The organism is Streptomyces sp. NPDC047853 (genome assembly GCF_043204535.1).
Classification (GTDB): Bacteria; Actinomycetota; Actinomycetes; order Streptomycetales; family Streptomycetaceae; genus Streptomyces.
The window spans coordinates 1-101,377 of the sequence record NZ_JBIDCI010000022.1; the positions used below are offsets into that span (position 1 = coordinate 1).

A 101,377-nucleotide genomic window follows, 5' to 3' on the forward strand; every position below is an offset into this window, starting at 1 on the left:
CACCCGCTTCGGCGGACTGAGGGCACCGGCCGCTTTTGTGTCTCAGGGGCGGATGCCGTGGGCTGCCGCTTCGCGCAGTACCCCCAGCGCGCCCCGCAACGCCCATGTAGCGTGCTCGCGGACGGCTTGCGGGCACGGGTACTCCGCGGCCTCCCGCAGGTCGCGTACGGCGCCCTGGAGCGCGTGCAGGGCGGCGCGCGGATCGTCGAGCAGGACGAGGACACCCGCGCTGTCGACCGTCCAGACGCGGCCGGTGTCCGGCTCGATGTCGGTGACGTCCAGGAGCTGGCCGCAGGCGCAGGCGAACGTCCCGTCCGGCTGGGCGGTGTAGGGGTGGGCGTGGGCGCAGGTGATCGGGTCCATGAAGGAGCGGCCCGCCTTTCGGTCCTGGTTCTGGCGTGGTGGTGACCAGGAGGCCGCGCGGTGGGCGGGGGCTCGACAGCGCCGCGCAGCGGGCTGTCGACCGGGGCCGGTGGGTGCGCCCGCAGGGCGCCGGCCCCGGCGGTCCGACCGGCGCGCAGCGCAGGACCGCAGCGCGAGGGAGCGCAGCGAACCCGCGCGTCGCGTCCGGGAGAGCCCGCAGGGCGCTCCCGGACGGCCCCCGACCCGCCGTGTGGCACCCTGGGCCGCCACCACGCCAGAAGGTGCGTCTACCGACCGAGCAGCGTCTTTACCGACATGCGAAAGCCCCGGCCGCTGAGGGAGCAGGGCCGGGGCTTCGGGGTCGTAGCCGCGTCGGTCAGCGAGGGCTGGGGTTCAGCAGCGCGGCGGCTGCGGCGATGAAGGCCCCGGTGGCTTCCTTGGCTGCCTGTCGGCGGGCGTCCAGCTCGGGGCGGTCGGCGGCATGGCGTAGCGCGTACGTGGCGTCTGCGGCCTGCTGGGCGGCACCGGCCAGCTCGGGGAGCAGGATCTGGAGGCGGATGTGGGGCGCGGTGATGGCGGCCCGGGTGTCGTTGCTCTTGGTCTTGGCTCCCAGTTGGTGCTCGCTGTCGGCTTCGTTCAGTGCCAGCCGTTCGCGGTGGAACATGGCCGCCCGGTGTGCGTCCAGGGCGGCTGCGAACTCGGTGACGGCGGCGAGCTGGTCCTGGCGGTGGCTGTCGGCGCGTTGTTCTGCGCGGTCCGTGCGCGCCGTGCGGTGTTGTAGGAGTCCTGCCGTCAGGGCGCCGGCGAGGGTGCCGAGGATGGCAATAATCGAAGGCAGTCCCGCGCAAGCACATCGAGCGGACCGTGTGCGAGGACCAGGAGGAGCGGGAGCTCCGGCTTGGTGCATGGGTCGGGAACCAGCGCAGCAGGGCCGCGACGCTGTCCCCGGAGCGGGTGGAACTGCTGTCCGCGATCGGGATGCGGTGGACGTAGGCGACAGGCCTGAAGCGGGTTGAGCGGGGCGTCGGCCGTCAGGCTGGCGCCCCGCTGTCGCTCTGTCCCCGGTTCTGGTGACGGGCCCGGGTCCCGGTCCACCGCCCGGGTGAATTCGTCCCTCGCGTACGTGTGCGCGGCTTGTGCGGTGTGCCATCAACCGGCCCTGAAAACCCGGCACTTGACAGGTATCGGGACTTTTCTTCATCTTCTTCGCATACCGCTCGGATCGGACCGGGTGGACGGACAGGAGTGATCGCGATGCGTGAGTCGTACGACGAGCACGGGGCGGCGAGCCGGCTGAAGGTGACGGTGGCGGCCTGGCGGTGGGCAGTGGCTTCGGGGCTGGTCCCGGCTGCTGATGCGGGGGCCGGGCAGTGGTCCCGGGCGGTGGTCCAGGCGGTGGACGCCGAAGCGGTACGGGCTGCACTGCGGGGACCGGCCGCTGCGTTCTGGACTGCGGAGCGGCTGAACGCGGCGCTGGGCGAGCCGCTCCCGTTCGGCCGGCCGCGGGTGACGGCTGCGGCGGTGGGCCACCTCGTACGGGCCGGGTATCTGACCTACCTCGGCGGTGACGTCGACTGTCCCGACGTCCACCCCGACCAGGTCGCGGCCCTGGCCCGGCGCCGGGATCTGCCCGCGCTCCTCGACCGGCACGTGCCCCTCGGTCCTGACCAGGCGGCCGTGCGCCTCGGCGTCCGCCGCGTGGATTTCGACCGGGTGGTCGACCTCGGATGGATCACGCCGACCGGATCGGTAGAGATCGACTACAAGCGCCAAGGCGGCGTGACCCGCGTGCCGTTGTACTCGGCCGAGGACGTGGCGCTGCTGCCGGTGATTCGTCCGGAGGTGGACTGGCACGAGGTGCGCACGGTGGCGCCGGGCCGCCGCTCCCCGCTCAGCGCGCTCGCCCCGGCTGCCGGAGGGCGGGACACGGTGCTGCTGGCGGGGATCGGGCGGATCGCCGGGGTGGGCCGGGCGACGGTGGCGAACTGGCGCCGCCTCCACCCCGACTTCCCCGCCCCGGCCGGTGGCACCGCCACCCACCCGGAGTTCGACCGGTCCGCGGCTGTCGTCTGGCTCCTGGGCCACGGCAAGCTCGTCGTGCCGTCCGGTGTGCCGTCCGCCACGCTCGTGCTGCGCCCGGACGGCGCGGGCAAGGAGCTGCGGTGCCGGCTCGATGACCCGTGGCTGGAGCTGGCCACCGACGCCGCCGACGACGACCGGATCTCGGGCTGGATGAGCGACGAGGACGCCGACGTCCTGGCGGCCCTTGCCGCGCAGGGGGAGGGCGCAGCCGTGCGTCGGCTGGCCGCCCCAGGCACCCTGCCGCTGACGGTCTTCGGCGGTGCCCGGGTCATCGACCGATCGCGGCGCGGAGCGGGTGGGCTACGGGTGACCATGTCCTGGCCCGGGGCCCTGCGCGGCCACCTCGCACCGGGCCAGGCGGGCGGCCAGATCCGCCACGGCGTGCCGTACACCGCCCCCGGCCCGGAATGCTCGTGCGCGCGCCAGACCTGCGGCGGCCTCGTCCTCACGCCCTACTGCCCCGAGCACGGACCCGCGGTCGAGCCGGTGATGGAGTGGCACCCCGGCGGAGGCATCCGGTGCACCGCGCTACTGGGGCGCTGAAGCGTCCGGCCGGCGGGAGCGGGAAGGGCGGAGTCGGCGGCGCCCGCCCCGGCACGGACTTGAGCTGAGCTTCAGCCTGCTGGGCCCGGCTCGAAGCGCGGGGTGTCGCTGGGAGACACGTCCGGGCGAGGCCGGTGCCAACGGGCGGCGTGCCGCCAGCGGCCCGCGGCGTCCCGGGCGACGTCGACACCGACCTCGACCACCAGCTCCGGCTGAACGAGCGTGACGTCCAAGGGCTCGCGTGAGCCCCACACGGCGGAGAACGTCCACCCCGCCCACGGATGCGCGGGCCCGGCCGGGGCGAGGAGAGCGGCGACGGCGCGGCCGGCGCTCTGCGGCAGGGTGGCGGTGCGGCCGGTGAAGCGCAGCCGGCCCTCGGCGTCGTAGCGGCCCAGGAGCAGGGTGCGGGGCGCTGCGGCCGGGCCGGTGAACGCGCCCACGATCGCGTCCTCGGTGGCTCTCACCTTGTACTTGCCCCACCCTCTGGCCCCGGCGAGGTAGGGCTGGGTCAGCCTCTTGAAGCACAGGCCCTCCAGCCCGGCCGACGTCCAGGTGAGCCACTCACGGGCGGTGACAGGGTCGGTGGTCGACGGGCACAGGGTGAACGGCGCCGCCAGACCCGCGTCGGCGAACAGCGACTCCAGAGCGGCACGGCGCCGGGCGTACGGCCAGGAGGTGAGGTCGGTGCCGTCCAGGTGCGTGGCGTCGAAGACGACCAGGTGCGCGGGCCAGGTCTGCGCGGCCGTGAGGGCGCCGGCGCCTCGGCGGCGGGCCAGGCGCTGCTGGAGCCGCTCGAACGCCAGCCGTTCGCCCTCCCACACCACCAGCTCCCCATCCAGGCCGGTGTCGTCGGGCAGCTGCGCGAGGGCAGCGGCCCGGATCTCCCGGAACGCGCCGGTCATGTCCGTACCCTGCCTCGAGCGCAGCAGCACCCGCCCGTCGGCCCAGCGGGCAAGCTGGGCACGGTAGCCGTCCCATTTGGGCTCCGCAGCGGCGCCGGGCGGCAGGTCGGCCTCGGGCACGGGGGCCGTGAGCATCGGCTCGGGCAGCGTCCACGTCATGAGGAGATGCCTTCCACGCCCGGGGCGCCGGGTGTGTGTCTGGCTGCTCCGTCAGCGCAGCGCTTCCTCGCGGCGCCGGCGCATGCGGACGGCGGTGTCGAGGTAGCGGGCGCAGAGATCCGCCCCCACCGGGCACCGAGTGGGGCCGCACTCGGTGCAGTGCACGAGATGCTCTAGGTAGGCGGCGTAGTGGGCGCCGTTCGGATGGGCGCTGAAATCGATATCCACGTCTACGCTCTCCCCGCGCCGGTCGTTCTTCACCAAGAACGCTACGCCGGTGCGTACGGTCCGGATGTGCAATTGCACGCCGTGTGGCTCGAATGCGGCGGCCGGGTCAGGCGGCGCGGAAGTCGTGCGCCGCACCGCCGCGCCACTCCACCCACCGCCCGTCATCCACCACGGCGTCCGGATCGTCGATGCCGGCGCCTTCAAGGAACACCGCCAGGTCGTGATCGCTGTAGGCGGTGCCCAGGATCTCGTCCCGGCCGTGGCGGTGCACGGTGACCCGGCGGCCCCCCGACAGGGAGGGCCGGTGCACGACGATGGGCGCGCCACTCACGTCTCCAGCGTGCTCCCGCCGGCTCGAAAGCGCGAGCAGGGGGTGGGGCAGGTCAGCGGCCTGCGTCGTTGATGCCGGATGCCAGCTGGCTCACGACGTCCAGCACGCCCTGCCCGAACGCGGTCGGTGCGACGAGGATGCCGAAGACCAGGACGATCAGCACGGTCAGCTTCTCGTCGTTGCGGCTGCGCGCGTGGGTCCGCCGGCGCAGCCGCACGACGATGATGACCGCCAGCAGCACGGCCACGTTGATGGTCAGCACGCACAACCCCCACCAGCTCAGGAACGCCCCTGGTCAAGGTTGTAGCCAGCACGTCCAGCCCAGACGTCTGCGTCGTCCAAGGATGGCCGCATCTGTCCGCGAGATCGGCCGGATCTGCCGTCTTGTCCCGCCCGGCTCGCGCCTGGTCCCGGCTCTCGGTCAGCCCGGCGCGGGGCCGTCGGCGCGCAGCTTCCGGCCCCACCGCTCGGCGGCCTTGGCGTCGCAGTACTCGCACAGTGGTGAGCGGGCCCCGGTGCCGTACTTGTGGGTGGGCCGGCGGCATGCGGCGCACGGGCCGATCTGGTCGCCGGGGCAGGTGCGTGCGGAGGTGTCCGGCTCGGTGACCGGCGGAACGGGGGCAGTCATCAGGGTTCCTCGTCTGGGCGGCCGGCGGCAGCCGCCTCGAACGAAGAATAGAACGCCAGGTGCTCCGCGGCGGGCAGGCCCGCCTCCCGGGCCGCGTCCCGCAGATCCGCGGTGATGCCCTCCAGCGTCTGCGGGAGACGGTGGCGCCGGCGGACCGCCATGCCGTGATCCCAGCACAGGTCCACCCAGCGCGGCCCCGCGCCCGCAAACGCCACGGCGCGGACGGTGGCCGCCGGGGCACCACAGACGGTGCAGGGCCGGGGCGGCACCTCCTGGACGCGGGCGAGGGCCTGCGGGCGGGCAGGCGGAGCCGGGGCCTGGTCGAGGTGCTCGGGGGCGATGCCGTGCCGGGTGAGCAGGTCAGCGGGCTCCATGGCCTCTTCTCCGTTCGCCCACCCCTGGGATTGCTGCGTGACCGGCACAGCATAAAATAGAACGTGTGAACGATTCAGGTCCGACGCGTCTGACGCTGCTTCGCTTCCTGGAGCGGGTGCAGCTGCGCGACCTGGAGCGCACCCGCCGGTGGATCGCCGATGAAGAACGGCGCGAGGCCGAGCGACGACGCGGTATCGAGGAGAAGCCGGCCCCGCCCGACTGGCTCCTGGAGCAGGGCCTGAATGCGGGCAGCCCGCCCGTCTACGTCCACATCGGCGACTGCTGGAACGCAGCCAAGCGCAGCAAGGGCATCGAGCAGGAGCAAGCCCGGCGCGCCCTCGCGGACGGCGTCAAAGCGTGCCCGCACTGCCGGCCGGACAGCGCGCTGCGCATGCTCGACTAGGCGAGACGGTGCTTGAACAGGAACGAGTAGAACGTCGGGATGCCGTGATGGTCCGTCGCAGCCGCATGATTCACGGCCTCCCACCCTTGTGCGCCCCAGTCCGCCAGGATCTCGTTGACGTGCTCGTCCTCCGGAGCGGGGAACGACACGAACCGGTACTCCCACTGGTCGCTCATGCACCTACGCTGCCCCGCATCGGCGGCCCGCACTCGCTGCGGAGCATCCAGCGAGTGCGGCCTCAGTGATCGAAGTGACCGACCAGGACGGTGCCAGGTCGGCTAGATCCGCTTCAGGCACGTGGCAGGCACCTGGCCCCCGCGGACGATGCGCCAGACGTGCCCACCCTTTCCGCACTTGCGGTAGGCCGGACCGCTCTGCGTGCGGGCGATCGCTGCAACGCACGACGTCACTACGTCGCCCCGGTGCAGGTAGCGCACCACCGGAGAGTTCGGCGATGCGACAGGCGCACCGCCTTCAGGCATCCGCACCGCCACCTTCCGCCCGGTGACCTCGTACCGAGCGGAGCAGTCCTTGGCGGCAGTCGCTGAGGTAGGGGCGGGGTTGGCATGAACGGCCGGAGCAAGCAGGGCGGTCGCGGCGAGCGTTGCTGTCGCAGCAACGGCAATCATCAGTCGTGTCACACCCCAATCAACCTCGGTCGGGCCGGAAGGGGATACGGCTTCCGGTCGATGATCACTCCCTCGGGGTGCGGCTAGCTCAGCAGTCGGCAGGGATAGGGACTCAAAAGCGGAGTGACCTAGTAATGTTCGGCCGCATGAGCATCCCCAGCCCCCGAGGGGAGCGAGAGAAGCTAATCACCGCTCTCACTCCCCAGTTGCGCAGGCATCTGAAGATCCGTGCTTTCGAGCACGGCATGGACATCCAGGACGCCGCCGAGCACGCCATCAAGGCCTGGTACACGGCGGACAGCCTCCCCGAGGTGGACACTGCCGGTGCCCGCACTTGGGGAACGTTCCTGCCAGTTGGCGAGCCGGACACGTTCAAGAACACGTGCAACGAGCGCGGAGTCACCTATGTCCAGGGACTGGCCCAAGCACTGACGCTCTGGCTGGAGGCGCACCCCTCCCCCAGCACGCCGCTCACCGAGCAGCCGGTCATCCGGGTCATAGTGGCCAATCAGAAGGGCGGCGTGGGAAAGACGTTCATCTCCAGCGGCGTGGCTCAGGCCCTCGCTGAGGCCGGCCACCGGGTGTTGATCGTCGACTATGACCCACAAGGTCATCTCACTGCGGAGCTCGGCTTCGAGGACCTCATGTATGAGGACGACGTCGAGACGCTGCTGATGCACATGGACGGAACCGCCAAGGGCGACATCCATGACCTACTGGTCGCCCTGGACCATGAACGCTTCGGGGAACGTCTGCACTTGCTGCCCGCGAGTGACGATGCATTCCTCCGGGACGTGGCACTGTCGAAAGTCTCGTTCAGCGAGGCAGCCCTGGAGCGCGCGCTGGAGCCGCTGGAGAACGATTACGACGTCATCATCATCGACGGCCCGCCCAGCCTCGGTCTGAACATGGACACCGCGCTGTACTACGTGCGGCGCCGCGACGGCGAGTTGTCCGACCGTTCCGGCGTCATCACGCCGGTGTGGGCCAACAAGGCGTCCCACCGTGCTTTCCGCCTGCTGCGATCGCAGATGGAAGACCTGTGCCGTAAGGGCCGCATCACTGTCGACTACCTCGGGCTGGTCATCAACGCCTACGACAGCCGACGCGGCCGGTTGGTCAAGGAGAACCGTGACCAGTGGGAGCGCAGCAGTTCGCCGGCGGTTCTGGCGGTCATCGGTGATCTGAAGGAAGGGCGCGAGGCAGCGGATGGGGAGATCCCGCTGCTGGAGTACGCGCCCGATAGTGAGCACGCGCAGGCGATGCGCGACCTGGCGAAGGAACTCGCGGTATGAGGAAGACCAAGCCGAAGGGCCAGCCGGAGCGTGTGACGCGCGGCTTCACCGTTGACGAGGACGGGCAGGACAGCGCGACTGGGGCGCCCCGGCGCGTGCGGACGCGTCAGCAGATCATGAACGGCGAGGGCAAGCGTCCGCCAGCCTCGGTGCCGCTTGCGGAGCTGGCCCACAATCCGTTCAACCCCCGCGACGAGTACACCGACATCGAGGAGACGGCGGAGTCACTTCGTGTCCGGGGTCAGGTTCAGCCGGTCACCGTCGCGCGACGTTCGGCCTTCCTCCTTGCTCATCCTGACCAGGAGGGACAGATCGGGGCAGCGGAGTACGTAGTCATCGACGGCAACCGGAGGCTGAAGGCCGCCGGTGCAGCGGGGTTGGCAGAGCTGCGGATCGACGTAAACGATGACTTGGCTGCCACTGCCGCCGACATTCTGGAGTCGGCCTTGATCGCCAACGTGCACAGGGTGGACGTGCCGCCACTGGACCAGGCTCGTGCCCTCCAGGAGCTGGTGGGCGTGCACGGTTCCCAGGGCAAGGTGGCCAGGCGTCTGGGGAAGACTCCGGCATGGGTGTCGCAGCGTCTGGCACTGCTGGAGCTGACGCCGGACCTCCAGAAGGAGGTGGAGACTGGCAAACTCAAAGTTGAGCCCGCTCGACGTATCGGACGCCTCCCCAAGGAGCAGCAGGCGCCCGCAGCTCAGAAAGCCATGACTGCGTCGACGACACCGCGTCAGCGTCCGTCGCGTCGGCAGCTGGAAGACCGCCAACGCACGGAGCCGACCGTTAACGGCGTTAACGGTCCTGACGCTTCTGGTTCCGGCTCTGCGGTACCCCAGCAGACCGTTAACGCCGTTAATACCCTGGCAGCGGAGCCGTCCGTTCCTTCAGCTCTCGTCGTGCCCCCCGACGCTTCCCCGGAGTGCATCGTTGCCGCGTTGAAGGAACAGCTGTCTCCGCAGGACTTGACCATGGTGGCGGAACTTCTCGTGGAGAGCCTGACCCCAGCGGCTGGCTGAAGCGGCAGCCCGGCGACGGCTTGCCGACTGGGCCATAGCGATCTGCTGGTGCCGACGCGAGGTCGAGCCGAAACGCAAAAGGGCCCCTGCCACCCCGGAAGCCGGGGGGGCAGGGGCCTGTGTGTGTACGAGGCACGGGGCCTCGGGCCTGGAGTCCAGCTGGCCGTCCAGCCGGATAGGTCAGAGCACGGCGCCGATGGCGGCCAATGCGAGAAGAGCGAGAGCAGCCAGGGTGCAGTCGATGGCGCGGCGCAGCCTGGCGAACTTAGTGACGGCGATGGCAGATAGGACGCGGATGCGGGCGGCGCGGGTGTCGCTGTCCATGGAGGCCCGGACGGTGTCGTCGTCGGTCAGGCGTGCCCAGTGCGGGAAGCTCGCGCGGTCGTCGCCTCGCAGGTTGGGCCTCACGACCAGGAGCAGCAGTACCGCGGCGGTGCCCAGGGCGAGGACGGCGAGTGCTCCGACGGCGTTGGCCGCGGTGGGTAGGTCACGGCTGGCGATGGAGGCGACGCCGGCCAATGCCGCGCCGTTGAAGGCCAGCAGCAGGGAGGCCTTGGCGTCCGTGCGGCTGATCTCGCCCGTGACGGCCGCGCACGCGGCGTCGAGGTTCTTGTCGACGATGGACTCGGGGACAGTGGTCATGCGGTCGCTCCTTGAACGGCGGCGGCCAGGAGCGCGACGGCGTCGGTCTGGTACGGGTCGGCGTACAGCCGGTGGTCGCTCACGACCAGAGGCCCGAACCGTGGGGAGATGCGGTAGCCGGGCACGAGGGTGGTCTCCCGTCCGTCCAGGGCGGCGGTGAGCCGGTCGTGGTCCCGCTGCGCGTGCCGGGTCTGGGTGTACGGGCCGAGGCGCAGCAGGGTGTAGCCGTCGAGGCTGTCGTGGCGCTTGCGGGCCTCGATGTGGAGGGCGTAGTGCGCGGGGGCCATGCCGACGTCGTCGGGCAGGTCGAGGCCGGCGGCGGCGTGGGTGAGGGGTGCGTAGGCCGGGTTCCACATGCCGAGGATCTTCCGTGTCTCGCAGCGCAGCCATCCCCGCGTCCACTGGCGGGCGCCGTATAGCGGGTACGGGCCGCCCGGGTCCTGGAGGGCGACGGCGATCTGATCGGGCCCGTGGTCGTCGCCGGACCGGGGGTGGGCGCGCTCGATGAACGGGCCGACCCTGACGGCGACGTCGCGACCGCTGCCCGGGGTCCAGGGCTCCGGGGAGCGCAGGGCGGCGAGCATCGCGCGGAACGCGTCGACGGCGGCCTGGTCCTCGGGCGACAGGCGCCCGGGGGCGTGGCCACAGCGGCGGAACATGCTACGGATCATCGGACGGTCAGGCCTTCCTGCTCGTGGTGCGCAAACGGTGGAGCGCCGTGCCCGACCGGGCACGGCGCTCCTGAAGGTGCGGTGTAGACGGCGCCGTGGTGGGTGCTCACGGCTGGAAATCGGGCAGCTGCTGGAACACCCGCCGGATCAGGTCCGGTGACGGCTTCCAGGGCACGACCTGGCCGCGCGCGGGGACGGGCAGAGGCAGCTCCTGGACGTCGCCGAGCACGAGATGCCAGACCCCGGGGTGTGCCCATTCCGAACACGGGGCGGACCGGCCGGCGTCCTGGTGGCAGTCGGTGATCCGGGCGACGCCGAGCACGGCGCCGGTCACCAGCTCGCGGCCGCGGATCGCACGGCTGACGAGCGGAACGCGCAGCGCGGACTGGTCGATGGCCCTGCTCGCGTGCAACAGCACCCATCCCGGCTTCCAGGGCCGCGGGCGGTTCTCCACCGGCTTGGCGCCGGTGAGGATGGCGGCCGCGTAGGGCTGCTTGACGCTGAGGCCGCGGATCCAGTCGCCCTGGGGCAACGCAGCCATGCTCATGAGGGGTTGTCCTTTCGTGGGATGGGTGAGTCGGTTTTCCGTGGGTGCGGGGCGTCCAGAGGCGCCACCGGGGCCGGGGCGCGGGGTCGGTTAGGCGTCGGACACGAACCGGCCCTGGCGTGCTTCGAGGGGGTGCTCGGTGAGCCAGGCCTCTGCGCAGACCTTGTGTACGTACTCGCCGGCGTGCGAGATCAGGTGTGCGAGGACGCCGCACAGGGTGCAGGGTGCACCGTCGCCGGGGACGTAGTGCCGGCCGTCGCGCCACGTGAGGAGAGCCCCCGGCGGTGGCACGCTCCCGCAGTCCTTCTCCTGGAAGGGCCGGTGGGCGACCGGGTGTGCCCGCCCCCGTGTCATGCGAGAGGCAGGTGCGTGCCGGGGCGGCCCGCGCGGCGGCCGTTGACGGTGCGGGCGTAGGCGTCCGCGGTGGTGGCCAGGCAGGGGAACCGCGCGCCTTCCTTGACGCGGTACATGGCGGTGTCGGCGCCGCGCAGCAGGCGGTCAGCGGCTTCGCCGGGCAGGTCGGTGGCGCGGGCGATGCCCATGGACACGGTCAGGTGCAGCGTCTGCCCGTCGTGGTGCACCGGCTGCTGCACCAGGTCGCGCAGCGCGGTGATGTCCGCCAGGGCCGTCTGCTGTGCCAGCACGGCGGTCACGGCGAACTCGTCACCGCCGAGGCGGGCGGCCAGAGCCTGGCGCGAGTCCGTCCAGTGGGCCAGGCGCTGGCCCATGGTGCGGATGACGGCGTCACCTGCGGCGTGGCCGTAGGTGTCGTTGACGGCCTTGAAGCCGTTGCCGTCCAGCAGCAGGACGTGGACGGCGTCACGGTCGCCGTGGGCCAGGAGGCGCTCGGTGTGGGCGAGCAGCTCGGGGCGGCCGGGCAGGCCCGACAGCGGGTCGCGGCGAGCGTCGTGCAGCCGCCGGCGGACGCGGACGTCGTCGGCGAGCGCGGCCAGGGCGATCGGCACCGCGGCCGCGATGACGAGGGTGCGGGGCCTCTGCCGTAAGTGCCTGTTTCTGAACCGCCTTGCTGAGTAGCTTTGGGTCCTACGCTGGCGTCGTGTCCGAGGGCGCCGGGCGGGCGGGAGAGCGGGTATGCGCGGGCTGCGGTGAACGGCTGAGGCCTGAAGCGCGGCCCGATGCCGCGTACTGCTCGGCGGCCTGTCGTGCCAGTCAGTGGCGCAAGAACTGCCGTCTGCGTAAGCGGGTGGCGGCCGAGTTGAGCGATGCTGGCCGGGTGGTCTGCCCCGAGTGCGGGACCAGCTGGGTGGCGGGAGTGGACCGGCGGTCGAACGCCGTCTACTGCTCGCGGAAGTGCGTGACGAGGGCCTGGAGGGCTCGGAAGGAAACGTTCTGCGAACGGTCACGGTGACCGCATCGCGAACGCATCCGAATCGCACCGCCGGTCAGATTCCGGTCAGTTCCGGTCATTCGTTGTGATCTTATGATTTTCGGTCTGACTCTCGGTCAGGAAGCGGGCCGCGTCTCGTTACGGCCGAGGGGCCGTGCCCCGGCTCGCGGTGGGTGGTGAATCCCATGCCCGAAGAGATCCAGAGCGCCGACATGGTCGGCAGCGTCAGCTTCAGCCGCTACGAACAGATCGTGGCCGAGCTGCGCAAGGTGGTGGAGAACCAGACCCGGGGCCAGTTCACGATCGGCGACTACGCGCTGGAGATCGAGCCGATGCGCGAGGCCGGCGGCCAGGAACGGGGCGAGGAACTGTTCACGGTCAAGGAGTCGATGTTCCGCCTGGCCGAGGACATCGGACTGTCGTATTCGTCGGTGAACCAGGCCAGGTGGACGGCCTCGCGCTGGCCCAAGGAACGCCGCCAGACCGCAGTGTCCTTCACGGTTCACAAGATCCTCGCTGGAATCGCCGACGAACAGGAGCGGTTCGCCGCGGTCCTCACTCCGCCGCCGGGCAAGACCCGCTGGTCGGCTGACGAAGCCAGGCGCCGGGTCGGCCGCCAGGTCGAGCGCCCCATCACGCCGCAGGAGAAGGTCAGCGCGATTCACACCCTCGCGAGGGACGAAGACGTCGCCGCCACCGTCACCAGCGACTTCCTGCGCCGCCCGGCGGTGGTCTCGCAGGTCAGGCAGGAGGACAAGGTCCGGGCCGTCGAGGAACTGACCCGCGACGACCACGTCGCCGCCGAGGTGACCACCGGCCTGCTGCGCAGGCCCGACGTCGCCTTCCGCGCGATGTCGGACGACACCGCCCGCCACCAGGTCAACCACGCCCAGGTCGAACGTGGCCGACAGGCCCGCGAGCACTTCGAGGAGACCAGCCCCGTCGCACCCGCGATCCGCAACATCGACCGGTCGGTTGAGTTCCTGGACCTGGTCACCGCCTGCCACTCCTTCGTCGCGGCGGCCGGCCGCGTCGTCCCGAGCCTGCGGGATCGCCAGCTCGGCGACGACGAACGCACGATCGTGCACGAGAACGTCGCCCGAGTTCGGGCGACCCTGGACTGGATCGAGACGGCCGTCGACACCGGCAAGGTCGACGTCGACGGCGAGCTGGCCCGCCTACTGCAAGGCGAGTAGGCGATGCCCCGCGCATCCGAGCGCAGATCACCCTCCGCCCAGCGGCACGCCGACACCGTCCGGTTCGTACTCTTCGAGGCACGGCCAGCCGGTCTCACCTTCAACCAGCTGGTCAGATCCAGCGAGCTGTCGCCCAGCCAGGCCCGCGCGGGCCTGGCCTGCCTGCGGGACATCATCGCCGAACGCGGCTGGCCGCCTCTGATCTGGACCAGGACGGACGGCTACAAATTCTGCTCGGACCCCGCCGAGCTCCAGGCATACGAGGTCGCGATCATCCGGGAGAAACTCACCGAAATCCGCCGGTTCATCACCGGCGTCGTCGCCCCGCACGCGGCCCTCCAGCCGAAGGGCCGGTGGATCAGGCACTTGAACACTCAGCTCAGCTCGGTCGAGTCCACGCTCGATGTGATCGCCGACTACATCGACGCCTGACCGACGGGGCCACCCGGACGGCGGGGTGGCCCCGCCCCCGTGTCCTTTGAGGGAGGGATCCGTTGGCACGGCGCCGCTGCTATCCCTCGGACACCTTCGACGACGAGTGGGCATTGATCGAACCGCTGCTACCGCCGCCGGCCTGCGACTCCCGGACCGGCGGCCGTCCAGAGAAACACCCACGCCGCGAGATCGTCGACGCGATCCGCTACGTCGTCGACACCGGCTGCAAGTGGCGGGCCCTGCCTGCGGATTTCCCACCCTGGCGGACCTGCTACGGCTTCATGGCCCGCTGGGCCGCCGCCGGCATCGTCGGCCAGATCCGCGACCAGCTCCGCAAGCGCATCCGCCGCGAGATGGGCCGGGCCCCGGGCGCTGTCGCCACCGTCATCGACTCTCAGTCCGTCAAGGCCGCGGAAACCGTCAGCAAGGACTCACGCGGCTACGACGGCGCGAAGAAGATCAACGGCCGCAAGCGCCATCTGGTCGTGGACACCAAGGGCCTGCCGCTGTTCGTCCTGGTCACCCCGGCCGACATGACCGACCGCGACGCGGCCAAGGAAGTCCTATTCCGGCTGCGGCTGATGCACCCGGAGATCACCATCGTCTGGGCCGACTCCGGCTATGCCGGACAGCTCGTGACCTGGACGAAGAAACACCTGAACCTGACGCTCAAGACCGTCAGCCGACCACCGAACACCCCCGGGTTCGTCATCCTGCCCCGCCGCTGGGTCGTCGAACGCTCGCTCGCCTGGATCATGCACGCCCGCCGACACGCACGCGACTACGAACGACTCATCCAGCACTCCGAATCGCTGATCACCTGGGCTGCGATCACCCTCATGACCAGGCGCATCACCCGCAGGCAGTCCCGCCGTACGGGTCAGCCAGCGCCCCGCGACAAAGACAGGGACTGACGTTCACCCGGACCATCACCACTCGGGTTCCACCGCGTCCCTGCCCCTCAACTCTCCCACGGGGAGCAGAACCCAAGCCCGAGGCGTTCAGGGTGACGTGGTGACGGGTGAGCTGGACAGGCAGTCGTGCACCAGAGACAGGAGCTCCTGGTCCGTGAGACCGAACTCGCGTGCCTGGGTGATGAGGCCGTGCACGGCCTCGGTGAGCCGGGCCTGGTCCGCGATGCCGGGCACCGCGGTGATCACCGCGCCCCGGCCACGGCGCAGCTCGATCAGGCCCTCGTCACGCAGTCGCTGGTATCCGCGCAGAACCGTGTGCACGTTGACGCCCAGCGACTCGGCGACCTCGCGGGCAGGCGGCAGTCGCTCACCCGGGGCTGCCGTGCCGTTGGCGATTGCTCCCCGTACACAGGCGGCGATCTGTTCGCCCAGCGGCACGGGAGAGCTCGGAAGCACCCGAAACAGCATTCCTACTCACGCTCCCGCCACGTGGCGATTTACCAGGCCGTTGAGCAGCGCAGCTGCGGTCGTCGAGTCGTCGACGGTGACCACGTATTCGCGCCCCCCTGCCGTGCGGACCGATAGCGCTTCCCCCGAACGCAGCACCACGCCCCGCCGGTTCGGACGTATCCGATAGCCCCAGCCGCCGAAGTCCCCCATGGCGTTGACCTGGATGCTGCTTGCCCTGACGATGCTGCCGAGCGGCAGGACCAGCCGAGGCCTGGGCAGGACCGTCGAGGCAACCGTAAGTCCGCGCCGGTCGACGGTAACCCGGACACCGGCGAACGGTGCGCAGGTAAGACCGAGGACGAGCGGCAGCAGTCCCGCCTGCCAGGGACCGAACGCCACGGCGAACAGCCCGCAGAGTGTGACGACGCCGGCCGGGAACAGCAGTGCGCGGGAGATTATGGTGCGGCTCCAGGCCGCAGCCTCGCCCTCGGTCAGCAGTAGGGCAGGGGACAGCCGCGTGGGCGCGGTGCGCGGCCCGCCGCTCGTCAACAACCAGGCCAGCGCCCCGGTGGCCAGGCCCGCGAGCAGTAGAACGGCCATATGCCACATCGGCAGTTGTACTTCAGCCGGATCCTGGACGTCCGTGTTGACAAGGACGGTGAGGACTAAGGGATAACCGAGCGTGACTGCTGTGCCGGCGCCGACCGCGGCGGTCAACCGCGCCCCAGGACTCTCCTTGGAGACCAGGGTCAGCACTGTGAACAGCAGCCCAAGACCAACGAGCAGGCCACTGCCGAACCACAGCGCGGCGGTCCGGCCCGTGAAGCCGTCAGCCCCACCATCCCCCGAGAAGTGGGTGGCGATCCGCCCGGGCAGCCGGTCGTAGCTCGCCAGAAAGATACCGACGTAGGCGGCGGTAGCGACGCCGAACGGAACGGCCGTCAGGGCACACCTGCGAATGACGGTCATGACTCCCCCTCGTGCCATTGTTCTCATTGAAATAGAACAATGGCAGCCTACTTCAGGACCGCCCACCTTCAAGACCCTCGTTCCTGAAGCTGCGTCAAGTGACAGGCAGCTAGGCAGGGCTTGTTCGCGCCCCAGAGACAGTCTGGAGCTGACACCGCCAGCTCATCAGACGGCCCAAAGCACCCCCTCAACACCCGGAGGGTTCAGAAACAGGCACTTACCCGGTCGGGTGACGCTGCCCGGACGCGAGAACTTTGGCGGGCGCCGGCGCGTCGTGCCGGGTATGAAGCCGATCAACGAGGCGCATGTAGCGGAGCCGGGACTCGCGGTCGTGGAGGTCGTCGCCGCCGATGACGAGACTGCTTTCGCGGTCCAGGAGTTGCTCGCCACACGGTGGGCGATCGCCCCGGCGGACCGCACGACCCACGAGCCGGGCGAGCCGGGTGTCCGGCTGCGCTGTTTCCTGGACCTGCGGCAGCACTCCGGACACGAGGCCGACGACCGGGTGCTTAGCAGTTACTGATCAACTGCGCGCTGCCGGTGCCGAGCTGGATGATCCCGGAGCAGGGCGTCCTGGGACGGTAGACAGCTTCTGGGATGCGGGCTGCAGAACGTGTCAGCAGCTCGACTACTTGATCGTGTGCGGTGTCGGAGTGGGTGTCCCAGATGAGCTGGTCCGGGCGGGTGGGGTTGCCGGGGACCCAGGCCGGGCTCAGGTCGAAGCGGTACCACAGTGGCATGGAGCGCATCAGGAGGGCGCTGCGCAGCGGTGTGCTGGCGGTGTACCTCCAGCTCGCGTGGTGTGCGGCTTCTTCGTCGGTGAGGCCGTTGTGCCGCCACAGCGGAGATCGCCCGTCCCTGTGATGCCAGCTGTTTTCCTGCCGGAAGACCATGCGTGCGGTGTTCATGTCGTGCCAGCGCTGCGGGTCTACGAGGTCGAGGCGCGCCGTTGTGGGGAGGTGGGTGAGGCGCACTCGCCGGCAGGTGACGTCGATCAGTCGGAGGCCGGGGATGCCACAGACACCGTGGTCTTCGTGGAGGTACGGCAGGATGCGGCTGGCGATGCGGGAGGCCGTGTTGGTGTGGATCTCCAGATGTTCGGGTTGGTGGCAGATGGCGTTCAGGTAGCCGCTGATGCTGGCCATCGCGCTCTTGCGCGGCTGTTCCAGGGAATGCGGGTGCTCGCGGGTACTCATCAGGCACTCGAAGAGCAGCGCCTGGAAGGCGAGCTGTCCGCGGTCGGTGGGGTCCAGGGCGGGGCGTTTGCCCCTGGCCTGAAGGCGTCCCAGGTACAGGAGGCGGGCGAGTTCCTGGTAGGTCCGCTTGTCGGTCGTGTGCGGCATGAGGTTCCTGCTCCGGCTGCGCCCGGGCGGCAGCCGCGGAGGAAGGACCAGCCCTGCACGGACACCGAGATGCGTGTTGCGGGACCGGGCATCCCACCCTTGAGACTCCTGCGAGTCCGCCCGGGCGGACCGCTCGCCTCCAGGCCGTCCCTGGCCTGTCAGGGTGACATTAGCGGCCTGCGCGCAGTCGGACACGTGACACGCCGGACACGACCAGCTTCACGCCGTCCGGCACGGCGAGTGGTTCGTCGCTGCGCGGTGGAAGGGATCCGGTGTGACGTGGATTCTGCCGGAGCCGATGCTGAGCACCCCCGTGTCCAGCCCTGGTCTGCGGCCGGGCTGGGCGGGCGAGCCGAAGTGGGACGGGTTCCGGGCTGCCGTTTCGGTCGACGCGGGCCGGGTGGTGCTGCGCTCCCGGCGTGGCACGGAGATGGGACCGGCGTTTCCGGAGGTCGTGTCCGGGGCGGTGCAGCTGCCGGATGCGACCGCGATGGACGGCGAGCTGGTCGTATGGGATTCCGCGGGTCGTCTCGCCTTCGAGCGGTTGCAGAACCGGCTTGCCCGGCGTGGTGCCGGTGCGGCCCAGGCAGCTGAGGAGTGGCCTGCCCACTTTGTGGCGTTCGATCTGCTCAGGTTGTCCGGGACCGTGACGATCGGATGGCCCTACTGGCGGCGGCGAGCGGCGCTGGAGTCGGTGTTCGCCGCCCGCCGGCTCTTCGCCCCGTGGGCACAGTGCCCGTCGACCACCGACCCGGACACCGTGCGCGAGTGGCTGACCTGGGCGTCGGTCGGGATGGAGGGCGTGGTCTTCAAACGGCTCACCGATGCCTACAAGCCCTCGGTGAGGGGCTGGCAGAAGTACAAGGTCCGCGAGACGAGTGAGGCGATCGTCGGCGCGGTCACCGGGTCCCTGACCGACCCGCGGACGCTGCTTCTCGGCAGGTACGACGCCGAAGGCCGCCTCCAGGCCGTCGGCCGCACCACCACCCTCGCCCGAGCGGCAAGCACGGCAGTCGCCAGCCTGCTCGAGGCGGCACTGCGCGGGCATCCGTGGACGGGCTGGTCGTTCTCCGCCGGGTGGGGCAGCCGGGAACAACTGGATGTCACGTTGGTGGACCCCGGGCTGGTGGTGGAAGTCGGCGTCGATGTCGCCCGTGACGCCTCCGGCCGGTGGCGCCATCCCGCGCGCTGGCACCGCGCCCGCCCCGACCTCTCCCCCACCGACGTTCCCCTCCTGACGACGCCGCCGCACGATGGCGGCACGCGCGGAGGCCCCGGCCGACGCGCAACCGGCTGAGCGCGCCCCGATCCCCGGCCGCAGCCGTACCGCCCATCCCGCCCGTCCCTTCCTCCTTCACTCCAGCCAGGGGAGATGGGCAGAGCGGCCGCAACGGGGATGTCAGCGACCCGACTACGGCGAGATCGGGTGGTGGCCTGCGCAAACGCGGAGGCGGTCCGTTGGGTCGCGCAACAGTAGGCGCAACCCTTGGTGCAACCTCCAGCGCAACGGCCAGGCGCAACCTGTGTCGCAACCTTGTGCTCCTGGTCGACCGAGGCGCGCCGGGTCACGCGGCCCGGACGGCTCCGTGAGCGCGGACTAGCGATGAGCGCGCGGGCAGCGTCGCCGTAGACGGCCATCTCCGCGAGGCCGGCGAACGCCCTGGCGTAGCCGGCGAGCTCGCGCGGCTGTGTCACCTTGATCTCCGCCGTCAGCGTCTCCACCACGGCCATCGTGTCGTCGTGGACGTAAAAGGCTTCCAGCGGCCGCACGGTGCGGTGCGCGGTGAACGGGATGATTCCCAGCGAGACGGAGGCGAGCGGCATCACGGCCAGGAGGTGGCGCAGCTGCCCGCGCATCGCCTCGGGGTCGGCGGTTTGGTAGCGCAGGACGGACTCTTCCATGAGGACGACGTAGCGGTGGCCGCCTTCGTAGAGGAACCGGGAGCGGGCGACGCGGGCGGCGACGGCTTCGGCGACGTCGAGGACTGCCGCCTGTGCCCTGGCTGCTACCGGCCCGTCTATGAGAGCTCTTCCTCGCACACCCTGATCGGGGCCGGTCCGCTCCCGCTGATGGGGCTGTGCAGGCTGTGTGCCGAGGGATCCACGCTTCGCTCGCTGCGCCAGGCCGACGTGCCTATCGACACCCGCCAGCGCGCTGTCCTGGAGACGGTGGCCGCCGCCCTGGCGTAGGGGTACGGCTCGCACGGCTTGCGTGTATGCGGTTCGGGCGGTGTCGCATCGCGGCACCGCCCACGCACGGATCAGGCAGGGTTGTCGACGGTCACGAAGCCCGCGTCCTTGTAGTACTGGTCGAAGTCCTCGCCCGGTTCGGCGTTGTGGACCAGTCGGGCGAAGGCACGCTCGAAGCGGGTCACCTCGAAGCGGGCCACGATGGTCTTGCCTTCCCGCTTGTCGTAGATGGGCTTGGGAACCGGGAGGATGACACGGCCTCCGTCGACCGAGACGAGCAGGTGGCGGTCGACGAGGGCGCCGTTCCAGAAGACGTCGCCCACCTGATAGTCCACCGGCCTGTCGTCGGGGAAGGTGTTCCAGTCCGGCGTCATTCCCTTGTTCACGGTGATGCCCCAGGCGATGGTGAGCGCGACGTTCTCGCGGTTCACGAGGGTGTTCCCGTGGGACTCGAGGTCCAGGGACCACTTACTCAGCTCGTCGCCCCCCAGCGTGCCCCAACGCTCCCACCTGTCGTGGAAGGAGGGCCCGGAGCCGCCGCCCCAGCACCCGATGTGATGCCAGTCCTCGTTGGTGGACTGCTCGATGGTGTTCCGTATGTCTGCGAGACGCACGTAGATCCTCCCCTAGATGGTCAGCCGTACGGGATGTGCCGCCCGGCCGTTCTCTCCCTGGCTGTCATGATGCGTCAGGCGGTGACTGTGCACGTTGTTTGGCCCGGTCGACCTGACGTAGCAGCAGGTCGGCGAACTGGATGATCTCAGCGGCTTCGATCGGGTCGTCGAACTTCACGGTCCGATGGCTGGGCGGGTTCTTGTACGCGCCCATGGCACCGGCGAAGAGAGCCGAGGCGGCTTCCTGCTCGCCGCCTTCGGCTTCGGCGTCAGCCAGCGGCCCGCCCGCCTTGCCGTTCTTGTGGGGCTGGAACGCCGCGCGCATGAGGTGCACTCCGACCAAGGAGTTGTCGAGTCCGGAGGCTTCACGGACGGCGACTTCGACTGCCTTCATGGCTGCGAAGCTGGCGAGCTCGTACTCGCCCAGGTGAAAGTTGGTACGCACCGGCCCTTCCAGGGCCGGGTGCAACGGGCCTGAGAGCCGTTCGCCGGCCTCGAACCGCGCCAGGCCGGTGGGGTTCTTCGCCAGCTCCATTCCTTCGCGCGAGACCCGGCGGAAGGCTTCGTTCTGGGTCCGGTCCCGGGCGAGCAGTGCCCGGGACTCGAGCCACGACCAGGCATCAGTCAGGACATCGAGGAGCGCGTCGACGTCCGGCTCGCCCTCGTATGCGCGGGCCGCCGTCGAGCCCACGATGCTGTTCAGCTGCAGAGCACGCCCGTTTCCGCTCGCCAGATGCCGGAGCAGAAGCAGGGCGACATCCCGTATCGGTAGCTCCCGTACCTGCTGGGCTGGAACCGGAGCGTGGTAGGTAAAGGTCACGTCGTCACAGTACGAGCACACACCGACAAAGGAGATCGCTTTACCAGGTGCCCTGAATCGGAAGCGGCGTCGGCGGAGGCACGGCGGCTGCTTACGGTAGGAACCGTGACGCCCCTTTCCGACGCCGCACCCGAGCCGGCACCCGTGCCGGTGCGGGTCGTGCTGCCCGCCGACCCGGTGCTCGGGCACCCGGAGCAGGAGGTCGTGGCACGGCTGTGGAGGCGGCGGCAGACCGAGGCAGGCTGGCTGTACCTCGTAGGGCTGCCGTCGTACCGGGACCTCGAAAACAGGATGAATTGCACCTGATGCAACACCCCGCAGGCCGCTAGAAGTCTTGATACCGCTGGCCGAGCGCGGTAAGGCGAACTTCGACGAGAGTTCACTCTTGGCGGTGACCTGGGAGGGAAGAGGCCGCCGCAACAATGTTGCATTGGATACAACGACTTCGTGACTACCGAAGCACCGGGGTCAGCACGGCTTGTGCTGCCCCGCAATGTGGTGCACCTCGACCCGGCAGGAGCGGTGTTCGAGGCGATGAAGGACGGTTGGGCTCGCCAGCAGGCGGCACGCTTCCTGAAGGCCAAGACGATCGATCCGCGGCTGCGTCTGGTGCAGCGTCTGGAGGAGTTCACCGAGCTGTACCCGTGGCAGTGGACTCCGGCGGAAGGCGAGGCATTCATCGCGCATCTTCGCAGCGGTACGCAGCCGATCCAGATGTCCACAGCCCGCACGTACGAGGTGACGATCTCTCTCTTCCTGGACTACTTGCTCGACCGGCGTTACGGATGGATCGCGACCTGCCTGGAGAGGTTCGGTGAGGCCCCGCAGGAGGTCTTCCACGAAGGCAACTCGGTTCTGCATACGGTGGAGTACGAGGCGGATCCCCGCCGGCGCCCGCTGGACTACGACGAGGTCCAGGCGCTGTTCGATGCGGCCGACGCCCGCCCGGCCAGGGTGCGCGGGCAGGGGCGGAAGGGTGCCTTGACCGCGCTGCGGGACGCGGCAGTGCTGAAGACGATCTACGCCTACGGCACCCGGCGTACCGAGTCGTCCAGGGTCGACCTGGTGGATCTGCGGCGCAACAGGAAGGCCCCGCAGTTCGGCGCCTACGGCAGCATGATGGTGCGCTTCGGGAAGTCCTCGAAGGGGGCGCCGCCCAAACGGCGCACGGTGCTGACCGTTCCCGAGATGGACTGGGCGGTTGATGTCCTCGATGAGTGGATCACGGAGATCCGGCCGCACTTCTCACCGGGTCGGCACCCGGCGCTGTGGGTGACCGAACGGGTGGGGCGGCTGTCGCCCCGCTCGATCAACGAAGCCTTCGTCGAGGCCCGGCAGGACGCGGGTCTGGATGAGGACCTCGACCTGCACTGCCTTCGCCACAGCTACATCACCCACCTGACCGAGTTCGGCTACCCGGCCCGGTTCGTTCAGGAACAGGTCGGTCATTCCCACGCGGCCACCACCGCCATCTACATGGGCGTCTCGAACGAGTACCGCAATCAGCTGCTGAAGGCTTCGATGAAGGACCGCCTGGGTGACGACTGGAGCGTGACGGAGTGATCAGGAAGATGGGCTACCAGTGGAAGCTGCGCCAACTCATGGCCGACCAGGGGATGTTCCAGACCTCGGATCTGGTGCCGCTGCTCGCCGAGCGCGGCGTCACGCTCTCGCGTGAGCAGGTGTACCGGCTGGTCACGCAGCAGCCGCAGCGTCTGAGCATGGACACCTTGGTCGCCTTGTGCGACATCCTGGGCTGCACTCCGAACGACTTGATCAAGCCTGAGGTCATCAACGCTCAGGTCCGCAAAAGTGCCGACGGCACGCCGGGTCCGGCTCCGACGGCTCCGCGTCGCACTGTCGTCCGCCGTCCCGGTCCGTGATGAGCTATCGAACCCCGCGGCAGCAGGTAGCTCAGGCAGAGCTGGAGGGCAGGCGTGCCTGGGTGGTGGCCCACCTGTGTCGAACCGTCGGACCGGGGCTGACGGCCGAGGCCGCGCAGGCTGCTGTCGAACAGGCGAAGGGGTGGGGGCCGATGCCGGTCCGGGAACTTGCCCGGTATCTGGAGCAGACGCCCGACGGGCTGACCGTCCCGGTGGTCGCCGGCCCGGTGAGTGTGGTTCGGCTGCGGAAGCTGCTGCACGCCGCCGGGCACGCGGACGCGGTCACGAGGGTGACGTGCGTCCGCTGCGGACGCACGGACCCGCTGCCTACCGAGCTTTCATCTGAAGGGCGTTGTTGCGGTTGGTGCCGGGCCCGGGACAACTTCCGCCCGTGCGGACGCTGCGGGCGGATCGACCAGATTGTCATCCGCCGCCAGGACGGGCCGATCTGCCGGCGCTGCTACCGCAGCGATCCCCTGGTCGTCACCGAGTGCGCGAAGTGCCACCGAATGCGGCCTCCGGGATACCGCCGCGCAGACGGGACCGCGCTGTGCTCCAACTGTGGCCCGAGAATCAAGCGGACGTGCGTCGGCTGCGGCCGGATGCGCAAAGTCAACGCCCGAACCCCCGCAGGGCCGGTCTGCGGCACCTGCTACGAGGGACCGAAACGCCCGTGCGGCGTGTGCGGCGAGGTCGAGCAGATCCTGGTGCGCGGCGGCACTGGCGGGCAGCCGGACATCTGTGTCCGGTGCTACCGCGGGCCCCAGGGCGAATGCACCGTCTGTGGACGGTGGCGCCACGGCGGACAGGTCAGTCAGCGGCAGGGAGCCTACCACTGTCGTTCCTGCTGGCCGCGCCCCATCCGTACCTGCGCTCTGTGCGGCCATGATCGGCGTACGAAGACGGTGTGGCCGCTCGGGCCAGTCTGCTCGGGCTGCTACCAGACTCGGCGTGCGACGCCGGCGCCCTGCTCCTCATGCGGGGATCAGCGCATCATGATCGGCCGCGCAGATGACGGCAGCAGCCTTTGTGCCACTTGTTGCGGGCGGAACGACCCCGGGGCCCGCTGCGACAGGTGCGATCTGCCCGGTGATCTCTCCGAGAACGGCCGATGTCCTCGCTGTGTCCTGGACGAACGGGTCCGTGACCTGCTTGGCAGGAAGGACGGCGACGTACCGGACCATCTGCAGGCCATGGCCGACGCGCTGAACAGCACGGAGAACCCCTATCCCGTGCTGGGCTGGCTGCGTCGCAGCCCCTCCGCCAAGGTGCTCGCCCAGCTCGCCGCCCGCTCCGAGCCGATCACCCACGGACTGCTCGACACGCTCCCGCAGGGCACCACCACCCGGCACGTCCGCTCCCTGCTCGTCGTCGCAGGAGTGCTGCCCGAGCGCAATGAACACCTCGCCCGTCTCGAACGCTGGGTAACCAGTGAACTCTCCCGGCTGCCTGGCCACCAGGCAACCATCGTGCGACCCTTCGCCGAGTGGCACGTCGTCCGCGACGCCCGCCGCCGCACCGCCCGAGGCCGCTACACGCACGGCGCCGCCTCGGGCGACATCAAGGATGTGCAAGCCGCCATCAAATTCCTGACCTGGCTCGACGAACGCACACAGCAACTGGCCACCCTGGGCCAGGCGGACTTCGACCTCTGGCTCGCCAGCCACCCCACTCAGCACGTCGTGATCGGCTCCTTCATCCGCTGGGCCACAACCCGGCGCTTAACCGGCCCACTCGAACTGCCCAGGCGAGGACGCTCGTTCGCCGTCAACTTCCAGACAGCCGACGAATACGACCAGCAGCTACGCCGCTGCCTCAACGACAGCACGCTGCCCCGCGAAGTCCGCATCATCGGTGCCCTGGTCCGGCTCTACGCCCTGCCCGTCGCCAAAATCATCGACATCACCACGGACCGGTTCCACCAAGACGACACCGGCTCCTACCTGACCATCGACCGCCACCCCGTGCTGCTCCCGCCCAGACTGGGCCAGCTCATCAAGGACCAGATCGATCAGCCACGCACCACCACCCGCATGTGCCGGGCACTGGACGAAGCCTCCCCCTACCTGCTGCCAGGCAAGTTCCCCCATCAGCCCCGCAACCCCCACGGGGTAGACAACCTGCTCAGGCGGCACGGCCTGCCGGTCCTCAGCGCCAGGAACACCGCCATGATCGAGGCCGTCACCACGCTCCCGCCCATCGTCGTCGCCGACCTGTTCGGCCTCAGCCCCGCCACAGCGGAGACGTGGGCCAGATACGCCAACGACAGTTGGACCCACTACCTCGCAGCCCGAGCATGACGGGTCCGGATACTCCGTCGCAGCCCTCCCACATAGGTCAGCTCGCGGCGCCAGGACCGGGCGGGATGTGAACGGTCATGATTAGACGGCAGGTTTCGGTGCCCGCGCCGCGGTAGGTGTGGGGGGCGTCGCCGTCGAAGGTGGCGGTCTGCCCGGCCTCGACGGGATGCTCGGCGCCGTCCACGATGAGCACCATTTGTCCGACGGTGACGCTGACGGTCTCCACGACGCCGGCCTGGTGCGGGTGGCTGGGGTACTCCTCGCCCGGTTCCAGTTTCCACCGCCAGACCTCCACCGGGGCCGGCCCCGACGTGGTCAGCATGAGCCGCGCCTCGCCGCCCTTCTCCCCGGCCCACAGGGGCATGACGGCGTCGGCAGACACGACCCGGACGCGCCCTTCGGCCGGCCCCTCCATCAGCGCGGACACCGAGATGCCCAGGGTGTCGGCAAGGCGGACCAAGGTGGCGAAGTTCGGATTGCCCTGCGCCTTCTCCAGTCCGACCAAGGCACCCTTGCTGACCTTTGCCCGGCGCCCGAGCTCATCCAGGGACAGTCCAGCTCTGCTGCGGGCCGCGCGGACGTTGTGCGCGAGCGTCCGCAGTGCCGCCTCAGTCTCGGTCATCGCCCTTACCCCTCCAAGCAGGTAGGTCACTGCACTGGACCGCGTAGTCGTTCGGTTGACGACTCGCGGTCGGTGCGTTGTACGGTGTAGTCGTTCCATTGATAGTAAGGGATGTACCGCTCGTGATCGCTCTGCTGCTGGCCCTCGGCAGTTCCCTGGCTTACGGATGCGCCGACTTCCTCGGCGGCCTGGGTGCCCGCAAGGCCCACGTCCTGCGTACCGTGATGATCGCCGCGCCGGCCTCGCTCACCGTCGAGCTGCTGCTGTGGCCCTTCCTCGGTGCCTCCTTCGCCCCCGCCACCCTCGCCTGGGGTGCCGCCTCCGGCATCGCGTCGGCCGCCGCGTTCGCCCTGCTCTACAAGACCCTGGCGATCGGCCCGATGAACGTGCTGTCCCCGATCACGGCACTGGTGTCGGCGATGCTGCCGGTCGGTGTCGGGCTGGTGCAGGGCGAGCACCTGGGCCTGGCCGGGCTGATCGGCCTGCCGCTGGCGCTGGCGGCCGTCGTGCTGGTCAGCGCCGGGCACGGCGCGAAGTCGGCCCGCCCGTCGCGCACCGCGCTGCTGCTGGCCTTCGGCGCGGGGGCCGCCATCGCGTTGCAGCTGGTCTTCCTGCACCAGGCGCCGTCCGACAGCGGTGTCGGTCCGCTGATCATCGGCCGCGCCGTGTCCTCCGCGGTCACGCTGGCCGCCGCCGGTGTGATGTTCCGGCGGCTGGGTTCGGAGAAGCCGGCCTACGCGATGTCGGCGACGGCTGGTGTGCTGGATTCGGTGGCCAACCTACTGTTCCTGCTCGCCGCCCGTAGCGGTGACCTGGCCGTTGTCGCGGTGATCACCGCCCTCTACCCGGCCGGCACCGTCCTGCTGGCCCGCAGCGTCTTGGCCGAACGGATCCACCGCGGTCAGCTGATCGGCCTGGGCACCGCCGCCGTCGCCGTCAGCCTCCTCGCCCTCACCTGACCCCGCACCCCCGAAGGGACCCCGGCATGTTCATCCAGCCCTGGGACGCCGCCCTGGACGACGCCGAGTGGCAGACCTGGATCGCCGACGGCCACGACTTCGGCCTCCTGAGCGTCAACGGACTGCTCGGACACGCACCGATCGTCGTGCCCACCCACTTCACCGTCGACGGCAGCGCCCTGCTGATCCACCTCGCCCGCCCCAACCCCGTCTGGAAGACGATCGACGTCGACCCCAACGTCACCTTCACCGTCACCGGCGACTACGCCTTCATCCCCGGGCCCTGGCGGGCCAAGCCCGACACCCCGCCCACCGACGGCGTCCCCACCAGCTACTACGCGGCCGTCCAGTTCACCTGCCAGGCCACGACCATCGACGACCCGGCGGCCAAGGCCGAACTGCTGCGCCGGCAGATGGCCCACTTCCAGCCCGACGGCGACCACGCCGCCATCGAGATCGACCAGCCGCCTTACGGGCGGATGCTGCCCGGCATCCGCGGCCTGCGCCTGGACGTCACCGAGGTCCGCGCGAAGTTCAAGTACGACGATCACAAACCCGTCGAGCAGCGCACCGACACCGCCCGCCGGCTCAGCGAACGCGGCCAGGGTCTCGACAAGCCCACCGCCGACCAGCAGCGGCGCCGCCTGGACCGCATCGGCACCTGGAAAGCCTGACCATTAGCCCTCGCGCCCGCATCATCCTCGAGAACGGACCCCCTATGACCAACTTCCGCATCAGCCCCGCCGTCGCGGACGCCTTCCCCGACACCCTCATCGCCGTGGTCACCGCCACCGGTCAGCGCGGCCACGAACCCTGGCCGGCCACCACCACTGCCCTGGAGAACCTGGAACAACAGCTCGCCGACGGCGCCTGGCAGCCCGCCGACGAGAACGACCCGCGCATCGAGGCGTGGCACACCGCCTACCGCTCCTTCGGCACCAACCCCCGCCGCATCCGCCCCAGCGTCGACGCCCTGGGCCGCCGCATGGCGAAGAAGGGCAGCCTGCCGCGGATCAACCCGGCCGTCGACTCCTACAACTGCGTCTCCGTCCGACACGGCCTGCCCTCCGGCGCCTTCGACCTCGACCACATCACCGGCGACGTCGAGATCCGCTACGCCGACGGCAGCGAGACCTTCACCCCGCTCGGCGAACCTGACACCGTCGAACACCCCAAGCCCGGCGAGATCATCTACACCGACACCACCGACGTACTCACCCGGCACTGGAACCACCGCGACGCCCACCGCACCCGCGTCACCGAAGCCTCCACCCACGTCGCTTTCGTCCTGGAGACCGTCGCCGCCATCCGCGACGAGCACCTGCTCAAGGCCGCGGCCGACGAACTGCGGACTCTGCTCGGGCCGCACTGCGAGCAGAGCACCGTGCACTACCTCAGCCCGGCACACCCCCACACCACCGCCTGACTCCTTCGGCCGGCCTGGCCGGCCGAGGGCAGGTGACGGGCTACGGCCCATCACCGCCGAAGGTCACCCTGCATCCCATGGAGGTTCGTCTTGTTCACCGGTCTGAGCGCCTTCCCGCTCACTCCCATCCCCGGTCACGGCGGCGTCGACGAGAAGGCGTTCGCCCGGTTGGTCGGGCGGCTCGCCGAGGCGGGCGTCGACTCTATCGGGGCGCTGGGCTCCACCGGCTCCTACGCCTACCTGACCCTTCAGGAACGCGCCCGCATCGCCCGCATCGCAGTCGAGCACGCCGACGGGGTGCCGGTCATCGTCGGCATCGGAGCCCTGCGCACCCGCCAGGTGCTCCAGGCCGCCGAGGACGCCCAGAACGCCGGCGCCACCGGAGTTCTGCTGGCACCGGTGTCCTACCAGCCGCTGACCGACGACGACGTCTTCGGCCTGTTCGAAGAGGTCACCGCAAACCTGTCGGTCCCCCTGGTGATCTACGACAACCCCGGCACCACCCACTTCACCTTCACCGACCAGCTGTACACACGCCTGGCCTGGCTTCCGCAGGTTGCGTCCATCAAGATCCCCGCGCTCCCCGACGACCCCGAGCAGGCCCGGGCCCGTGTCGAGCACCTGCGCCAGCTCCTGCCCGACACCGTGACGGTCGGCATCAGCGGAGACGCGGCCGCCGCCCGGGGACTGAACGCCGGATGCGACGCCTGGTACTCGGTCATCGGCGGTACCTTCCCCGAACCGGCACTCGCCCTCACCCGCGCAGCCCAGGCCGGCCAGCCCGAGCAGGCACTCCAAGAATCCCAGCGCCTCCAGCCCCTTTGGGACCTGTTCGCCCAGCACGGAGGATCCCTGCGCGTCGTCGCCGCAGCCGCCGCACACCTCGGCCTGACCGCCCACCGCAACCTCCCCCTGCCCCTGCGCGGCCTGGACGCCAAGGAACGCGCCCACCTCGCCACCGTGATCGAGCAGCTGCAGCTCAACCCCTGACAGCCCGCCGCCCCCTCGACCCCTGAGAGGGCGGCGCCATCCCCCTGCCCGCCATCACCACAGGAGAGCGCGCGGCCATGCGCCCAAGCACTGACCACCCCGTCGACGAGCCAGGCTGGGGCCCCCTGGCCCGCTACGTCATCGCGGCGACACTGGCCCGCACCTCCGACGGCGGCGCTGTCGTGGCCATCGTGCTGATGGTCAACACCAGCGGCGGCTCGGGCTGGCTGGCCGGCGCTCTGGGTGCCTGCATCACCGCACCCCACCTTCTGGGCCCCTTCGTCGCCCGCAGTCTGGACACCGCCCGCGACAGCCGCACCGTCATCGCCGCAGCCTCCCTCGCACACGGCACCACCCTGGCCGCCGCCGTCCTGCTCTACCCCCACACCCACCCCGCCGTCACCGCCGCCCTTTTGATCGTCTCCGGGCTCTTCGGGCCCCTGCTCACCGGAGGCATCAGCAGCCGCCTGCCCGCCATCGCCGGCCACAGCCAGCAACGCCAACGCCGCGCACAGGGCTGGGACGTGGCCACCTACGGCATCAGCGGCACCGTCGGTCCCACCCTCGTCGCCGCCGTCTCCGCCTGGGCCTCGCCCGCCACCGCCGCCCTCGCCCTGGCCGCAGGGTGCTACATCGCCGCCGCCGTCATCCGCTTCCTGCCCCACGCCGCGGCCCCCGGCAAGACCCAGGACGTTCCCCGCCCCCTCCGCACCCTCACGGGCATCCTCGCCTCCGGCCCCCTGCGCCGCACGCTGTACCTGACCGTGACCGTCGCCTTCAGCGTCGCCGCCCTGCCTGTCACCGCGGTCTCCAGCACCCACACTCTCGGCGTCAGCGCCGCCGCGGCCGGCATCCTGACCGCCGCCTACGGCCTGGGCAACCTCGCCGGATCCGCAGGCGTCATGATCCGCCCCTCCCGCACCGAAGCAGACCGGCTCACCACCCACCTGGCCGCCGCTGTCGCCGTCACCCTCCTGCTGATCACTATCAGCCCCTCCTTCCTGCTCGCCGTCACCACCTACGCCGCCGCTGGCATCGCCAACGCCTACTTCTTCGCCGCCACCCTCGCCGCCCGCAACGAGTACGCCCCCGACAACGCCCGCGGACAGGTCTTCGTCTGGGTCGGCGCCCTCAAGATCACCGCCGGATCAGCCGGAACAGCAGCCGCCGGAGCCCTCATCGCCACGAGCGCCGCACTCCCACTTCTCCTGGCCATCGCGCTCACCATCGCCAGCACCCTGCTCTCCCTCGCAGAACGCCGCCACAACCGCCGCCAATGCACGGCTTCCAGCGACCCTGCTTCCCCTCAGACCGAGCCCGAGAGCGGACTACCGCACCAGACCGACTCTGGAACCCGTACACACGACTGCTCGAACCACGGGTAGACGCACGGCCGGACGCCGGTCACGCAAAGGATTGCCGAGACGGCACTCAGGCCGGAATACTGCATGATTCGAATATCGCCCCTTCACCAGTAAAACGGGCGTACCTAGTCAAATGTCGCACGGTGGCGAGCGGAGCAGGGACTGCGCGGCCCCTGGCCAGTTCGGATACTCGCAGATGACAAAAGCCTGATGCGCACGTCTGGCTTCCGGACGGGTCAGCACGACCGGAAAAGCCTGGTACGAGCCCTCATGACACCTGGCCACCGACTGACCGATCAGCTACCCAGAAATTCCGTTGCCGCTCTCTTCCCGCAGATAGGTCAGGTTATGGCGGGTGCTCAAGGTGTGGGGATGATCGGAGCCCAGCACACGCGTCATGTCCTGCAGCAATTCGGCGAACGCGGCTGCGGCACCGGCCCCATCCCCCGCCTCCCCTTGGTAGTAGGCCAACTGGTGGCGGGCGCTCAGGGTGTCGGGGTGGTCGGGGCCCAGGACTCGCGTCCTGTCCCGCAGCAGATCGGCGTACGCGGCCGCGGCACCGGCCGCATCCCCCGCCTCCCCCCGCCAGAAAGCCAAGCTGGCGCTAGCGATGAGGGTTTGGCGGTGGTCGGGGCCCAGGACTCGCGTCCTGTCCCGCAGCAGATCGGCGTACGCGGCCGCGGCGCCAGCCGCATCGCCTGCCTTCCCCTGGTAATAGGCCAACAGGTGTCGGCTGGTCAGGGTGTCGGGGTGGTCGGGGCCCAGCACCCGTGTTCTTTCCTCCAGCAGGTCGGCGTGTGCGGCTGCGGCACCGGCCGCATCACCCGCCCTCCCCTGGTAGTAGGCCAGTTGGTAGCGGGCGGTGAGAGTGTGGGGGTGGTCGGGGCCCAGCACCCGTGTCGAGTCCTTCAGCAGATCGGCGTACGCGGCCGCGGCACCGGCCGCATCACCCGTCTGTCCCCGCCAGTGGGCCAGGTTGTTGCGGGTGATCAGGGTGTCGGGGTGGTCGGGGCCCAGCACCCGTGTCGAGTCCTTCAGCAGATCGGCGTACGCGGCCGCGGCACCGGCCGCATCCCCTGTCAGTCCCCGCTGGTCGGCCAGGCTGCGGCGGGTGATCAGGGTGTCGGGGTGGTCGGGGCCCAGCACCCGTGTTCTTTCCTCCAGCAGCTCCGCGAACACGGCCGCCGCACCCGCCGCATCGCCCGCCTCGCCCCGCCAGGAAGCCAGGTCGTGGCGAGCAGCGAGGGTGTCGGGGTGGTCGGCGCCCATGCGGCTGCGAGTGGTGATGGCTAGACGATCGAAGTGATCAATGGCGGCGAACACCTGCCCGGACCCACCTAAACTGCTGCCGAGGCGGTACAGCACTGCGTGAGCCTTTGGCTGGTGCAGGGCGTCTTCGGCCTGGCGTGTGAGTGCTTCGGTATTGGCGCGCAGTGCTTGGGCGAGGGCGGTGTCGCGTTGGATGTCGGGCCAGGCGGCGATCAGGGCGTCGGCGGCGGTGCGAGCATATTGGCGTTGTTGCTCGTGTGTGAGGGTGTCGCGGGTGGCGCGCTGGATGAGCTGGTGCACGCGGACGGCTTGGTGAGGGGTGCCCGGCCTGTGGTCAATGAGATTGAGCCGGTCCAGGGCGCGTAGGGCGCGCACCGCGTCGAGGTGGGAGACGGGGGCCGTATCCGCAGTGGTGCCAGGGCCGGTGCGCAGGCTGGAGTTGGTGCGGTGGGCAGCAAGGTGAACGCGGGTGGTTTCGCCGGTCAGGACGTCATGGGGGATGCCATTGGCGTCGAGCAGGGAGGCCAAATGGAGCATGGGCCGGGCCAGGCCGGTGGGGCGTAGCGCGTCGGCCCGGGTGATGGAGAGGGACCAGGCGGCAGCGAGTCTCACGGCTTGTTCGTCGGGCAGGGCGTCGGGGGAAAGCTCGGCGAGTGTGGTGGCTTGTTCATCGGCCAGCAGGCGGCGGTAGGTGGCCGCACTGGCCCCAGTGTCGATGAGGTAGGCCGCGGCCTGTGCCAAGCCGAGGGCCAGGTAACCGAGTTCGGCGGCCAGGGAGCTGAGCTGCTCCGAGGGCTCGCTCCGGGCGTGTGCGGCCAGGGATGTAGTCAGGTAGTCGACGGCTTCGGTCTCCGTGAACAGGCCGACCTGGACCAAGCGGCGGCCGTCACCGGCTACGGCGGCGTCCCGGCGGCGTGTGGTGACCAGGGCGCGCCCGTGCCGACTGGGCGGCGGCCACAGGCCATGCAAGTCTGAGGGGTCGGCGACGTCGTCTAGGACGATCAGCCACCGGCACAGCCTTTGCCGGGGCTTGGGGGCCAGCCAGGCCAGGAAGGTGCGGGCAGCCTGTTCGGGGTCGTCGGGGTCGGCGCGGCACAGCTCCACGCCAGCCTGCGCGTAGACGGCCACGACGGACGAACGGCTGTCGGCGGTGACCCATACCAGGACATCGAGGCCGGCGGTGTCCCATGCGGAGCGGGCGTAATCGGCGGCGAGCTGGGTCTTTCCGACCCCGCCCATTCCGGTCAGCACCTGACACGGGACCGCTGTGCCGCCCTCGTCGAACGCGGCACGCACCCTGTCCGCATCGGCGCGCTGCTGAAAGTACTGCGCCCGGGACGGGATGACGCCGACCTGATGCGGCCACGCCGCAGGAATCCGGGGACCGGTATGCCGGTGGTGGTGAATTCCGCCGGTGACCATGCCAGCGGCGAAGCTGCCGTCAGTCGCCGTGACGACCACGGCGCCGTCTGCTCCGGGAGGGAGCGGTGTGTCGGGTGGGCTTGTGTTGGCCGGTCCGCTTAGCCCTGCGGCGGATCCGGCAGGCGAGGGTTGCTGATCTGCGCCCCGCCGTTGATGACACCGCCAGCGATCGAGCCCCTGTCGGCGCGGACGTCTACCGTGTTCGCCGCCAGACCGCCCTGCCCCGCGCTCACCCCCGGCTGCGAAGCATGCTGAGCGAGTACAGCACGGAGTTCCTCGGCCGCCTGCTCCCGCTGAGCGGCGTCTAGATTCTCCAGCAAGGTCTCGATACGGGTCTGCCAGACAGCCTCCTGGCGGTCGCGCACCCGCTCCACCTCACCCTGACCAGCGGCCTGCACGATGTCCGCAGTCTGGTCCAGGCGCTCCAGCTCGGCCCGCTCCCGCTGCACATCACCGCGACCGAACCAACCCGCCACCGCCTGACGCAGCCCCGTCCAAGCATCCGTCCCCGCCGCCTGCACCAACGCTGTTCCCCCTGACGCCGCTAGCGCGATCAATGCCTGCTCAATCACTCCAAGCCCCCTCAGCCCGTGTGGTCACGGTGAGCGTAACGCCGGGCCACGTTTTACACAGCCCGACTGGGAAAGCGGGTCCGAGTGATCGTGATCGTTATCGCCCGAACTGCTCCTCCGCCTGGAATAGTGCACGGCCGAACACTGCCGCTTCACCAGTATGGTGGCCGCGGGTCCGGTGGCGCCGTGCTCCATGCGGTCGACTGCACCGAGGCCCCGCAGGACGCGCCGCTGCTGCCCCTGGATCGGGCGCTGGATGTCGCGGAACAGCCCGGCACCCGCCTGTGCTCCCTGTGCGGCGCGGCGCAGGAGTTGGACCCCGTGCTGCGCGGCTTCGACCACATCGACGGCGGCTGATCTCGATCTTCGCCGCCCCCGGAGAGTCCCCCACCCACTGGCGGAGAGCTACGTCGTACTTGGTGGAGCTAGACGGAAAGAGAGCGAGGCATCACAGACACGGCACCCCGCCAGTCATCAGGTCCCGTCCTGTACACAGCCAGGCAGGGTCGAACGGCGGGTTGCCGCGGACGACGGTGGGCCCGTCTTGCGACGGGCCCACCGCGTTGTCAGTGACGCGCCTGCCACCACAGGATCAGCAGCGTCACGGCGCCGCTGCCCAGCTTGTACGCCACCCCTTGGAGGAATTCCCCCGGGAGGTTCTGTCCCTGTTGGCGTGCCCATTTGCGCAGGTGGGTGGCGGCTGCGGCAAGGCGCCTGGCCCGGCGGCGTGGGTGCTTATGCGGCGTTTAGCGCTACTGTCATCCATACGGAGTTCCTCTCGTTGATAGGCGTGCGGAACACCGCGCAGGGAGCCCTCCCAACTCAGAGGCCTAGGAAACCTGTTGGGGTGTAGGGCTCCTTCTGCGCGTTTCAGGGAGTCTAGCCACGGTCACCGACGCACTGGGCTATCCGCGTGTGCGGAGGCAACCAGAGGCAACCAGGGTCAACATCGAGCGTCATCCAGCGACATCGAACGACCCGATTCCGTCACCGCAGCGCAGGTCAGGGGCTTTGGGTGGGAAATCGTGTGAGTGTCGTCACGTACGCTGTCGGCGGCGTGTCTCTGGCCTGCCTTTCCTCGTCATCCTCGAGCTCCTCCCCCGCACGGTGAGCGAGTCGCTGCAGCAGTGGCTTCAGATGGCGTCTGGGATCGCCAGTGTGAGCGAGGGGACCTCGGTCAGCGGCGGGTGAAGTCGTGGAGCCGATCGGCCAGGCGGCGGTCGGGGCGCTGGACGATGATGCAGGAGCCGGCCTCGGTGGTGGCCAGGCGGTCAATCTCCATCTCCAGGCCGGCGGTGGGGGCGTTGGCGCTGCTGGTGCCGGTCCGTCGGACGTAGGCGGCGACCGCTTCGAGGGTGGCGAGGAAGACGTCGTTGGGGGTGTCGGTGTCGATGACGTCGTCGGTGACGACGTAGAGCCAGTGGCGTGCTTCGCGGGTCTCGCCGAGGGCGAGGTGGTGCAGGTGCAGGCAGTAGGCGGCGGCGCGGTGTCCGGCGCCGGCGGCGAGCTGCCACCAGAACTGGGCGCTCTCGTGGTGGTCGGTGAGGTGGAGGAGGCAGGCGAAGACGAGGGCGCCGTCGACGTCGAGCTGCTCCTCGGATGCCGTGTCGGAGTCCTGGGCGAGGCGGTCGACGTGGTCGGCGGCGTCGGGCTTGTTGAGGATCCACCGGCAGATCACCGACAGGCGCTGGCCGGCCTGGGCGGCTCGCAGGGTGTCCGGGTGGGGTGCGGTAGCGATGGCCGCGTCGGTGGCGAGGCGGCGTAAGGCGGCACCGACGTCGAAGCCGTCGTGGGGTGCGGTGGGAATGCGGGCTTCGGCCAGGAGGTCGTCGATGACGGTCACCGTCCTGCCCCCTTCCTGGTCTTGCTGTCCGGCGCGGGCAGGCCGAGCCGGATGCGGAGGCGTTCCTTGCCCTTGCGGCCGTGGTAGTCGACGGTGCGGGTGTCCAGGCCCATGAAGCGGGCGATGCGTTTGGTCGGGTAGCCCAGCAGGTAGCGCAGGGTAATCACGGTGAACTGGCGGGTGGGCAGTTCCAGGATCGCCTCGTACAGGCCGCCGGCCGCCTGGTTGAGTTCCAGCTCGTTACGGACCGCCTGGAGGTTGAGCGCTATGGGCCCGTTGATGAGGAAGGCCGGCGGGCGGCCGTCCTGGGCCAGGCGGCGGGTGACGCCGCGGTGCAGCACCGCGAGCGTCTGCTGCTCCAGGTCGCCCTGCTGCAGCAGGGAGTCCCAGCCGCTCAGGATTTCCAGGAACACCTCGTGGACTACCTGTTCGGCGGCGCGCCGGGTGCCGAGGTGGATTTCCGCGAAGTCGTGGAAGAACTCCTGGTGGCCGAGGTAGAAGGCCTCGAAGTCCAGGGGCAGGTCGGGAGGGGCCTGGACGGGCTGGCCGTGGCCGCCGTCCTGGGGCGATACGCCAGTGCTGACGTCGCCGTTGCCCATGCAGTCCTCCAGGCGGTGCGAGCACAGGTCCTCTCCGTTGAAGACCGGTGCGAGTGGGATACGAAGGCCAACTGGCCTGCGTGGAAAGTCAGTTGGTTGGCTTCCCTGGCACCACACTGTCGGTTTTCGGGGCCGGAAACTCATCCCGCACTCCGGAAATTACTACGCAGAGATCATCTTCGTAAGCGGAACGTGAGTATCCTGCTGGTGTAGATGTTCGATTCGTGCCCTGTGAGCTGCAGGTTCCCGCCTCTGTCCGTGACGGCGCTGGTCAAGAGACGTCATGACCGTGGCGTACCTCACACATGCGCCGGAGCTACGCGGGCGCACAGCGGAGCAATGCCGTCAGGCGCAGTCCGGTTGTAGGCACATGCGGTCGCCTATCGCCCGTTCGAGGGTGATAGCTGGCGTTCGCGGTCACCCTGGCCGTGAGAAGCAGGAACGGCGTGGGGTGACCGTGCGATTCCTTCCGTAAGATGAGAAAACGCCGCGTCCCCGGCAGCTGCAATGCCGAGGGCGCGGCGTTCCTGTCAGGCCTGGTCTACAGCTCGGTCTCGATGTGCTCCACGTCGGTGAAGGCCGTTGAAGCGGACTACGACTCGTCAGCGGATTCTGACCGTCGCTGCCTCCCGGGCACGGTCAGACCGTTGTGGGGCCTCCGGCGGGCGCTGGGGACCAGTTCGAGGATTGCGGCCTCGATCTTGGTCAGTTTGTCCTCCACCTTCTTGGTGGGACGCTCGGCGATGATCGACCACTTCACTGCGTCGAGGTCGACGATGTACTGCGCTGTCTCCACCTTTCCCGCAGGACCGTCCGCGTTCACCGTGAAGGTGTAGCGGCGGGGCAGGCTGGAGTTCTGGAAGCGGTCCACGTTGTCGAAGAGGAATGTGAGCCGCCGATGTGGCGGGAGGATGGGAATGGGCTGGCCCAGGACCTCTTGGAGGACCTGGGTGAGGTCCGGCTGGCCCGGATCGGGCGCCCACCCGGACTCCAAGGGCGGGTCGCAGGAGATGCGGACGTCGCGGGCGACGGTCGGGCCGGTGTTCTCGACGACCAGCATCATCGACCCGTAGTGGTCGGGCTGGATGTCAACGATGACGTACGGCTCGTTCTGCTCCAGATGGACGCGTTCTCCGAGGGCCAGCTGGGCGCGGGCGGCGGAGGTCTGCCGGAGAGCGATGATGGAGGCGACGAGCGCGGCGACGGCGGTGACGATGACTGCCCACTGATCAGTGGTGAGGTCCTTGAAGTGGTCCATGACCTGACGCTACCGACAGGGTCCGACGAGGGCCGGGGCTGTGTGGTCCATAGTATGAGAAGCGCGCCTCCTCCTCGGCAGCTCGAATGCCGAGGACGAGGCGTTTTCACCTCGTCCCGCGATATCCGGCAGCCATGTCGGAACAAGGGGAGGGATGAAGGCAAGGACGCAGCCTGGGAGCGGCCGTTCAGGGCGCGGTTGGGTACTGTCCGCGTGGGTCCGGGGGCTGGCGCAGGTCGAGGTAGCAGCGCAGCCGGACACCGGGCTGGTCCGCGGTCCCGTGTGGTGCGTTCCACGGAGGTGGTGGCCCGTCGGGCGGCGAGCGCCGTGCTATTCGACCTGCTTGAGCGTCGTCAGCAGAAGTCGGCAGTTGGTGACTGCTTCGTAGCTGCTGCCCAGGGGCTGGTACCGGTAGGAACGATGGTGGGTCGACCACAGTCCTTTCCATGTGGCGTACGGCTGCATTGCGTCCACGAACGTGCACTTGCCCAGCCAGTGCGCAGCTCGCGCTGAGCTGCGGAAGTGCCGGTGCAGCTCGCGTTGCAGGACGGTGCGGTCGAAGGCCGCGTTGTAGGTGAGGCAGCGGCGGCCGTGGAGGAGTTGGGCGAGGCGCGGAGTGAGCGCGGCGAAGGTCGGGGATCGCGCTGTTTGTTGGCGGGTGATGCCGTGCAGTGCTGTTGCTGCGGGAGCGATGTCGGCGAGGGGGTTGAGGCGTTCGTCGAGGAGGACGTTGCCGTGGCCGTCTGTCAGGCTGATCTGCACGGCCCATGGATCAGTGAGGGCGGTGGTTTGCACGTCCAGTACGACCAGGCGGCGATCGGTGAGGATGCCGCGGGCCCATCGCCGGACGCGTTCGTGGTCGGCCTGCCAGGAGGCGGGCCGGCGCATCGCGCGGATGGCATCGTCCAGGCGGATGTGGTGTTCCCGGAGCGACTGCACGTGCCAGTGTCGGCTGGTGTCGTACTGAGCGTGGACGGTGCCCAGGTAGCGGGTGTCTTCGTACACCGCCCAGGTGGGCCGCTCGGTGTCGCCGGGCCGTACGAAGTGGACGTCTTGGGTGTCGATGGTGCGGGTGAAGAGGTGGCCCAGTTGGACTGGGTGGTCAGGCGAGGGCATGGTCAGGGGCCTCGGAGATGAAGGGGGTGAGGGGGAGCCCGTGTGCCATCCAGTTGTGGAAGGCCTCTGCGGTGTAGAGGACGCCGCTGCCCGAGAGGCGGCCGGGCTGCTTGGGGTGGCACCGGCTGATCCGCAGGACCAGGTGCAGGCCGTCGGCCTGATCGGATTGTCCGAGGTCCAGGTAGACCGGGCGGCGGCAGGCGTCGATCGTCTGGCGGGGTTTGCTCCAGGCGAAGTTGGCGTGCGGTCGGCCGGGGGCCATGCCTAGGCGCAGCCGCCCTTCGCGATGGGCGTTGCAGGCGAAGAAGAGCCAGACCATCGTTCCGTAGACCCGCTCACGGAATTCGATGTTGATGCGGGACAGAGGCCCGTACTGGAGTTCCACGATGTGCCCGCACGGGGTGAGGACGTCACCTTCCAGCTCGCCGCGCGGTACGAATTGCTGATTGCTGCTCAGTCTGCGGCGCCAGTCCTGGTTCCAGGGCCCCTCGCCGCGGACGCGGGAGGGGCCGAGGTCTGCCCCGCATTTGGGACATGTGGTGAGCATGGCCGCTAGACCGCCTTGAGCTGGGTGTCCAGCCAGGTGACTGTCTCCTTGGTGAGACCGAGGTCTTCCGGCGTGCGGCCGGCGGCGCGTAGCACCCCGGCGATGCTCGTCTCGGAGCGGTGAGTGTTGATCAGATCCTCCAGGGCGGGGCCGGCTTTCTCGGCCCGGGCGAGGAAGTCCAGCTCGTCGGTTTGCACGCGCATCTGCCGGGCGGCATCCGCCTTGATGTCGTACAGGCGCCGGTGCTCGGTTTGGGCCTTCTTGCGGCGTGTGGGGATGCTGACCCTGAAATTGGACCAGTGGATGATGAACAGGGTGCCCTGGTGGCCGATGCCGGTGTTCCGGTCGTCCTGTGTGGTGCGGCCGCCTCCGCAGCCTCCAGTGAGCGTCACGTGCGGTCCGGTGTTCGAAGTCGTGCCGGCACCGGGCCCGGAGTCACTCGTTCCAGGCCCCTTCTGGGCGCCTGCGCCGGAAGTGCTGCGGTCCGGCGTATCGCCCCGGGCGTCGGCGGCGCCCGTGGGGCCTTCGGTGGTGTCCGGTCCCGTCTGGATCTCCGCGGAACGGGCCTGGTCGAGCTTCAGGTAGCCCTGTTCCACGTGTTTGATGCCGGGGGCGTTCGCGACGATGACCTGCTCGGCCACCCGGAAGGCGTGGGTGATGCCGTCACGCAGGTTCATGACGATCAGCTCGCTCAGGGTCCTACGGAACTCGTAGGAGCTTTCGCCTGCCTTCGCGTTGGCCTCGTCGCAGATGCCGGCCAGCCAGTGAGCGGTGTCGGACGGGTAGCGGTCGAAGAAGAACGGGGCGTTGTCGACGGGGACGTCGTTGATCATGCGGTCGTGCTCTCTACGAGGCGCAGGCCACCGGGCTTGCGCGCGTTGGTGATGGTGGCATCCCACTGCGCTACGTCTTCGGCGAGGTGGGAGACGAGCCTGAGGAGGTCGTCGTCGGCGTTGGCGGCGACCTTGTCGGCGGGGTACCAGTCGGTGACGAAGGCAGTGAAGCGGCCCACGGCCTGGGCGAAGTCCTGCCGCCATTCGGCCAGCAGCAGTTCGTCGCTGGGCCGGTTGCCTCCCAGGACTTGGACGAGCTCGCGGAAGACGATCTCCCCCGGTTCGGCGTCCGGTGCTTCGGCGTCCGGGGCGGGCAGAGCGGCTTCCTGCGCGACCGCTTGGATCAGGTCGGGGTCTTCACGGAGCACGGCACGGGCCAGTGCCGGGCGCTGCGCGAGGTAGGAGGCGGCTACGGCGCGGGTGGCGTCTTCATCGGACTTCACCGCTCCGACGATCGCCTCGCGCACCTCAGGCTGGTGTGCTTCGAACTGGCTGACCGCGGTGACGACCGCGCGGCGCTCGGACTGGGCACCGGGACGGCGGCTGGGTGGGATCGTCTTGCGGACGGCCTTGAGGTAGTCGGTCTCGGTGACCTCCAGGATGTCGTGCTGCTCGGCGAGGGCCATCAGGCCCAGCAGGACAGTGACCTTCTCCTCGAACTGCTCCTGGTCGAAGTCGCCCGGGCCGCTGCCTAGGGCCACCTGGTGCATGGTGGTGAACGAGACGTACACCGGTGATTCCGTGACGCGCTGGCGGTGCTCCGGCCGCCACCGGTGTGCCACCAGACGGCACTTGCGCAAGGTGTGGGGCGACAGCTTCAGCCGTGTGCTGAGCATGTCGAGCTGCGCCTCTGTGGCGTAGCGGGATCCGGCCTTAGCCGGCGGCCCGAACTTTGCCAGGAGCCAGTCTCCGACCGCGAAGCGTGTGGCTCGGAACTCCCGGCCCGTGGTCGAACCACGAGTGACGATTCGTTCGATCTCCTCGAACTCCGTGGGAGTGCAGCCGGCGTCGTCTGCGGCTTGGGGTTCGGTCCAGATCGAGGTGGACGGCGTGTTCATCTCATGCCCTCCGGGTAGGAAGGCCGCCCGCATCGAGCGACCGGACACGGAGGGTAACTGTCGTCGCGCATTGCCTACTTTGAGTGATCATCTTTCTGGGAGGAGGAGGGCGCAGCGTCCTGCGTTGAGGCATCAACTCGACGTACATGAAGACCACCGCATCGGGTGTACGAGGCCGTGGCCGCCGCCCTCCGCAGCGCGCCGCGCGTAGTCACAAGCTGTCGCCCACAGCGAACGCAGGTCCAACGGATGCGGGGCTGCGGCTGCTGCCTCCGCGTTCGCCGCGGCGTAGCCCCACCGCTCCCTACGCACTCCAGAGCACTGCTGCTCGAGGATCCGTAGGCACCAGGCGACCTGCCGGACGTGCTCCCTCGCAGGGCAAGGGCCGTTGAGGAAAGGGGGCGCAGAGGCGGAGGTTTTAGTGGCGCATGTCGTTGCGGCCAGCAGTTCGCGTACAAGGTCCGGCGCGGGTCCGGGCGGGATGAGCTGTGGGGTCATGCGAGGACCGTAGGAACGGGCAGTGACAGGGAGTGCTGCATCCGGAGCAACCTCATACACCCTCCGGGCACCGTGTCACCCCATCGGCTCAGCGACGCTTCGCTCCCCGTACGGCGCTGGCCACTGCCGCGGATGCCGAACGAGGGTTGGGCGCCTGCAAAGCGGGCGACCTCGGGACGCCTTTTCGCGCCCGGCACGGTCCTCGCGCGGTCACCCTCGTCGGGCGGTGCCGTCGCTGTCCAACCGGATCCGGTGCACGTACCAGCGGCGTAGCAGGGTGTCCCGGTCCCCCGGTACAGACAGACCGAGCACCGGCTCGTGGCCGTCCTGGTCCCAGGCGGGCTCCACCGTCTGGTCCAGGTGTACGCGCAGTCGGCGGTGCTGGAAGCGGATGTCCGCTACGGAACTCGATCATTTTTCGCTGCTGGGCGAAGTCGAGGGCGGCCTGCAGGGTCTCGGTCGCGCAGCCAGGCGGCGGCAGCAGACTTCACGTACAGGTGATCGACGAGGCGGTCGAGCCGCCCGCCGAGTGACGTCGAGCGCGCGGCGCGCGTTGGGACGGGGGCCGTCGATCGACTGGCTTGCTCAGACGTTGTGGGTGGCGGTAGACGGTCTTGTCAAAGCTGCAGGAAGGGGCTGCTACGCATACAGCCGACCGCCAAGGAGCGACTCACTCGTCTGGATGAACACCGGCGGGAAGCGGAATGGCGAACCGTTCCGCCAGGACACGCAGATGCCATGAGCCTTCTGCGCACACGCCGACCCCACGCTGGCAGGACAGGGTTGCTCGCCGCCGCCATCCCGGCTGTCCTTGCCGCATCAATGACCGGCCTCGCTCCCGCCCACGCCACCACCGCTGCCAGTGTCCCCACCGCGGCCCGGGACCAGATCGCGTGCCCGCGCGGGTTCGTCTGCATCTACCCCGACATCAACTTCAACGGCCAGCCCTATGTCAAACGCGCTGTCGACGGGTCGGTACGGCACCTACCGGATTACATCCGCGGCAAGGGCAGTTCCATCATCAACAACAGCACCCGCACGGCACGCGTCTACCAGAAGGACAACTACTTCGGCCGGCACGTCTGCGTCGGACGCGAGGGCGGCACCATCAGCGACCTGCGCTCCTACCAACTCAACGACACCACCCACAGCCTGCGCAACAACGACACCCCCTGCGGCGCCTGACAAGCCGTCACGTCACCGTCTCAGCAGCGCCATGCTGAGAGCCGTCAGAACGCTCGGCGGCCCTGGGGCTGCAGGCCCCTGCCCGCCGTCGAACGCCCCCGTCGTGCACCGGAGCGCCCCCGCGTGAGGGGATGACCGTCGGCGCTCCTGCGCCAACCATGGGAGCGGGCCGGGCCGGGACCGCGCCACGCAGGCGAGGGCCGCCGAGAGCGTGCGGGAGGCAGCGATGGGGCGACGTTGGCTGGTGACGGGGTGCTCGTCGGGACTGGGGCGGGCGCTGGCCGAGGCGGCGGCGCGGGAGGGGCACGAAGTGGCGGTCACCGCGCGCGACATCGCCGCCTTGGACGACCTGGCCGCTGCCTGGCCCGGACGGATCGTCCCCCTCCCGCTGGAACTGCGCGACGCCGCCCAGTGCGAGGAGGCCGTCCGCACCGCCGCCGACCGTCTGGGCGGGATCGACGTCCTCGTGAACAACGCGGGCGCCGGCCTGTTCGGCGCGGTCGAGGAAGTCTCCGACGCCGAGCTGCGCGACCAGCTGGAGACCCTGGTCGTGGGCCCCTGGCGGCTGGTCCGCCTGGTCCTGCCGCTCATGCGCGCCCAGGGACGCGGGCACATCGTCAACATCTCCTCCCTGGCGGGCCGGATGGCGTTCCCCGGGCTGGGCGCGTACGTCGCCGGGAAGTACGCCCTGGAGGGTATGAGCCAGGCGCTGGCCGCGGAGGTGGGCGGCCAGGGCGTGCGCGTCACCGTGGTGGAGCCCGGTGGTTTCGCCACCCGTTACGGGTCCTCGCTCGCCGAGTCGGGCCGCCGGCTGCCTGAGTACGCCGCGGTCACCGCCGAAACCCTGGACGCGGTGCGCGGCATGGCGGGCGACCCCGCCACCGGACGGCCCCAGGACTTCGCCGTCCGGATCCTCGCCATCGTCGCCGCCGACGTGCCCACCCCGTTGCGCGTCCCGGTGGGCGATGACGCCTACACCTACCTGGAGATTGCCGAGCAGGCCGCCCGCGAGGAACTCGCCGCCGCCCGCGCCCTGGTCGGGGGACTGTCACCGCTGCCGTCCGCCACGCCGTGAGAGCCGCGCCGCGCACCGCCGACCACGTGACAGCCGGGTGTGACGGGCGCCGTCGCCCGCCCGGTCGCGGTCGGAGTTGCACGTGGCACGGCGCGGTGAACGCGTCGTGGTGGCAGGTCAGGAATCCCTTGGGGTCCTCGTAAGAAGTCTGCCGTTGCGCGCGGCAGAGCGCCTGCCCGGCGCGCTGGTTGCTTTCCCGGTAGGACATGCGCTCATCGCTCATCGGGAGGCATGGCGTTGCCGATCCTCGCGACGCCGGTGGGCCGCTTCGCATCGGCGCCGCGTGTCCGCTGGGCGGCCGCGTCGGGCCGGGACCGGTATGACCATTGCACTCACACGGGCGGCGCGTTCGGCGAACTTCTGACCGCGCTCCGGCTCGGGCCGCTATCAACGGTGCATGGTCACCTCTGTGCTGCGCGGCCTGGTCGCCGCGCTCCTAGCTGTCCTGTCCATCACCGCGTCCACTCCCGCCCACGCGGCCGAGACGCTCACTGTCGCCGAAGCCGTCACCCGTCTACCGGTCGCGGCCGAATCCCGCGCCGGCTACGACCGTGACGCCTTCCGCCACTGGACGAGTGGTGACGACCCGTCCGACGGCTGCTCCACCCGCAACGAGGTCCTCATCGCCGAAGCTGTCGAGCCGCCTGAGGTCGGGCCCGGGTGCCGGCTGGCGGGCGGACAATGGTGGTCCTACTACGACCAGGTGTGGGTGACGTCGGCCTCCGGCCTCGACATCGATCACATGGTGCCTCTGGCGGAGAGCTGGGACAGCGGCGCCTTCGCGTGGACGCCGCAGCGGCGTGAGGCGTACGCCAACGACCAGGGTGCGGCCGCCAGTCTGGTGGCGGTCACGGCGCGCTCAAACCGGTCCAAGGCGGATCAGGACCCTGCCCAATGGCTGCCGTCGGCGGCCGAGGTGCACTGCCGGTACGTCGCCGAGTGGGTGGGCACGAAACTGCGCTGGAACCTGACGGCGGACGAGACAGAGGTCGCGGCACTGCTTGAGGTGGCGGGCGGCTGCCCGGAGCAGAGCGTGACGTACGAGCCCGTCGCGTAGCCTCCTCCCCCGCCGTGGCAGGCCGCCGGGCTTCTACCCGGCGGCCGGCTTCTTCGCGATGGGCGGCCGGGTCAGCCGTGGTAGGTGATGTAGCCGTTGCGGTCCTTGTCGTTGGCCTTCTGCGTGTACGAGTGGACGTCCGCGCGGGCCCCGGTGGGCTTGTAGAAGTAGATGGTGTCCTTGTCGTTGTTCCAGATGAAGTTGCAGTTCTGGCGGTAGACGACGTTCTTGGCGTCCGAGTCGGTGCCGCGGCCCCCGCGCAGGCTCACCTGGTCCCCGGGCTGCAGGCTGTGGCTGTTCTTGAACGTGAAGCTGTTGCCGGCGGCGTCCTTGACCTTGTAACCCTTCAGGTTCACCGTCGCCGTCTTCGAGTAGTTCTTGATCGTCAGGTACTCGGCCGCGGTGTTGCCGCCCGAGCACTTGTTGGAGTCCCGACCCGGGGCGTCGTACTGCACGCCCTTGATCTTCAGGGCCGAGGAGTACTCGGCGGCCTGCGCCGGAACGGCCACGGCCAGGCCGAGCGCGGTGATGGCCACCGTGGTGGCGGCAGCGGTCACAGTGCGGTGGATGCGCATGAGGAATCCCCCCTCAGTGGTGCGAATGGAGCGACCGGAGCCTACCGGACGTGATCACCAGGTGGTGGGGAAGTGAAGAAAGTGCGACTGCCCGTCATTGCGACGGAAGCTTCTGCCCGTGAGGCGCGCGTCGGGCGGGAGCGCCCGGTCGTGCCCCGCAGGGGTGAACGCGAAGCGGAACGAGAACTACCGCTCCAGAGTTGGGCGTCATGCCGGTCATGGAAGCGATCAACGAAGTGCACGTGTCCGAACCGGGCCTGATCGTGGTCGACATCGCCGCAGCCGACGACGAGACCGCGTTCACCTTCCACACCGCGCTCGCCGCCCGGTGGGCGACCACGGCCGTGGAGCGCACCACCCGCGAGCCCGGGCAGGGGGGTGTGCGGCTGCGCTGCTACCTCGACCTGCGCCAGCCCCCTGCCCCACCCGGCCGCCCCGGGGAGCCCTGGTAGACGGCAGCAACTCTGCGTCGGGGCCACCGCCCTGGCGAATTTTGGGTACCTAAAACCCTCGCTTCGTATATTCTGGGTACCCAAAACAGTGGGAGGTTTCATGAGCGCTGCCCTGCCCGGCCGTCCCGCCATCGGCCCGAAGGTCCCGATCAACTTCCCCGCCGGCCTGCTGAAGGACATCGACGCCGGCGCGGACCTCGCCGGCCTCAGCCGCGCCGCATGGGTCCGGCGCGCGGCCGCGCGCGCCCTGCCCGAGATCTTCGACGGGGCCCTGACACCCGACGACATGCCCCGCTTCCTCACCACCGCGGAGAAGGGCGCTGATCCCGCTCACGAGGTCGACGACGCCACCCTCCGTCGCCTGCTGACCGCGGCCGACGACGGCACTCTCGTCATCGAGCCGTTCACCGCCGAGACGCTGACCACCGCCACGGCCCGGCTGAGCTTCCTCACCCGCACCTTCATCGCCGACGGCACGCCGGTCACCCTCTACCAGGTCGCCCTCGGCATGACCCACCGGCAGCCCGGCGAAGACGGTCCCGCCCGGCACGGCCGGCACCTTCTCTACCTCGACCAGGCCGCCGCCCGCGCGGCCCACCAGGAGATGAGCACGTATCCCTCGCTCGCCACCGGGCACCATGAAGGGCTCTCCTCATGACGAAGCTCCGCCCTCACCAGCGTGAGGCTGTCGACGCCGTCCTGGCCGCCCTCCGGGTGCCCGCGGGCGGCACCGTTCCCGAGCGCGGGCTGCGCACCCAGGTCGTCATGGCGACCGGCTCGGGCAAGACCCTCGTCGCCGCGCAGAGCGCACGTGAACTGCAGGCCGGGCGCGTGCTGGTGCTCGTGCCCTCGCTGGACCTGCTCGCCCAGACCGAGGCCGCCTGGCGTGCGGCCGGCCGCACCGGCCCGATGATCGGCGTCTCCTCCCTGCGGGGTGAGGGCACGGCCTTCCCCAGCACCACGGACGTTCAGGAGCTGGTGGAGTGGGTGCGGCCGTTCGACACGGTCACCGTGTTCGCCACGTACGCCTCGCTCGGGCTCGGCACGCTGGAGCGCGCGCATCAGGCCGGCCTGCCGGGGTGGTCGCTGATCGTCGTGGACGAGGCGCACCGGGTTTCGGGCCGCAGCGCGAAGCCGTGGGCGGTCGTCCACGACAACCAGCGGATCCCTTCGCTGCGGCGCCTGTACATGACCGCCACCCCGCGGCTGTGGCAGCTCGGGGACGAGGACGGTGACCAGGGCGCGCCGGGCGAGCTGGTGGCGAGCATGGACGACGATCCCAATGGGCCCTTTGGCAGCAGGGCGTACACCCTGACCCTCTCGGAGGCCGTGGATCGGGGGATTTGTGCCCCGTACCAGGTGGTGTGCGTGGACATCACCGACAGCCAGCTCCAGGCCGCGCAGCTCCTGGGGGTTCAGGCCCGCTCGGACGAGGTGCGCGGGGCCCGGCTCGCGGCCCTCCAGACGGCGCTGCTCAAGGCGGCCTCGGAGGAGGGTTTCCGGCGCACCCTGGTCTTTCACCACGTGGTGAAGGAGGCGGAGGCGTTCGCGGCCGGCCTGCCTGATGTGGCCGCCAAGCTGCGCGCTGAGGACCCCGCGCTGTACCCGCGAACGATCTGGGCGAACTGGCTGTGCGGTGGGCACAAGCCTGCGCACCGGCGCCGGGTCCTGGACGAGTTCGCGGCCGGGATCGCCGCCGACGGCACGGTCGTGGAAAAGGGCTTCCTGGGGTCGGTGAAGGTGCTGGGCGAGGGCCTGGACACCCGGGAATGCGACTCCGTGTACTTCGCGGACGTGCGCGGCTCCATGCCGGACCTTGTCCAGGCCGTCGGCCGCGCGCTGCGTATCCAGCCCGGCGAGGGCAAGGTCGCCTCCCTCGTCGTGCCCGTCCTGCTCGGGCCCGGCGAGAGCGCCGACACCATGCTCACCTCCCGGGCGTTCGGTGGACTCTCCAAGCTTTTGATGGCGCTCCGCGCGCACGACGCCCGGGTGGTCGAGCAGCTCGCCGAGCAGCAGGCCGCAAGCACTCCCGCAGCCGTTCAGGTCGCCGAACAGGGCCAGGACGGCGAGGGGGACGGCGGCCCGTCGGTACCCGCGCGCCAGCTCTTGAAGTTCTCCACGCCGCGCGACCCCGCGCAGCTGGCCGCGTTCATCAACCTGCGCGTCCTCAACCCCGAGCACCAGCACTGGCGGCGCGGCATCGAGGCAGCGGGCATCTACGCCCGCCAGCACGGTGACCTGAAGGTGCCGTTCACCTACCGCGTGCCCGGCAGCGACGGCCCGGAGGCGGAGGGGTGGCCGGCCGCGCTCGCCGATTTCCCGCTGGGGCAGTGGACCGCCGACAACCGGCGCTTCTACGCCCGCGGGGACATGGACGCGGGCCGGGTGGAGCAGCTGGAGAAGCTGGGCATGGTCTGGTCGCACTTCGACGTCGCCTGGGAGGAGGGTCTGGCGGCCGCGCGTGGGTGGGCCGCCGAAGCCGGGCACCTCCTGGCCCCACTGGACGCCGTGTTCCAGGGCTACCGGGTGGGGATCTGGCTGAAGAACGCCCGGGCCGGCGCGCGCAAGGCGCTGGAGGTCGAGCAGCGGCGTGCCGAGGGCCTGCCCGTTCAGTCGGTGGCCGGGGCGCTGTCGCAGGCGCGGCGTGAGCAGCTGGAGGAGATCGATCCGTCCTGGTGCCCGGCCTGGCCGGTGGAGTGGCAGCGCGCTTTCCACCTCGTGCGGCAGCACCTGGAGGCCGGCGGCACGCTGCCCACGGCGCCGGGCGAGGTCGTGCAGCAGGGCGAGGACCTCGGACGGTGGGTGCGCTCCGTCCGGCACGGCTGGGACAGCCTGACCACCGTCCAGCAGTGGCTGTGCGAGCAGGTCCTCGGCATCACCCCCGCAGCCGAGGAGGAGAAGCCCCGGCCCCGCCGCAGCCAGGCCGACAAATGGGCCATGAACTACGCCGCCGCGAAGCAGTTCTACGAGCGCGAGGGCCATCTCCAGGTCCCGCGAAAGCACATCGAGCGGACCGTCGGCGAGGACCAGGAGGAGCGGGAGCTCCGGCTTGGTGCATGGGTCGGGAACCAGCGCAGTCGGGCCGCGATGCTGTCCCCGGAGCGGGTGAAGCGGCTCTCCGCAATTGGGATGCGGTGGATTTGAGGCACCGGGCCCCGGGCACCCCCGATGGTGAAGCGGGCCAGGCCCTCGCGGCCGCCGGGGCGTCGGCGCCGCGGCGGAGAGACAGGCGCTGCTGGAGCCGCTCGAATGCAGGCAGCCCGCCTCCCAGACCACCAGCTCGCCGTCCAGCCCGGCCTCGGACAGTTGCGCGAGGGCGGCCTCCCGGATCTCCGGGAACGCGGCGACCATACCCGTGCCCCGCCTTGGGCGCAGCAGCACCCGCCCGTCGGCCCGGTGGGCGAGCTGGGCGCGGTAGCCGTCCCACTTCGGCTCAGCGGCGGATCCGGGGGGCAGGTCGGGGCTGCCCACCGGTGTGGTGAGCATCGGTTCCGGCAGCGTCCAGGTCATGCCTGATGCCTTTCACGCACGCGCTCGCTCTGCGTGTGCCTGTGAATCAGGCGGCACGGAAGTCGTGAGCAGGGCTGCCGCGCCACTCCACCCACCGCCGGTCGTCCAGAACGGCCTCTGCGTCGTCGATTCCGGCGCCTTCGAGAAACACCACCAGGTCGTGATCGCTGTAGGCGGTGCCGAGGATTTCGTCCCGGCCGTGACGGTGCACGCTGACCCGTCGGCCCCCGGAGACCGAAGGCCGGTGCACGACGATGGGCGCGCGACTCACCCCTCCAGGGTGCTCCTGCCAGCCGGGAAGCGCGAGGAGCGCGTGTGGGGGGCGGTCAGCGGCCAGCGTCGTTGATGCCGGACGCCAGCTGCCCCACAACGTCCAGCACGCCCTGCCCGAACGCAGTCGGCGCGACGAGGATGCCGAAGACCAGGACGATCAGTACCGTCAGCTGTTCGTCGTTGCGGCTGCGGGCCTGGGTGCGTCGGCGCAGCCGCACGATGATGATGACCGCGAGCAGCACGGCAACGTTGATGGTCAGCACGCACAACCCCACCGGCTCAGTGAACGCCCCTGGTCAAGGTTGTAGCCAGCATGCGCATCCGCGGCATCTGCGTCATACAAGGATGGCCGCATATATCCGCCAGATCGGCCTGTTCAGCCGTCTTGCCTCCCGGCTCGAACCCGCTCACCGCTCGGCCCGAGTCAGGTGGCGCGCAGCGTTCTCCCCCATCGCTGGACTGCCTTGGCGTCGCAGTACTCGCATAGCGGAGAGCGGGCCCCGGAACCGTATTTGTGGGTCGGCCGGCGGCACGTGGAGCACGGGCCGACCTGGTCGCCGGGACACGTGAGTGCCGAGGCGTCCGGCTCGCTGGTCGGCGCAGGGGCGGTCATCGGGTTTCCTGACCAGTCTGGTGGCCACGAGCGGCCGCTTGGAACGAAGCATGGAACGACAGCGACGATGTCCCTGGCAGGCCAGCTTCCCGGGCCGCCGCACGCAGGTCTGCAGCGAGGCCCTCCAGCGTCTCCGGGATACCGGATCGCGGAAGGACCGCCATCCCGTCGTCCCAGCACAGGTCCACCCAGCGCGGTCCTTCTCCCGGGAAGCGCACGGACCGTGCGGTGGCCGCAGGTCGCCACACACCACGCAGGGCCGCGGTGGCGTCTCTTGGATGCGGGCCATCGTCTCCCGCCGCGCGGGTGGAGCCGGTGCCGCTTCCAGGCCGGTGGGCTTGATGCCGTGGTGGCCGAGCAGGTCGGCGGGCTCCATGACGTCTCTCCATTCGCCCACCCCTGGATGGCTGCGTGTCCAGCACATCATAAAATAGAACAGGTGAACGATTCAGGTCCCGCGCGACTCACACTGCTCCGCTTCCTCGAACGGGGTGCAGCTGCGCGACCTGGACCGCACCCGCCGCTGGATCGCCGACGAGGAACGCCGCCAAGCCGAACGCCGCCGCGGCATCGAGGACAGGCCAGCCCCGCCCAACTGGCTCTTGGAACGCGGCCTGAACGGGCACAGCCCACCCGTCTACATCCACGCCGGCGACTGCTGGAACGCAGGCCAGCGCAGCAAGGGCATCGAGCAGGCGCAAGCCCGCCAGGCACTCGCAGACGGCGTCAAGCCATACGACGTGTGCCGACCGGACTCGGCGCTCGGCTTCGTCGACGGGTAGCGGTAGCCTCCCGGTGCGGCAGGCGCGTCATCTGACACCTGCGGGCGCGTGAGCGGTAGCTCTACGCCTGCCTCACCTCACGCGTTCCCCGGCTTCCGTGCCGTCTTCTTCGCCGCGGCCTTCTTGGCTGGCTGCTTCTTCGCAGCCCGCTTCGTCGGCATCTCGTGCACGTCCGCGTGTTCGCCGGTGTCCTCACCGCGGGACTCCTTGGCCTTCGACACGGACTCCTTCAGGGCGGCCATGAGGTCGACGAGCTGCCCCGAGTCGGCGGCCGGCTCCGGCGCCGAAGGCGGTTCCCGATGCTCGCGCTTCGCCTCGATGAGCTCGGCAACGGCCTCGGTGTACGTGTCGCGGAACTCGGGGGCGTCCAGGTCGTCGCGGGTCATGGTGTCCATCAGCGCGAGCGCGCCGTCGATCTCCTCGTCGGACAATTCCAGCGGCGGTGGCAGCAGCTCGGACGGATCGCGGATCTCGTCCGGCCAGCGCATCGCGTGCAGCACGATCGCCTCCCCTCGGACCCGGAGCAGCCCGAGGCGTTCCCGGCCCGACCACGCGTACCGGGCCACGGCCACCCGCGACGACCTCTCCAGGGCCTGCCGCAGCAGCTTGTACGGCTTGCCCGCCACCTGGCCGTCCGGGGCGAGGTAGTAGCCCTCGGCGACGCGGAGCGGGTCGATGGACTCCTGCGGCATGAACGCCACGATCTCGATCGCCTTGGCCGTCGGCAGCGGCAGATCCCGCAGTTCTTCGTCGCTGATCGGCACAATCTGTTCCTTGGTGAGCTGGTAGCCCTTGCCGATCTCGTCCGAGCTGACCTCCCGGTCCTCCAGCTCACACACCTTCCGGGTCCGCACCCGGGCCATGTCTTCCAGGTGCACCCGGTGGAAGTGAATGCTGTGGTCCTCCGTCGCACTGACCACGTGGATCGGCACCGTGACCAGGCCGAAGCTGATGGCGCCGGACCAGATGGTGCGGGGCATGACGTACCTCCAAGACAGCCCCGAGCAACGCCAGCTGTGGGATCTCAAACTTCGCTGCACAGTCTCAGGGCTAATTGCACTCTGACTGCGCTTGTGCAGTCAGCATGAGATCCACTGTTCAGTATCGACGCCCATTCGAGTGACGGCACCAAATAAACACTCGCCCCACGTCAGCCGGCCTGCATCTTGGATTCGTTGGCTGTTCCTCGGGGTGGGGGTAGTGCCATGAGTAATCTCGCTGTGACGGTCAGCGCACGTCAGACGAACGGACAGCTTCTCGTCTTAGAGGTCGCGCGGGTAGGTCAGGGCCGTCGGGCCGGGCGGGCATCCCACCGGTAGGCCGTCCAGGCCCGGCGTAGCAGCCTGCGGATCACGATGACCGCGCTGGCCAACGCCACCCATGCGTCTTGCACCACCGCGCGCCGGTCGGTCACGATCGATAACGCCTTGAATCCCCGGTTGTGCCAGGAGTTGGTCCGCTCGACTACCCACCGGTGGGTGTGGTTGATCGGCACGAACTGCCCCTTCGGGGTGATCCGACCAGCGCAGCCCAGCTCTTCCAGTAGCGCCCGGGTGGGCTGTGAGTCGTAGCCGGCGTCCAGGTGCACCGTGATCGACGGTGGCAGACGGAACCCGAACAGGCGCAGGGTCTCCAGGGTGGGGCGCAACAGCGGCGAGTCGTTGCGGTTCGCGCCGACCAGGACCCACCCCAGCGGCAGGCCTCCACCGTCGACCAGTACCGAGCGCTTGAGACCGCTCTTGCCTCGGTCCACCGGGCTGCGCCCGGTGTTCTGGCCACCGCCAGGGGCTTTCACGATGCAACCATCGACCACGAGGTTCTCGAGGTCGAGGCCGATGGCCTCGTCGTATGCCTCAAGGGCCAGCTGGTGCAGTCGCTCGAAGGCGCCGACGGCGATCCACTCATCCCGCCGGGCCCTCATCGTGGTTGCCGAGCAGGTGTGGTCGGCGTGCTGCTGGTAGGTGCCTCCGAGTACGAGGCGGGCCAGGAGCTTGTCGAACACGAGCTGGTCGGGGATGCGGGGACGGTGGCAGCCCAGCGGATGAGCGACTGCCTCCCGCTTGGGCAGGAGGGCTTGGAACTGGTCCCACAACGGGGCGGTGATGGAGGAGGGCAGGACGGGCACGTGACCTTCGCTCGGCCGTAGAGGACGTTGACCAGCAAGTCCCGCCGGGGTGCGCCGCCTTGGCAATCGGCGGCACACCCCGGCGGGGCGAAGGTCACCCGGCCTGTTCCTGCAGGTCCGCTGCGGAAACAGGCGCGGGCATGCGCCAGGCCACGACCGCACCGGTCACGAGCCCCCCGGCGGCCAGCAGGGTGGCGACCAGGAACGGGTCGAAGGAGTGCAGGGTCGGAGCGAACCCGATCCCATCGCAGACTGCTACCCCGGTCGCACCGCCCAGTTGGTCAGCCGCGCGCTGGACGCCCGAGGCGACCCCAGCGTCGTCCTCGGTGACGCCGCTGACTGCGACGTACTGCAGCCCCACGATGCCGAACCCCATCCCGGCCGCGATCAGGAGCATGGCCGGGATCATCGCCGCCCCGCCTGCCTGCAGGACCGAAACGAGCGCGATCGCGGCCATCGCGGCCGCGGTGAACCCGATGCCGGCAAGCACGCACGCGCGTGCTCCCCAGCGGCCCAGCAGACGAGGCACGAGCATGGAGAACACGATCAGCGAGAGCGCCAGAGGCAGCATCGTCAGGCCCGCGCCCAGCGGGCCGATGCCCAACCGGTCCTGCAGATAGAAGGTGAACAGCAGGAACGAGGTCGACAACCCCCCGCTCAGCAGCATCGTGGCCAGGTTGGCCGCCACACGCGTGCGGTTGGCGAAGAAGTGCAGCGGCAGCAGCGGGTTGCGCGAGCGTGCCTCGACACGCACGAACCCGGCCCCGGCGGCCACCGCCCCGGCCAGTGCCACCGGGACCACCCATGCGGGCGTTGCGGGTTCACCGGCCTCGACCACGCCGAAGGTGAACAGCAGCGGGCAGGCGGTCAGCAGCAGCGCGCCGGGAAGGTCCAGCGGCGGGGCGTCCTGGGCCACGGGCCGGTCACCCTCGACCAGGAAGACGGCTGCCAGCAGCACGATCAGGATGAACGGCACCGAGACCAGGAAGATCCACCGCCACCCCAGGTGGGCGGTGATGATTCCGGACAGGACGAATCCGAGCACGAGACCGCAGCTGGCCACCGCCGCCCACACGCTCAGGGCCCGCGATCGACGCGGGCCTTCGGGGAACATCAGGACGATGGTGGCCATCGCGGCGGGCAGCGCGATGGCCTCACCGGCGCCCTGCAGCAGGCGCGCGACCACCAGCAGGGCAAACGTGGGGGCCAGGCCTGCCAGCAGGGACGCGGTGCCGAACAGGGCGGTGCCGAGCAGCAGTACGCGCCGCCGCCCGAGCAGGTCGCTCAGCCGGCCACCGAGCATCAGCAGCCCGCCGCCGGTGACCGTGTACCCGACCACGACCCAGGTCAGGGTGTGCCCGTCGACGTCGAAGTCGGCGCCGATCGAGGGCAGGGCGATGTTGACCACGGTCACGTCGACCGCGATGAAGAACTGCAGCATGGACATCGCGCACAGCACCAGCCATGCGCGTGCCGGGGACGGGCTGTGCCCGCGTGAAGAAAGGATGCCCGAGAACATCAGGTGCTCCGTCGCTCAGAGGAAGCTCTGAGCAGCACGAACGTGCCGCTCCGGTCTGATCACGAAGCGGTTGGACGTCCAGGAAGGGTGTGAGTCGAACGTCCCGCCGCTAGCGGGACGCCCTGGTCACTGCGGCGCAAGCGGCCGCGCACGAAGCAGCAGACATGCCATGAACGCTACCAGGGAGGGGCACCCGGGTCAGGCATTCGCCCGATGCCTCATGCCCTCACTCGAAGGCCCGTTCGCCAGAGCTTCTTGGGCGCGGGGAGCTCGTCGTCGCGGAGCACCTATCCGCGCGACCTCTTATCCGGGCCGCTCTCGGCGGAAGTGATCTGTCTCTGCCCGCCTGCTTGCCGTGAGGGGGCGGAACCGCTTGCAGGCCCCGGACAGCGCTGATCCGGCTGCTGTCCCAGCTCCCGGCACGCGGGATCGGCCGCCTCAGGACACTTGCACCGCAGTGCTCACCCGCCGTGGAAGCCGTGATCGCTGAAGGCGCCCGCCTTCGCCGCGAAGCATGCGGACCACCCGTTCAATGGACTGACCGGCACAGATGAGCCCCGGATCCGGCGGCGGGGCAGGCTTGAGCCGGATCCGGGGTGGCCAGGGGCCCGAAGGGCCTATTTGACGGCACCGGCGGTGACGCCGCGGGTGAGGGTGCGCTGGAAGATGAGGAAGAAGACGACCATGGGGATGACGCCGAGGAGGGCGGCGGCGCTCAGGGCGGTGGGGTCGCTGGTGTACTGGCCTTGCATGACGGACAGGCCGAGGGGGACGGTCTGGTTGTCGTTGGAGATGAGCAGCACGAGGGGGTAGAGGAACTCGTTCCAGCTCCAGACGAAGAAGAACACGCACATCACCGACAGGGTCGGCCAGCTCATGGGCAGGATGATGCGCCACAGGATGGTCCAGCGGCCGGCGCCGTCGAGGGAGGCGGCTTCGATGAGTTCGCGGGGGAAGCTGCTGAAGACGGAGGAGAGCAGGTAGGTGCCGAAGGCGCTGTAGGTGATGCCGACGAGGATGGTGTAGCCGAGTTTGCCGTCGTAGAGGCCCATCTCCTTGAACAGGTAGTAGATGGGGTAGACCAGTCCTTCCTGTGGCAGGACGTTGACGCCGAGGAAGAAGACGAGGAAGGCGGTGCGCCAGCGGACGCGGCCGATGCCGATGGCGTAGGCGTTGAAGAGGGCGAGGACGACGGCGATGAGGACGACGCCGAGGCTGATCTGGATGCTGTTGACGAGTTTCTGGGTGAAGTCGACGCGTTCCCAGACGTCGCCGATGATGTCCCAGTTCCAGTGCTCGGGCCAGGACAGTGACCCGTTGGCCCGGTAGTCGGCGCTGGTCTTGAAGGAGTTGAGCAGGATGATCGCGAAAGGAGCGAGGAAGGCCAGGACGAAGACGGTGACCGCGGCGAGGACGGCGTAGGAGCCGGCACTGCGCTTACGGGGTGCCTTGTTCCTGCGCCGGCGCGTGGCGGGGGCAGGGCCGGATGTGTGGGCCTTCTTGGTGCGGGACGTGACGGGGGTGGTGGTGTCGGTGGTCATGGTCATCCGTCCTCGCGGGCCTGGCGGCTGAGCATCGTTCCGGCGATGATCAGCACGAGCAGGGTGATCGTGCTGGAGATCGCGGATCCGTAGCCGACGTCGGCGCGTTCGAAGAAGTTCTGGTAGGCGAAGTAGGCGGGGACGAGGGTGGAGTTGCCGGGGCCGCCGCCGGTGAGGACGAAGATCTGGGCGAAGACCTTCAGGCCGGCGATGGTGGTGGTGACGAGGACGACGTAGACCTCGGGCCGCAGGATGGGCACGGTAATGCGGGTGAAGCGCTGCCACCAGGAGGCGCCGTCGAGTGAGGCGGCCTCGTAGAGTTCGGGGTCGATGCGCTGCAGGCCGGACATGAACAGGACGAGCGGGTAGCCGAGCTGCATCCAGACGAGGACGCCGAGGACGACCCAGAGGGCGAGGTCGGGGTCGCCGAGCCAGTTCTCGGCGAGGGAGCCGAGTCCGATGGTGTCGAGGATGCTGTTGACGGCTCCTTCGGGGGCGAGGATCCATCCCCACATCAGGCCGGTGACGGCGACGGGGATGACCTGGGGCAGGTAGAGGCCGGAGCGGAAGATGCCGACGATGCCGTCGCCGTGCTTCTTTCCGATGTAGTCGAACAGCAGCGCGGCCAGGAACAGGCCGAGCAGGGTGGGCACGACGGCGATGCCGATGATGACGAAGGCGATGTTGCGGAAGGAGGCCCAGAAGTCGGCATCCTGGAAGAGGCGTGTGTAGTTGTCCAGGCCGATGAAGGTGGGGTCGCCGATGCCCTGCCACGCCGTGAGGCTGTAGTAGAAGGTCATCACCAGCGGGACGACGAGGAAGAGCAGGCTCAGCAGCAGGCCCGGCGTGAGGAAGACGGCATATCCCGTGGACCGCGGGTGACGTTTGGTTTTCACTGTTGCTCCTGGTTGGGCGGGGCGGCTGCCGCGGCGGGCCCGGGCAGCCGCCCCCGGAACGCGTGGTTACCGGCCGGCGGCGCGCCGATGCGTCGGCCGGGGAGGGAACGTCACGGCCGGGTCGCGACGTACTTCTCGTAGGGGGCCGCCAGCTCGTCGAGGACGGAGTCGGCCTTGCCGCCGTTCATGAGGTTCTGCGTGGCGGCGACCCAGGTGTCGTAGTAGCCGGCGACCGGCCAGTCGGGGTAGAAGGCCAGGCCGTCGTTCTCCTGGGTCTGCGCGAAGGCTTCGGTGAGCTGGCGGGACTTGGGGTTGGTGATGTCGGCCGGCTTGGCGGCGAGCGGGACGTTGCCCTCCTCACCGATCAGCTTCTGGATCTTGTCGGACATCGTGATGTCGATGAAGTCCTCGGCGAGCTTCTTGTTCTTGGCCTTGGTGGGGATGACCCAGTTGTTGCCGCCGGAACCAAGCGTCCTCTCGCTGCCCGGGTAGGGGGCGGTGGACCACTTGAAGTTCTTGATGTCGGTGGTCAGGCTGCCGAACCACCAGTTGCCTCCGACCATGATGGGCCGCTTCTTGGAGACGAACTGCTCGACCATGTCGCTGCCCTTGAGACCGACGTCCTTCTTGTCGAAGTAGCCCTTGTCGAGCCACTCCTGGTACTTGTCGACGGCGTAGGTCATCTCGGGGCCGTGGAAGTCGACCTTGCCCAGGTAGCGCTGGTAGTTGTCGACCCAGGTGTTGTTCGCCTTGGACAGGGCGAGCAGGTAGAGCCAGTGGCCGGCGGGGTGGTCGTTGCCGGCGTTGGCGAGCGGCGTGATGCCCGCGGCCTTGAACTTCGCCAGCGCCGCTTCGAAGCTCGCGAAGTCGGTGGGCTTGTCGACGTTGTACTTCTTGAACAGGTCGTCGTTGTAGTAGGTGAGGACGAACTCACCGTAGTTGGGTATGCCGTACCACGTGTCGCCGCCCATCTCGCCCTTGTCGTTGTAGCGGGCGGTGACGGAGGCGCTGTCGCTGATCTTCCCGTCCCAGCCGTGTTCCTTCACGAGGGGGGTGAGGTCGGTGAGCAGGCCCTGCTTGGCGAGCTGTCCGGTGGTGGCGTTGCCCTTGTTGTACTCCATGACGTCGGGCGCCTTGTCGGAGTTGAGGATCATGCCGGCGTTCTGCTGGATCTGTTCGAACGTCTTGCGCTCGAAGACGACCTTGACGTCGGGGTGGGTCTTCTTGAATTCGGCGATGGCCGCGTCCCATGCCTTGCTCAGGGCGCCGTCCTCCTGTTCGTAGTGCCACAGGCGGAGGGTCTTGCCGTCGCCCTCGGCACTGTCGGAGCCGCCGCAGGCGGTCAGCGGTGCCAGCAGGGCCAGGGCACAGGCCGCGAGGAGGAGCGGCCTTCTGCGAAGGACGGAGGGGGTGCGCGGGATGTTCATGGCTGTTCCTTGGTGTGCGTCGTTGCGACAAGGGCGGGCGATGTCAGCTGGTGGTGCGGCGGCGGTGGACGCGGGCTTCCCACGGCTGCAGGGTGTGCGGCGTCGTGAGGGATCCGGTGGCGGGAACGTTGGCGATCAGGGTTTCGCTGTGCTCCCAGCCGTCGGGCAGGTCGACGGTGAGGTTGGTGCCGCTGAAGTTGGCCAGGACGAGCAGCTCGGTGTTCCGGTCCGCGTCGTGGCGGGTGAAGGCGTAGAGCTGTTCGTGGTCGGGGTGGAGCATGTGGAAGTCGCCGTGGGTGAGGGCGGGCTCGGTGTGCCGCAGGCCGATCAGGCGCCGGTAGTAGTGGAAGACCGATTCCGGGTCGGCGAGCTGGGCCTTGGCGTTGATGTCCGTGTGATCGGGATTGACGGCGATCCACGGCGTGCCGGCGGTGAAGCCGGCGTGTTCGGTGGCGTCCCACTGCATGGGGGTGCGGGCGTTGTCCCGGCTGCGGTGCCGCAGCCCCTGCATGACGGCGTCGGCATCGGTTCCGTGCGCGGTCTGCTCGCGGTAGTGGTTGACGGACTCGATGTCCCGCAGGTCGTCGATGGAGGTGAACGGGGCGTTGGCCATGCCCAGTTCCTCGCCCTGGTAGACGAAGGGTGTGCCTCGGTGCAGGTGCAGGACGGTGGCCAGCAGCTTGGCGGAACGGTCCCGGTAGGCGGGGGTGTCGTCGCCGAAGCGGGAGACCACTCGGGGCTGGTCGTGGTTGTTCCAGTACAGGCTGTTCCAGCCGGTGTCGCCCAGGCCGGTCTGCCAGCGGCCGAGGCTGGCCTTGAGGTCGGTCAGTTTCAGGGGCCGGACGTCGAACTTGCCGCCGGGTCCCTGGTCGAGCCCGACGTGCTCGAACTGGAAGACCATGTCGAGTTCGCGGCGGGCGGGGTCGGTGAAGAGCTTGGCCTCCTCCACCGTGACGCCGGGCATCTCGCCGACGGTGAGCAGCCGGCGGGGGTGGCGGTCGAAGACCTCGCGGTGCATCTCGGCGATGTAGTCGTGGATGCGGGGGCCGCACACGTAGTAGGGGTGGCCGAGACCGTAGCGGGCGCCTTCGGGGACGATGCCGTCGGGCAGGGCCGGGTCCTTGGAGATCAGGTTGATGACGTCCATGCGGAAGCCGTCCACCCCCCGCTCCAGCCACCAGCGCATCATCGCGTACACGGCTTGGCGGACTTCGGGGTTGTCCCAGTTCAAGTCGGGCTGCTTGCGGGAGAAGGTGTGCAGGTAGTACTCGCCGCTGGCGATGTCGTACGTCCATGCGGGACCGGAGAACCATGACTCCCAGTTGTTCGGTTCCGCTCCCGGCGCTCCGGGCTCCATGCCCTCACGCGGCGGGCGCCAGATGTACCAGTCGCGCCGAGCTCCGTCTGGTCCGCCGTCGCGGGAGGCGGTGAACCAGGCGTGCTCGTCGCTGGTGTGGTTGACGACCAGGTCCATCACCAGCTTCATGCCGCGCTCATGCACCGAGGCCAGCAGCCGGTCGAAGTCGGCGAGCGTGCCGAACAGCGGGTCGATGTCCTGGTATTCGCTGATGTCGTAGCCGTTGTCGTCGTGCGGCGAGGGGTAGACCGGGGAAAGCCACAGCACGTCCACGCCGAGCTCGGACAGGTAGTCCAGGCGCTCGATGATGCCCTGGAGGTCGCCTATGCCGTCCGCGTTGGAGTCGGCGAAGGAGCGCGGATAGATCTGGTAGACCACCGCGTTGCTCCACCAGGAGTCGGCAGGGCTGACTACGTTTTCCGACACGTCAAACCTCATCGTGTGTGATCGACTACTCAAAGTGAAGAGGGAGGGGCTGGGCAGGCCGTGGTGGTGGCCGGCGGCGTGGGTCAGGAGATGGCCGCGCCCACCGCGTCACGGATGACGAGGCAGGCCGCACCTCTGGCCCACAGGTCGTGGCGGACAGGGTCGACGTGGACGTCGCAGTCGCGGGCGGCGGTGGAGAACGCGTGCGCTTCCAGTGCCTGTGACGCTGCCGGGCCGAAGAGGTCGTGAGCGACCGCTCCTTCTCCGGCGATGATGATCTTTTGCAGGTTCAGGAGATTGCACATGCCGGCCAGTCCCCGTCCCAGGGCGGCTCCTGCTTCGGCGAACGCGGAGCGGGCGACGGTCTGGGCGGACCCGCCTGCGGGCGAGCGTGCGAGATCGGTGGCTTCGGAAATCGTGGTGCAGGGGATGCCCGCGTCTTGCAGGTGGCGCAGGACCGCCCGGTCCCCGGCGAGAGCTTCCAGGCAGCCGCGGCGGCCACAGCTGCACATCGGGCCCGCGGGGTCGAGGGGCAGATGGCCGAGCTCTCCGGCCAGGCCGGTGGCGCCGGAGAACAGGGTTCCATCGAGCAGCAGGCCGCAGCCGATGCCGGGGCCGACGGTGACGACGGCGAAGGAGTCGACGTCGCGGCCCTGCCCGAACCAGCGTTCTGCGACGACCAGGGTGTTGACGTCGTTGTTCACGACGACCGGCAGACCGGTCGCTTCTCTCAGCGGGCTGGCCACGTCGACCTTGTCCCAGTCGAGCAGGGCCGAGTAGCGGCAGATGCCGGCGCCCGAGTCGACGTGGCCGCTGACGCCGACTCCGAGCCCCAGTACCCTGTCCGCCGCTTCGGGCGCCTCGGAGAGGAGCCTGCTGGTCAGGGCTGCAGCGGCGGACAGGGCGGTCTGGGGTGTGCAGTCGGCGATCGGTTCCTCGGCGCGGGCCAGGACGTTGGCCGCCATGTCGGTGACCACTCCGGAGACCTGTGCGGGACCGATCTTGATGCCGACGACGATGTGCTTGTCCGGATTGACGTGGAGCATCTTCTGCGGCCGGCCCCTCCCCTGAGGAGCGGCGTCTGATTCGTGCAGGTAGCCGTGCTCCAGGAGCGGGGGAAGCATCCGGGTCACGCTGGAGGGGACGAGACCCAGGCGCTGGGCCAGCTGGGTGCGCGAGATGGGACCCGCGGTGAGGACGGTCGCGAAAATCTCCGCCCGGGTCTGCTCACCGACAAGCTCCGAGAAACGGATCTTGGACGGGCTCATCACGCGCGCCTCCAAAGGAGTAGTCGGTCAAGGGCTGGTCGGTCCGGTCCGCTTTCATCGAACCCGATGCGGAACACGCCGTCGTCGGTGACAGCGAAACCGTGGCGCAATCAGGGCCGGGGCGATCGCCGTGCTCTCCTCCCGCCTTACCCCGGGCGCCTGGTCCGGTACCCCGGGCCAGCTGGACATGACGGGAGTCTGTCCCCCCAGTTTTCGTGCGTCAAGAAAGAAAACAGCGCGTTACGCAACCGTAATCGCGCCTCGTGCGCCCGCTTCCTGTACCAGAAGTCCCGGTCTGGGGCCTCGGTTCGGCCAACGAGACGGGCGAGCGACAACGAATCTTGTTCATTTCGTTGACACGGGGAAGAAATGACGGGACGTTATCCGGCGACCGCACAGCGCTGGGCTCAGCATCCGGCGCTTGCGCGGCATCCAGGGACCCGTTGTCTGCGCCGTTGGTGCTCTCAGCGGAGTGCGTGCTGCGCCCACCGGCCCGGGTGGGGCGGAGAACCGGAGTGTTCCGGCCTCCCCGGATGAACCCGGGCGCACGCGCCACCCGTTCTTGCCTGCCGAAGGGAGGACTCTTGCACTGGCCCGGTCACCGACCCGCGACAAGGCCGTGGCCAGCCGATCCGCCGGGCATCCGGCCATCTGCCTGTACGTAGCCCGGACCGGCTGGGGGCACCTAGTTTCCGTCCCCGGCACATCTGTAGTAACCCGCCGGTGGCCGCCTCGGCCGCGCTTCCCCCTGATGCGTGCGGTCTCGCCGGCCTGCGCGTTGGTCGGGCCGCCCGAGCAGACCGCGGTGCAGAGCCGCCGGCGGTCCCCCTGTTGCCAAGGAGAAGGACATCAGCATGCCTGCAGCAGCACTGAGACGACTGGCGGCGATCGCCGTCGGACTGGCGCTGGCACTGGCTTCGGTCATCGTGCCCGTCAGCACGGCTGCGGCCGGAACGCCCCCAAGCCGCCCGGCTCCTGACGCCCTGGCCGCTCCGGCGGCTGAGCCGACACCCGCGGACAGCACCGCCCTGAAGACGTGGTGGCACGACAACTACGAGTTCAACACCACCAGCCCGGTGGCGAACGACAAGGTGCGGCGGTCGTCGTTCTACGACGTGAAGGTCGCCACCGCGGCGGCCCCGACGACGAAGTACGACTCGTTCGCCTACATGAGCATCCCGCGCAGCGGCAAGGGAAAGATCGGCTACACCAAGGAGGACGGAGCCGAGTTCTCCTCGTCCGCGAACCTCACCATGAGCTGGTCGTCCTTCCAGTACACGACCGACGCGTGGGTCGACGTCTCCCTGCGCACCGGCCAGACGATCTCCTCGGCCGATCAGGTCAAGATCAAGCCGAGCAGCCTGGGCTTCGCCAAGGAGCTGGTCGACAGCAACACCGTGCGCGTCAAGGTGCCCTACAGCTCGGCCGGCTACCGGTTCTCCGTCGAGTTCGACCCGCAGCTGTACACGGCCTACAACGACATGTCCGGCCCCGCGAACGACGCCGGCAAGCTCACCGACCAGGGCGGCGGCGGCAACCGGGCCATCCACACCGAGCCCCGCAACTCCATGATGATCTTCGCGGAGCCGGCACCGACGGGCGCGGAGACCGAGCGGCTGGTCCCGACGGCGGCCTCCGGCAGCACCTACTACCCGCCTCAGGGCCAGGTCACCAACCTGAACACCATCAGCGAGGAGATCGTGTACTTCCGGCCCGGCACCTACTACATGACCTCCAAGTACCACGCGCTGCTGCCCAAGCAGGTCAAGTGGGTCTACCTGGCTCCCGGCGCATATGTGAAGGGCGCCATCCGGTTCCCCGACGACAGCCAGGGCCTGTACAAGGTGACCGGCCAGGGCGTGCTCTCCGGTGAGCAGTACGTCTACGAGGCGGACACCAACAACAACTACGACCACCTCTCCGGCGCGTCCAACTGCCACTCCAGCTGCGTGAAGATGCTGCAGTTCGCCTCCGCACAGGGCCGCCAGCAGCACCTGGACCTGCAGGGTGTGACCATCAACGAGCCGCCCTACCACTCCTTCGTCGTCTACGGCGACGAGCAGACGTTCAGTATGCGGGTCGACAACTACAAGCAGGTCGGCTCCTGGTACTGGCAGACCGACGGCATCGAGCTCTACCGCGGCAGCACCATGAAGAACACGTTCTTCAACGCCAACGACGACGTGCTGAAGATGTACCACAGCGACGTCAGCATCGATAACACCGTCATCTGGAAGAACGAGAACGGCCCCGTCATCCAGTGGGGCTGGACTCCGCGCAACATCGACAACGTCCGGGTGAACAACACCCACGTCATCCACAACCGGATGTACTGGAAGGACGTCAAGTACAACACCTGCATCCTCAACTCCTCATCGCACTGGGAGGACATGGGCTCGACCACCAAGGCCGACCCTGGCGCGTGGGTGAGAAACATGACCTTCGAGAACATCACCGTCGAAGGCATGACGAACTGCGCGATCCGCGTCTTTGCCCTGTCCAGCACCGAGAACATCCACGTCAAGAACCTCAAGATCGGCGCATGGAACCAGCTCGACCCGTCCTCCCAGGTCAGCCTCCTCAAGCGGTACTCCAACAGCGCCGGACAGAAGGTGACCCTCGGCAACGAGACGCGTGACAGCCGCGGCCTGAAGCTGGAGAACTACACCGTCGGCGGCACCGTCATCAGCAAGTCCGGCACCAACTGGTCCGCCGACCAGCTCGGCCGGATCGGCTTCGACGCCGAGAACTGGGACAACTGGAACGCCTGGGGACCCGGCGGCAGCAACCCCGGCCCCGACCCAGTCACCGGCGGCAAGATCGTCAACGGTGCGACGTCCAAGTGCATGGACCGCGCCGGCGGCTCCACCGCCAACGGCACCGCCGTCCAGCAATGGTCCTGCGCCAACGCGGCCTCGATGAGCTGGGCGCTCGACGGGCAGCAGTTGAAGTCCGGCGGCAAGTGCCTCGACGTCGAAGGCGGCGCCACCGCCAACGGCACCAAGGCGCACCTGTGGGACTGCGGCAGCTGGGACAGCCAGAAGTGGTCCTTCCATTCCAACGGCGCCCTGAAGAACGCCAAGTCCGGACGGTGCCTCGACATCGAAGGCCAGAGCACCGCCGACGGCGCCCGCCTGCACCTGTGGGACTGCGGCATCTGGGCCAGCCAGAAGTGGACCCTCACCTCCTGATCCACCCCGGTGGCCGCCGCCAGCGACCAACCGCCGCCGGCGGCCACCAGCCCCACACCCCGCTCCTCGCTGGAGGAAGCGGCCCTCCCCCGCTCGCCGCTGAGAAAGGGCATCACCGTGGAGACACCCACCAGGTACCAGGGACCGGTGCTGGGCCTGTTCCGGATCGTGCTCGGACTGCTGTTCGCCTGCCACGGGGCGGCAACGCTCTTCGACGTGCTCGGCGGACCGCACGGGCAGCCCCCCAGCACCGGCCAGTGGCCCGGATGGTGGGCGGCGGTGATCCAGCTGGTCGGCGGCGCCCTCGTCCTGCTCGGCCTGGGCACCCGGCCGGCCGCCCTTCTGTGCTCGGGCTCCATGGCCTACGCCTACTTCGTCCACCACCAGAGCGACGGACTGTTCCCGCTGGAGAACGGCGGCGAGCAGGCGGCCCTGTTCTGCTGGGCCTTCCTGCTCATCGCCGTCCTCGGCCCCGGCCGATGGGCCACGACCGAGCTGCTCGCCCTTTCCACCCACCGCAAGCAGCACACGCGAAAGGAGGTGAGCGACACGCGCAGCAGCTGACCTCGCACAACAGCCTGTCATGAGCACGTAAATCACGGGCCATATCGGTCTGTGATTCCCCGACGCACACGGAGGAAGAGCATCATGAACCGCGTACCCGCAACCGCGGCCGGCCGCACCGCACTGGGCGCCGCCGTCCTGGCCACCAGCCTGATCGGCGTGCTCGCCGGGGCACCGACGGCCGCCGCACACGGCACGGTCATCGCCCCCGAGACCCGCAACTACGGCTGCCTGCAGCGCTGGGGCTACAGCGAGCCCAACGAGTCCCAGGACCCCATGTGCTACCGCACCTACCACGAGAACGCCAACGCCATCGGCGCGTGGAAGGCCGTCTACGCCAACAACACCGGCGACAACTACAAGCAGGTCATCCCCGACGGCCAGATCTGCAGCGCCGGCGGCCAGGGCGAGACGAACTATCGGCCGCTCGACCGCCCCGGCCCGTGGAAGATGACCGACACCGGCGCCAACTTCACCGTCGACCTCTACGACGAGGCCCGCCACGGCGCGGACTGGCTCGAGGTCTACGTCACCAAGCAGGGCTTCAACCCCGAGTACGAGCTGATCGGGTGGGACGACCTCGAACTGGTGAAGAAGACCGGCCGCTACCCCTACCAGGCGCACTACGTCACCGACGTCAGCACCTCCGGCTACAGCGGACGGCACGTCGTGGTGACCGTGTGGAAGGCGTCCCACATGGACCAGAAGTACTTCCTGTGCAGCGACGTCAACTTCAGCTGACACCAGCGCGACCCAGCTGAACGACGTCACGGCACATCGGCCTCGCGAGGTGCACACCTCGCGGGGCCTTCCCCCCTCCCTCTACCGGTCGGCTGCCGAGGCCGGACCGGTCGCCTCCCGGAGGACCCATGCTCCTGACCAGCCACCCCCGCCGCCTGCTGCGTGACCGGCTCCTTCCCGCCGTGCGCACCCCATCCACCCGAAGGACAGCCACACAGCGCGCGGCCGAGTACTACCGGATGCGCAGCACCGCGGTTCTGCGCATCAGCGTCGGTGTCCTTTACTGCTGGTTCGGGGCGCTCAAGTTCTTCCCTGCCGCGAGCCCGGCCGAGGAGATCGCGGCCGCCGCCATGACGAAGCTCACCGGTGGCCTGCTGCCCACGACCCTGTCCATGCCTCTGCTCGGCACCGCGGAGACCTTGATCGGACTCGCTCTGGTCACCGGCCTGTTCCTCCGGCCCGCCTTGATGGCGTTCTTCGGGCACATGGCCGGGGTCTTCACCTCCCTCGCGCTGCTGCACGGTCAGATGTGGCACCACGGTGTGCCCACCCTCGAAGGCCAGTACGTCCTGAAGAACCTGGTCCTGGTAGCCGCCTGCCTGACCGTCGCAGCCGACGAGGTCTCTGGTTGGCGCTCACGAACCCCCGCTACGCAGCCCACCAGATAACCAGCCCGGTCTTGCGGGACAAGAAGTCAGCCGACACCGCGCAGAAATGCCACGTTCGTGAGACTGAGCGGCTGTGCCATCGACTTGAAACAGCGGAAGAAACGCTGGTCAACGACCATGCCCTGTGCCCCGAGCGGCCAGACGCTACACCAGCCTACGAGCCCTCCGCGCAGGACGCACTCGTCGTAGCTGCAAGCACGAGCTGACTCGTTCCGAAGCCACGCCAGCCACGCGTTCCCTCAGCGCCCGTCATGCGCGGAAGCGGGAGAGCCATGTGCCGCTGGACTTCTGGCCCGGTACGGCCTGGTCGTGCTCCTGGTGCTCGGGCCCGGCGTGCTCGGCTTGGCGTTCGGCGGTGACGGCTTGGTGCTTGCAGTCGTCGCACAGGTGCGGGTGGGTCTCGCGCGGGGCGTCCCACCCGGCGGGCTAGGGTCCGTCTTCAAAGATCATCCGGGTGGTGGATCATGGTGTCGTGGTACGTCGTCATGAACTCACAGACCAGGAGTGGGAGTTGCTTGCTCCACTCATACCGCGGGCTGCGACGGGGCGTCCCCGCGTGGAGGACCGGCAGGTCATCAACGGGATGGTCTACAAGATCCAGACCGGGGTCTCCTGGCGTGACCTGCCGGAGCGCTACGGGCCGTGGAAGACCGTGTACACCCGCTTCCGCCGCTACGCCCTCGACGGGGTGTTCACCCAAGCCCTGCAGCAGATCCAGGCCCACGTCGACGCGGCCGGCGACATCGACTGGCTGGTCCAGATCGACTCCACCATCGTCCGCACCCACCAGCACGCCGCCGCCACGGGCCGAAAAAGGGGCGGCACCGGCAGGACGAACCGGACGATCACGCCCTCGGCCGATCCCGAGGCGGACTGACCACCAAAATCCACCTCGCCTGTGACGGCAAGGGCCAACCACTCGCGATCCTGGTGACGCCCGGCCAACGCCACGACAGCGTCTGCGCACGCCCTCTGCTGGAACGGATCCGCGTTCCCCGCACCGGCCCGGGCCGGCCGCGGTGCAGGCCCGACCAGGTCATCGCAGACAAGGCTTACAGCTCCCGCGGTTTCCGTGCCTACCTGCGAAAACGCGGCATTGCGCACACCATCCCCGAGAAGACCGACCAGCGACGGCACCGGCTGAGGCGCGGTGGCCACGGCGGCCGACCACCAGGGTTCGACCGGGAGACCTACCGGCGGCGCAACCTGATCGAGCGCTGCTTCAACCGGCTCAAGGGCTTCCGCGGGATCGCCACCAGATACGAAAAGACCGCCACCTCCTACGAAGCGGCGGTCACCCTCGCATCAATCCTGCTCTGGGCAAGATCCGTTTGAAGACGGACCCTAATAGGAGGTTTTCCCCGTGGGGTGCCTGCGGCCGGCGGTCCGCGCCCAAGCGACGAGCCCGTCTTCGCGAGCCGACCGGAGCCGAGTGCGGGCGGCAGATTCCGGGAACCGTGCGCAGTGGGCAGAGCGCAGGGGCGGGCCCGATCAGTTGGCCGACGTGTTCCGTGTCATCTCGACTGCCTCTGCGATGGCGCGTTGTCTGAGATCGCCCAACAGCTGCATCGTGACGGCGGCCAGGACGTCGTCCCCGCCAACAGTCCGCCCGTCCCCGCGACGGGTGGACAGGGCGAGGAGAGGGTCCTTGAGCAGCGGGCCCGGGGCTGGTTCGCCTGGCACCACCAGACTGACCGTCCCGAAACGCTTGACCCCGCCCTCGCGGACGACCTTGGCTGCGTCCCGGGCCAGGGCCGTCAGGAACACGCTCGCAATTCCGTCCAGGTCGCGGACCATCGCCGGGACCGCCCTCACCCCCCGGCTCCCCAGCAGCCTTCTCACCCCGGCCTCGAACCGGTGGGCGCCAGCCACACCACTCGGTGTACGCGCCCCGCGGCGCTCACGAAGAGACACGAGCGCACCATCGGCGTTGCGCACCTCGCCCATCAGGCCGTGGAAGGTCGGGCTGTGCAGGTACCACGCCGATCCCACCTCCACCTCGACGTTCCGGTCGATCGCCGAGATGAGGTCCTTGGGAATCAGCCTCTTCCTGACCTCCTCTGCCGCCGCGCTACTCGCGCCCTCGATGATCTCCGTCAGCACGGTCCGCGTCACCGACGCGGCGGCCCACGCGGCCGACCGGGAGACGTGCAACGAGGTCACGTCCCTGAACACCGCTTTGACGAGCTGAGGCTTGAACGGCAGGTCGGTCACGACGGAAGCGGTCTGCGGACCGCTGCGCTCAGTGCGTAGGGGTTGTGTGGTCATCGAAGAATGTGCTTTCTGCTGTCGGAGGTGTCAGTGGCCCATGCCGCACCAGGCTGCGAGGCCACAGAGCTCTGCGGAGGGCGCCGAGCCGACACAGGGCCTGCCGGACGGGGCCGCCGGCACACAGAGGTGCAGGCGGCCCCGCCCGGATTCTCGGCGTTCCGGCGACCGGGCGTGCGGCGGGGGGTGCCACCCCGGCGACGCGCTGTGGTGCGGCGCCGTGCCAGTCAGGCGACCTGGTACCTGCCGACTTCCAGGAAGTGGCGCAGTGCTTCGGGTGTGTTGTCGTCCAGGGCGGCGTTGGCTGCCGCGCGCAGGGCCGGGCTGATGGACGAATCGGCGAGCAGACGCGTGATGGCGACGCGGTCGTCCTCGGCCTGGGCGATGCGGTAGCCGGTCTCCAGCCAGGCGCGCATCGCCTCGGGGTCGTTGGCGTCCAGGAGGGCGTTGGCTTCTCGTGTCACACGCCGGCCGCTGTCCGGGTCGGCGAGGATCCGGACTATGGCCGCCCTCAGGTCGTCGGCGTCCGGCTCGTCGGCGGACGAGGACACCGCGGGCACCGTCACCGCGGTCGGTGCCGCCGTGGCGGCGAAGGACGGGGTGGCGAGCAGGAGGGCCGGGGCAAGGATGCCCGCGGCGATGCCGGGCACTACGCGATGCAGTCGCAAGGGGAATGCTCCTCTTCGTTCGCGACGGAGGTGAGTTGAGGACGCCTCAGGGCGTTCACTTCGGTGATGCTGCCAGCTGGGTCTGACAGTGGCAGTCGCCCCGCTGCGGTCGCAAGGCACCGTCGCCGCGGACGTGGCCGGTGTTTCATGGCGACGCGCCTCCGAGAAGGGCGGCCTTGAGCTCGGCTCGTGGCGGCTGTCGGGGCGTGATCGGGGCGAGACGATTCTTGGGGGCAGTCGTGGTGTGGTCCGAGCGTGTGGTGGTGCGCGACGGGGTTCGGCTTGTCTGCCGGGACCGGGGCGGGCCGGGGGAACCGGTCGTGCCGCTGCACAGCTTGGCCGGTCATGCGGGTGAGTGGGAGGTGGTGGCCTCGCGGCTTATTGCCCGGTATCAGGTCGTCGCGGTGATCAGCGCGGGCACGGCGCCAGCGAGCGTCATCCATACGCGCGGACATCCACCTCAACCTGCTCCAACTCGCTTGCAGCATCATCTGCTTGAGACGACTCCAAACTTTATTTTGAAACGATCAGTAACGGGCTGGTGCGTGATTGCGGTTGAGGCGTGTTTGCCTGATCAGGGTCATGGTCACGTGTTGGCGGTGCGGTCGGAGACGAGGCCGGCGATGGCCCGGTAGGTGTCGGGCAGGGCCTCTCGCCGGTGCGTCCAGCGGGTCAGCTGCTTCCAGCGTTTGTGGTCGGCGAGCGCGTGCTCGACGGTGATGCGCTTCGATGAGTGTCGGTGCCGGGCCTCTTCTCTGGCCGCGTGTACGTGCGGCAAAGCGATCTTGTTCGGTTTTCTGGGCGGTGTGATCGCCTGGCCGGGGTGGTCACGTCGGAGACCGAGGTAGCCGTCGTCCAGAAGCACTTCCACGTCCGGGAAGTGCTGGAAACAGGTTCCGATACCTTCGTTGCGTGTGGCGGTCGCATCATGCATCCGCCCTGGCCGCAGGGCGTCGGTCCAGAGAGTGCGGCCCTGATGGTCGGCGACGACCGTGGCCTTCATCGTGTTCTGCTTCTTCTTGCCCGAGACGAACGCCCGGCGTCCGCCGCGGCCGGCCGCGGGCCGGCGGACCTGGATCTCGGTGGCATCCAGCCGCAGCTCGATGCCCTCGGCCGGGGCGTAGGCGAACACGTCCGCCAGGGTCCGAAGCCGCAGGCCGGGACGGTCCGGGACCGCGCATCCGCGTTCGGCCAGGAGCCCGCGTATCTCTCCGATCGCGCGGGTGACGGTGGAACGGTCGACACCGGACAACAGGGCCAGGACCGAGTGCGGGAGATCGTGCCGCAGGTGGATCAGCGTGACGACCAGCCGGTCGACGAACACCAGCCGATGCCGGGCACCGGCCCCCGCCTCACGTTTCCTGGCCCCGCCGCGAGCATCGTGACGACGACCCTCGACCATGGCCTGCCACGGGTCGGCCAACTCCTCGACCAAGCAAGCCAGATGCTGCCGGGAGACACCGGTGAACAGCTGATGCGCGAGGATGTCCCGGTCGACCATGATCACCACGGACTGGATCATCCCACCCTCGCGCGATCCCTCTTCAACCGCAATCACGCACCAGCTCGTTAGGGCTCGCAGAGAATCAAGGTGTTGCTTCCCGTGATACGGCTCGCTGTTGTGGTATGAGCGTCTCCGACGAGGTTCGCGGCCAACTCTCAGTGCGGTTCGAGGTGTTGTTCCCACATCTCGACGAACGGCAGCGCCGGTTGATGACGGGGGCCGAGGCCCGGATCCTGGGGCACGGTGGTATCCGGGCGGTTGCGCGGGCGGCTCAGGTCAGCGAGACGACGGTCCGCAAGGGCGTGAACGAGCTGGAGGCCGGCGAGGAACCTCTGGGCCGGGTACGCAGGCCCGGGGGTAGCCGGAAGAAGGCCGTGGACCTTGATCCGGGACTGCGGCCCGCCTTGCTGGCGCTGGTGGAACCTGACGAACGGGGCGATCCGATGTCGCCGCTGCGCTGGACGGTGAAGTCGACCAGGAGCCTGGCAACCGAGCTCACCCGGCAGGGGCATCGGGTGGGGGCGGACACGGTCGCTGACCTGCTGCGTGAGGAGGGCTTCAGCCTGCAGGCCGGCGCCAAGACCACCGAAGGCAAGCAGCACCCGGACCGTGACGACCAGTTCCGCTACATCAACGAGCGGGCCAGGCAGCACATGGGTGCCGGCCAGCCGGTGATCAGCGTGGATGCGAAGAAGAAGGAACTCGTCGGTGATTACAAGCACGCGGGCCGACAGTGGCGGCCGGCCGGTGAGCCGGTCCTGGCCAAGACGCACGACTTCCTGGACCGGCAGGGACCGGGCAAGGCGATCCCCTACGGCATCTATGACATCGCCGCCAACACCGGCTGGGTGAATGTCGGCACGGATCACGACACCGCCGCGTTCGCTGTCGCTTCCATCCGCCGCTGGTGGCAGGCCCGGGGCCGGCACGACTATCCGGCCGCCACCCGCCTGCTGATCACTGCGGACGCGGGCGGGTCCAACGGTTACCGCACCCGCGCCTGGAAGACGAGACTCGTCGCCCTGGCCGCCGAGACGGGCCTGCCATCACGGTCTGCCACATGCCGCCGGGCACCTCGAAATGGAACAAGATCGAGCACCGGCTGTTCTCCCACATCTCCATGAACTGGCGCGGACGCCCGCTGACCAGCCACGATGTCATCGTGAACAGCATCGCGGCGACCACCACCCGGACCGGGCTGACCGTCCACGCGGAGCTGGACCCTGGCACCTACGACACCGGCATCAGGGTCACCGACGGTGATATCGACGCTCTGCCTATACACCGGCACCGCTTCCACGGAGACTGGAACTGCACCCTCCACCCTCAAGCTTGCGTCATCACCAGCGGAGCCAAGGACTCGCGGTCAGTTGGCGGCCCGTCCCCGCAGCTCTGCACTGAGTCCTTGCGCAATCCGGAGCTGACCGGCATGCCCGAACCGGCGGTGAACGAACTCGTCGATCAACTAGCCCAGAAGCTGGACGCGTTACGTGAGCAGGGACGGCTCCGGCAACGAGGAGGCGAACGCATCCGCGCTCGAGGCGCTGGTGCCAAGGACAAGCTGACCGCCGCCGACAGAGTCCTGGCCACCGTGCTCTACCTGCGCAAACTCGGCACCCGAGACCTGCTCGCCCAGCTTTTCGGGGTCAACGGCAGCACCCTCACCAAGGCCGTTCGCCAAGTCCAGCCCCTGCTGGCCGAGCACGGCTACACGATTCCACCCTCGACGGCCAGGTTCCGGGCACCTGCTGACGTCACCGCGTTCCTCGCCAACAGCAGCCCCACAAAGATCAAACCAACATGTTGATTCTCTGCGAGCCCTTAAACGGTATCTCCTCTCCCGGGCCGTCATCCGCGCCACTGTCCTGTGTGTTCTACTTGCCTAGTAAGCAGAACACACAGGACCAACGGTCTACGTGCGGCGAATGAAAGGGGCTTTACCGCTGCGTTGATTGAGCACAATGACAGCGCAGGTCATTACGCCAATCGAGACAGAGAGGCAAACCATCCAATCGCGATCCTGCGAAAAGGCCAGATTTGCGGTCGCTGCGGTGGCGATCACAAGGACCAGGACGCTAACGATACGTGCTCGGGTTGAGCGGGCCCTCAATGTGCTCAATATGCGCGTGGGCAAGAGGGCCACAACTGCAAGCACAGCGGCCCCAATGCCTGTAGAAACGGCCGCTGATGTAGCTGCCATCGAGTCGCTCGCTGCGAGTATCGACGTAGCCACAAACAATGCGGCAGATCCTGCGCATAGAAGCCTGGCGACTAACACGAGTCCTTTGCCCCTTCTAGGCCAGCCTGGTATGTGAACCATCCTCCGCCCGCCGCGAACACCGCTGCACCACCTGAGTATGGCGTGGCCATCATGCCGCTCAGCCCTGCTGCACCCGTGTAGATCGCATTTCGGCAACCAGGCTTGTCCTCCTGGAAGCTCTTAGCCAGCATCGACAGGCCGATCGCGGACTCCTTCGTGACGGTGCAGGCGTCCTCGAGCCACCCAGGGCAGCCCAAGAGGCCGTTGGGGTCGGTGTTGTTGATGGGGTCACCGGCGGCATAGAGGTAGGCGTTGGTTTCCTGACCTGACGGGTCGGGTTGGGTGAAGCGGCCGAGGGTGGGGTCGTAGTAGCGGTGGCCCATCTTGTACAGGCCGGTCGGGTCGGCGTAAGCGCCCGCGTAGCGGTAGGGCTGGGGGACGGCCTCGGTCGGCGTGGTGCGGGGCAGGCCGGTGGGGCCGTAGGCGTAGGTGTGGGTGCGCTTGCCGGTGTTGTCGGCGAGGCCGAGGACGTTGCCGGTGGCGTCGGTGAGGTAGTAGTAGGACTTCCCCCCAGTCGTCATGGAGTTCAGCGTGCCCGCCGGTTCGCGGATGAATCCGGTGTCAACGCCGTTGGTGGTCGTGGAGGCGAGGCCGAGGGCGGTGTGGTGGAACCACGTGTCGCCGAGCTTGGTGCGCTCCGCGTTGCTGGTGCCGGCGTGGACCAGGTCGTAGGTCTTGCCGCCGGTGGTGATGCCGGCCAGCTGGCTGTGGTCGGTCCAGGTCTCGCCGGTACGCGGGGTGGTGTCGGCCGCGGCGGTTTCGTTGCCGAGCTTGTCGTAGGACCAGCCGGTCGTGGTCCCGTTCTTGCCGGTCAGCTGTGAGGCGTCGTTGTAGGTGTACGTGGTACCGCCGGGGCAGGTGTTCTTGCTGCCGTCCCGGCTGGTGAGGTTTCCGGCCTTGTCGAAGCAGTACAGCCACGACGCCTTCCGCGCACCGGCGGAGTCGGCTTCCAGGGCGTAGGTGAGGCGGTCCTGGGAGTCGTAGGTGTAGGTGGTCTTGTACTGGGTGAGGTTGTCGGTGCGGGTGCGGATCTTGGTCGTGTCCTTGCCCGCGCTCGTGTAGCTGTAGGTGAGGTCGATGAAGGTCTGGGTGCCGGAGGTGGTCTTGATCTTTTCCGGGCGGCCGTTCTTGTCGATGGTGACGGTCTGGGTGGTGCCGCCGGGGTAGACGGTCTTGGTGCGCTTGTCGTTGTTGTTGTAGTCGAAGTCGGTCTTCTTGCCGTCCGGAGCCGTCAGGTGGTCGAGGCGGCCGGCCTTGTCCCAGGTGTAGTCCGTCTTCCCGGTCGGGTCGGTGTAGAAGTCGACGTCACCGCCGGGGGTGTAGGCCAGGACGGCCTGGGCGCCGTTTTGCAGGGTGCGGCGCTTCTCGCGGTTGAGCCTGTCGTACTCCCAGGTGGTGGTGCCGGAGGCGTCGGTGCGGGACTTGACGTTGCCGTCACCGTCGTAGGTGTAGGTCACGGTGGAGTTGGTCGAGGAGACCTCGCGCACGCGGTCGCGGTTGTCGTAGTCGTAGACGGTCTTGATGCCACGGCCGTCGGTGACGGTCTCCACCCGGCCGAGCGCGTCGTACGTGTACGTGGTCTCTCCCAGCGGCGCCGGCGGCTTCACCTTCCACAGGTTGCCGTGGTCGTCGTAGGTGAAGGAGGTGACCTTGCCGTTGCCGTCCTCGGCGGTGCAGCGCTGGCCCTCGAACCCGCCGCACTTCGGAGTGGCCTCGTTGTAGGTGTACTCGCGGGTGCCGCCCGCGGTGCCCGACGTCGTCACCGACATCGTGTTGCCGTTGGCGTCGTACTTGAAGGAGTCCTTACGGCCGTCCGCGGTGGTGAAGTCGTTGGGCAGGTCGGTGCCGGCGACCGTCTGGTACGCCGTCACGGACGCCGTCGCGCCCATCGGGAGCTTCTGGGAGACGGCGTTGTTGCGACCGTCCCAGCCGTAGGTGGTGGTGTTGCCGCCGGTGCCGTCCGTGCCGGTGCCCATCGCGTCGATCGCGGTCTGGGTGAGGTGGTTCTTGTACGTGGAGTGGCGGGAGTGGCCGAGCGGGTCGGTGACCTTGGTGACCTCACCGTCGGCGTTGTGCGTGTAGACCGTCTCGTCGCCGTCCGGGTCCGTCACGATCGTCGTGCCGGCGTCGGAGGGGGTGGCCGCGCTGTAGTCGTAGCGCCAGGTCGGGCCGGTGTGGCCGCTCGACGACGGCTCTGTGGCGCGCTGCATTGAGGTGACGCGGTTGTGGCTGTCGTAGGTGAAGAGGGTGACGGTGCCCTCGGGCGTGGTCACCTTCGTCACCCGGCGGGAGGAGTCGTACTCGTAGGCGGTGGCTTTGCCGGCGGTGTCGGTGACCTTGGCGAGGTTGCCGGATCCGTCGAGGTCGAGGACGGCGGTGCGGCCGGTGTGATCCTTGGCCTGCCACTGGTTCGGGTAGGTCTTGACCAGATCGATCCAGCGGCCGGAGCGGGTCTCGGTGAGCTTGAAGCCCTTGTGCTCGGCGCCTTCGTCGTGCTGGTCGACGGTGATCGTGCCCTTGTTCTTGTCCGTGACCTTCGTCAGGGTGCCGTGCTCGTTGTAGGTGTCTTTGGTGCCGGACTTGCGGTCGGTGAGGGTGTAGGTGCCGTCCGCGTTCTTCTTCAGGTCCTTCGAGTAGCCGGCCGGGGTGGTGTAGCCGCCGTCGGTCCTGGCGGTGAAGCGCAGCAGGGCGCCGGTGGCGTCGAAGACGTCGACCTCGCCGTCGTTGATCTGCAGGTAGCGCTCGTATCCCTGCCACCAGCGCTGCGACACCTTCCCCCACGGGGCTTCGAGGGAGTTGTAGGTGCGGGTGAGCTGGAGTTTCTGGCCGACGCCGGCGATATCGAAGTCGGTCGCGGCGAGCATCAAGTTGCCGTTGGAGACGTTCACCCGCGCCACCAGGGCATCGTTGAGACGGGTGTCGAGGATCTGGTGCCAGGGCACCTCTCCCTGCCCCTCGGGCAGATAGTCGGAAGCGGCAGCGGCGGGCGCCGAGCGGGACGCCGAGTCCCTGGGCGGCTCCTCACTCGTGGCGCGGGCCTTTTGTGCTGCACGCCAGGCCGCGACGTCGGCCGACGGCTTGGCTTCGGCCTCCGAAGCCGGCGCCTTGATCGAGCCGGCCGGCGTCGCGGGAGCCTCGACCTTGGTCGGTTTCGTCCACGGGCCCTCCGGCTGCGGCAGCTCGGGCTTTGGTGTCGCCGCCAGGCCGGGAGCCGCGGCGATCACCACGGCAGCCGTGGTGATCGCCGAGACGAGAGCGGTTCTGTGTGTTCTCCGGGCACGCCGAAACGGCGTGCGGTCGGCACGCGAGATCATCAGCTTCCCCCCACAGGAAGTCAGACGGGCAGTCAGAACCAGCGACCACGACGATCACCGGCGCCACACAAGCTGTCACGAGAAGCACACAAAATGACGCACCGTCCCCCCGAACGCCCTATGCATGCGGTCCGGAATCAGCCCCACCGGTTGAGTGGGGCAAATTGGGCCCTAACTGCACCAACCACCGTGTGCCACGGGCGGAATTGATGGTTCTGTTACCACTCCCGGCAGACACCTTGACCGAAAGCTTGTGACCTGGACCTTCTCTGCAGAAGGCGAGGTCAGCGGGCATCTCGTTTCGGCCATGTTCCGGCCCGCCTCATACGCTGTGGGACGGCACTCGCCAGCTGTCGTCGCCGGTCATCGACGGAAAGCGCTGTCTGGACAAGTTGTCTCAGAGCGTATGGAGGACGTGCCGCACTCCTGCATGCACGGCTTCACGGAATGCACACTTTCCCCGTCCTGCATGCGTGGTCCCCCAGCCCGCGGCAACCACTCCTGCTGTGAAGGACGTTCCCCGATGAACGCACTGGGCAGACGCATGCCCTGCTCCAGCACCGCCCGCCGCCCCACCGCACACCGGACTGCCCGGGCCACGCAGTGGGCCGGACGCCTGCTGTGCTGGACTCTCGCCGCCGGCATGATCACCGCAGCCGCCGACCTGCTCCTGGCACCGCGGGCACCGTGGTGGGGCGCCTTGTGGCCCGTGCCCTGGTACCTCACCGGTCTGTCCCTCGCCGCCTGGGCCGTCCTGCGCGCCCGCGAGAAGGCCACACAGCGCCCACCCGACGAGGAGCACCTCCCGGACAACTGGGACCAGGCCGCGTAGAACCCGTACGGACCTCACCTTCCCGCATGCGACCGCGCCGACCGGCTGGCCCACCCGTACGCGCCCGCCGAGCCGGACCGGATCACCGCGGTCCTGCGCCACCTGCTCACCGCCCGCGAGACTGTCCTCGCGGTCAACGCCGCGTACATCGCCTCGGCCGCCCAGTCGGACACCACCCGGACCGAGCCAAAGGGGCGGGCCTCATCCTGGTAGATAAGGTCCGCCCCTTCTCACTGCACCGTCAGCAGCTCGATTTCACTTACTCCATATCTCTCGGGATACTCTTATGGCGGGCGGCGGCGAGCCTGACCGATTCATCAGAATCCGCCGCCAGCGTGGTCAATATATCTGGCGTCAGCTTTCGCTTACTCGCCACCATCGACCGCACCCTCGGATCCGAGTCGCTCGCTAGAACCTGGAGAATATCCAAGGGAACTGTTTTGTTCTGCGCGACCCAGAAGCGTGCTTCCGGATGCTGTTCGATGACCTCTCGCCAGACATCGGGTGCTGCGGGCTCAGTACTCGCCCTGCCGTAGTCTTCGGCGACATCACTGAATCGCAGTCTGATGAATTCCTCGGCCGACTCGATCACTTTCTCACGCCGCTCAACTTGCTCCAAGGGATGAAGCGGCCGGTCTCGCCCTTCCACTTACCCACTATATAGGTATCGTAACGATCCGCGCCCGCGATCCATTCGAGTCCCTTCTTGGTTTCGCGAAACACCTTAAAGGCAGACTGCCCGTGTCCCATGACGTCTACAGTCCACCACGTGCCGTCGGATGCACTCTTGTAGAACGTAGTCTTGAAGGGCCTCCCTTCATGACCTTCGAAGCGCCTTCGGCAGTGAGCATCGGGCGCGTCGTTCCTTGAGCGTCATAGGACGCTCAGGTTTCAGCGGCTTCACGGAGCTGCCCGCGGGCAGCTCCCGCGCCGTGGGCGGGCGCGGTGCCAGCGGGCGGCGGCCCGCGCCGTCCCGGACCGCTCCTTCGACAGGTCAGCTCAGCGAGGTCGGGCGGCGCGGGGGTGGCACCGCCCGAAGGAGCTCCCACAGGGGGCGTGAGCCAGACGCTCAGACAGCCAGGGTTTGTCGGTCGACGACGTGCAGCCGCTGCTGCTGGGCGAACGTCACCGCCGGGCCGGTCACCCGGCCGTTGGTAACGATGACCGCGACGTCGGCGCCGTGGACCTGGCGGGCGGTGCCGTTGAGCACCTGAAGGTCCGGGGTGCCCACGGGTGAGCCCTGGGCGCCGTTGCGGCGGTGCTTGCACTGGATGACCCAGCGCCGCCCGAACGGGTCGGTGGCTTTGACGTCGGCGCCGAGGTCGCCGCGGCCGCCGACCCGCCGGGCGTCCTGGCAGCCGTCGCGGTGCATCAGCTCGCGGACCGCGTCCTCGAAGCGGCTGTAGTGCAGTTCGTCCAGCTGCGGCAGGCCATAGCGCAGGCCCTGGGCCCGTACCGCCTCCCACTGGGCCTGCTGCTGTCGGTTGTACACCCAGCCGGCGCCCGCGAGGGCGGCGAGGACCAGGAGGGCGACGAGGACCCACCAGTGGGTGAGGAGCCAGTTGACGACCGTCACGACCAACGTGATGCCGGCGGTGGCCGCCGCGGCGTAGAGGAGCAGCTGGGCGTCGCGCTGCTGCCTGCGGGAGGGCCGTCGGGTGCGCCGCCGTGCGGGCGGCCGCCGGCGGGTCGCCTGAGGAGACAGCGCCTACGATGCCGGCCATGAGCGAACCCATCGCGAGGGCGTCCGGTCAGGTACAGGTGGAGTACCACGCCTTCCACCTGGCGGACGCAGGGCAGTACACACAGCCTCCCTTCCACCCGAAAGACGGGCTGATCTTCTCCAGGCCGGGGCTCGCCGTCGTCCTCGCGGGCGTGAACAGCGGCCCCGTCGATGTGACCGTGGAGATCTACCGCGGCGCCGTCCCGCTTCCCGGCCATGCCGAGGCGTGGGACGAGGTGGTGGACCACAGCATCGAATCCCTCACGGGTGACATGAGAGTCACCGCCATGATGGATGCCCTTCCCGAACTGCCCGTGCTGACACCGTTCGGGCCCGGTCCCTACCGAGCCCGCGTCCACGCCCGCGGCCGTGACCGAGCGCACGACGCCCACGTCACAGACCCTGTGGAGGTCTTCCTCCTCCAGGTATGGCCAGGGCAATGCGAGCCCGACCTGATCCACCGGCACAACGACCGCTACGGGCAATCCATGAGGCAATCCGTCAGCAGGTTGTGTTTGGCGGCGGTACCGAGCGAGGGCGGGGCCAAGGGTGGCCCCGCCCTCTAGTGGTCAGGTTCCGCGTCGGTGCAGCCTCTTGTTGGCCGCCCGTCTCCAGTCTTCCTCGGCTGGTTCAGGTGGGGCGACTTGTTGCGGCTGGGTCTGTACGGCGCGGTGCACGAGGGGGTCAGGGCGGCTGTTCGCGCAGGTGGGGGTGGTGGAGGGTGGCGGTGTAGCGGTTGGCGGTGCTGACGCTCAGTCCGAACAGGACGGCGAGGCGTTTGGCGTCGCCGCCGACGGCGTGGACCTCGTCCAGGAGGCGGTCGCTGCGCAGGGATCGGGAGGTCAGGTGCTCGCCGAGGTGGAGGTTGAGCCAGCGGGGGCCGACGTGGGTGGTGCCGGTGGCGGTGCGCAGGTTCACGAACCGGTGCGGGTTGTTGGTGGTGGGCCAGCGCCGGTGGCGGTGGTCGAGGTAGGCGGTCAGCCGGTTAAGGACGGCGCCGGCCAGGGGGATGGTGCGCTCGCCGACCATAACCGACCCACAACTCGTCCGGCACCAACCGCTCGATGAGATCCATCATGCACAGTTCAACGAACGATCACACCAGAAAGCGACTTCTTAGCGGACAGTCACGGTGACGGCCAGCCCTCATAGTGCGGACTGGTCGTCGCGGGGCCGGGTTGCTGGCGGACGTCATCCCATTGTGGGGGGTTCCTGTTCAGCGGCGTTGCCGCGTCCGATGGTGAGGGCCCAGGTGACGGTCGAAGGGGCCGTGACTGCCACGGTGCCGGCCTTGTGGGCGGCGTTCATGACGAGTTGGTTGTAGGTCACGGCGGGCTCTGCCGTGCTGCACTCGAGCGGAAAGTCCGTTCCCAGTACGGGCAGCGAGACCTTTACGGTGCCCGTACCCCGGCAACTGACCGCGACGATGAGCGCCTTGCCCCGGGAACCCGCGTCGTAGGAGAAGCTCGCATTGCCGCGAGTTTCGCCGCGCTGACCCGCTATGTCTTCACCGGCCTCGGGATCGAGCGCCGGCGGCGTGAGCGTAGCGCTGTGCTGACTGGTCGGTGGGCCCGACGTCCTGGGTGCCGGAGTCGTGGCAGCGTCGTCCGTCTCGTTGCCGGAGGTACAGCCTGCTGCCGCCAGGGCCAGCAGCAGAAGGGTCAACGGCGCTGTCCTGCGGCGGACCGTCACTTGGTTTCCCACAGCACCCAGCCGGTCCGGCGGGGCGTGTAGATGGTCACGTTCTTCTTCACGCCCTTGGTGCAGTTGGCGTACACGTACTGGTTGTAGCCGTAGGACTTGAGCCGGTACACGCCGTAGCGGGCGTGGGTGGTCCGCTTCGACGGAGTGTTGACGGCGATGGTGTTGCCCAGCTTCGCCGTGAGTTCCACGGCCACGTTGACGCTGAACTTGCCCTCGATCTCGGCGACTACGACCGAGGCTCCGACTTTCAGCTCGCCGGTGTAAGAGATGCCGACCTTTCCGGTCACCTCGGAGGTGAAGGTGGATCTCGCGGTGCGCGAGGTGCCGTTGTAGTTGGCCTGCTCGGCGCCAACGCCCTTGTGGTAGTCCTTGTCCTTGCTGGTGGGCGTGTAGCGGTAGCCCGGTTCGCAGGGCCTCGCGTCCAGGGTGTCGCTCGGCTTGGACGTCGGCAGGTCGATCTCGTCGTCTCCCGCGGTGGCATCAGGTGCGGGTGAGGTCGTTGGCGCAGGGGCCTCGCCGGTGGGAGCGCCCTCAATGAGGTCGGTTTCCTCGGGCTCCGGCGGCGGAGCGGTCTCGACGGCGGTGGTGTCGGTGGCCGTCGCTGACGGCTCCTCAGCGACTGCGGTGCCGCCGGTGGTCAGTCCGGCGAGGACAGTCAGGCAGGTAAGGGCCAGCATTTTTGTGGATATGCGGGCTCTACTCATGAAGCCACCAATTCCTGGTGGATCGCCCCCGTGGCGATCGAGTGTCCCGAACACTAGACGTGACGGCATGCACACAGCCAGCACAAGTGGCTTTTCTGAGCACGATTTGAGCAACCAGCGCAATGAAGCGGCCAGTGACACTGTCGCAGCGTTCTCGCCGCAACTTGAGACGGGACTGGAGGCGGCAGAGCAGCCCGCCGGGGTGAAGGGGGCCGGTATGACCGTTGCACTCACACGGGCGGCGCACTCGGCGAACCACTGATCGCGCCCCTCCCCCGCCGCTATCAACAGCTCATGTCACCTCTGTGCTGCGCGGCCTGGCCGCCGCCTCTCTCGCCGTCCTGTCCGTCTTCACGACCACACCGGCCCACGCGGCGGGGGCGGGTGAGGAGGCAGCCGATGCGTTGTACGAGGCCGCCGGCCGGCTTCTCGCGGCCCGGCCGTACCGCGGGGCGGCCCATCCCGCCCTGGTGCGTGCGGCGCTCGAGGCTGATGAGGACGTGCCGGAAGGAGCGGACTTCAAGGGGATCGTGCATCTGGTCGCTGCTATCGGGCTGGGGGCACAGGAGGTGGGGGCGGATGCACGAGGCGTTCGCCGCCTACGGCTGGTTCGGTCTGACAGCCGAGGACTGGGCGCAGGCGCTGGGGGCGGTCGAACGGGGTGAGAGTCCGCCGGTGGACTGGGGGCTGCTCCAAGAGAACGGCGATGTGCTGGGACCGGTCCAGCGGGCCAGCGATGAGCAGTTGCTGCGGGCCCGGACGGTGCTGGGCGGACTGCGGATGTTCTACGGGCTCTACGTGATGCATGCTTTGTTCATGCCGGACACGCCGGCGCTGGCCGCGCTGCGGGCGCGGATCGACGAGTGGGGCATGTTCCCGGTCCTGGACCACGTCATCTCTCTGAGCCTCTCCCCCGGGCACTTCGCCGAAGGCCTGGCCGTCTGTCTCGAGCCGCTCTTCGACGGGCTGTACGAGACGCTCATGGAGCAGCTCGCAGCCGATCCGGACCTCTTCCAGCTCCCTGGAGAGGAGAGCGGTGCGGCGGGCTTCATGGAAACGTGGACCCGCATCCTGCGGGAGCAGACCATCAGGGCCCGGGAGCGGGCGAATACGAGCAGTGAGGGACCCTAGCCGAGCGGCCGAAGGCAGACTGTTCAGTCGCTCGACCGTCCGCCACGCCCATCGCCGCGATGATGAACGCGCCCACGCCGCGCTCGGAGCTCTGACCTTCTCTCCCCGGCCGGGCGCAGCCATGCAGGAAGGGCCTACGGCGTGGGCGACCCCGCCGAGCCCCGTCGGACGCCAGCCGATCCCGGCGGCTGCAACATTTCCGCCTCCGAGTGCTGAGGCACCGGCGGTGCCAGCGAAGGCGCCACTGGCTGATAATGCCCCCACGCTACGCCGGGCAGACGGCTCCCCGACCGGGGCAAAGCCCCGTTGATAGGGGCAAAGTCCCGCCGATAGTGTGATTATCGCACCGGTTTGAGTGCTCCATTTCGTCCCACCTATGGCGTGGTCCACTGGAAGTCGGCCGCCCGCCAACTTGGTGGCAATGCCTCTCGAGCACCCGCGGGCGCGAGAGTCGCGGCCCGGGACACCCGGCCCTTCCGGGCGCACAGTGGAGGTGTCGATGGAACGGTCACACCGACCCAAGCAGCAACGTCCGTGGTGGCAGAGAATTCGTGGAGCCTGTGTCATCGTGGCGGCCGTCATGGCGGCTGGCGTATGGACGCTGCGTTTCGTGCGGGAGTCTCTACTCCTATACGGCGCGGGCCCCTGGCTGTGACCAGGGACCCCGCAACCGCATGACGCGTGGGCCCTCGAAGGTTGGACGCCACAGGGGGCCCGCGCTGCATTTTCACCATCGCACGCGGTCTCGGGCAGGCGCTACCTCACCCGGGTCACGGTCAGTGCTGCGCTTCGGGGACTCCTGGGCCGCCGTCCACGCCATCCATACCGCCCACCCCGCCGGCCGGTACCTCCTCACCCTGACGCCCAAGGCGTACGCAGGCATCGGCGTCCAAGCCGTCCACCCCGAGCAGTAACCCGCCCGCCACCCTGGCAGCAGGAGACGGCCGCCGGACCCGGCCTGGAACCACCGGAACGGTCGTCGCTTCGGTCCGGGGCCTGGCCCGCCGCCACCCGACACCCGTCAGGGCCCGGCATCCGGCACCGCTCGCACGGGGCCGGTGCGTTCTCTGTTCTGACGTGCCCCGGCCGCAGACGGTCCGCCTTCCCCGTGCCTGGGCAGGCGTCCTGGTCCGGGAAACTGGAATGACGGTCCAGTGTCTTCTGCGCGTCGCCCGCTGCGCGGATTGCCACAACGCCACTTCTTCCCGGTCAGGTCTGCCGACGGGGGATCCCTGACGCCTGCTTGCCGCGGGCGGAGGGCGGATGCTTCAGTGAGCCGTTCTGAGGGAGGGGTACGTGCTCTTCATTGTGCTGGGGGCGAAGGACGGGCCGCGCAGCGGGCGCTGGCGCAAGCGGCGGGCTTGCCTGCTGGAGCCGTTGCCCTGGCCCGACGACGATTATGTGACGCCGTACCGGTTGTGGTTCTGCAACGGCGGCGAATCGGTCGTCGATGGACTGGGCCGTCGAGGCGGTTGAGGACTATGTCGAGAACGTCCGGCCGCGCTTCGGGTTCCCCGACCACCCGGCTCTCTGGATCACTGAACGCGGCGGACGCCTCCAGCCCGGCTTTATCAACGACCGGTTCGAGGCATACCGCGATGCACTAAGACCGTGTCCTACGTGGTGAGACGGACGAGTCGCTTGTAGCAGCACAGGGCGGCGGCAAGTGCCGACCATCCAGCGGTGTTCGCGGCGATGCCATAGATACCGTAGGGGATCGCCTTGCCCGGTCCCTGCCGGTCCAGGAAGTCGTGCGTCTTGGCCAGGACGGTGTCCCCGTCAGTGGCGAGCTGGACGGGAGCCTGCTGGCTGCAGCCCTGAGTGCGGACGGGGCTGGTGTTGCTTGGCCAACCGTCGGCACCGTCGGGGAACTCAGCGGAGGAGACGGTCGGCGGCCTGCTGGGGCGGCAGCCAACGAAACGGCAGCCGGACCACGAGGGCCATGACGTGAGACCCCGCGCGTTGAGGCGGCGCAACAGCACGCGCGGCGGCGGCCCAACGGGACGGCGGGCGGTCGGCGACCGAGCGGCGCGACGCTTCGGCGGCAAGCGCGGCCGGCGGGTCAACGCCCTCAGACGCGTGCCTCAGGTGCGCGTTCCATGGCGCTGCAGTCCGTCAACGGGTGATGATCGGGCTTACCAACGCGGCCAGCACGGCCATCCCAGCCAGGCCGACGAGCAGCGGCTCTCGGGAAGCCGGGTGGCGGTGAGCTACGTAGATGAGCGCCCCGCATACGAGGGTGGAGACCAAGACGAGCAGGAAGACAATGAGCAGGGCGATGGTGGGCATGACCTGGTTCCTCTGGAGATTGGGTATGGAGGCTGGCTCCCGGTGCCCCATGTGTGTTGGCAGGGGCCGGGCAAAACGCGATCGTGGGGTAGCCGAGGGCTAGCCACTCGTTCCCCATTCGCGAGGCCCGCTGACGCGCTGCGTCATGCGGCGCATCTGCTCGGCGGCCAGTCGCTTGGCTTTACGGCGGACTCGCTCGCCGAACGCCTCCGGAGCAGCGGCGCCAACGGCAGCGGCTGCCTCCGACCACGTCGTGCCCTCGCCCGCGGCGTACGCCATCACTACCTGCCGCTCGGCCGGAGACAGGCAGCGCAGCACCGCGTTGAGCCGCTCGTCATCGAACACTCCGCCCGTCGTGTGGGCGAGCAGGTCGACGTCGGCGGCGACCAGGTCGTAGAGCGACAGCCCGCCACCCAGGTCGGCGTCCAGGGACAGCACCCGGCCGTGTCGTGTCCGGCGCCGCCACAACGGCACTAACTGCCGGTGCACAGCACGGGCTTCCGCCTTGAGCGCGCCGAGCGCGGTGTGAGGCAGGTGGCCGGCTTGCCTGAGAGGGGCACACCAGTTGCCGACCAGGGCGGTGGACACGGCCTCCAGCCACCGCACACTTCGAGGAACCACAAGGATTGTGGCTGCGAAGTGGTCGACCTCAGCAGCACTTTTGTCGGTGGTGTACGTGGGTTCGCCGTCGGTCGTCCAGGCGCCGCTGACAAAGCCGCGGACGGTCAAGGCCTGCACGAGGTCCGGTCCGCGCTTCGTGTTCCACGCGAAGCGCTCGCTACGCTCGCCATGCTCCACCAAGCGGATACCGGTCTCGGTGGCCGTGACGACCCCGCGTCCGTTGCCGGTGTCTTCTGACAGGACGGCGAAGCTGGTGCGCTGGCTCATTTCGGGGTTCACGGCGTATCGCTCCCTTCACGAACTGGGATGTTCACCACTCGGCCCCGTGAAGCGATACCACCGGCAACAAATCTTGGTCACCGCGACGTGATCTGAGTCACACACTGGCGCCGTATTATCGGCCACCGGCCAGGTCGGCCGCGAGGCCGTAGCCGCCGCTGCCACCCAACCCTGCAGCAGTCCCAGCTGGTCGGGGGCGGCACAGCGGCCACGAAGGAGAGTCCGCGGCGGCCGCGGCAGCTGACGCGGCCGCGAGTGGGATGGCCGCCGGCGCTGCGCGAGCTCAAGGGACTGCTGTACGAGGTGTACTTGGCGGCAGGCGCTCCCAGCCTGGATGAGATCGCTGAGGACATCGCCGACGACGACGGCCTGGACGGGGCGCCGAGCCGGGACACGGTCCACCGCGTCATCTCTGACTGCCAACGGCCTGGCCGTCAGGCCGACGTGGTGGCCGTGGCCCAGGTGCTGGCCCGCGGGGCCGCCTGGGATGCACCGGATCTGGCGGAGCGGGTGCGTGAGCTGTGGGTGCAGGCCCAGATGGCGCAAGGCGTGGGCCGCCCGATCGGCGACCTCCGCAACGACGTCCGGCTCGTCCTGGACGGAGGACTCGGGGTCCACCCGGCGCTGGACACCGATGGCGCCCGCGACCGGTTCGGGCACCTGCCTGACTATGTCCTACGGGACCACGACGCCCGCCTGAAGGCAGTGGTCGACGCGGCGAAGGCCGGACACAGCGGCATCGCGGTCCTGGTCGGGGGATCGTCCGCGGGCAAGACCCGCGCCCTGTGGGAGGCCGTCAGAGCATTGCCGGACGGCTGGCGGCTGTGGCATCCCCTCACCCCCACCGCCCCCGATGCGGCCGTGGCCGCACTGCCAGACATCGCCCCGAAGACGGTGGTATGGCTCAACGAAGCCCAGCACTACCTGAGCCCGGACCCACTCGGTGAGCAGGTCGCGGCTGGCCTACGGAAGCTGCTCACCGATCCGTCACGGGCCCCGGTACTGGTCCTGGGCACTCTGTGGCCCGACCACTGGGACACCCTGACCACCCCCGACCGGCACCCCGGCGCCCGCGCGCTCCTGAGCGGGCACAAGATCGACGTGCCGAAGGCCTTCACCCCGGCCGACCTGGCCACACTCAACGCCACCGACGATGCCGACCCCCGCCTCACCCAGGCCGCACAGCACGCAGACGATGCGCAAATCACCCAGTACCTGGCCGGCGTGCCCTACCTGATGGAGCGCTACCACGCTGCCGAGGGCGCCACTCTGGCCCTCATCCACGCCGCCATGGACGCCCGCCGCCTTGGCGCCGGCCTCCACATCCCGCTGGCATGGCTCGCCGACGCCGCCCTCGGCTACCTCACCGACACTGAGTACCACGCTCTCGACGACGACTGGCTGAGCAAGGCCCTCAACTACGTCACCACGCCCTGCAACGGCATCCCCGGCATCCTCACCCTCGTCAACACCGGCGACCCCCGCAATCAGCGAAAGAGCTACCGCCCCGCACCCAGTCCGCAGGGACCGCACTACCTGCTGGCCGACTATCTCGACCAGCACGGCCGCCACCAGCGCGCCGAGAGCCTGCCGCCCATCGACTTCTGGACCGCCGCCGCCGTCCACGCCCACCCCGCCGACCTGACCGAGCTCGGCTACGCTGCTTGGCACCGCGGCCTATACCGCGACGCCGCCCAACTCCACAAAAACGCCATCACCCACGGCAACCCCCACGCCGCCGCACACCTCGTGAACCACCTGCACACCCTGCACCCCACCGACCTCCGCCCTGCTGCATGGGCTGCCGTGCACGCCGCCCTCAACGACCCGGGCGCCGTCGCGGAGCTGCTGAACGCGCTGCGGGGGGCCGGGGCGCAGGAGCAGGTCACCGCCCTGGCCAAGCGGGTCGCCGCGCACGCCGCCCTCGACGACCCGGGCGCCGTCGCCCAGCTGCTGAACATGCTGCGGGGGGCCGGGGCGCAGCAGGAGGTCACCGCCCTGGCCAAGCGGGTCGCCGCGCACACCGCCCTCGACGACCCGGGCGCCGTCGCCCAGCTGCTGAACATGCTGCGGGGGGCCGGGGCGCAGGAGCAGGCAACCGCCCTGGCCAAGCGGGTCGCCGCGCACACCGCCCTCGACAACCCGCGCGCCGTCGCGGAGCTGCTGAACGCGCTGCGGAAGGCCGGGGCGCAGGAGCAGGTCACCGCCCTCGCCAAGCGGCTTCCTGCCACAGGACACTTCGATCTGTTCATCGAGCTCGGAGAAAACCGCGAGCAGTTCCGACTCGGGCGTGAGCCTGATGGGAGTGCCGCCCCTTCGTGGACGTGGAACGATCTGGACTGAATCGCACGAGCCCCGGAAACAGACAGCCAAGTCCCAGACATCGCCAACATGCCTGAACACCCCTGGGATAGCCGTCAGGCATGTTGCTGAACTTCAACATGGCTCACATGCCCAACAGCCAGCCAGTACCCCGAGATAACATCGCCGCCCGGTGGTTTCGGCGTCGTCAGTCGCCGCGGGAGAGCCGGGCTGTCAGCAGGGTGGCCGCGTGCTCCATCTCCCGCTCGATGGCATGCGTGTAGTCGATCTGCCCGTGCCCGGCGCCGGCTTCCCGGTACAGAGCGCGGACCAGACCTCGGCAGACCAGATGCCGGTGGTGGAAGGCGGACGTCTCCGTCGGCACGCGGATCCAGAGGCTGCGGTCGGGCCCCTCTTCCAGGGCAACGTTCAGGACGGTGGCGTCGATCGGCACGACCGTGACCGGCTGGCCGATGCGGCGGGAGACGAGAGCGATCACATCGTCCAGGCTTGTCTGCTCGGGCACCTCCAGGTCCCGGATCACCTCCCGCGCCCACTCGTATTCGCCGCGCGCCCGCCATCTCATCCCGAACCCCTCCGCTCGCCAGCCCAGCTCATCGACATCGATGCCGGTCCTTCGAGTGTGGTCACACGCAAAACGGTGGCACGGCGTCCAGGGACAGGTCCGGGCGGGTGCGGTGCCAGCGGGCGGCGTGCCGCCAGCGGCCCGCGGTGTCCCGGGCGACGTCGACACCGACCTCCACCACCAGCCGCGGCTGAACGAGCGTGACGTCGAGGGGCTCGCGCGAGCCCCACCCGGCGGAGAACGTCCTGCCCGTCCACGGATGCGCGGGTCCGGCCGGGGTGAGGAGGGCGGAGACGGCGCGGCCGGCGCTGTGCGGCAGGGTGGTGGTGCGGCCGGTGAGGCGCAGCCGGCCCTCGGTGCTGTAGCGGCCCAGGAACAGGGTGCGGGGCGCGGCGGCCGGGCCGGTGAATGCGCCCACGATCGCGTCCTCGGTGGCGCGGACCTTGTACTTGCCCCTCCCCCTCACCCCTGGGCGGTACGGCTCCGACAGCCTCTTGAAGCACAGTCCCTCCAGCCCGGCCGACGTCCACGTGAGCCACGCGCGGGCGGTGGCCGGGTCGGTGGTCGACGGGCACAGCGTGAACGGTGCCTCCAGGGCCGCGTCGGCGAACAAGTTCTCCAGGGCGGCCCGGCGCCGGGCGTACGGCCAGGTGGTGAGGTCGGTGCCATCGAGGTGCGTGACGTCGAAGACGACCAGGTGCGCGGGCCAGGTCTGCGCGGCCGCGAGGGCGCCGGCGCCGCGGCGCCGGGCCAGACGCTGCTGGAGCCGCTCGAACGCCAGCCGTTCGCCCTCCCACACCACCAGCTCCCCGTCCAGTCCAGCCTCGGGCAGCTGCGCGAGGGCGGCCTCCCGGATCTCCGGGAACGCGCCGGCCATGTCCGTTCCCTGCCGCGAGCGCAGCAGCACCCGCCCGTCGGCCCAGCGGGCGAGCTGGGCGCGGTAACCGTCCCACTTGGGCTCCGCAACGGCGCCTGGCGGAAGGTCGGGCCCGGGCACGGGAGCGGTGAGCATCGGCTCGGGCAGCGTCCACGTCATGGGGGATGCCTTCCACGCCCGGGGCGCCGGGTGTGTGTCTGGCTGCTCCGTCAGCGCAGCGCTTCCTCGCGGCGCCGGCGCATGCGGACGGCGGTGTCGAGGTAGCGGGCGCAGAGATCCGCCCCTACGGGGCAGCGCGTGGGGCCGCACTCGGTGCAGTGCACGAGGTGATCGAGGTAGGCGGCGTAGTGGGCGCCGTTCGGGTGGGCGCTGAAGTCGATGTCGATGTCCATGTCTACGCTCTCCCCGCGCCGGTCGTTCTTCACCAAGAACGCTACGCCGGTGCGTACGGTCCGGATGTGCAATTGCACGCCGTGTGGCTCGAATGCGGCGGCCGGGTCAGGCGGCGCGGAAGTCGTGCGCCGCACCGCCGCGCCACTCCACCCACCGCCCGTCATCCACCACGGCGTCCGGATCGTCGATGCCGGCGCCTTCGAGGAACACCGCCAGGTCGTGATCGCTGTAGGCGGTGCCCAGGATCTCGTCCCGGCCGTGCCGGTGCACAGTGACCCGGCGGCCCCCCGACAGGGAGGGCCGGTGCACGACGATGGGCGCGCCACTCACGTCTTCCAGCGTGCTCCCGCCGGCTCGAAAGCGCGAACAGGGGGTGGGGCAGGTCAGCGGCCTGCGTCGTTGATCCCGGATGCCAGCTGGCTCACGACGTCCAGCACGCCCTGCCCGAACGCGGTCGGCGCGACGAGGATGCCGAAGACCAGGACGATGAGCACGGTCAGCTTCTCGTCGTTGCGGCTGCGCGCGTGGGTCCGCCGGCGCAGCCGCACGACGATGATGACCGCCAGCAGCACGGCGACGTTGATGGTCAGCACGTACAACCCCCACCAGCTCAGGAAGACCCCTGGTCAAGGTTGTAGCCAGCACGTGCAGCCCAGAGGTCTGCGTCGTCCAAGGATGGCCGCATCTGTCCGCGAGATCGGCCGGTTCTACCGTCTTGTCCCGCCCGGCTCCGGCCTGCTCCCGGCTCCCGGTCAGCCCGGCGCGGGACCGTCGGCGCGCAGCTTCCGGCCCCACCGCTCGGCGGCCTTGGCGTCGCAGTACTCGCACAGCGGCGAGCGGGCCCCGGTGCCGTATTTGTGGGTGGGCCGGCGGCATGCGACGCACGGGCCGATCTGGTCGCCGGGGCAGGTGCGTGCGGAGGTGTCCGGCTCGGTGACCGGCGCAACGGGGGCAGTCATCAGGGCTTCTCTGTCCGGTGACAGCGATGTTGGACTGATTGCCATCGAAGTCGGACCAACCTAGAGCTCGGTGACCCGTGGAAGACCAGGGAGGATCTCGGATGCCAAAGGGGCGGCCGTGGGGTTGGAGAACGTAGCGATCACGCGAGATCGGCATAGTGCTGGGCAGGTCGGTGCGGGCCGTGCTGCGCGGTGTCGGACTGTAAGGGACCGGGCATGCCCTGGGCGAAAGAGCGGTGACCACAAGGGGGGATGGGTGATGACGAAGCTCGGCCAAGGGGCACTGTTCCTGTTCTACTACCTCGACGTTGTGGCTGTTCTCGCCATCGGGGACTGGATCTCCGAGGCAGGTCCTCTTCTGCTTTACGGCAGCCCGGCCGCTTTCGTCACGGGGTTCGTAACCCAGGCGGCACATGACGTATATCGGCGAAATGCGGAGAGCAACGCGCGTCTGTAGGAGCCCTGTTGGACAGCGCAACCTGAAACTGTGCTGGACGTAGTGCGGCACCTTCCCGCGCCGCGCTGCCGGGCAGTCCAACTTCGATGGCAAACGATCCAGCATCGATGTCACCGGACATCCTCGTCTGGGCGGTCGGCGGTGGCCGTCTCAAACGAAGAAGAGAACGGCAGGTGCTCTGGGGCGGGCAGGCCCGCCTCCCGGGCCGCGTCCCGCGTCCGCGGTGATGCCCTCCAGCGCCTGCGGGAGGCGGTGGCGCCGGCGGACCGCCATGCCGTGATCCCAGCACAGATCCACCCAGCGCGACCCCGCGCCCGGGAACACCACGGCACGGACGGTGACTGCCAGGGTGCCGCAGACGGTGCAAGGTTGGGGCGGCACCTCCTGGATGCGGGCGAGGGCCTGCGGGCGGGCAGGCGGAGCCGGGGCCTGGTTGAGGTGCTCGGGGTTGATGTCGTGCCGGGTGAGCAGGTCAGCGTGCTCCATGGCCTTCTCCGTTCGCCCACCCCTGGGATTGCTGCGTGACCAGCACAGCATGAAATAGAACGTTTGAACGATTCAGGTCCGACGCGACTCGCACTGCTCCGCTTCCTTGAGCGCGTGTAGCTGCGCGACCTGGCACGCACCCGGCAGTGGATCGCCGACGAAGAACGCCGGGACGCCGAACGGCGACGCGGCATCGAGAAGAAGCCGGCCCTGCCCGTATGGTTCCTGGAGCAGGGACTGAACCGGCACAGCGCACCCGTCTACGTCCATACCGGGGACTGCTGGCCACACAGGCAAGCGCAGTGCCGGCATCGAGCAGGAACAGGCCCGTCAGGCGGGCGGTGACCCGGCAGGCCAGCCGGTGAATTTCGTTTTGCGGTCGGCACTCATCGGTCAAAGCGGCAGTGTTATGCCGAGTTCCCGCATGGCATTGGACGGAGGACCGCCTTCGGATCGCTCGGTTTTGTAGCCCTTGGTTCGGGGTTCGAGTGTGCGGGGGTCGACGGCTTCGGCGGGGGCGCTCTTCGCGTACAGGCCCTGTGGCTGGCTGTCGCGGTCATGGGGCAGGAGCCAGAAGACGCGGCGACGGAAGGTGCCAGAGGCACGGGAGGCCTTGGCGGAGGGAGCAAGTAGGGCGTAGCCGACCATGCGGCCGTCGCGGTGGTAGGCGGGTTTGCCCTTTCGGGTGGGCAGCCTGTCCAGGCTCTGGCGGACGTAGTCGAGGTGGTCGATGTCTTCCAGCCAGACGATGTCGGCTTCGTGGCTGATCTCGTCCTCGGTGATCAGGGAGCTCATGTGCTGGGGTCCCTTTCGTCGTGGGTGAGCAGACCAATGCCGGGGTAGTGCTTGCGCTGGTTGGACAGGATCATCTCCTTGGGCGAGGCCAGTCCAACGAGTTCCCGTGTGCGGGCAGCGAAGGCTCGCGAGGACATGGCCGGTGCGCCTTCATTCTGGCACCAGTCCTTGTAGGCCGCGTAGAGCGCAGTCTGTTCTGCGCGCAGGTCGGGGGCGATGGTGCAGCATTCTTCGTAGAAGCGTCCGGTGTGGTCTTCGGTTTCGGCGTAGGCCGTGGTGGCGATGCGGACGCGTTCGGGGCCGGTGAGGTCTCGGTCGCCGGCGAGGTAGCGGCGGGCCCCGTCGATGAGCCATCCCAGGATGCCGGGGCCTTCCTCGGTGACGAGGAGGTCTGCCAGGTTGTCGATCTTTCGGTGGTCTGGGACGACGCGCTCGAAGGGGATGAGTCGCATGCGGCGCCAGAAGGCGAATCCGCCGGTGCCGACTTCGGGGCGGTGGTTGCCCAGGAGCCAGAGTTTGTGGGTTGGTTCGAAGCTGAAGAAGTCTTGGCGCATGCGGCGGGCTTTGATGCGGTCGCCGCCGGTGAGCAGTTTGACGCGGGCTTCGTCGAATTTGTCTCCGTGTTTGACCTCTGAGCAGACGATGACGCGTCGGCCGTGGAGTTCTGCGAGGTCGGTGGGGTGACCTTCGTAAGGGCGGGCCATGAGGAAGCCGGGCGGTGCTGCGTCGGCGTAGTCGCCCAGGAGTTTCATCAGGACGTCCAACAGAACGGACTTGCCGTTTTTGCCGGAGCCGAAGAGGAAGGGCAGGACCTGTCCGCCGACGTCTCCGGTGACGGAGTAGCCGAGCAGGAGTTGGAGGTATCTGACCATGTGCTGGGCTTCGGCGTCTTCGCCGAAGGTGTCTGCCAGGAAGCGTTCCCAGCGCGGGGTCGGCATGGTTCGTGGTCCGATGGTGGTGGACCGTGAGTGGAAGTCCTTGTTGGGGTCCGGTGCTTTCACTAGGCCGGTGCGCAGGTCGACGATGCCGTCGGGGGTGCACAGGGCGTAGGGGTCGGCGTCCAGGAGGGCGGCGTTGAGGACCATGCCGGGGGCGGATTTGGCCTGTGTGAGCATGGCGTTGATGCCGGTGGTGGACAGCGCTCGGCGTCGGTGGGATTGCAGGGCTTGGGTGGTGAACAGGCCGCGGGGGTCGTGTGCGGCGATGGCTTCGGCGAGGTCTCCTGCTGCCCACAGGACGGTGTCGTCCTCGTCGATCTGCCAGCGGGTGGTGTCCCAGCGGTACCAGCCGATGCCGGGTACGTGCCGGTAGTCGTTGGAGTACAGCTTGACGAACAGTTTGGCGTTGCCGCGGTCAGTGAGGGTGTCGGGCAGAAGTCCGGCTGCGGTGGCCTCGCCGCCGCTGGTCTCTCGTGCGCTGGCGGTTTGGGCAGGTAGTGCGACGGTGGTAATTGATGTCGGACGTGTCTGGTCGCGGATTTGGGCAGCGACGGCTTCGGGGTCGAAGTCGAAGAGCGCTTCTGTCTCGTTTCCAGGTGAGGTCATCGGGGGCCCCTTCGCGTGTGGAGGGGGTGTTGTAGGCCCGCGGCCAGGCCGCTGCGGATGATCTGAGCAGCGCGGCGTTCCTGCCCTGGTCGGGCCGCGGCCGCGGTCTGAGTGAGAGCCTGCTGAGCCTCTTCCTCGGTCAGGCGGCCAGCGGCGACGAGCCCGCCGAGAGTGTAGGCGGCTCGGTTGAGGGTGTCTGAGAAGCCCGCTCCTTCGGAGACGTGGCCGCAGGCTTCGACTGGGGCCAGGATCGCGGCGAGCATCCGCTGGGTTCGGTCCCGGCCGCCGCCAGCGGCGAGCACTGCTTGCTGGGCGCGCGGAGGAACCGGACGGGGGGCAGGGATGCTGAGGGCTGGCAGGTGGCCCGTGCGCTCCAGTTCCTGGGCCAGCCAGGCAGGCAGAGCTGCGGGCTCTCGGACGTGATCGAGTGGCATATAGGTGCCGTCGCGGGTGGTCGTGCCTGGGGCGACGATGTAGCCGCCGTGGGCGCGCACGTCGACTTGCCAGGCCAGGGCAGCCCCGTGACTGGAGCCGGAGGAACAGCGCCAGCGGCGGTTGTCCGTGGTCCGGTACCAGACGTGCAAACCTCCCCTGGGGGTACGCACTCGGAGTGTGGTGTTGTCCTCTGCCGGGCTTTTCTGTCCACGCAGGGCTGCCAGAACAGCAAGGGTGTGGAATCCGTTGGCCAGGCCGGTGAGGTCGACATGTTCACCGATAGGGATTCCGGGCAGGATTCGGTCCCGGGTGGGCGGTCGGGTGGAGTGGGCGTCGATGTCGATGACGACCAGGCCGGCTGGCCCGCACGCAATACCGATGCCGTAGTCCGGGTGTGCTCCCCACCAGTTGGCGATGCGGCGCTGGTCCAGGGTGGCGGCATGAAAGCCGTGACACCAGCGGCCTGCGGGCAGGCACGGGCATTCGCTGGGCGAGTGGGAACTTGAGCGGCAGTCGGTGCAGTTGGCTGCCGGGGTCTTGCGCCCAGCGGCCAGGGGATGCACGGGCCAGCCGCGGCGCGCGCACCAGCTGGCGGTGGCCAATGAAGCAGCGACTGAAGCCTGAGGAGGGGACGACTGTGAGTCGCTGAGAGAAAAGCGCAGCTCAGCAGGCATGTGTACCCCCTATCAGCGACCGAAGCGACTCAATAACAGACACAGCCTAGCGAACGTGGTTCGTGAGGTCGTGCAGTACATGCGAAGGAACCCCAACTGCCGTGTTGATGAGAAGACCGGCACGTGTCTGCAGCGACCCAGCTGGAGGTGGTAGCGACCGAAGCGCTTCGGTCGCTACCACCTCCAGCTGACGTAATAGCAGGTCAAGAGGCTCTTCAGCCCAGATCAGCGACTGAAGCGACTGAAGGCTCCTATATATAGCGCACACGCACACATGCAGAGTCGTTCATATACTCCACACCTCAGTCGCTTCAGTCGCTCCCCCATGGTCGACACGCCCCTGACCTGCAGGTTTTCTCACTCAGGTACTAGCTACCCAACGATTACTGAGTAGCTGAGCTTCAGTCGCTGGGACTCCGTTCCCTCAGCGACTGAAGCGACTCAACGCATCGCACCCCCAACCAGCGCCTGCTGCCCGTCACTCGCCTCGAAGCTTCGGTAGCTTCGGTAGCTGCCCAAGAGCCCGACATAGTCCACACCGCCTGTCACGGCCTAGGGAAACGCCGGTGCAGTGGTTGGCACTGTGAACGCTCCTGGCAGAGCATGAGTGTGCTGACCAGCTTCCTTGCTCCGAACCGGGACCGCCCTGGCCGCTTCGGACGTATGGCTGCGCGACAGCATCACGCCGATCAGAAGCCTCCCGTCGGCAGCTGCGATGTGAAGCACTTGAACGAGGAGGCCATTGACGCCTGCTGCGCACGGTCGGATGCAAGCGGCGCCTGACTCCGCTGGGTGCGGCGTTCGCGGAGTACAGGCGGATCGCGAAGACCGAGCACCTACTGCAGGTGGTCGACCCAGTGGACGACACCTACCGGCAGCAGATGAACCGGTAGCTCACCGTGCATGAGCCCCGCCACAAGCTGGCGAGGGACGTGTGCCACGGCAAGCGCGGCACCCTCCACCAGGCGTACAGCGACGGGATGGAAGACCAACTCGGCGCGCTCGGCCTAGTCCTCAACGCCATCGTGCTCTGGACCACGAAGTACATCGACGCCGCGGTCATCCACCTATTGGCCGAGGGCCACGAGAACCGCGAGGAGTACATAGCCCGGCTCTCCCTGCTAAAGCACCACAACCTGAACCTGCTCGGCCGCTACAACGTCCCGGCCGCCAGCGCCCTGCGCCCGCTGCGCGATCCGGACGCGCCCGAGCTGGACAAGGACGACAACGAGAGCGGACAGGCCTAAGGGTGGCCGACCAGGGCGGTGATGAGCTTGTGGGCCCGCGCCTTGGTCAGCCGCTTGGCGGCCGTCGTGCAACTCTGCCGGAGAGCGCGTGGGGCGATATCGCTGCCCTTGATCGCCGCCGGCTTTCTGCGCGAGCGTGGTCAGATACTTCACCTGCGCAACGTGGCTAGCTTCATCTTGTAGCGAACCACGGCGGTCAGGTGCCCGCAACCAGCGTACCGAGGGCCGTGCGCTGGTGGGTGACCGAGCGGCCTGTGCGGGTCGTCGTCGCCATGCCTGCCGATCTGAGCGCCGCCGCGTGGGACGAGGCCGTCGCGTTGCTGACGTGGAGGGCGCGGGCCAGAGATGTCGTGGTGTGAGGCTCAGCGAGGAGGCGCAGGGCATCCAGCCGGGTGCGGCCCAGGACGGCGGCCAGGGCTTCGGCGGGGACGACCGGGCCCCCTGCAGTGGGCGGGAGCCCGGGACCGGCTGGGTACGTCAGGACCGCGGGATGGCCTGGGGTGTCCTGCAGAAGTGGGCCCGCCGGGTGGTGGAAGGTGGGCAACAGAACCAGGCCGCGCCCATCAAGGAAGACGTCGCGGTCCGGTGCTACGCCGAGCCATTCCCACACACCCTCGTGGAGTCGGCTGCGCGGGGCCAGGCCGGTCAGTGTGGCGGCCACGCCGTGCTCGGCGACCGTCAGGGCGTAGCGGGTGAACTCCTCACGGTGCAGATCTTGCATGACGGACCAGACAGGGACGAGGACCGTCTCGTACGCAGCCTGCTGGGCGCGGTGCAGGGTGCGCCAGGCCGTCTCGTCGCCCGCGTGCAGACCGTGGATCCAGCGAGGCGCGGGCATCGTCCCGTAGACCCGCTCCAGCTCGGAGCGGACGAGACCGGGGCTGGTGGCGCGGATCTGTTCGAAGCCGTTAGCCATGGTGTCGCCGAGGACGTCGAGGAAGGAAGGCGGGGGGCCCGCTGGAACCAGTTCGGCGAGCGGGTTGGTTGCGGCCGGGAGGGAGCGCAGGACGCGGCCGCGCCACGGCGCGAACAGCGGCCCGCCCCGCCGGGTCACGGCTGTCGTCAGGGCGGCGTGCAGCTCTTGAAGCGGCGCCGGGCGGGGTGCGAAGCGGATCCGGGCGAAGTCCTGCGCGGTGAAGTGGATTCGCAGCACCCTCACATCTCCTCGTCTTGGACCAGCCTTTTGACGAGGGCCTGAACCTTCGCCCCGTGACGGCCCCCGCCCCAAGGATGTCCGTATGACTTCTCGACGCACTCTTGTGAAAGGCACCCTACTCGGCAGTATCGCCGCTCTGCTGCCCACGGCCGCGTTCGCCTCCGGTGGCGGCTTGAGCCTCCGACTGCCCGCGCCCGCTGGTCCGTACCCCGTAGGCATGCAGACGGTCTATTTGACGGACCCGTCCCGGACCGACCCATGGGTGGGCGGCGTGCGGGAGTTGATGCTGACCGTCCTGTACCCGGCCCGATCGGTACGCGGCTTCTTCCGGGCCCCGCAGCTCACCCCGGCCGAGGCCAGGGAGTTCGCCGAGTACGTGCCGCACGTTCATCCGGGGCTGCCGGAGCCGGGAATGGTGGACTGGGGTGCGGTCTTCACCCACGGGTACATTTGCGCGCCGCCGCTGCCTGGGCGGCGGCCGGTGCTGGTGTACTCACCCGGCGGTGGTGACTCCCGTACGCTCGGCACAGCCCTCGCCGAGGACCTGGCAAGTCATGGCCGAGTGGTCGTCCTCGTCGACCACCCCGGTGACGCTTCTCAGGTGGAGCTGCCCACCGGAATGCGGACGACCGTCCTGATCGGCCCCCCGGACCCGGCGACCTTCCGCACGATGGTGGACACCCGGATCGCGGACCTCCGCCTGGTCCTGGACCGGCTCAGCGACCTGCCGCTCGCACCGGTCATGGACTCCTGCCGGATCGGGATGTACGGGCACTCCGCAGGCGGTACGGCGGCGGTGTACGCGGCCCGTGACGACCGCCGGGTCGGCGCGGTGGCGAACTTGGAGGGCTACCTCGACCTGTACCCGACACTGGCCGGCTTCGATCAGCCGCTGCTGCTGTTCCGCACTGACGGATTCTCCGGCGCCGCCCGCATCGAGTCCTCCTGGGCGGGCCTTCCCGGCTGCCGCAGGCTGCTCCCCGACGCGAACCACTGGGCGTTCACCGACTACGGCTCGCTCGTCCCTCGACTCCAGACTTCCGGTCTCGTGACAGCGACGGCGCGGACCGCGCTCGTCGGCACCGGCGCCCCTGCGGTGACACTCGCCGAGGTACGGCGCCGGGTGGGGACCTTCTTCGCCCGCCATCTCTCGTAACGGAACTACGAGGCGGCGGGCAGCCTGCTCCAGCCCACAGGACATCGGTCGCCTGTCGGCACACGTTGGCACCCTCAAGTGATCAACGCACCACCCACGGATGATCATGTGATTGTGAGGCACAGTGCGTGACTAGGGGTTTTCGCCGGCTTAGCAGGATGAGATCTGGAGACGCTGGCGCGAGGGGTAATCGTTCATTTTGACCGGGTGGGCACTCGGGGCACCGATGCAGAACGCCCGTCGGTTCCTGCACTAGAGCGACGGTGTCCGCCTCACCCCGCAGCGTCGATCAGAGCGGCATCTGAGCGGCAGCGAGCGCGAAGAATTATCCCGCGGCACTGCCGGGGGATCGGCCCGGCAGTTGGCCAAGTGGCCGGGCAGATGCCCTTCGACCGTTTCCCGCGAGATCGCCCGCAACGGAGGCCCGGACCGCTACCGTGCCGCATTCGCCGATGAGGCCGCCTATGCGCGCGGGCGCCGGCTCCAGCAGGCCAAGTTCGCCCACCGACCTGCTCTGCGCGCCCTGGTGGAGGCAAAAGCTGACTCTGTGCCGGTCTCCCGATCGGATCGCAGGCTGGCTGCGACGCCAGTTCCCTGTTGCACCGCCATGCAGATCTCGCAAGAAGCGACTTACCTCTCGCTCTACGACCCTCGTCACCGCCAGGCAATCGACCGCGGCCTCACTCAGAGCCTGCGGTCAGCCCCGCCCATGGGCCGCCAGAAGATCGCCCGCCGGCCTACCGGGCGGGGCATCATCCGCGGCATGGTGTCCATCACCGCCCGCCCCGTCGAGGTCGAGGACCGGAAGGTCCCCGGTCATATGGGAGGGCGACCTCGTGATGGGCACCAGGCCCTCGGCGGTCGCCACGCTCGTCGAGCGCACCAGCCGCTACACGACCATCGTCGGCTGCCGGATGGCATCAAGGCCGAGCAGGTCACCCCGCACCTCACCAGGAGCCTCCTCGGTGTCCCCCCCACCTGCGGCGGACGCTCACCTGGGACCGCTGCCGGGAGATCGCCGAGCACCAGGCCCTCACCACCGAGACCAGGATGCCGATCTACCTCTGCAAGCCGCGGAGCCCGTGGCAACGCGGCACCAACGAGAACACCAACCGGCTGCTTCGGCAGTACCTCCCCAAGGGCGCCGACCTCCGCACGTTCAGCCAGGCCGACATGGAGGCCATCGCTCACGAACTCAACCACCGTCCGCGCAAGACCCACGGCTACCGCACCCCGGCAGAGGTCTACGCTGATCGTTTGAACAGTGGTGATGCGTCGACCGCTTGAGCTCGCCTTCGTTTGACGACAGGTGGCCTACGCGTCCAATGAACCCGTGCAATCCGGGGGTTCGCGGCGGCTCGAATCCAATCGAGATAAGGTCCATTTCTCCGTACGGAAGGGGCTCTTCGGTGGCGAACCTGGTCTACAAGCGGGTTTCGACCGATCAGCAGTCCACCGGCCGGCAGAACTTCGTCCTGGACGAGGCCGGGATCGAGGACCCGGTCGTTTCGAGGAGGACACGGGCATCTCCAGCCGCCTCCACCCCCTCCAGCGCCCCAAGTTTCGCGAGCTGATGACGTACGCGCGGCCGGGCGACACCGTCCACATCTCCGAGATGTTCCGCCTCGTACGCGGCACCGGGCACATCGACGTGCTCGACGTCTTCCACCGCGAGCAGGTGGCACTGCGCATCCACGACGGCGCGTTCTCCGCGATGAACCTCACCGCCCGCCACCCGGGCACCGGAGCTGCTGTCCACCGTGGAGTTCATGGTGCGGACCCTCGCCGCCGCCGGCGACCTCCAGCGCGACCTCTAGCGTGAGCTGACCTACGACGGACTGCGCGCCGCCGAGGCCAAGGGCGGACGCCGCCCCGCCGTCTGGGCCGACAAGACCGACACCGTGCGCTTCACGTACCTGGAAGGCCGCTCCATCGCCGCTCTCGCCCGTGACCACGGCTTTACTGATCGTTTCAGAATGAGTTGAGTCGCAGGTCTTGCGCTCGGTGATCTCGGACGGCAGTGTCGCCGGGTGCGTACTGATCTTGTTCCTGAC

At 69.0% G+C, this 101,377-nt stretch carries 105 protein-coding genes and 8 pseudogenes; 47 read left to right on the forward strand and 66 right to left on the reverse strand.

Translation table 11 applies throughout. The features are described from left to right. Window positions 1–42: 42 nt before the first annotated feature. Both ACGF5T_RS30410 and ACGF5T_RS30415 read right to left on the reverse strand, forming a co-directional pair. Window positions 43–363 carry a hypothetical protein gene (locus ACGF5T_RS30410; protein WP_366769444.1) on the reverse strand — a complete coding sequence of 107 codons (321 nt, stop codon included), beginning with the start codon at window positions 361–363 and terminating at the stop codon, window positions 43–45. Between the two features lie 376 nt (window positions 364–739). Beyond that, window positions 740–1,027 (reverse strand): hypothetical protein, encoded by a 288-nt coding sequence (locus tag ACGF5T_RS30415; RefSeq protein ID WP_366769443.1) that lies wholly within the window; start codon window positions 1,025–1,027, stop codon window positions 740–742. Between the two features lie 200 nt (window positions 1,028–1,227). Here ACGF5T_RS30415 and ACGF5T_RS30420 point away from each other — a divergent pair, with 200 nt between their 5' ends. Continuing rightward, window positions 1,228–1,356 (forward strand): helicase associated domain-containing protein, encoded by a 129-nt coding sequence (locus tag ACGF5T_RS30420; protein ID WP_392889887.1) that lies wholly within the window; start codon window positions 1,228–1,230, stop codon window positions 1,354–1,356. 261 nt (window positions 1,357–1,617) lie between these two features. Then, window positions 1,618–2,988 (forward strand): hypothetical protein, encoded by a 1,371-nt coding sequence (locus ACGF5T_RS30425; protein WP_366769446.1) that lies wholly within the window; start codon window positions 1,618–1,620, stop codon window positions 2,986–2,988. 71 nt (window positions 2,989–3,059) lie between these two features. On the opposite strand, the gene ACGF5T_RS30430 is transcribed toward ACGF5T_RS30425, so the two are convergent. From ACGF5T_RS30430 to ACGF5T_RS30455, 6 genes are all read right to left on the reverse strand, one after another. Further along, window positions 3,060–4,049 (reverse strand): ATP-dependent DNA ligase, encoded by a 990-nt coding sequence (locus tag ACGF5T_RS30430; RefSeq protein ID WP_366769442.1) that lies wholly within the window; start codon window positions 4,047–4,049, stop codon window positions 3,060–3,062. Between the two features lie 51 nt (window positions 4,050–4,100). Then, the gene (locus ACGF5T_RS30435) at window positions 4,101–4,277 is read right to left on the reverse strand and encodes a hypothetical protein (protein WP_366769441.1); all 177 of its coding nucleotides are present in this window, start codon (window positions 4,275–4,277) and stop codon (window positions 4,101–4,103) included. A 106-nt stretch (window positions 4,278–4,383) separates the two neighbouring features. Further along, window positions 4,384–4,608 carry a hypothetical protein gene (locus tag ACGF5T_RS30440; protein WP_366769382.1) on the reverse strand — a complete coding sequence of 75 codons (225 nt, stop codon included), beginning with the start codon at window positions 4,606–4,608 and terminating at the stop codon, window positions 4,384–4,386. Between the two features lie 52 nt (window positions 4,609–4,660). Then, window positions 4,661–4,870 (reverse strand): hypothetical protein, encoded by a 210-nt coding sequence (locus tag ACGF5T_RS30445; RefSeq protein WP_063480805.1) that lies wholly within the window; start codon window positions 4,868–4,870, stop codon window positions 4,661–4,663. A 159-nt stretch (window positions 4,871–5,029) separates the two neighbouring features. Then, the gene (locus ACGF5T_RS30450; RefSeq protein WP_361019206.1) at window positions 5,030–5,236 is read right to left on the reverse strand and encodes a hypothetical protein; all 207 of its coding nucleotides are present in this window, start codon (window positions 5,234–5,236) and stop codon (window positions 5,030–5,032) included. After that, complete coding sequence (locus ACGF5T_RS30455) at window positions 5,236–5,610, reverse strand: hypothetical protein (RefSeq protein WP_366768320.1); 375 nt, start codon at window positions 5,608–5,610, stop codon at window positions 5,236–5,238. Before ACGF5T_RS30455 ends, ACGF5T_RS30450 begins: the two co-directional genes overlap by 1 nt. 65 nt (window positions 5,611–5,675) lie before the next feature. Here ACGF5T_RS30455 and ACGF5T_RS30460 point away from each other — a divergent pair, with 65 nt between their 5' ends. Further along, window positions 5,676–6,014, forward strand: a complete 339-nt coding sequence (locus tag ACGF5T_RS30460) for a DUF6233 domain-containing protein (protein WP_366768319.1) — start codon at window positions 5,676–5,678, stop codon at window positions 6,012–6,014. Here the strand turns inward: ACGF5T_RS30460 and ACGF5T_RS30465 are convergent. Continuing rightward, on the reverse strand, window positions 6,011–6,190 hold the full coding sequence (locus ACGF5T_RS30465) for a hypothetical protein (RefSeq protein ID WP_366768318.1): 180 nt from the start codon (window positions 6,188–6,190) through the stop codon (window positions 6,011–6,013). The two genes, ACGF5T_RS30460 and ACGF5T_RS30465, sit on opposite strands and share 4 nt — an antisense overlap. Before the next feature lie 599 nt (window positions 6,191–6,789). Here ACGF5T_RS30465 and ACGF5T_RS30470 point away from each other — a divergent pair. Beyond that, window positions 6,790–7,938, forward strand: a complete 1,149-nt coding sequence (locus tag ACGF5T_RS30470; RefSeq protein ID WP_366768317.1) for a ParA family protein — start codon at window positions 6,790–6,792, stop codon at window positions 7,936–7,938. Next, window positions 7,935–8,957 carry a ParB/RepB/Spo0J family partition protein gene (locus ACGF5T_RS30475; protein WP_366768316.1) on the forward strand — a complete coding sequence of 341 codons (1,023 nt, stop codon included), beginning with the start codon at window positions 7,935–7,937 and terminating at the stop codon, window positions 8,955–8,957. The genes ACGF5T_RS30470 and ACGF5T_RS30475 overlap by 4 nt, the downstream gene beginning before the upstream one ends. A 180-nt stretch (window positions 8,958–9,137) precedes the next feature. Here the strand turns inward: ACGF5T_RS30475 and ACGF5T_RS30480 are convergent, their stop codons facing one another. The 5 genes from ACGF5T_RS30480 to ACGF5T_RS30500 all read right to left on the reverse strand — a co-directional run bounded on the left by ACGF5T_RS30480 (window position 9,138) and on the right by ACGF5T_RS30500 (window position 11,782). Next, complete coding sequence (locus ACGF5T_RS30480) at window positions 9,138–9,599, reverse strand: Pycsar system effector family protein (protein ID WP_366768315.1); 462 nt, start codon at window positions 9,597–9,599, stop codon at window positions 9,138–9,140. Further along, window positions 9,596–10,258: a hypothetical protein gene (locus ACGF5T_RS30485; protein WP_366768314.1), complete on the reverse strand. Its 663-nt coding sequence runs from the start codon at window positions 10,256–10,258 to the stop codon at window positions 9,596–9,598. Before ACGF5T_RS30485 ends, ACGF5T_RS30480 begins: the two co-directional genes overlap by 4 nt. A gap of 118 nt (window positions 10,259–10,376) precedes the next feature. Then, window positions 10,377–10,817 carry a hypothetical protein gene (locus ACGF5T_RS30490; protein ID WP_366768313.1) on the reverse strand — a complete coding sequence of 147 codons (441 nt, stop codon included), beginning with the start codon at window positions 10,815–10,817 and terminating at the stop codon, window positions 10,377–10,379. 90 nt (window positions 10,818–10,907) lie between these two features. Beyond that, window positions 10,908–11,108, reverse strand: coding sequence for a hypothetical protein (locus ACGF5T_RS30495; RefSeq protein WP_366768312.1), 201 nt, complete (start codon window positions 11,106–11,108; stop codon window positions 10,908–10,910). Window positions 11,109–11,167: 59 nt separating this feature from the next. Then, window positions 11,168–11,782, reverse strand: coding sequence for a GGDEF domain-containing protein (locus tag ACGF5T_RS30500; protein WP_366768311.1), 615 nt, complete (start codon window positions 11,780–11,782; stop codon window positions 11,168–11,170). Between the two features lie 568 nt (window positions 11,783–12,350). On the opposite strand from ACGF5T_RS30500, the gene ACGF5T_RS30505 reads away from it, so the two are divergent. From ACGF5T_RS30505 to ACGF5T_RS30515, 3 genes are all read left to right on the forward strand, one after another. Next, entirely contained in the window at window positions 12,351–13,361 is a 1,011-nt protein-coding gene (locus ACGF5T_RS30505) for a DUF6192 family protein (protein WP_366768310.1), read from the forward strand. Between the two features lie 3 nt (window positions 13,362–13,364). Further along, a complete protein-coding gene (locus ACGF5T_RS30510; protein WP_366768309.1) occupies window positions 13,365–13,793 on the forward strand; it encodes a RacP protein in 429 nt (142 codons plus the stop codon). A gap of 62 nt (window positions 13,794–13,855) precedes the next feature. Next, a complete protein-coding gene (locus tag ACGF5T_RS30515) occupies window positions 13,856–14,710 on the forward strand; it encodes an IS5 family transposase (RefSeq protein WP_366768308.1) in 855 nt (284 codons plus the stop codon). Window positions 14,711–14,797: 87 nt separating this feature from the next. On the opposite strand, the gene ACGF5T_RS30520 is transcribed toward ACGF5T_RS30515, so the two are convergent. Then, entirely contained in the window at window positions 14,798–15,178 is a 381-nt protein-coding gene (locus ACGF5T_RS30520; RefSeq protein WP_356351107.1) for a GntR family transcriptional regulator, read from the reverse strand. Between the two features lie 6 nt (window positions 15,179–15,184). Next, window positions 15,185–16,129: a DUF1648 domain-containing protein gene (locus tag ACGF5T_RS30525; RefSeq protein ID WP_366768307.1), complete on the reverse strand. Its 945-nt coding sequence runs from the start codon at window positions 16,127–16,129 to the stop codon at window positions 15,185–15,187. A 283-nt stretch (window positions 16,130–16,412) separates the two neighbouring features. Between ACGF5T_RS30525 and ACGF5T_RS30530 the strand changes: the two genes are divergently transcribed. Further along, window positions 16,413–16,652: a DUF6207 family protein gene (locus ACGF5T_RS30530; protein WP_366768306.1), complete on the forward strand. Its 240-nt coding sequence runs from the start codon at window positions 16,413–16,415 to the stop codon at window positions 16,650–16,652. Here ACGF5T_RS30530 and ACGF5T_RS30535 read toward each other — a convergent pair. Then, window positions 16,639–17,472: a hypothetical protein gene (locus ACGF5T_RS30535; RefSeq protein WP_366768304.1), complete on the reverse strand. Its 834-nt coding sequence runs from the start codon at window positions 17,470–17,472 to the stop codon at window positions 16,639–16,641. The genes ACGF5T_RS30530 and ACGF5T_RS30535 overlap by 14 nt on opposite strands. 298 nt (window positions 17,473–17,770) lie before the next feature. On the opposite strand from ACGF5T_RS30535, the gene ACGF5T_RS30540 reads away from it, so the two are divergent. Then, window positions 17,771–18,769 carry an ATP-dependent DNA ligase gene (locus tag ACGF5T_RS30540; protein ID WP_392889953.1) on the forward strand — a complete coding sequence of 333 codons (999 nt, stop codon included), beginning with the start codon at window positions 17,771–17,773 and terminating at the stop codon, window positions 18,767–18,769. A gap of 305 nt (window positions 18,770–19,074) precedes the next feature. On the opposite strand, the pseudogene ACGF5T_RS30545 reads toward ACGF5T_RS30540, so the two are convergent. Beyond that, a pseudogene (locus ACGF5T_RS30545) lies at window positions 19,075–19,452 on the reverse strand (Scr1 family TA system antitoxin-like transcriptional regulator); the annotation flags it as partial. On the opposite strand from ACGF5T_RS30545, the gene ACGF5T_RS30550 reads away from it, so the two are divergent. Continuing rightward, complete coding sequence (locus ACGF5T_RS30550; protein WP_366768302.1) at window positions 19,390–19,662, forward strand: hypothetical protein; 273 nt, start codon at window positions 19,390–19,392, stop codon at window positions 19,660–19,662. The pseudogene ACGF5T_RS30545 and the gene ACGF5T_RS30550 sit on opposite strands and share 63 nt — an antisense overlap. 71 nt (window positions 19,663–19,733) lie before the next feature. On the opposite strand, the gene ACGF5T_RS30555 is transcribed toward ACGF5T_RS30550, so the two are convergent. Beyond that, window positions 19,734–20,276 (reverse strand): hypothetical protein, encoded by a 543-nt coding sequence (locus tag ACGF5T_RS30555; RefSeq protein WP_311579194.1) that lies wholly within the window; start codon window positions 20,274–20,276, stop codon window positions 19,734–19,736. 64 nt (window positions 20,277–20,340) lie between these two features. Then, window positions 20,341–21,096, reverse strand: coding sequence for a TIGR02391 family protein (locus tag ACGF5T_RS30560; protein WP_366768301.1), 756 nt, complete (start codon window positions 21,094–21,096; stop codon window positions 20,341–20,343). A gap of 105 nt (window positions 21,097–21,201) precedes the next feature. On the opposite strand from ACGF5T_RS30560, the gene ACGF5T_RS30565 reads away from it, so the two are divergent. The 4 genes from ACGF5T_RS30565 to ACGF5T_RS30580 all read left to right on the forward strand — a co-directional run bounded on the left by ACGF5T_RS30565 (window position 21,202) and on the right by ACGF5T_RS30580 (window position 25,279). Then, window positions 21,202–21,402: a hypothetical protein gene (locus ACGF5T_RS30565; RefSeq protein ID WP_366768300.1), complete on the forward strand. Its 201-nt coding sequence runs from the start codon at window positions 21,202–21,204 to the stop codon at window positions 21,400–21,402. Between the two features lie 228 nt (window positions 21,403–21,630). Further along, window positions 21,631–22,659, forward strand: coding sequence for a tyrosine-type recombinase/integrase (locus ACGF5T_RS30570; RefSeq protein WP_366768326.1), 1,029 nt, complete (start codon window positions 21,631–21,633; stop codon window positions 22,657–22,659). After that, window positions 22,656–22,979, forward strand: coding sequence for a helix-turn-helix transcriptional regulator (locus ACGF5T_RS30575; RefSeq protein ID WP_366768299.1), 324 nt, complete (start codon window positions 22,656–22,658; stop codon window positions 22,977–22,979). Before ACGF5T_RS30570 ends, ACGF5T_RS30575 begins: the two co-directional genes overlap by 4 nt. 1,193 nt (window positions 22,980–24,172) lie before the next feature. Beyond that, window positions 24,173–25,279, forward strand: a complete 1,107-nt coding sequence (locus ACGF5T_RS30580; protein ID WP_366768298.1) for a hypothetical protein — start codon at window positions 24,173–24,175, stop codon at window positions 25,277–25,279. A gap of 37 nt (window positions 25,280–25,316) precedes the next feature. Here the strand turns inward: ACGF5T_RS30580 and ACGF5T_RS30585 are convergent, their stop codons facing one another. Next, window positions 25,317–25,901 (reverse strand): XRE family transcriptional regulator, encoded by a 585-nt coding sequence (locus ACGF5T_RS30585; RefSeq protein WP_366768297.1) that lies wholly within the window; start codon window positions 25,899–25,901, stop codon window positions 25,317–25,319. Between the two features lie 122 nt (window positions 25,902–26,023). On the opposite strand from ACGF5T_RS30585, the gene ACGF5T_RS30590 reads away from it, so the two are divergent. The 5 genes from ACGF5T_RS30590 to ACGF5T_RS30610 all read left to right on the forward strand — a co-directional run bounded on the left by ACGF5T_RS30590 (window position 26,024) and on the right by ACGF5T_RS30610 (window position 30,661). Further along, entirely contained in the window at window positions 26,024–26,860 is an 837-nt protein-coding gene (locus ACGF5T_RS30590) for a DMT family transporter (RefSeq protein ID WP_366768296.1), read from the forward strand. Between the two features lie 26 nt (window positions 26,861–26,886). Next, window positions 26,887–27,534 (forward strand): FMN-binding negative transcriptional regulator, encoded by a 648-nt coding sequence (locus tag ACGF5T_RS30595; RefSeq protein ID WP_366768295.1) that lies wholly within the window; start codon window positions 26,887–26,889, stop codon window positions 27,532–27,534. A 44-nt stretch (window positions 27,535–27,578) separates the two neighbouring features. Continuing rightward, window positions 27,579–28,286 (forward strand): phenylalanine--tRNA ligase beta subunit-related protein, encoded by a 708-nt coding sequence (locus ACGF5T_RS30600; RefSeq protein ID WP_366768294.1) that lies wholly within the window; start codon window positions 27,579–27,581, stop codon window positions 28,284–28,286. Window positions 28,287–28,376: 90 nt separating this feature from the next. Beyond that, window positions 28,377–29,276, forward strand: a complete 900-nt coding sequence (locus ACGF5T_RS30605; RefSeq protein WP_366768293.1) for a dihydrodipicolinate synthase family protein — start codon at window positions 28,377–28,379, stop codon at window positions 29,274–29,276. 77 nt (window positions 29,277–29,353) lie between these two features. Continuing rightward, window positions 29,354–30,661: an MFS transporter gene (locus tag ACGF5T_RS30610; protein WP_366768292.1), complete on the forward strand. Its 1,308-nt coding sequence runs from the start codon at window positions 29,354–29,356 to the stop codon at window positions 30,659–30,661. A 279-nt stretch (window positions 30,662–30,940) separates the two neighbouring features. Here ACGF5T_RS30610 and ACGF5T_RS30615 read toward each other — a convergent pair whose 3' ends face one another. Both ACGF5T_RS30615 and ACGF5T_RS30620 read right to left on the reverse strand, forming a co-directional pair. Next, on the reverse strand, window positions 30,941–33,370 hold the full coding sequence (locus tag ACGF5T_RS30615; RefSeq protein ID WP_392889909.1) for a tetratricopeptide repeat protein: 2,430 nt from the start codon (window positions 33,368–33,370) through the stop codon (window positions 30,941–30,943). Between the two features lie 59 nt (window positions 33,371–33,429). Further along, window positions 33,430–33,903, reverse strand: coding sequence for a hypothetical protein (locus ACGF5T_RS30620; RefSeq protein ID WP_366768290.1), 474 nt, complete (start codon window positions 33,901–33,903; stop codon window positions 33,430–33,432). Window positions 33,904–34,065: 162 nt separating this feature from the next. Here ACGF5T_RS30620 and ACGF5T_RS30625 point away from each other — a divergent pair. Then, a pseudogene (locus tag ACGF5T_RS30625) lies at window positions 34,066–34,260 on the forward strand (DUF6233 domain-containing protein); the annotation flags it as partial. 820 nt (window positions 34,261–35,080) lie between these two features. Here ACGF5T_RS30625 and ACGF5T_RS30630 read toward each other — a convergent pair. The 8 genes from ACGF5T_RS30630 to ACGF5T_RS30665 all read right to left on the reverse strand — a co-directional run bounded on the left by ACGF5T_RS30630 (window position 35,081) and on the right by ACGF5T_RS30665 (window position 40,935). Beyond that, the gene (locus tag ACGF5T_RS30630; RefSeq protein WP_366768289.1) at window positions 35,081–35,746 is read right to left on the reverse strand and encodes a hypothetical protein; all 666 of its coding nucleotides are present in this window, start codon (window positions 35,744–35,746) and stop codon (window positions 35,081–35,083) included. After that, window positions 35,743–36,345: a sigma-70 family RNA polymerase sigma factor gene (locus ACGF5T_RS30635; RefSeq protein ID WP_366768288.1), complete on the reverse strand. Its 603-nt coding sequence runs from the start codon at window positions 36,343–36,345 to the stop codon at window positions 35,743–35,745. Before ACGF5T_RS30635 ends, ACGF5T_RS30630 begins: the two co-directional genes overlap by 4 nt. A gap of 592 nt (window positions 36,346–36,937) precedes the next feature. Continuing rightward, complete coding sequence (locus tag ACGF5T_RS30640) at window positions 36,938–37,603, reverse strand: hypothetical protein (RefSeq protein ID WP_366768287.1); 666 nt, start codon at window positions 37,601–37,603, stop codon at window positions 36,938–36,940. A gap of 187 nt (window positions 37,604–37,790) precedes the next feature. Continuing rightward, window positions 37,791–38,051 (reverse strand): DUF6207 family protein, encoded by a 261-nt coding sequence (locus tag ACGF5T_RS30645; protein WP_366768286.1) that lies wholly within the window; start codon window positions 38,049–38,051, stop codon window positions 37,791–37,793. After that, window positions 37,934–38,719, reverse strand: coding sequence for a 3'-5' exonuclease (locus ACGF5T_RS30650; RefSeq protein ID WP_366768285.1), 786 nt, complete (start codon window positions 38,717–38,719; stop codon window positions 37,934–37,936). The genes ACGF5T_RS30645 and ACGF5T_RS30650 overlap by 118 nt, the downstream gene beginning before the upstream one ends. After that, window positions 38,706–39,266, reverse strand: coding sequence for a hypothetical protein (locus ACGF5T_RS30655; protein ID WP_366768284.1), 561 nt, complete (start codon window positions 39,264–39,266; stop codon window positions 38,706–38,708). Before ACGF5T_RS30655 ends, ACGF5T_RS30650 begins: the two co-directional genes overlap by 14 nt. A 5-nt stretch (window positions 39,267–39,271) precedes the next feature. After that, window positions 39,272–40,099: a hypothetical protein gene (locus ACGF5T_RS30660; RefSeq protein WP_366768283.1), complete on the reverse strand. Its 828-nt coding sequence runs from the start codon at window positions 40,097–40,099 to the stop codon at window positions 39,272–39,274. Beyond that, a complete protein-coding gene (locus ACGF5T_RS30665; protein ID WP_366768282.1) occupies window positions 40,096–40,935 on the reverse strand; it encodes a hypothetical protein in 840 nt (279 codons plus the stop codon). Before ACGF5T_RS30665 ends, ACGF5T_RS30660 begins: the two co-directional genes overlap by 4 nt. Before the next feature lie 1,542 nt (window positions 40,936–42,477). On the opposite strand from ACGF5T_RS30665, the gene ACGF5T_RS30670 reads away from it, so the two are divergent. The 3 genes from ACGF5T_RS30670 (at window position 42,478) to ACGF5T_RS30680 (ending at window position 44,972) form a co-directional block, all read left to right on the forward strand. Next, complete coding sequence (locus ACGF5T_RS30670; protein ID WP_366768281.1) at window positions 42,478–42,840, forward strand: peptidase inhibitor family I36 protein; 363 nt, start codon at window positions 42,478–42,480, stop codon at window positions 42,838–42,840. Between the two features lie 226 nt (window positions 42,841–43,066). Further along, entirely contained in the window at window positions 43,067–43,915 is an 849-nt protein-coding gene (locus ACGF5T_RS30675; protein ID WP_366768280.1) for an SDR family NAD(P)-dependent oxidoreductase, read from the forward strand. Between the two features lie 397 nt (window positions 43,916–44,312). Continuing rightward, window positions 44,313–44,972 (forward strand): HNH endonuclease family protein, encoded by a 660-nt coding sequence (locus ACGF5T_RS30680; RefSeq protein ID WP_366768279.1) that lies wholly within the window; start codon window positions 44,313–44,315, stop codon window positions 44,970–44,972. 71 nt (window positions 44,973–45,043) lie between these two features. Here ACGF5T_RS30680 and ACGF5T_RS30685 read toward each other — a convergent pair whose 3' ends face one another. Further along, window positions 45,044–45,547 carry a lamin tail domain-containing protein gene (locus ACGF5T_RS30685; protein WP_366768278.1) on the reverse strand — a complete coding sequence of 168 codons (504 nt, stop codon included), beginning with the start codon at window positions 45,545–45,547 and terminating at the stop codon, window positions 45,044–45,046. A gap of 209 nt (window positions 45,548–45,756) precedes the next feature. On the opposite strand from ACGF5T_RS30685, the gene ACGF5T_RS30690 reads away from it, so the two are divergent. From ACGF5T_RS30690 to ACGF5T_RS30700, 3 genes are all read left to right on the forward strand, one after another. Continuing rightward, complete coding sequence (locus ACGF5T_RS30690) at window positions 45,757–45,999, forward strand: DUF6207 family protein (RefSeq protein ID WP_366768277.1); 243 nt, start codon at window positions 45,757–45,759, stop codon at window positions 45,997–45,999. Between the two features lie 100 nt (window positions 46,000–46,099). Beyond that, window positions 46,100–46,657: a hypothetical protein gene (locus ACGF5T_RS30695; protein ID WP_366768276.1), complete on the forward strand. Its 558-nt coding sequence runs from the start codon at window positions 46,100–46,102 to the stop codon at window positions 46,655–46,657. Beyond that, window positions 46,654–49,143, forward strand: coding sequence for a Helicase associated domain protein (locus ACGF5T_RS30700; RefSeq protein ID WP_366768275.1), 2,490 nt, complete (start codon window positions 46,654–46,656; stop codon window positions 49,141–49,143). The genes ACGF5T_RS30695 and ACGF5T_RS30700 overlap by 4 nt, the downstream gene beginning before the upstream one ends. Window positions 49,144–49,320: 177 nt before the next feature. Here the strand turns inward: ACGF5T_RS30700 and ACGF5T_RS30705 are convergent. The 3 genes and pseudogenes from ACGF5T_RS30705 to ACGF5T_RS30715 all read right to left on the reverse strand — a co-directional run. Continuing rightward, window positions 49,321–49,509: pseudogene (locus tag ACGF5T_RS30705) on the reverse strand (ATP-dependent DNA ligase); the annotation flags it as partial. Window positions 49,510–49,555: 46 nt separating this feature from the next. Next, the gene (locus ACGF5T_RS30710) at window positions 49,556–49,780 is read right to left on the reverse strand and encodes a hypothetical protein (protein WP_366768274.1); all 225 of its coding nucleotides are present in this window, start codon (window positions 49,778–49,780) and stop codon (window positions 49,556–49,558) included. 55 nt (window positions 49,781–49,835) lie between these two features. Beyond that, complete coding sequence (locus ACGF5T_RS30715; RefSeq protein WP_121701451.1) at window positions 49,836–50,045, reverse strand: hypothetical protein; 210 nt, start codon at window positions 50,043–50,045, stop codon at window positions 49,836–49,838. 841 nt (window positions 50,046–50,886) lie between these two features. On the opposite strand from ACGF5T_RS30715, the gene ACGF5T_RS30720 reads away from it, so the two are divergent. Continuing rightward, complete coding sequence (locus tag ACGF5T_RS30720; protein ID WP_366768273.1) at window positions 50,887–51,177, forward strand: DUF6233 domain-containing protein; 291 nt, start codon at window positions 50,887–50,889, stop codon at window positions 51,175–51,177. A 77-nt stretch (window positions 51,178–51,254) separates the two neighbouring features. On the opposite strand, the gene ACGF5T_RS30725 is transcribed toward ACGF5T_RS30720, so the two are convergent. The 8 genes from ACGF5T_RS30725 to ACGF5T_RS30760 form a co-directional block, all read right to left on the reverse strand. Further along, entirely contained in the window at window positions 51,255–52,157 is a 903-nt protein-coding gene (locus tag ACGF5T_RS30725; protein ID WP_366768272.1) for a Ku protein, read from the reverse strand. Window positions 52,158–52,459: 302 nt separating this feature from the next. Next, the gene (locus tag ACGF5T_RS30730; protein WP_366768271.1) at window positions 52,460–53,302 is read right to left on the reverse strand and encodes an IS5 family transposase; all 843 of its coding nucleotides are present in this window, start codon (window positions 53,300–53,302) and stop codon (window positions 52,460–52,462) included. A gap of 94 nt (window positions 53,303–53,396) precedes the next feature. Further along, the gene (locus tag ACGF5T_RS30735) at window positions 53,397–54,749 is read right to left on the reverse strand and encodes an MFS transporter (RefSeq protein ID WP_366768324.1); all 1,353 of its coding nucleotides are present in this window, start codon (window positions 54,747–54,749) and stop codon (window positions 53,397–53,399) included. 689 nt (window positions 54,750–55,438) lie between these two features. Beyond that, window positions 55,439–56,362 carry a carbohydrate ABC transporter permease gene (locus ACGF5T_RS30740; protein ID WP_366768270.1) on the reverse strand — a complete coding sequence of 308 codons (924 nt, stop codon included), beginning with the start codon at window positions 56,360–56,362 and terminating at the stop codon, window positions 55,439–55,441. A gap of 2 nt (window positions 56,363–56,364) precedes the next feature. Beyond that, on the reverse strand, window positions 56,365–57,258 hold the full coding sequence (locus ACGF5T_RS30745; protein ID WP_358744887.1) for a sugar ABC transporter permease: 894 nt from the start codon (window positions 57,256–57,258) through the stop codon (window positions 56,365–56,367). A gap of 110 nt (window positions 57,259–57,368) precedes the next feature. After that, entirely contained in the window at window positions 57,369–58,685 is a 1,317-nt protein-coding gene (locus ACGF5T_RS30750; RefSeq protein WP_366768269.1) for an extracellular solute-binding protein, read from the reverse strand. Window positions 58,686–58,728: 43 nt separating this feature from the next. After that, window positions 58,729–60,468 carry an alpha-glucosidase gene (locus tag ACGF5T_RS30755; RefSeq protein ID WP_366768268.1) on the reverse strand — a complete coding sequence of 580 codons (1,740 nt, stop codon included), beginning with the start codon at window positions 60,466–60,468 and terminating at the stop codon, window positions 58,729–58,731. Between the two features lie 83 nt (window positions 60,469–60,551). Further along, entirely contained in the window at window positions 60,552–61,736 is a 1,185-nt protein-coding gene (locus ACGF5T_RS30760) for an ROK family protein (protein WP_366768267.1), read from the reverse strand. An 854-nt stretch (window positions 61,737–62,590) separates the two neighbouring features. Between ACGF5T_RS30760 and ACGF5T_RS30765 the strand changes: the two genes are divergently transcribed. From ACGF5T_RS30765 to ACGF5T_RS30785, 5 genes are all read left to right on the forward strand, one after another. After that, window positions 62,591–64,927, forward strand: coding sequence for a family 49 glycosyl hydrolase (locus ACGF5T_RS30765; RefSeq protein ID WP_366768266.1), 2,337 nt, complete (start codon window positions 62,591–62,593; stop codon window positions 64,925–64,927). Between the two features lie 117 nt (window positions 64,928–65,044). After that, window positions 65,045–65,491 (forward strand): DoxX family protein, encoded by a 447-nt coding sequence (locus ACGF5T_RS30770; RefSeq protein ID WP_366768323.1) that lies wholly within the window; start codon window positions 65,045–65,047, stop codon window positions 65,489–65,491. Window positions 65,492–65,575: 84 nt separating this feature from the next. Beyond that, window positions 65,576–66,232, forward strand: a complete 657-nt coding sequence (locus ACGF5T_RS30775) for a lytic polysaccharide monooxygenase auxiliary activity family 9 protein (protein ID WP_366768265.1) — start codon at window positions 65,576–65,578, stop codon at window positions 66,230–66,232. A 128-nt stretch (window positions 66,233–66,360) separates the two neighbouring features. Further along, the gene (locus ACGF5T_RS30780; RefSeq protein WP_366768264.1) at window positions 66,361–66,900 is read left to right on the forward strand and encodes a DoxX family membrane protein; all 540 of its coding nucleotides are present in this window, start codon (window positions 66,361–66,363) and stop codon (window positions 66,898–66,900) included. Between the two features lie 472 nt (window positions 66,901–67,372). Further along, window positions 67,373–68,235 (forward strand): IS5 family transposase gene (locus ACGF5T_RS30785; protein WP_366768322.1). Its coding sequence is split into 2 segments (ribosomal slippage): window positions 67,373–67,730 and window positions 67,730–68,235, totalling 864 coding nucleotides; the frame shifts between segments, so codons are not numbered across the junction. A gap of 156 nt (window positions 68,236–68,391) precedes the next feature. On the opposite strand, the gene ACGF5T_RS30790 is transcribed toward ACGF5T_RS30785, so the two are convergent. The 3 genes from ACGF5T_RS30790 to ACGF5T_RS30800 form a co-directional block, all read right to left on the reverse strand. After that, window positions 68,392–69,168, reverse strand: a complete 777-nt coding sequence (locus tag ACGF5T_RS30790) for a hypothetical protein (protein WP_366768263.1) — start codon at window positions 69,166–69,168, stop codon at window positions 68,392–68,394. Between the two features lie 227 nt (window positions 69,169–69,395). After that, complete coding sequence (locus ACGF5T_RS30795; RefSeq protein WP_366768262.1) at window positions 69,396–69,836, reverse strand: ALF repeat-containing protein; 441 nt, start codon at window positions 69,834–69,836, stop codon at window positions 69,396–69,398. A gap of 586 nt (window positions 69,837–70,422) precedes the next feature. Continuing rightward, the gene (locus ACGF5T_RS30800; protein WP_366768321.1) at window positions 70,423–71,337 is read right to left on the reverse strand and encodes a transposase family protein; all 915 of its coding nucleotides are present in this window, start codon (window positions 71,335–71,337) and stop codon (window positions 70,423–70,425) included. 125 nt (window positions 71,338–71,462) lie between these two features. On the opposite strand from ACGF5T_RS30800, the pseudogene ACGF5T_RS30805 reads away from it, so the two are divergent. Further along, window positions 71,463–73,147 (forward strand): annotated as a pseudogene (locus tag ACGF5T_RS30805) (ISAzo13 family transposase). A 464-nt stretch (window positions 73,148–73,611) separates the two neighbouring features. Here ACGF5T_RS30805 and ACGF5T_RS30810 read toward each other — a convergent pair. After that, the gene (locus tag ACGF5T_RS30810; RefSeq protein WP_366768261.1) at window positions 73,612–76,887 is read right to left on the reverse strand and encodes an RHS repeat-associated core domain-containing protein; all 3,276 of its coding nucleotides are present in this window, start codon (window positions 76,885–76,887) and stop codon (window positions 73,612–73,614) included. Between the two features lie 610 nt (window positions 76,888–77,497). On the opposite strand from ACGF5T_RS30810, the gene ACGF5T_RS30815 reads away from it, so the two are divergent. Further along, window positions 77,498–77,806: a hypothetical protein gene (locus tag ACGF5T_RS30815; RefSeq protein WP_366768260.1), complete on the forward strand. Its 309-nt coding sequence runs from the start codon at window positions 77,498–77,500 to the stop codon at window positions 77,804–77,806. A 259-nt stretch (window positions 77,807–78,065) separates the two neighbouring features. On the opposite strand, the gene ACGF5T_RS30820 is transcribed toward ACGF5T_RS30815, so the two are convergent. Both ACGF5T_RS30820 and ACGF5T_RS30825 read right to left on the reverse strand, forming a co-directional pair. Next, entirely contained in the window at window positions 78,066–78,455 is a 390-nt protein-coding gene (locus ACGF5T_RS30820) for a hypothetical protein (protein WP_366768259.1), read from the reverse strand. Between the two features lie 345 nt (window positions 78,456–78,800). Continuing rightward, window positions 78,801–79,511, reverse strand: a pseudogene (locus ACGF5T_RS30825) (restriction endonuclease). A gap of 17 nt (window positions 79,512–79,528) precedes the next feature. Here ACGF5T_RS30825 and ACGF5T_RS30830 point away from each other — a divergent pair. Continuing rightward, entirely contained in the window at window positions 79,529–80,095 is a 567-nt protein-coding gene (locus tag ACGF5T_RS30830) for a hypothetical protein (protein WP_366768258.1), read from the forward strand. Between the two features lie 118 nt (window positions 80,096–80,213). Here the strand turns inward: ACGF5T_RS30830 and ACGF5T_RS30835 are convergent, their stop codons facing one another. The 3 genes from ACGF5T_RS30835 to ACGF5T_RS30845 form a co-directional block, all read right to left on the reverse strand. Then, window positions 80,214–80,558, reverse strand: coding sequence for a hypothetical protein (locus ACGF5T_RS30835; RefSeq protein ID WP_366768257.1), 345 nt, complete (start codon window positions 80,556–80,558; stop codon window positions 80,214–80,216). 162 nt (window positions 80,559–80,720) lie between these two features. After that, window positions 80,721–81,194, reverse strand: a complete 474-nt coding sequence (locus ACGF5T_RS30840; RefSeq protein WP_392889933.1) for a hypothetical protein — start codon at window positions 81,192–81,194, stop codon at window positions 80,721–80,723. Between the two features lie 23 nt (window positions 81,195–81,217). Then, the gene (locus ACGF5T_RS30845) at window positions 81,218–81,910 is read right to left on the reverse strand and encodes a hypothetical protein (protein WP_392889936.1); all 693 of its coding nucleotides are present in this window, start codon (window positions 81,908–81,910) and stop codon (window positions 81,218–81,220) included. A 606-nt stretch (window positions 81,911–82,516) separates the two neighbouring features. Between ACGF5T_RS30845 and ACGF5T_RS30850 the strand changes: the two genes are divergently transcribed. The 3 genes from ACGF5T_RS30850 (at window position 82,517) to ACGF5T_RS30860 (ending at window position 84,544) form a co-directional block, all read left to right on the forward strand. Then, entirely contained in the window at window positions 82,517–83,068 is a 552-nt protein-coding gene (locus ACGF5T_RS30850; protein WP_366769391.1) for a hypothetical protein, read from the forward strand. A 779-nt stretch (window positions 83,069–83,847) separates the two neighbouring features. Next, window positions 83,848–83,982 carry a hypothetical protein gene (locus ACGF5T_RS30855; protein WP_366769390.1) on the forward strand — a complete coding sequence of 45 codons (135 nt, stop codon included), beginning with the start codon at window positions 83,848–83,850 and terminating at the stop codon, window positions 83,980–83,982. Window positions 83,983–84,364: 382 nt separating this feature from the next. Further along, entirely contained in the window at window positions 84,365–84,544 is a 180-nt protein-coding gene (locus tag ACGF5T_RS30860; protein ID WP_366769389.1) for a hypothetical protein, read from the forward strand. Between the two features lie 639 nt (window positions 84,545–85,183). On the opposite strand, the gene ACGF5T_RS30865 is transcribed toward ACGF5T_RS30860, so the two are convergent. Together ACGF5T_RS30865 and ACGF5T_RS30870 are read right to left on the reverse strand one after the other, a co-directional pair. After that, entirely contained in the window at window positions 85,184–85,357 is a 174-nt protein-coding gene (locus tag ACGF5T_RS30865) for a hypothetical protein (protein ID WP_366769388.1), read from the reverse strand. 99 nt (window positions 85,358–85,456) lie between these two features. Beyond that, window positions 85,457–86,257 carry a hypothetical protein gene (locus ACGF5T_RS30870; protein WP_366769387.1) on the reverse strand — a complete coding sequence of 267 codons (801 nt, stop codon included), beginning with the start codon at window positions 86,255–86,257 and terminating at the stop codon, window positions 85,457–85,459. A 255-nt stretch (window positions 86,258–86,512) separates the two neighbouring features. On the opposite strand from ACGF5T_RS30870, the gene ACGF5T_RS30875 reads away from it, so the two are divergent. Further along, window positions 86,513–88,600 carry a hypothetical protein gene (locus ACGF5T_RS30875; protein ID WP_366769386.1) on the forward strand — a complete coding sequence of 696 codons (2,088 nt, stop codon included), beginning with the start codon at window positions 86,513–86,515 and terminating at the stop codon, window positions 88,598–88,600. 166 nt (window positions 88,601–88,766) lie between these two features. Here the strand turns inward: ACGF5T_RS30875 and ACGF5T_RS30880 are convergent, their stop codons facing one another. The 6 genes from ACGF5T_RS30880 to ACGF5T_RS30905 all read right to left on the reverse strand — a co-directional run bounded on the left by ACGF5T_RS30880 (window position 88,767) and on the right by ACGF5T_RS30905 (window position 91,373). Then, window positions 88,767–89,144 (reverse strand): hypothetical protein, encoded by a 378-nt coding sequence (locus ACGF5T_RS30880; RefSeq protein ID WP_366769385.1) that lies wholly within the window; start codon window positions 89,142–89,144, stop codon window positions 88,767–88,769. A gap of 61 nt (window positions 89,145–89,205) precedes the next feature. Beyond that, a complete protein-coding gene (locus ACGF5T_RS30885; protein WP_366769384.1) occupies window positions 89,206–90,180 on the reverse strand; it encodes an ATP-dependent DNA ligase in 975 nt (324 codons plus the stop codon). 50 nt (window positions 90,181–90,230) lie between these two features. Then, window positions 90,231–90,413 (reverse strand): hypothetical protein, encoded by a 183-nt coding sequence (locus ACGF5T_RS30890; RefSeq protein WP_366769383.1) that lies wholly within the window; start codon window positions 90,411–90,413, stop codon window positions 90,231–90,233. 106 nt (window positions 90,414–90,519) lie between these two features. Continuing rightward, window positions 90,520–90,744, reverse strand: a complete 225-nt coding sequence (locus tag ACGF5T_RS30895; RefSeq protein WP_366769382.1) for a hypothetical protein — start codon at window positions 90,742–90,744, stop codon at window positions 90,520–90,522. A 53-nt stretch (window positions 90,745–90,797) separates the two neighbouring features. Further along, window positions 90,798–91,007 (reverse strand): hypothetical protein, encoded by a 210-nt coding sequence (locus ACGF5T_RS30900; protein WP_063480805.1) that lies wholly within the window; start codon window positions 91,005–91,007, stop codon window positions 90,798–90,800. A 159-nt stretch (window positions 91,008–91,166) separates the two neighbouring features. Beyond that, on the reverse strand, window positions 91,167–91,373 hold the full coding sequence (locus ACGF5T_RS30905; protein ID WP_366769433.1) for a hypothetical protein: 207 nt from the start codon (window positions 91,371–91,373) through the stop codon (window positions 91,167–91,169). Between the two features lie 256 nt (window positions 91,374–91,629). On the opposite strand from ACGF5T_RS30905, the gene ACGF5T_RS30910 reads away from it, so the two are divergent. After that, window positions 91,630–91,830 carry a hypothetical protein gene (locus ACGF5T_RS30910; RefSeq protein ID WP_366769434.1) on the forward strand — a complete coding sequence of 67 codons (201 nt, stop codon included), beginning with the start codon at window positions 91,630–91,632 and terminating at the stop codon, window positions 91,828–91,830. A gap of 150 nt (window positions 91,831–91,980) precedes the next feature. Here ACGF5T_RS30910 and ACGF5T_RS30915 read toward each other — a convergent pair whose 3' ends face one another. The 4 genes from ACGF5T_RS30915 to ACGF5T_RS30930 all read right to left on the reverse strand — a co-directional run bounded on the left by ACGF5T_RS30915 (window position 91,981) and on the right by ACGF5T_RS30930 (window position 95,764). Continuing rightward, a complete protein-coding gene (locus tag ACGF5T_RS30915; protein ID WP_366769435.1) occupies window positions 91,981–92,316 on the reverse strand; it encodes a hypothetical protein in 336 nt (111 codons plus the stop codon). A gap of 393 nt (window positions 92,317–92,709) precedes the next feature. Further along, entirely contained in the window at window positions 92,710–93,111 is a 402-nt protein-coding gene (locus ACGF5T_RS30920) for a DUF6009 family protein (RefSeq protein ID WP_361019811.1), read from the reverse strand. Beyond that, on the reverse strand, window positions 93,108–94,655 hold the full coding sequence (locus ACGF5T_RS30925) for a phage/plasmid primase, P4 family (protein WP_366769436.1): 1,548 nt from the start codon (window positions 94,653–94,655) through the stop codon (window positions 93,108–93,110). The genes ACGF5T_RS30920 and ACGF5T_RS30925 overlap by 4 nt, the downstream gene beginning before the upstream one ends. Further along, window positions 94,652–95,764: a bifunctional DNA primase/polymerase gene (locus tag ACGF5T_RS30930; protein WP_366769437.1), complete on the reverse strand. Its 1,113-nt coding sequence runs from the start codon at window positions 95,762–95,764 to the stop codon at window positions 94,652–94,654. Before ACGF5T_RS30930 ends, ACGF5T_RS30925 begins: the two co-directional genes overlap by 4 nt. Window positions 95,765–96,513: 749 nt before the next feature. Here ACGF5T_RS30930 and ACGF5T_RS30935 point away from each other — a divergent pair. Beyond that, window positions 96,514–97,011 (forward strand): annotated as a pseudogene (locus tag ACGF5T_RS30935) (Tn3 family transposase); the annotation flags it as partial. Window positions 97,012–97,207: 196 nt separating this feature from the next. Here the strand turns inward: ACGF5T_RS30935 and ACGF5T_RS30940 are convergent. Then, window positions 97,208–98,164: a winged helix-turn-helix domain-containing protein gene (locus ACGF5T_RS30940; RefSeq protein WP_366769426.1), complete on the reverse strand. Its 957-nt coding sequence runs from the start codon at window positions 98,162–98,164 to the stop codon at window positions 97,208–97,210. Window positions 98,165–98,249: 85 nt separating this feature from the next. Between ACGF5T_RS30940 and ACGF5T_RS30945 the strand changes: the two genes are divergently transcribed. From ACGF5T_RS30945 to ACGF5T_RS30965, 5 genes and pseudogenes are all read left to right on the forward strand, one after another. After that, window positions 98,250–99,323: an alpha/beta hydrolase family protein gene (locus tag ACGF5T_RS30945; RefSeq protein WP_392889948.1), complete on the forward strand. Its 1,074-nt coding sequence runs from the start codon at window positions 98,250–98,252 to the stop codon at window positions 99,321–99,323. Between the two features lie 301 nt (window positions 99,324–99,624). Further along, window positions 99,625–99,684: pseudogene (locus tag ACGF5T_RS30950) on the forward strand (hypothetical protein); the annotation flags it as partial. Between the two features lie 653 nt (window positions 99,685–100,337). Next, on the forward strand, window positions 100,338–100,610 hold the full coding sequence (locus ACGF5T_RS30955) for an IS30 family transposase (protein WP_366769430.1): 273 nt from the start codon (window positions 100,338–100,340) through the stop codon (window positions 100,608–100,610). Between the two features lie 122 nt (window positions 100,611–100,732). After that, window positions 100,733–100,897, forward strand: coding sequence for a hypothetical protein (locus ACGF5T_RS30960; RefSeq protein ID WP_366769428.1), 165 nt, complete (start codon window positions 100,733–100,735; stop codon window positions 100,895–100,897). Then, window positions 100,897–101,145 carry a hypothetical protein gene (locus ACGF5T_RS30965; RefSeq protein WP_366769429.1) on the forward strand — a complete coding sequence of 83 codons (249 nt, stop codon included), beginning with the start codon at window positions 100,897–100,899 and terminating at the stop codon, window positions 101,143–101,145. Before ACGF5T_RS30960 ends, ACGF5T_RS30965 begins: the two co-directional genes overlap by 1 nt. On the opposite strand, the pseudogene ACGF5T_RS30970 reads toward ACGF5T_RS30965, so the two are convergent. Continuing rightward, window positions 101,045–101,377 (reverse strand): annotated as a pseudogene (locus tag ACGF5T_RS30970) (hypothetical protein); the annotation flags it as partial. The gene ACGF5T_RS30965 and the pseudogene ACGF5T_RS30970 overlap by 101 nt on opposite strands.

Excerpts from the sequence above, each read along its gene's own strand:
- ACGF5T_RS30920 (WP_361019811.1), bottom strand. The coding sequence starts at position 93,111 with ATGAGCTCCCTGATCACCGAGGACGAGATCAGCCACGAAGCCGACATC.
- ACGF5T_RS30965 (WP_366769429.1), top strand. The coding sequence starts at position 100,897 with ATGACGTACGCGCGGCCGGGCGACACCGTCCACATCTCCGAGATGTTC.
- ACGF5T_RS30650 (WP_366768285.1), bottom strand. The coding sequence starts at position 38,719 with ATGCCCTCGCCTGACCACCCAGTCCAACTGGGCCACCTCTTCACCCGC.
- ACGF5T_RS30750 (WP_366768269.1), bottom strand. The coding sequence starts at position 58,685 with ATGAACATCCCGCGCACCCCCTCCGTCCTTCGCAGAAGGCCGCTCCTC.
- ACGF5T_RS30540 (WP_392889953.1), top strand. The coding sequence starts at position 17,771 with ATGCTGAGCACCCCCGTGTCCAGCCCTGGTCTGCGGCCGGGCTGGGCG.
- ACGF5T_RS30890 (WP_366769383.1), bottom strand. The coding sequence starts at position 90,413 with ATGGACATCGACATCGACTTCAGCGCCCACCCGAACGGCGCCCACTAC.
- ACGF5T_RS30850 (WP_366769391.1), top strand. The coding sequence starts at position 82,517 with ATGCACGAGGCGTTCGCCGCCTACGGCTGGTTCGGTCTGACAGCCGAG.
- ACGF5T_RS30480 (WP_366768315.1), bottom strand. The coding sequence starts at position 9,599 with ATGACCACTGTCCCCGAGTCCATCGTCGACAAGAACCTCGACGCCGCG.
- ACGF5T_RS30660 (WP_366768283.1), bottom strand. The coding sequence starts at position 40,099 with ATGATCAACGACGTCCCCGTCGACAACGCCCCGTTCTTCTTCGACCGC.
- ACGF5T_RS30580 (WP_366768298.1), top strand. The coding sequence starts at position 24,173 with ATGGCCGACGCGCTGAACAGCACGGAGAACCCCTATCCCGTGCTGGGC.
- ACGF5T_RS30425 (WP_366769446.1), top strand. The coding sequence starts at position 1,618 with ATGCGTGAGTCGTACGACGAGCACGGGGCGGCGAGCCGGCTGAAGGTG.
- ACGF5T_RS30430 (WP_366769442.1), bottom strand. The coding sequence starts at position 4,049 with ATGACGTGGACGCTGCCCGAGCCGATGCTCACGGCCCCCGTGCCCGAG.
- ACGF5T_RS30410 (WP_366769444.1), bottom strand. The coding sequence starts at position 363 with ATGGACCCGATCACCTGCGCCCACGCCCACCCCTACACCGCCCAGCCG.
- ACGF5T_RS30760 (WP_366768267.1), bottom strand. The coding sequence starts at position 61,736 with ATGAGCCCGTCCAAGATCCGTTTCTCGGAGCTTGTCGGTGAGCAGACC.
- ACGF5T_RS30505 (WP_366768310.1), top strand. The coding sequence starts at position 12,351 with ATGCCCGAAGAGATCCAGAGCGCCGACATGGTCGGCAGCGTCAGCTTC.
- ACGF5T_RS30610 (WP_366768292.1), top strand. The coding sequence starts at position 29,354 with ATGCGCCCAAGCACTGACCACCCCGTCGACGAGCCAGGCTGGGGCCCC.
- ACGF5T_RS30570 (WP_366768326.1), top strand. The coding sequence starts at position 21,631 with ATGAAGGACGGTTGGGCTCGCCAGCAGGCGGCACGCTTCCTGAAGGCC.
- ACGF5T_RS30595 (WP_366768295.1), top strand. The coding sequence starts at position 26,887 with ATGTTCATCCAGCCCTGGGACGCCGCCCTGGACGACGCCGAGTGGCAG.
- ACGF5T_RS30790 (WP_366768263.1), bottom strand. The coding sequence starts at position 69,168 with ATGACCACACAACCCCTACGCACTGAGCGCAGCGGTCCGCAGACCGCT.
- ACGF5T_RS30465 (WP_366768318.1), bottom strand. The coding sequence starts at position 6,190 with ATGAGCGACCAGTGGGAGTACCGGTTCGTGTCGTTCCCCGCTCCGGAG.
- ACGF5T_RS30690 (WP_366768277.1), top strand. The coding sequence starts at position 45,757 with ATGCCGGTCATGGAAGCGATCAACGAAGTGCACGTGTCCGAACCGGGC.
- ACGF5T_RS30470 (WP_366768317.1), top strand. The coding sequence starts at position 6,790 with ATGAGCATCCCCAGCCCCCGAGGGGAGCGAGAGAAGCTAATCACCGCT.
- ACGF5T_RS30675 (WP_366768280.1), top strand. The coding sequence starts at position 43,067 with ATGGGGCGACGTTGGCTGGTGACGGGGTGCTCGTCGGGACTGGGGCGG.
- ACGF5T_RS30775 (WP_366768265.1), top strand. The coding sequence starts at position 65,576 with ATGAACCGCGTACCCGCAACCGCGGCCGGCCGCACCGCACTGGGCGCC.
- ACGF5T_RS30735 (WP_366768324.1), bottom strand. The coding sequence starts at position 54,749 with ATGTCCATGCTGCAGTTCTTCATCGCGGTCGACGTGACCGTGGTCAAC.
- ACGF5T_RS30635 (WP_366768288.1), bottom strand. The coding sequence starts at position 36,345 with ATGGGCAACGGCGACGTCAGCACTGGCGTATCGCCCCAGGACGGCGGC.
- ACGF5T_RS30520 (WP_356351107.1), bottom strand. The coding sequence starts at position 15,178 with ATGCTGTTTCGGGTGCTTCCGAGCTCTCCCGTGCCGCTGGGCGAACAG.
- ACGF5T_RS30695 (WP_366768276.1), top strand. The coding sequence starts at position 46,100 with ATGAGCGCTGCCCTGCCCGGCCGTCCCGCCATCGGCCCGAAGGTCCCG.
- ACGF5T_RS30535 (WP_366768304.1), bottom strand. The coding sequence starts at position 17,472 with ATGCCGCACACGACCGACAAGCGGACCTACCAGGAACTCGCCCGCCTC.
- ACGF5T_RS30645 (WP_366768286.1), bottom strand. The coding sequence starts at position 38,051 with ATGGAAAGGACTGTGGTCGACCCACCATCGTTCCTACCGGTACCAGCC.
- ACGF5T_RS30780 (WP_366768264.1), top strand. The coding sequence starts at position 66,361 with ATGCTCCTGACCAGCCACCCCCGCCGCCTGCTGCGTGACCGGCTCCTT.
- ACGF5T_RS30415 (WP_366769443.1), bottom strand. The coding sequence starts at position 1,027 with ATGTTCCACCGCGAACGGCTGGCACTGAACGAAGCCGACAGCGAGCAC.
- ACGF5T_RS30725 (WP_366768272.1), bottom strand. The coding sequence starts at position 52,157 with ATGCCCCGCACCATCTGGTCCGGCGCCATCAGCTTCGGCCTGGTCACG.
- ACGF5T_RS30845 (WP_392889936.1), bottom strand. The coding sequence starts at position 81,910 with ATGCTGGCCCTTACCTGCCTGACTGTCCTCGCCGGACTGACCACCGGC.
- ACGF5T_RS30685 (WP_366768278.1), bottom strand. The coding sequence starts at position 45,547 with ATGCGCATCCACCGCACTGTGACCGCTGCCGCCACCACGGTGGCCATC.
- ACGF5T_RS30600 (WP_366768294.1), top strand. The coding sequence starts at position 27,579 with ATGACCAACTTCCGCATCAGCCCCGCCGTCGCGGACGCCTTCCCCGAC.
- ACGF5T_RS30475 (WP_366768316.1), top strand. The coding sequence starts at position 7,935 with ATGAGGAAGACCAAGCCGAAGGGCCAGCCGGAGCGTGTGACGCGCGGC.
- ACGF5T_RS30800 (WP_366768321.1), bottom strand. The coding sequence starts at position 71,337 with ATGGTCGACCGGGACATCCTCGCGCATCAGCTGTTCACCGGTGTCTCC.
- ACGF5T_RS30945 (WP_392889948.1), top strand. The coding sequence starts at position 98,250 with ATGACTTCTCGACGCACTCTTGTGAAAGGCACCCTACTCGGCAGTATC.
- ACGF5T_RS30665 (WP_366768282.1), bottom strand. The coding sequence starts at position 40,935 with ATGCTCAGCACACGGCTGAAGCTGTCGCCCCACACCTTGCGCAAGTGC.
- ACGF5T_RS30740 (WP_366768270.1), bottom strand. The coding sequence starts at position 56,362 with ATGACCACCGACACCACCACCCCCGTCACGTCCCGCACCAAGAAGGCC.
- ACGF5T_RS30585 (WP_366768297.1), bottom strand. The coding sequence starts at position 25,901 with ATGACCGAGACTGAGGCGGCACTGCGGACGCTCGCGCACAACGTCCGC.
- ACGF5T_RS30485 (WP_366768314.1), bottom strand. The coding sequence starts at position 10,258 with ATGTTCCGCCGCTGTGGCCACGCCCCCGGGCGCCTGTCGCCCGAGGAC.
- ACGF5T_RS30700 (WP_366768275.1), top strand. The coding sequence starts at position 46,654 with ATGACGAAGCTCCGCCCTCACCAGCGTGAGGCTGTCGACGCCGTCCTG.
- ACGF5T_RS30525 (WP_366768307.1), bottom strand. The coding sequence starts at position 16,129 with ATGACCGTCATTCGCAGGTGTGCCCTGACGGCCGTTCCGTTCGGCGTC.
- ACGF5T_RS30880 (WP_366769385.1), bottom strand. The coding sequence starts at position 89,144 with ATGAGATGGCGGGCGCGCGGCGAATACGAGTGGGCGCGGGAGGTGATC.
- ACGF5T_RS30510 (WP_366768309.1), top strand. The coding sequence starts at position 13,365 with ATGCCCCGCGCATCCGAGCGCAGATCACCCTCCGCCCAGCGGCACGCC.
- ACGF5T_RS30815 (WP_366768260.1), top strand. The coding sequence starts at position 77,498 with ATGAACGCACTGGGCAGACGCATGCCCTGCTCCAGCACCGCCCGCCGC.
- ACGF5T_RS30670 (WP_366768281.1), top strand. The coding sequence starts at position 42,478 with ATGACCGGCCTCGCTCCCGCCCACGCCACCACCGCTGCCAGTGTCCCC.
- ACGF5T_RS30450 (WP_361019206.1), bottom strand. The coding sequence starts at position 5,236 with ATGACTGCCCCCGTTCCGCCGGTCACCGAGCCGGACACCTCCGCACGC.
- ACGF5T_RS30640 (WP_366768287.1), bottom strand. The coding sequence starts at position 37,603 with ATGGACCACTTCAAGGACCTCACCACTGATCAGTGGGCAGTCATCGTC.
- ACGF5T_RS30680 (WP_366768279.1), top strand. The coding sequence starts at position 44,313 with ATGGTCACCTCTGTGCTGCGCGGCCTGGTCGCCGCGCTCCTAGCTGTC.
- ACGF5T_RS30530 (WP_366768306.1), top strand. The coding sequence starts at position 16,413 with ATGAAGCCGATCAACGAGGCGCATGTAGCGGAGCCGGGACTCGCGGTC.
- ACGF5T_RS30765 (WP_366768266.1), top strand. The coding sequence starts at position 62,591 with ATGCCTGCAGCAGCACTGAGACGACTGGCGGCGATCGCCGTCGGACTG.
- ACGF5T_RS30885 (WP_366769384.1), bottom strand. The coding sequence starts at position 90,180 with ATGACGTGGACGCTGCCCGAGCCGATGCTCACCGCTCCCGTGCCCGGG.
- ACGF5T_RS30835 (WP_366768257.1), bottom strand. The coding sequence starts at position 80,558 with ATGGTCGGCGAGCGCACCATCCCCCTGGCCGGCGCCGTCCTTAACCGG.
- ACGF5T_RS30905 (WP_366769433.1), bottom strand. The coding sequence starts at position 91,373 with ATGACTGCCCCCGTTGCGCCGGTCACCGAGCCGGACACCTCCGCACGC.
- ACGF5T_RS30455 (WP_366768320.1), bottom strand. The coding sequence starts at position 5,610 with ATGGAGCCCGCTGACCTGCTCACCCGGCACGGCATCGCCCCCGAGCAC.
- ACGF5T_RS30930 (WP_366769437.1), bottom strand. The coding sequence starts at position 95,764 with ATGCCTGCTGAGCTGCGCTTTTCTCTCAGCGACTCACAGTCGTCCCCT.
- ACGF5T_RS30925 (WP_366769436.1), bottom strand. The coding sequence starts at position 94,655 with ATGACCTCACCTGGAAACGAGACAGAAGCGCTCTTCGACTTCGACCCC.
- ACGF5T_RS30915 (WP_366769435.1), bottom strand. The coding sequence starts at position 92,316 with ATGGAGCACGCTGACCTGCTCACCCGGCACGACATCAACCCCGAGCAC.
- ACGF5T_RS30830 (WP_366768258.1), top strand. The coding sequence starts at position 79,529 with ATGAGCGAACCCATCGCGAGGGCGTCCGGTCAGGTACAGGTGGAGTAC.
- ACGF5T_RS30865 (WP_366769388.1), bottom strand. The coding sequence starts at position 85,357 with ATGCCCACCATCGCCCTGCTCATTGTCTTCCTGCTCGTCTTGGTCTCC.
- ACGF5T_RS30655 (WP_366768284.1), bottom strand. The coding sequence starts at position 39,266 with ATGCTCACCACATGTCCCAAATGCGGGGCAGACCTCGGCCCCTCCCGC.
- ACGF5T_RS30490 (WP_366768313.1), bottom strand. The coding sequence starts at position 10,817 with ATGAGCATGGCTGCGTTGCCCCAGGGCGACTGGATCCGCGGCCTCAGC.